The 115343-nt window shown below is 48.3% G+C and carries 79 protein-coding genes and 7 pseudogenes (2 of these 86 only partly in view); 10 read left to right on the top strand and 76 right to left on the bottom strand.

All coding sequences use genetic code 11. From position 1 onward, the window contains the following. From L0M14_RS07140 to L0M14_RS07120, 5 genes and pseudogenes are all read left to right on the top strand, one after another. Positions 1 to 917 carry the 3' portion of a ParB/RepB/Spo0J family partition protein gene (locus tag L0M14_RS07140; RefSeq protein WP_235121487.1) on the top strand. 166 nt of this gene lie to the left of the window's left edge, so 917 of the gene's 1083 nt are visible here — the last part of the coding sequence; the start codon falls outside the window, past its left edge; its stop codon occupies positions 915 to 917. Positions 918 to 1592: 675 nt separating this feature from the next. Continuing rightward, positions 1593 to 2064 (top strand): annotated as a pseudogene (greA, locus tag L0M14_RS07135) (transcription elongation factor GreA). A 177-nt stretch (positions 2065 to 2241) separates the two neighbouring features. After that, entirely contained in the window at positions 2242 to 3009 is a 768-nt protein-coding gene (locus L0M14_RS07130; RefSeq protein WP_235121486.1) for an exodeoxyribonuclease III, read from the top strand. A gap of 413 nt (positions 3010 to 3422) precedes the next feature. Next, positions 3423 to 3848 carry a DUF1641 domain-containing protein gene (locus L0M14_RS07125; protein WP_235121485.1) on the top strand — a complete coding sequence of 142 codons (426 nt, stop codon included), beginning with the start codon at positions 3423 to 3425 and terminating at the stop codon, positions 3846 to 3848. Positions 3849 to 3870: 22 nt separating this feature from the next. Then, complete coding sequence (locus L0M14_RS07120; RefSeq protein ID WP_235121484.1) at positions 3871 to 5052, top strand: NAD(P)/FAD-dependent oxidoreductase; 1182 nt, start codon at positions 3871 to 3873, stop codon at positions 5050 to 5052. Positions 5053 to 5186: 134 nt separating this feature from the next. Here L0M14_RS07120 and L0M14_RS07115 read toward each other — a convergent pair whose 3' ends face one another. The 25 genes and pseudogenes from L0M14_RS07115 to L0M14_RS06995 form a co-directional block, all read right to left on the bottom strand. Further along, entirely contained in the window at positions 5187 to 5957 is a 771-nt protein-coding gene (locus L0M14_RS07115) for a DUF3231 family protein (protein ID WP_235121483.1), read from the bottom strand. Positions 5958 to 5970: 13 nt separating this feature from the next. Next, positions 5971 to 6117: pseudogene (locus L0M14_RS07110) on the bottom strand (DUF3231 family protein); the annotation flags it as partial. Positions 6118 to 6307: 190 nt separating this feature from the next. Beyond that, positions 6308 to 7402, bottom strand: coding sequence for an SGNH/GDSL hydrolase family protein (locus L0M14_RS07105; protein ID WP_235121482.1), 1095 nt, complete (start codon positions 7400 to 7402; stop codon positions 6308 to 6310). Positions 7403 to 7499: 97 nt separating this feature from the next. Next, positions 7500 to 8837, bottom strand: a complete 1338-nt coding sequence (locus tag L0M14_RS07100; protein WP_235121481.1) for an ABC transporter substrate-binding protein — start codon at positions 8835 to 8837, stop codon at positions 7500 to 7502. A gap of 4 nt (positions 8838 to 8841) precedes the next feature. Further along, entirely contained in the window at positions 8842 to 9339 is a 498-nt protein-coding gene (locus L0M14_RS07095) for an SgrR family transcriptional regulator (protein ID WP_235121480.1), read from the bottom strand. Positions 9340 to 9779: 440 nt separating this feature from the next. Beyond that, complete coding sequence (locus L0M14_RS07090; RefSeq protein ID WP_235121479.1) at positions 9780 to 10247, bottom strand: heme-degrading domain-containing protein; 468 nt, start codon at positions 10245 to 10247, stop codon at positions 9780 to 9782. Positions 10248 to 10351: 104 nt separating this feature from the next. After that, positions 10352 to 12208 carry a diguanylate cyclase domain-containing protein gene (locus L0M14_RS07085; protein ID WP_235121478.1) on the bottom strand — a complete coding sequence of 619 codons (1857 nt, stop codon included), beginning with the start codon at positions 12206 to 12208 and terminating at the stop codon, positions 10352 to 10354. A 176-nt stretch (positions 12209 to 12384) separates the two neighbouring features. Beyond that, complete coding sequence (locus tag L0M14_RS07080) at positions 12385 to 15669, bottom strand: discoidin domain-containing protein (protein ID WP_235121477.1); 3285 nt, start codon at positions 15667 to 15669, stop codon at positions 12385 to 12387. A gap of 243 nt (positions 15670 to 15912) precedes the next feature. Next, positions 15913 to 16428, bottom strand: a complete 516-nt coding sequence (locus L0M14_RS07075) for a GyrI-like domain-containing protein (protein WP_235122842.1) — start codon at positions 16426 to 16428, stop codon at positions 15913 to 15915. Positions 16429 to 16477: 49 nt separating this feature from the next. Continuing rightward, a complete protein-coding gene (locus L0M14_RS07070; protein ID WP_235121476.1) occupies positions 16478 to 18061 on the bottom strand; it encodes a response regulator in 1584 nt (527 codons plus the stop codon). Beyond that, positions 18039 to 19520: a sensor histidine kinase gene (locus tag L0M14_RS07065; RefSeq protein ID WP_235121475.1), complete on the bottom strand. Its 1482-nt coding sequence runs from the start codon at positions 19518 to 19520 to the stop codon at positions 18039 to 18041. The genes L0M14_RS07070 and L0M14_RS07065 overlap by 23 nt, the downstream gene beginning before the upstream one ends. Continuing rightward, positions 19517 to 20518, bottom strand: coding sequence for a sugar-binding protein (locus tag L0M14_RS07060; RefSeq protein ID WP_235121474.1), 1002 nt, complete (start codon positions 20516 to 20518; stop codon positions 19517 to 19519). The genes L0M14_RS07065 and L0M14_RS07060 overlap by 4 nt, the downstream gene beginning before the upstream one ends. A 178-nt stretch (positions 20519 to 20696) precedes the next feature. Next, complete coding sequence (locus L0M14_RS07055) at positions 20697 to 21812, bottom strand: sugar ABC transporter permease (protein ID WP_235122841.1); 1116 nt, start codon at positions 21810 to 21812, stop codon at positions 20697 to 20699. Positions 21813 to 21889: 77 nt separating this feature from the next. Continuing rightward, on the bottom strand, positions 21890 to 23401 hold the full coding sequence (locus L0M14_RS07050) for a xylose ABC transporter ATP-binding protein (protein ID WP_235121473.1): 1512 nt from the start codon (positions 23399 to 23401) through the stop codon (positions 21890 to 21892). A gap of 281 nt (positions 23402 to 23682) precedes the next feature. Next, entirely contained in the window at positions 23683 to 24774 is a 1092-nt protein-coding gene (gene xylF, locus L0M14_RS07045) for a D-xylose ABC transporter substrate-binding protein (RefSeq protein WP_235121472.1), read from the bottom strand. A gap of 244 nt (positions 24775 to 25018) precedes the next feature. Beyond that, positions 25019 to 27205 carry a glycoside hydrolase family 88/105 protein gene (locus tag L0M14_RS07040; protein ID WP_235121471.1) on the bottom strand — a complete coding sequence of 729 codons (2187 nt, stop codon included), beginning with the start codon at positions 27203 to 27205 and terminating at the stop codon, positions 25019 to 25021. Positions 27206 to 27277: 72 nt separating this feature from the next. Next, complete coding sequence (locus L0M14_RS07035; protein ID WP_235121470.1) at positions 27278 to 28825, bottom strand: type 2 periplasmic-binding domain-containing protein; 1548 nt, start codon at positions 28823 to 28825, stop codon at positions 27278 to 27280. A gap of 229 nt (positions 28826 to 29054) precedes the next feature. After that, complete coding sequence (locus tag L0M14_RS07030) at positions 29055 to 31367, bottom strand: helix-turn-helix transcriptional regulator (RefSeq protein ID WP_235121469.1); 2313 nt, start codon at positions 31365 to 31367, stop codon at positions 29055 to 29057. Between the two features lie 98 nt (positions 31368 to 31465). Further along, positions 31466 to 32332, bottom strand: coding sequence for a carbohydrate ABC transporter permease (locus L0M14_RS07025; protein WP_235121468.1), 867 nt, complete (start codon positions 32330 to 32332; stop codon positions 31466 to 31468). Between the two features lie 11 nt (positions 32333 to 32343). Next, positions 32344 to 33322, bottom strand: a pseudogene (locus L0M14_RS07020) (ABC transporter permease). Between the two features lies 1 nt (position 33323). Beyond that, positions 33324 to 33530, bottom strand: a complete 207-nt coding sequence (locus L0M14_RS07015; protein WP_235121467.1) for a hypothetical protein — start codon at positions 33528 to 33530, stop codon at positions 33324 to 33326. Beyond that, entirely contained in the window at positions 33518 to 36658 is a 3141-nt protein-coding gene (locus L0M14_RS07010; RefSeq protein WP_235121466.1) for a glycosyl hydrolase, read from the bottom strand. Before L0M14_RS07010 ends, L0M14_RS07015 begins: the two co-directional genes overlap by 13 nt. 228 nt (positions 36659 to 36886) lie before the next feature. Next, a complete protein-coding gene (rpoD, locus tag L0M14_RS07005; RefSeq protein WP_235121465.1) occupies positions 36887 to 37792 on the bottom strand; it encodes an RNA polymerase sigma factor RpoD in 906 nt (301 codons plus the stop codon). Positions 37793 to 37814: 22 nt separating this feature from the next. Further along, positions 37815 to 38039 (bottom strand): hypothetical protein, encoded by a 225-nt coding sequence (locus L0M14_RS07000; RefSeq protein WP_235121464.1) that lies wholly within the window; start codon positions 38037 to 38039, stop codon positions 37815 to 37817. Between the two features lie 220 nt (positions 38040 to 38259). Next, positions 38260 to 39354, bottom strand: coding sequence for a threonine aldolase family protein (locus L0M14_RS06995; RefSeq protein ID WP_235121463.1), 1095 nt, complete (start codon positions 39352 to 39354; stop codon positions 38260 to 38262). A 180-nt stretch (positions 39355 to 39534) separates the two neighbouring features. On the opposite strand from L0M14_RS06995, the gene L0M14_RS06990 reads away from it, so the two are divergent. Next, the gene (locus tag L0M14_RS06990; protein WP_235121462.1) at positions 39535 to 39939 is read left to right on the top strand and encodes a hypothetical protein; all 405 of its coding nucleotides are present in this window, start codon (positions 39535 to 39537) and stop codon (positions 39937 to 39939) included. Positions 39940 to 40364: 425 nt separating this feature from the next. Beyond that, a complete protein-coding gene (gene shc / locus L0M14_RS06985; protein ID WP_235122840.1) occupies positions 40365 to 42236 on the top strand; it encodes a squalene--hopene cyclase in 1872 nt (623 codons plus the stop codon). Between the two features lies 1 nt (position 42237). Here shc and L0M14_RS06980 read toward each other — a convergent pair whose 3' ends face one another. The 4 genes from L0M14_RS06980 to L0M14_RS06965 form a co-directional block, all read right to left on the bottom strand. Continuing rightward, the gene (locus L0M14_RS06980) at positions 42238 to 42636 is read right to left on the bottom strand and encodes a DUF1259 domain-containing protein (RefSeq protein ID WP_235121461.1); all 399 of its coding nucleotides are present in this window, start codon (positions 42634 to 42636) and stop codon (positions 42238 to 42240) included. Between the two features lie 193 nt (positions 42637 to 42829). Next, positions 42830 to 44098, bottom strand: coding sequence for an RICIN domain-containing protein (locus tag L0M14_RS06975; RefSeq protein ID WP_235121460.1), 1269 nt, complete (start codon positions 44096 to 44098; stop codon positions 42830 to 42832). A 122-nt stretch (positions 44099 to 44220) separates the two neighbouring features. After that, the gene (locus L0M14_RS06970) at positions 44221 to 44409 is read right to left on the bottom strand and encodes a hypothetical protein (protein ID WP_235121459.1); all 189 of its coding nucleotides are present in this window, start codon (positions 44407 to 44409) and stop codon (positions 44221 to 44223) included. Between the two features lie 286 nt (positions 44410 to 44695). Beyond that, positions 44696 to 46072 carry an MFS transporter gene (locus tag L0M14_RS06965; protein WP_235121458.1) on the bottom strand — a complete coding sequence of 459 codons (1377 nt, stop codon included), beginning with the start codon at positions 46070 to 46072 and terminating at the stop codon, positions 44696 to 44698. Positions 46073 to 46194: 122 nt separating this feature from the next. Between L0M14_RS06965 and L0M14_RS06960 the strand changes: the two genes are divergently transcribed. Beyond that, positions 46195 to 47073: a LysR family transcriptional regulator gene (locus L0M14_RS06960; protein WP_235121457.1), complete on the top strand. Its 879-nt coding sequence runs from the start codon at positions 46195 to 46197 to the stop codon at positions 47071 to 47073. A gap of 76 nt (positions 47074 to 47149) precedes the next feature. Here the strand turns inward: L0M14_RS06960 and L0M14_RS06955 are convergent, their stop codons facing one another. Then, on the bottom strand, positions 47150 to 48118 hold the full coding sequence (locus tag L0M14_RS06955) for an ROK family protein (RefSeq protein ID WP_235121456.1): 969 nt from the start codon (positions 48116 to 48118) through the stop codon (positions 47150 to 47152). Positions 48119 to 48366: 248 nt separating this feature from the next. Here L0M14_RS06955 and L0M14_RS06950 point away from each other — a divergent pair, with 248 nt between their 5' ends. Then, positions 48367 to 49224: a helix-turn-helix transcriptional regulator gene (locus L0M14_RS06950; RefSeq protein WP_235121455.1), complete on the top strand. Its 858-nt coding sequence runs from the start codon at positions 48367 to 48369 to the stop codon at positions 49222 to 49224. 17 nt (positions 49225 to 49241) lie between these two features. Here the strand turns inward: L0M14_RS06950 and L0M14_RS06945 are convergent, their stop codons facing one another. The 7 genes from L0M14_RS06945 to L0M14_RS06915 all read right to left on the bottom strand — a co-directional run bounded on the left by L0M14_RS06945 (position 49242) and on the right by L0M14_RS06915 (position 58092). Then, on the bottom strand, positions 49242 to 51689 hold the full coding sequence (locus L0M14_RS06945; protein WP_235121454.1) for a family 43 glycosylhydrolase: 2448 nt from the start codon (positions 51687 to 51689) through the stop codon (positions 49242 to 49244). 128 nt (positions 51690 to 51817) lie between these two features. Then, positions 51818 to 53656: a glycoside hydrolase family 2 protein gene (locus L0M14_RS06940; protein WP_405030823.1), complete on the bottom strand. Its 1839-nt coding sequence runs from the start codon at positions 53654 to 53656 to the stop codon at positions 51818 to 51820. Further along, positions 53657 to 54832 carry an acyltransferase family protein gene (locus tag L0M14_RS06935; protein WP_235121453.1) on the bottom strand — a complete coding sequence of 392 codons (1176 nt, stop codon included), beginning with the start codon at positions 54830 to 54832 and terminating at the stop codon, positions 53657 to 53659. Between the two features lie 3 nt (positions 54833 to 54835). Beyond that, complete coding sequence (locus L0M14_RS06930; RefSeq protein WP_235121452.1) at positions 54836 to 55462, bottom strand: carbohydrate ABC transporter permease; 627 nt, start codon at positions 55460 to 55462, stop codon at positions 54836 to 54838. Further along, positions 55462 to 55641 (bottom strand): hypothetical protein, encoded by a 180-nt coding sequence (locus L0M14_RS06925; protein WP_235121451.1) that lies wholly within the window; start codon positions 55639 to 55641, stop codon positions 55462 to 55464. The genes L0M14_RS06930 and L0M14_RS06925 overlap by 1 nt, the downstream gene beginning before the upstream one ends. 1 nt (position 55642) lies before the next feature. Next, complete coding sequence (locus L0M14_RS06920; protein ID WP_311198845.1) at positions 55643 to 56584, bottom strand: carbohydrate ABC transporter permease; 942 nt, start codon at positions 56582 to 56584, stop codon at positions 55643 to 55645. A 164-nt stretch (positions 56585 to 56748) separates the two neighbouring features. Next, complete coding sequence (locus L0M14_RS06915; RefSeq protein ID WP_235122837.1) at positions 56749 to 58092, bottom strand: type 2 periplasmic-binding domain-containing protein; 1344 nt, start codon at positions 58090 to 58092, stop codon at positions 56749 to 56751. A 435-nt stretch (positions 58093 to 58527) separates the two neighbouring features. Here L0M14_RS06915 and L0M14_RS06910 point away from each other — a divergent pair, with 435 nt between their 5' ends. Beyond that, a complete protein-coding gene (locus L0M14_RS06910; protein WP_235121450.1) occupies positions 58528 to 59049 on the top strand; it encodes a CBO0543 family protein in 522 nt (173 codons plus the stop codon). Between the two features lie 80 nt (positions 59050 to 59129). Here L0M14_RS06910 and L0M14_RS31825 read toward each other — a convergent pair whose 3' ends face one another. The 39 genes and pseudogenes from L0M14_RS31825 to L0M14_RS06735 all read right to left on the bottom strand — a co-directional run. Then, positions 59130 to 59327, bottom strand: a complete 198-nt coding sequence (locus L0M14_RS31825; RefSeq protein ID WP_350340491.1) for a DUF3231 family protein — start codon at positions 59325 to 59327, stop codon at positions 59130 to 59132. Positions 59328 to 59348: 21 nt separating this feature from the next. Further along, positions 59349 to 59942 (bottom strand): O-methyltransferase, encoded by a 594-nt coding sequence (locus L0M14_RS06905; RefSeq protein WP_235121449.1) that lies wholly within the window; start codon positions 59940 to 59942, stop codon positions 59349 to 59351. A gap of 187 nt (positions 59943 to 60129) precedes the next feature. Beyond that, positions 60130 to 65604 (bottom strand): GH92 family glycosyl hydrolase, encoded by a 5475-nt coding sequence (locus L0M14_RS06900; protein WP_235121448.1) that lies wholly within the window; start codon positions 65602 to 65604, stop codon positions 60130 to 60132. Between the two features lie 13 nt (positions 65605 to 65617). Continuing rightward, a complete protein-coding gene (locus L0M14_RS06895) occupies positions 65618 to 65806 on the bottom strand; it encodes a hypothetical protein (protein WP_235121447.1) in 189 nt (62 codons plus the stop codon). 26 nt (positions 65807 to 65832) lie between these two features. After that, positions 65833 to 66654, bottom strand: a complete 822-nt coding sequence (locus L0M14_RS06890) for a carbohydrate ABC transporter permease (RefSeq protein WP_235121446.1) — start codon at positions 66652 to 66654, stop codon at positions 65833 to 65835. A gap of 1 nt (position 66655) precedes the next feature. Continuing rightward, positions 66656 to 67638, bottom strand: a pseudogene (locus L0M14_RS06885) (carbohydrate ABC transporter permease). A gap of 59 nt (positions 67639 to 67697) precedes the next feature. Then, positions 67698 to 69056: an ABC transporter substrate-binding protein gene (locus L0M14_RS06880; RefSeq protein ID WP_235121445.1), complete on the bottom strand. Its 1359-nt coding sequence runs from the start codon at positions 69054 to 69056 to the stop codon at positions 67698 to 67700. 133 nt (positions 69057 to 69189) lie between these two features. Then, positions 69190 to 70017, bottom strand: a complete 828-nt coding sequence (locus L0M14_RS06875) for a response regulator transcription factor (RefSeq protein WP_235121444.1) — start codon at positions 70015 to 70017, stop codon at positions 69190 to 69192. After that, a complete protein-coding gene (locus L0M14_RS06870) occupies positions 70014 to 71363 on the bottom strand; it encodes an ABC transporter substrate-binding protein (protein ID WP_235121443.1) in 1350 nt (449 codons plus the stop codon). Before L0M14_RS06870 ends, L0M14_RS06875 begins: the two co-directional genes overlap by 4 nt. Further along, positions 71360 to 73126, bottom strand: coding sequence for a sensor histidine kinase (locus L0M14_RS06865; RefSeq protein ID WP_235121442.1), 1767 nt, complete (start codon positions 73124 to 73126; stop codon positions 71360 to 71362). The genes L0M14_RS06870 and L0M14_RS06865 overlap by 4 nt, the downstream gene beginning before the upstream one ends. Positions 73127 to 73593: 467 nt before the next feature. Continuing rightward, positions 73594 to 74025 (bottom strand): DUF2935 domain-containing protein, encoded by a 432-nt coding sequence (locus L0M14_RS06860; RefSeq protein WP_235121441.1) that lies wholly within the window; start codon positions 74023 to 74025, stop codon positions 73594 to 73596. A 124-nt stretch (positions 74026 to 74149) separates the two neighbouring features. After that, a complete protein-coding gene (locus tag L0M14_RS06855) occupies positions 74150 to 75148 on the bottom strand; it encodes a DUF3231 family protein (protein ID WP_235121440.1) in 999 nt (332 codons plus the stop codon). Positions 75149 to 75230: 82 nt separating this feature from the next. Continuing rightward, positions 75231 to 76619, bottom strand: a complete 1389-nt coding sequence (locus tag L0M14_RS06850; protein ID WP_235121439.1) for a response regulator transcription factor — start codon at positions 76617 to 76619, stop codon at positions 75231 to 75233. Further along, on the bottom strand, positions 76594 to 78363 hold the full coding sequence (locus L0M14_RS06845) for a sensor histidine kinase (RefSeq protein WP_235121438.1): 1770 nt from the start codon (positions 78361 to 78363) through the stop codon (positions 76594 to 76596). Before L0M14_RS06845 ends, L0M14_RS06850 begins: the two co-directional genes overlap by 26 nt. Positions 78364 to 78496: 133 nt before the next feature. Then, positions 78497 to 80272, bottom strand: a complete 1776-nt coding sequence (locus L0M14_RS06840; RefSeq protein WP_235121437.1) for a type 2 periplasmic-binding domain-containing protein — start codon at positions 80270 to 80272, stop codon at positions 78497 to 78499. A 93-nt stretch (positions 80273 to 80365) separates the two neighbouring features. Further along, positions 80366 to 81262: a carbohydrate ABC transporter permease gene (locus tag L0M14_RS06835; protein WP_235121436.1), complete on the bottom strand. Its 897-nt coding sequence runs from the start codon at positions 81260 to 81262 to the stop codon at positions 80366 to 80368. A gap of 67 nt (positions 81263 to 81329) precedes the next feature. After that, positions 81330 to 82253, bottom strand: a complete 924-nt coding sequence (locus L0M14_RS06830; protein ID WP_235121435.1) for an ABC transporter permease subunit — start codon at positions 82251 to 82253, stop codon at positions 81330 to 81332. Positions 82254 to 82593: 340 nt separating this feature from the next. Continuing rightward, entirely contained in the window at positions 82594 to 84267 is a 1674-nt protein-coding gene (locus L0M14_RS06825; RefSeq protein ID WP_235121434.1) for an extracellular solute-binding protein, read from the bottom strand. Between the two features lie 148 nt (positions 84268 to 84415). After that, positions 84416 to 86074: a carbohydrate-binding protein gene (locus L0M14_RS06820; RefSeq protein ID WP_235121433.1), complete on the bottom strand. Its 1659-nt coding sequence runs from the start codon at positions 86072 to 86074 to the stop codon at positions 84416 to 84418. Continuing rightward, entirely contained in the window at positions 86008 to 86817 is an 810-nt protein-coding gene (locus tag L0M14_RS06815) for an alpha-amylase family glycosyl hydrolase (protein WP_235121432.1), read from the bottom strand. Before L0M14_RS06815 ends, L0M14_RS06820 begins: the two co-directional genes overlap by 67 nt. A gap of 412 nt (positions 86818 to 87229) precedes the next feature. Beyond that, positions 87230 to 87973, bottom strand: coding sequence for a response regulator transcription factor (locus L0M14_RS06810; protein WP_235121431.1), 744 nt, complete (start codon positions 87971 to 87973; stop codon positions 87230 to 87232). Positions 87974 to 88044: 71 nt separating this feature from the next. After that, the gene (locus L0M14_RS06805; RefSeq protein WP_235121430.1) at positions 88045 to 89886 is read right to left on the bottom strand and encodes a cache domain-containing sensor histidine kinase; all 1842 of its coding nucleotides are present in this window, start codon (positions 89884 to 89886) and stop codon (positions 88045 to 88047) included. A gap of 116 nt (positions 89887 to 90002) precedes the next feature. After that, complete coding sequence (locus L0M14_RS06800) at positions 90003 to 91049, bottom strand: TRAP transporter substrate-binding protein (protein WP_235121429.1); 1047 nt, start codon at positions 91047 to 91049, stop codon at positions 90003 to 90005. Positions 91050 to 91106: 57 nt separating this feature from the next. Next, a complete protein-coding gene (locus tag L0M14_RS06795) occupies positions 91107 to 92402 on the bottom strand; it encodes a TRAP transporter large permease (protein WP_235121428.1) in 1296 nt (431 codons plus the stop codon). A gap of 1 nt (position 92403) precedes the next feature. Then, entirely contained in the window at positions 92404 to 92904 is a 501-nt protein-coding gene (locus tag L0M14_RS06790) for a TRAP transporter small permease (RefSeq protein WP_235121427.1), read from the bottom strand. Between the two features lie 285 nt (positions 92905 to 93189). Then, positions 93190 to 93318: a hypothetical protein gene (locus L0M14_RS30930; RefSeq protein WP_260115447.1), complete on the bottom strand. Its 129-nt coding sequence runs from the start codon at positions 93316 to 93318 to the stop codon at positions 93190 to 93192. A 234-nt stretch (positions 93319 to 93552) separates the two neighbouring features. Next, positions 93553 to 96608, bottom strand: a pseudogene (locus L0M14_RS06785) (glycoside hydrolase family 2 TIM barrel-domain containing protein). A gap of 18 nt (positions 96609 to 96626) precedes the next feature. Then, positions 96627 to 97451, bottom strand: coding sequence for a carbohydrate ABC transporter permease (locus tag L0M14_RS06780; RefSeq protein ID WP_235121426.1), 825 nt, complete (start codon positions 97449 to 97451; stop codon positions 96627 to 96629). After that, on the bottom strand, positions 97451 to 98326 hold the full coding sequence (locus L0M14_RS06775; RefSeq protein WP_235121425.1) for a carbohydrate ABC transporter permease: 876 nt from the start codon (positions 98324 to 98326) through the stop codon (positions 97451 to 97453). Before L0M14_RS06775 ends, L0M14_RS06780 begins: the two co-directional genes overlap by 1 nt. A gap of 114 nt (positions 98327 to 98440) precedes the next feature. After that, positions 98441 to 99763, bottom strand: coding sequence for an ABC transporter substrate-binding protein (locus L0M14_RS06770; RefSeq protein ID WP_235121424.1), 1323 nt, complete (start codon positions 99761 to 99763; stop codon positions 98441 to 98443). A gap of 165 nt (positions 99764 to 99928) precedes the next feature. Beyond that, the gene (locus L0M14_RS31440; protein WP_311198844.1) at positions 99929 to 100198 is read right to left on the bottom strand and encodes a sensor histidine kinase; all 270 of its coding nucleotides are present in this window, start codon (positions 100196 to 100198) and stop codon (positions 99929 to 99931) included. Then, a complete protein-coding gene (locus L0M14_RS06765) occupies positions 100195 to 101718 on the bottom strand; it encodes a cache domain-containing sensor histidine kinase (RefSeq protein WP_311198843.1) in 1524 nt (507 codons plus the stop codon). Before L0M14_RS06765 ends, L0M14_RS31440 begins: the two co-directional genes overlap by 4 nt. A gap of 20 nt (positions 101719 to 101738) precedes the next feature. Then, a complete protein-coding gene (locus tag L0M14_RS06760; RefSeq protein WP_235121423.1) occupies positions 101739 to 103283 on the bottom strand; it encodes a response regulator transcription factor in 1545 nt (514 codons plus the stop codon). 164 nt (positions 103284 to 103447) lie between these two features. Then, positions 103448 to 104434, bottom strand: a pseudogene (locus tag L0M14_RS32210) (glycoside hydrolase family 64 protein); the annotation flags it as partial. Positions 104435 to 104512: 78 nt separating this feature from the next. Next, positions 104513 to 105187: pseudogene (locus L0M14_RS32205) on the bottom strand (RICIN domain-containing protein); the annotation flags it as partial. A 523-nt stretch (positions 105188 to 105710) separates the two neighbouring features. Beyond that, positions 105711 to 110741: an S-layer homology domain-containing protein gene (locus L0M14_RS06750; RefSeq protein WP_235121422.1), complete on the bottom strand. Its 5031-nt coding sequence runs from the start codon at positions 110739 to 110741 to the stop codon at positions 105711 to 105713. Positions 110742 to 111004: 263 nt separating this feature from the next. After that, the gene (locus tag L0M14_RS06745) at positions 111005 to 113095 is read right to left on the bottom strand and encodes a glycosyl hydrolase 115 family protein (RefSeq protein WP_235121421.1); all 2091 of its coding nucleotides are present in this window, start codon (positions 113093 to 113095) and stop codon (positions 111005 to 111007) included. A 71-nt stretch (positions 113096 to 113166) separates the two neighbouring features. Continuing rightward, positions 113167 to 114486 (bottom strand): ABC transporter substrate-binding protein, encoded by a 1320-nt coding sequence (locus tag L0M14_RS06740; protein ID WP_235121420.1) that lies wholly within the window; start codon positions 114484 to 114486, stop codon positions 113167 to 113169. Positions 114487 to 114609: 123 nt separating this feature from the next. Then, positions 114610 to 115343, bottom strand: the 3' portion of a protein-coding gene (locus L0M14_RS06735) for a response regulator transcription factor (protein ID WP_235121419.1). 823 nt of this gene lie beyond the right edge of the window; 734 of the gene's 1557 nt are visible here — the last part of the coding sequence; the start codon falls outside the window, past its right edge; it ends in the stop codon at positions 114610 to 114612.

Here is a 115343-nt window from a genome sequence, read left to right as displayed (position 1 = left end):
TTTATGGAAATAGGCGCTATAAAGCCAGCAAAGCTCTTGGCCGCGCTACCATTCCCTGCATCGTATCCGCCGTTACAGATGAAACGGAAATTTATCTGGAGCAAATTGCCGAAAATTTAACCAGAGAAGGCTTCTCTCCGATTGAAGAAGCAGAAGCGTTTGACAAGCTGATGAACGATCCGAGGTTCACCAAATCGATCAAATATCTTTCCGGCAAGCTGGGCAAGCCCGAATCTTATATTAAAAATAAATGCGACCTGCTGAAGTTCGGTCCCTCCATCAGAAAGCTCATTGTAAGCGGCACGGAGATCAGGAAGGATCAGCTAACGGAAGATCAACTCATTCCGATCAAGGATTTGCTGATGGAGCATCGAGATCCATTAGCACTGATTATTGCCAGAGACGAGCTGCCGGTCAGCGATGTGAAGAAGATCGCCCGCTTGTTCAAGGACTCCGACATGTCGGACAATACGAAGGGCAAGCTGCTTTACAAATCCGGACGCGAGCTGCTGGAAACCTGGTCGGTCTACAATCAGAACCGGACGGAAAGAGCCAAATCGTTGGCGCCGAAGCCGGCAGCCAAGAGCAAGAAGAATGCTCAGGCAGAAGCTGCCAAAGAGATTGCCGCAGGTGCTTCTACAGTCGCGGCAGCAGCGGCAAATTCTGCCCCGTCCGATCCGCTCCAATCTGCTGCTGCCTCCCCCGCCGCTGCTGCTGTGCCTGCTGTCAGCTCCATCGAGCGCAAGCTGAAGCTGCTCCAGACCGCAATCCAAGAGCAGGCTGCTGCAGGTACTGACAGCATTCAGGCTCCATTGACGGATAAAGCAGCTTTCCTGCTTGACGTAGACACTTTGATCAACGAGCTGGAGCTTCAGGTTAGTCATTGGAAACAAATTCGCGAGGCTTTGCGGAAATAGTGATAGGAAAAATGGATGGCAGACGAGAGTCCACCATCCATTTATTTGTTCGTTGATAAACGCCCGCGTCCTATTAAGAAGAAGAAGTAGTAGTAGGCTATCCCTCGTATCAACGATTTGCGCCTTTCACCATAAGTGACCTTGACTTGTAGAGCTGATCTGAATAGTGGGGTCAATTCTAATTTTCAAGCAAGTGAAAACCGGGGCTGTTCGATCGGGGCTTGAAGTTGAATCTAGTGGTTCGGGTTTAATGTCTCGGATCTCGAGGTCTGAGCTCGGCTTCCAGTTCGACTATCTTAAGAAATAGTACCAGTACGCCATTTCACAGGCTTCGCCCAATGTAGCCGGTGTATAACCGCTATAGCTCATCGCGGATGCTTTCGTTGTCGTTAACGGACCTGCCACCCCTTACGCCAAGAATAGCTGCCGCTAATGCTAATTTCCCTACTGATTTCATTACTTTTTTGCTTACCATGTTTGTCATTCCTCCTATAAGTTCGTCGTTCCTTGTTACGTTCTGTATCATAACATAGCAGATGCGCGCTTTCTGTTACTTCCGCCACATTTTCAAAAAATATCGAAGCCCTTTTCCTTTTTTCGCATCTTGTGTTGATTTCGTGTAAAATTGCTGTATGATTAACGAATGCATTCGCTACAATGATAGGAGTTGTCCAGATGTCTAAAGAAGAAGTTATTGTGACAAAAGAGGGATTGGCTGCCCTTGAGCAGGAGCTCGAGGAACTCAAAACCGTCAAGCGAAAAGAAATGGCGGAACGTATCAAAATTGCGATCAGCTATGGAGACTTAAAGGAAAAACAGCGAGTACCACTCGGCCAAAGACGACCAGGCTCATATGGAAACACGCATTCAATCCATTGAGCGCATGCTCAAGCACGTCCGTGTCATTGATAAAATCGACACTTCAAACGTACAGGTCGGTTCCACAGTAATATTGAATGATCTGGAATTTAAAGAGAAAATCGAATACCGCATTGTCGGCCCGTCCGAAGCTGATGTCAATGACAACAAAATCTCGTATGCAAGCCCGCTCGGACAATCCCTCATCGGCAAATCCGTCGGTGATAAAATCAGTGTCAACGCGCCAATGGGCGTGATCCAATACGAGCTTTTGGAAATCAAGGCTTAATTAATGCCTACTGAAACATGTAAGGATTAAAAAGCATATTCAGCAAAAAGACGCACTCGTCCCCGTGGCATGCGTCTTTTTTGCTGCAGGTGTTTTCATAAAATATACAAAGTTATACATGACGACGTGTGATATACTGCTCCATAGAAAATACGCCTTGTAAGGAGCTGCTTGAAAGTGAAAATGGTATCCTGGAACGTGAACGGTTTGCGTGCTTGCGTGAATAAAGGCTTCAGCGACTACTTCATGCAAGCGGACGCGGATATATTTTGCGTTCAAGAAACGAAGCTGCAAGAAGGACAAATTGACCTGAACTATGAAGGCTACTTTCCATATTGGAACTATGCCGAGAAGAAAGGCTACTCCGGTACAGCCGTGTTCACCAAGCAGCAGCCGATCTCCGTCCGGTACGGCATCGAAGAAGACAGCGAGCCCGAAGGACGAATCCTGACGCTTACATTTGAAACATTCTACTTCATCACCGTGTATACACCCAATGCGAAGCGCGACCTGTCCAGGCTGCCATACCGACTAGAATGGGAAGACCGCTTCAGAGCTTACTTGAACCAACTCGACGCAGTGAAGCCGGTCATTGTCTGCGGCGACCTCAACGTCGCGCACCAAGAAATTGATATTAAGAACGCGAAAGCTAATAAGGGCAACTCGGGCTTCACCGAGGAGGAACGCTCCAAAATGACCGAGCTGCTCCAATCAGGCTTCATCGATACATTCCGCCATTTTTACCCTGATCGAGAAGATGCCTATTCCTGGTGGTCCAATATGCCAAAGGTCAGAGAGCGCAACGTTGGTTGGCGCATTGATTATTTTCTCGCTTCATCACGCTTGGCACCGTATTTGACGGATGCGGGAATCGATGCCCATGTGCTGGGGAGCGACCATTGCCCGGTAATTTTGGAGCTTGATTTCTCTAAAACGGTTCAATAGCAGCTTGCGAATTCTCCTCTGGCAAAAGGGACATACTTTACCTGTAAACCTATGGATCCGACGTTCGAAATCATGTCCTTCTAACCGCTAAATTGGACATTCCTAGAAAGATTAGCACTGAATGCGGTTGCAATTATGAACTTTTCATGTAAAAGTCACGAATTAGCAATATTTTCTTTTTAATTTTGCTGTCAAAAGTTGTAGAATATGAAATAAGCAATAAATTCCGGTTGGGTCATGCAAGTGGTCGTAGTTTGCGCAAGAAACATGCAGAGCCATGTAGACTAAATAGAACTCGCTCGCATGCTGCAATCTATTATGTGAAATATGTTACAACCTCTCGGGAGGAACCTCTTTTACATAACGCAACTTGACAGCGCCGGATCTCACAATACAAAGGAGGACTTTCTCGCATGCCACAAACACCTACGCTTCAAGAGACAACGCTTGTCGGGGAAACAAAGACAGTAGACGTACTGGACCAACTAATGAAACCTGAGGTACAACAGTCCCTGACCGTACTCGTGGATAATTTGCCAAAACTGGCTGAAATGGTCACCGTACTAACGAAAGCTTACGATTTTGCTCAAGGCATCGCTACGGACAAAGTGCTTATCAATGATTTCGCTCAAGGCATTGGCGAATTTGTCAAGCCTGTACAAGAGAAAGCTAAAGGGATCGCACAAGCAGCCATCGAAGCAAGCGAGCGTTCTCAAGCGGATGCAGGATCGACTGTCGGCCTCTTCGCTATGCTCAAAATGCTGAAGGATCCTGAAGTACAGAAGACACTTCGTTTTGCTCAAGCGTTCTTGAACGTATTGGCTGAACGCAAAAACTAATACGAACAAGAGGAGTATGGATATGTCTAAACACATTTTGATTCTAGGCGGCGGATACGGCGGTATTCTGACTGCTCTGACTGCACGCCAACACTTGAATGCATCGGAAGCCCGCATTACGCTGGTTAACCGTTTCTCTACTCACCAAATTATTACGGAGCTACACCGTCTTGCCGGCGGCACCATTGAAGAGCAAGCTGTCGCGCTTCCTCTTTCCAAGGTCCTCAAAGATAAAAACGTAGATATCCTGGTGGATACGGTCAAGGAAATCAAGCCTAACGACAAGCAAGTTGTTCTTGAGAGCGGCGCTGTACAATCCTACGATTTGCTGGTTGTTGCACTAGGCAGCGAAACGAACTATTTCGGTATTCCTGGACTGGAAGAAAACAGCTTCGTCCTGAAGTCTGCTGCTGATGCCAACAAAATCCGTCAACACGTGGAAGCTCGTCTGGATGCTTATAAGAAATCCGGAGACAAAGCAGACGCGACAATCGTTGTCGGCGGAGGCGGGTTGACAGGCGTCGAGCTAGTCGGCGAATTCGCAGATAAGCTTCCTGAAGTTTGCCGCAGCAAAGGCATCGACTTTAACGACGTTTCCTTGTACTGCGTGGAAGCTGGTCCTTCCATTCTGCCTGTATTCCCTAAGGTACTTATCGACCGTGCGGTTGAAAGCCTTGAAAAGCGCGGTGTAACGTTCTTGACAGGCGTTGCCATCACAGAAGCTACGAAAAATTCCGTTTCTTTGAAAAACGGTCAAACGATTCAATCCAACACCATCATCTGGACGGGCGGCGTGAAAGGCAATCCGGTTGTCGGCAGCTGCGGTATCGCGGAAGATCGCGGTCGCGCAACAGTGACTTCGACCCTGCAATCCACTTCGCATCCTGATGTATACTTGGCCGGCGACTGCGCGGTTGTATTCCCTGAAGGCGGAGAGCGTCCCTATCCTCCAACTGCTCAAATCGCTTGGCAAATGGGCGAAACCGTTGGCTACAACCTATCCGTCGCGATCAAAGGCGGCGCGATGGATACATTCGTGCCTGTCTTCTCCGGTACACTGGGAAGCCTCGGCCGTAAAGACGGCATCGGCATCATCGGCGGCAACAATACACAGCTGAAAGGCCTGCCTGCTACCATGATGAAGGAAGCAAGCAACATTCGCTACCTGTCCCACATTCACGGTATGTTTGCACTGGCTTACTAATTGCAGATTAACCTCAAGATCAGTTTTTCACTTTCGAGTGATGGACTGATCTTTTTTCTATTTTTTACATTCAAAAGGCGACTTCTACGGTGAGGTGTACCGTAAAAATCGCCTTTTTTCATAGAATGGTCTACTCATGTCTTAATCAGCGCATCTCGCTCGACAGCACCGGGCATTTTTTCCAGCCACTTGTTTTGGATCATCAGCTCTGCCCCATCATCGGCATAGGTTCCGATTTCCGCAGCAAGCCGAAGATAGATGCCCGCCAAATCACGGCGTGTACTGGCTGACAATGCCGCCCCGTAATTTCCAAGCCCTACGGCCGAGAGTGATACGGTTTGATACAGCATCAGCTTATCGGAGAATGGAGGCTCTGTTGAGCTGGAAATTTCAGTTTCCCAGGTGGTAGGCGCAGGCAAGTGATCATCGCGAAGCAGAGAAGTGAACACTTCGATGTGTTTGGTCGCAATATCTCTTCCTCTAACAATATGCCTTACTACTTCAGCAGATTGGGCCACTTGAGCAAATCCCATCATCAGAGACTGACCAAGCGAGTTGGTCAACGTATTGAGGTAAGATTGCGTTATTTCTGCGATATTCAGCGGCCTTCGGTCACCAACCAAGCCGTTTAGCCAGCTTTCCTTTTGTACGTATTCCACTGAATCCGGATAAGGGATAAAAGGAGCCCGAGGCAGCAATCCCTTGGACAAGAGTAACGTAGTCGATTTCTCGATAAGTTCTGCTGCTGTTTTCAGATTGTGATTAAAGAAGGCTCGAATGTCCTCCCGGAAGCTGCAAGCAACACCTAATGAGTAGGCCACTGTGCCTGCAATCCCCATGTTTCTCAAATAAAGCAGCGCAAAGGTATCCGAAAAATAATCGCGGTGCATGGACGTTGACATCATGCTCCGTAAACCCATGCGGAATCGGAAACCTTTCATTACGAAACAGTTCTTGCTTAAAGGTGATATGCTCGGACGTTAATCCCAGCGCATATTCGATGACCGGCTTGATCTCGTCATCCTCCACTTTACTCAGAAAGTATTGGAGTACGCAGTTTGCCATACTATCTCCCAGATAACCAGTCCACAAGGGTGTCAGTTCGCTGGACGTCAATGCAATACGAAGATCTTTACTTGCAGATGCATGCTGGTTTTCTGTGCGCAATCATGAGTACCCCCCTTTTGATTTCAAATCCATATTAGGATAACTTGAAAATGAAATTTTATACACAAAAGGGGAAATATGAAAACGATTATTGAATGACACCTACCATAGCCAGTCGAAAATTCGTGCCTTGGCACTCCGCTCTATTGCCGTGGATGACTTCCAGCTCCAGATGATGAGAACCAGGCTTAAGCTCGTCTGTCAAAACACTAAGCCTATACCACCCATCGTCTTGTACCCAATCCGGACGATCGCGTTCCACAGCAACCCATTCCTCCTCATCGATCCGATACCGAAACTCGGACGATCTTTTACCGAAATCAAAACCAAGGGCAACGCCTCGCCCTTCGAAGCTGAAGGAGGCTTTGGCTCCTACCGCCGATGTCTCCAACACTTGATCAATCCACTCATAATAGGGCCAGCGGCGTATCACCCATGGGCCATCTGTCTCCAAGTCTTCCAAAGGAATTTGGAAGGTATGCTGCCAATTCTGACTATTTACAGGCTCTGGCAGGCTACCATGGCAAGGCTCTGCTCCCCCTGATTGTTCGAACCGGCGTCGTTCTTCCTCCAGGAAGTCAATCACACTGCTGCCATAGGAGAAGCTTCCTCGTTGTGTCGGGTGAAGACCGTCCGGCAGCCATTCTTCCCAACGCATAAAGCCCTTTCGCACTTCACTCAAAGCATGCAGCCCCATCCATACGGAGCCTAAGCCGTAATGTTCGGCCAGCTGCTCAAACTCACGTATGGACGGCGGCACTTGGTTTGTCATCATATCCTCATACATATCTTGACAATACGTATAGGTCAAAATAACGTCTCTTCCTTCACCCTCCAAGAGCTTACGAATCAATCCCTCGCGGGTACGCATACGCCGCTCCGTTGCCGTCTCATTATCATTCACTGCGTAATCGATAAAAACTAGGTCACAGCCCCGATCAATCAAATCACGGCCGGCTCTTAGAACCGCCAAGTCACTACCGGTCGCACCTATGGCAGCATTCTCGACGATGATTTTGGAATTCGGAAAAGCGTTCGCAAACCAGGCGATAACCGGCTCCGGCCAATTGTGGCGGGGACGCGCGTCCGTTATAGAGCCTCCGATAAAGCCGATTGTTACTCTGCCTTCTTGTGCCTTCGTCCATGTCGTAGACAACGGATTTCGATGTTGATGAATATTCATGCCTTCGCTCACCTTTTCTATGTCGTTTAGTCATCCAGCGTTCCGGTCACCATGCTTCTCCAATACGTTAGAAGAGGCAATGACTGCTGACCCAGGATCACGGCTGTACTGCCGCTTCTTGTGGGAACTCCGGCCGAAACCATATGCTCTTAAAATCAAACCATCCCAGCGTGTTGACAGAAATCCCTTTGAGGTGGGGGCTGAACACCGTTTGCTGCGTCGTATGCACGAGAAACAACACGTGGTACTCATCGGTGAGTATCCGTTCCATCGCACGGATTTGCCGCATACGTTCCTGTCCATCGGGCTGAGCAACGATGCTTCGTATCATGGCATCGAACTGGGCTCTGCTCTCGTCCGAGGCGCACACCCGAATGAGCATATTTCGTATTTTGTACATCTCCAGCAAGCAGCGCGCCTCATCGTCATCCGCTACAACGCCACCTAGAATGATATCGCCTTCCAGTAACCGCTCCGTTCTTGACATTTCGTCGTACGTGTAGGGTCTCAACTCTATTGTAATGCCTACCTCTGCGCAGCGCTCGCGAATCCAGTCAGCTTCATGGGCGTGTGAAGGGCTGAATACCATAGATAGACACTCGCCTTGATAGCCGCATGCCGCGAGGAGCTGACGCGCTTTCTCCGGCTCATGATCCCGTGGGGATTCCCCAGGAGAATCAGGCGGAAGAAACCCCCGAGCCGGTATGGCATTATGCATCTCCAGACGCGCGATCAAGCCTTCCCGATCCAGGATACGGTTCAGCGCTTTGCGAACTAACATGTGCCGCTGAGGACCGTCTTTACGTAAATTGAAAGCGAGCAGATTCGAACCCAGCGTCATCGCTTCTTTGATACGCCAGTTGGGCGGAGGCTGCTGCTGATAATGCTTGATCTTCCCTATATGAAAATTCCACTGCGACCAGTTGTCCCCTTCACTCATGACTCGCGGAATATACAGCATCTCTACGCGGTCCAAGTGCGCTCCTTCACCAAAGTAATCCTCAAAGACCTCTAGCGTAATGCCGCCTTCGTCATGCCGGGTCACGCGAAATGGCCCCGTGCCGACGGGATACAAGCGAAGGTCCTCCTGCTTGTTCCTGCTGTACACATCCTGGGGAAGGACCGCCATTGGGTAGGAGCTGACATAGTGAGGGAACATATAGTTGGACTCAGCGAGATTTACACATACAGTTAAGCGGTCCAATGCTTGCACCTCAATAATAGATTCGCAGAGCCAACAGCTCGGTGATGCTTCGCCCCAGTCTTTCAAGCGCTTCAGCGTGAATACCACATCATCAGCCGAAAGCTCACGGCCATGATGGAAGTGAACCCGCTTTCGCAAATAAAACGTCCAGACCCTCCCATCCTCACTGCTGCGCCAATCATGCGCCAGACCTGGCTCTAGCGCTCCTTTCACCGGGTTATAGCGAATCAATGTGTCAAAAACCTGCTTCACAAAAATGAAGATCGCGCGAGAATAACAGCTCCGCCGGGTCAAGCGTGAGCAGTCTGCTGCGCATAGGAAGCCGCAATACGTCGGCTGCTGCAGCATCCTGCGACCCTCGATACCCGAAATAGTCGCCAAGCCAGGCATGAAAGCGTTCCATAGTCCCAGGGTCCAACCCTTCCAACTGTAACAAGCTCATTGCACTGTTTAAATTGCCCTGCTCCACGTAGCATTTGGCCTCGGTCAGCAGTAAATCTTCCGCTGCTGCGAGAAAACGGATTGTCGATCGATTGCCACGCCCCCTGCCGGGCGTCCATTGGATCCATCCGCTATCGGACATCTTACGGATCAATATTTTCACATTACGCTCTGTACAGAACAAATGCCCCGCAATTTCCTCTATGGTAACCGGCACATCCGAGTTAAGCGGGCTCGCCTGCCGATGTTGGATCGACGCTTTCAATTGTGCATACTGCAAAGCAAGCTGCATGAAGGGTATCCTCCCTGATTTCCGATTATGAAAAAGTATAGGGGGAAGCGTTTTTTCGTCAACGATGAACATGGAGTAAACAGTTTTTGCCATCAGCATCTGCCTCAGTATCCTATTCGGGCTTCCGGCAAAACGAAGGAGGATGCCCCACAAACATATCGGGCATCCTCCTTCCGCATGAAAACAGCTTGAAAACCGGTATTGCCAACCACATGTCCCAATCGGACAAGGCGTCTCAGGCACTAGAGCAAGCTCCAGCAATAAGCAGAAAGCTAGGCTATAGGCTGTAAGCTGTAAGCTGTAAGCTATAAGCTATAGGCTGTAGGCCGTTAGCAGCGATACAGCTCCTGTTTAATTCTCCGTCCGGCTTCTCTTTCTCTGCCAGCTGCTCCTCGCAAAGGTCACATGGTACACGAATACAGGACCTGAGTTCTGACCGCTTACTTCATAAGCAGCTCCTGAAGTACCGCTGTTACCATACCATGATCCTGATCACCAGGCAGTCCCGATACGGTTATTGTTCCAACAACACCACTGCCTTTGACAATAAGAGGAAATGAACCGCCTTCCGCTTTATATTCATTCGGATCCAGTCCATCGTTCTCGACAGAAGATTCTTTCGCATTCATAGAAACATGCATGTAATAGGAGCTGTGTTTGTAATGATGTACGACATTATTCTTCCATCTCACCCATTCGTCATTATGGGAACTGGTACCATTCATTCTGCTGTAAAATAAAACTTCTCCGTCTTTTCGGATATCCACGACAATCTGCTTGCGCTCCCGAACTGCTTTCGCGATGATGCCGGTCCCTACCTGATAAGCCGTATCATTAGTAAATTCAATGAATTGTAAACGTTCTTCTTGCTCTAATAGCTCTTGCAGCAATTCGTCATATGGCTTCAAGAATCAGCACTTCCTTCACGAGTAGTAGGACACTATTAAACACGTGTTCATACTCTTAATTCGATCTGTATCTGCCGATTCCTGCATTTTTATTTCCATCGAACCTATCTTTCCTCAACCGAAGCTATGTAATACCGATTTCTCCCTAACGCCTTCGCTGTATATAACGCTTGGTCCGCAATTTGAATGACGGTGTCTATACTCACAGGGTCGTCACTGGCTTTTCTTACAGCTACTCCGCAGCTAATGGTCACTACAGCTTCTGTCTCCGAGGCGCTATGCGGAAGTTGAAGCTTCTTGATGCAGCCAACCAGCTGCTCCGCAAACTGCTTTGGTATTACCTGATCCGCAGGAGCAATCACCGCAAATTCTTCGCCTCCGTATCTGGCTGCTATACCACCAGCCTTGAAAGCTTCTGCTTGGAGCGCCTTAGCCACTTTCCTCAAGCATTCGTCACCTTTGAAATGTCCGTAGGTGTCGTTATATTTTTTGAAATGATCAATGTCCATAAGCAATAAGCATAAACCCTCTTTGCCCTGAAGCATCTCATGAGCATTGTCATTAAAGCATCTACGGTTAGCAATACCGGTCAGTCCATCCAGCAAGGATTGAACGAGCAGAGCTTGATTGGATTCTTTCAATTCTTGAGTGCGCTCCTGCACGATCTCTTCCAAAGAGCTGTTCATGACGAGCAGTTTCTGAGTTAACTCTTCGCTGGATGTCAGCGCTCTGGAAAAGCTGATCGCCAAAATAAACGATTGGCAAATAATAAACACGTATAACCCGTGTGTAGCATAGAACTCCGTCTCTATGAATCCTTGGGAAGATAAGATGTCGTTAATAACCGTCATGACAAAGCAGGTAATCCCTATTCCCGAAATGATGGCTCCCTCGCGTTTTCTTTTGATAGCCATAAAAAAAACATAAAGAGCATAGAGGACGGCAATGAGCATCATATATTGGAAATAAAGCAAATATCGGGATACCACTTCAGGACTTGCCATCAAGCACAACGCTATGTAGAAAGATGTCAGAGCAATGATGGTCCCTGCTCCCACCCAATGGATTTCCTTCGGAAACACGCTTTTGACAAATAACGCTAAGGCGATAACACTGATGCATAATAAGATGTATTCAAAACGTAAGGCAAATGCCCAGTTAAGCCCCGCATTAAAATCGTAGATGGCCCTTTCCCCGGTAAACAAACCTCTTATTCCAAGAGTTAAGCAGTACATACCGAAATACAATGGAGTACGATCTTTTCTTCTTAAGACATACAGCCCAAGATGATAGACCGACATCATAATTAAACCACCCGTTAAGAATAACTCCGTAGAGATTCGCATGTTTGAAAACCGATATACAGATTCCGACTTGCCGAAGTGAATACTGCTTGTAATTCCCCCACTGCGATAGATATGGTTCGTAACTTGAAACATCAATTGGATACGATCGCTATCACTAGCAAATGAAATTACCTTTGTCGGCCTCCCTGGCTGCTCGGTTTGGGTATCCCCTGTCACACCATTCTGTTCAACTAGGCGACCATTAACCCAGAACGTGTACGCCGAGTAAATAGTAGGAACATGAATCGCCCACATTTGGCCTGAAGAATGCTCCGGCAGAAGGATGTCCAATTGATATGTGCCTGAACCGTAAGGCTCAATACGTCCAGCGTCAGCTGGAGCCAAGTTCCAGTTACCTGGAACCTTCGTTGTCATTATAGGCTTATTTTCGAGCTGACCCGGTACTAATAGTTCGTTAGGATACCATCTCCACTCACCATCCAAGGGATAGGTCTGGTTCATATCATTCTGAGTCAAATCCAGTACGCCATTAACCGCGGTTTGCGAAGACTTTATCGGGTATCGGTTTGCCGCTGAGACAGTTCCGGCTAACAGCGTTATATTCAAAACAAGTATAAGGAGAAGCATATATCCTCTTAATGCGTATAGCTTCATGATGCCCTCTTTCAAAAAAACGTATGTATGAGTAATATCTTATTATAATTTATATCCTCAAAGGTGTTGAGTGTAAATAATGGAAATTGGTTTAAACTCTGAGCTAATACAAAACGCCTTTCTAGATACATTTCGTATCGAGAAAGGCGTAGATTCACCTGCTAGCAGAGATTCTGTTATTGCAGTATTTTTTGAGCGACATAGGTCAGATCAAACAAGTCTACTTGGTTATCCTGGTTCATATCCGCTTTCATATAATGTTCCCAGTCTTGGTCATTGGATGTTTTCCCATAGGCAGCTGCAACAATAGCCAAGTCACCGATCGAGAATGTACCGTCATTATTCGTATCTCCCGGTGTTCTTGTGATGACGGAATCCTTGAACGTTTGCAGGGCAGCGTTCAGATCAGTAATCGCTTGCGCAACCTGCTCTTTCGTTGCATCTGAATTGTCTGCAACAGCCTGCGCCGCATCGATAGCCGTTTGCAGCGCTTGCTTGGAGCCCGCAGGGTATTGACCTGCTGAAGAACCTTCCACAGCTGCATCATGCTTAGCTTGTGCGTCCGCAATAAGCGCATTCAACGCTGACATATCCACAACCGCTTTAACTTGAACCGTGAAAGACGTGCCGTCGATGTTTTGCTCTGTGCCTTGAGCATCCGCTGTCAGCAGCTTTGTCAGCGAAATTGCCGTGCTGGTTGATTCCTCTGGAGACTTCGCCTTCATATGAAGGGTGATGAGGTTACCGTTCAAGCTTTGACCGCCTACATTGGCGGTAATGAGACGCACCTTACCCGCCTCGACTTTTTTATCCACAATGAATAGATTCTCAAGCAAGGATTCCGCCGATACAAATTCAAGCAAGCCCGGATCGAATTCGATGGTTACATCCTGCGCATAAATGGGTGTAACCATACCGTTCAAGCCCAAAGTAACATCAAACGACTGATTGCTGGTAACGATTTCATTACCCTCAAGCGTTGTTCCTGCAGCCGGAGCTTCATATACGTTGAACTCCCTGACCGACCACCAGCTTGAAGAAGTACCTGTCTGCACCACTTTGATGTAGCGTGCTTGCTGCGGAGCAAAGCTTGCTGTTACAACAGCGCCTGTACCCGTTCCACTGGCAACTGCTGCACCCCAGTTGATGCCGTCATTCGATACATAGACCTCGTAGCCACGTGCATAATCTTGGTTGCTGCCAGTCGAATCCATCACGATTCCATTGAAGCTTTTTACAGCCTTCATATCGACAGTAACGAATTGCCCCGGAACCATCGTTGTTCCTGTACTCCAACGGGTGTCCATGTTTCCGTCCAGTAGATTGGAAGCAGCATCTCCGCTTGAAGGCGTTGATTCAGCTGTCCATCCGGTGCGGTCAAGCATTTTGGGAGACGTCGTTGCACTTGCCGTATTACTGGCCTCCGACAGATTACCTGCGCCGTCTTTCGCTTTAACCGTATAGCTGTAAGCTGTTGAAGCTTTTAATCCTGTATCGTTATACGATGCAGATGTTGTCGTAGCAATCAGCTTGCCGTCTCTGTATACCTCATAGCCGGTAACGCTGACATTATCAGAAGATGCGTTCCAACTCAAATTGATTTGACTGCTTGATGCTGCCACCGCTGTCAGATTTCCAGGCACGCTTGGCGCTTGTGTATCGCCTTGGTCAGAACCTGTAAATTCGGTTACTGTCTGTCTCATGGCTTCAGCAGGAGAATTACCATACACTCGGCCACCAAGGTCATTAATGACATGCGTAATTTCACTGCCTGCCGTACCGTTTAACCAAATGGTTGTCGCGTGGTGAACCTTCACGCCGTCAGTCTGCGGAACCTCAATAGCATTGTTTAGTTTCACGGCCGCATCCCTGAAGTAGGAGTATACCCCGAGACCCCAAGCTTCGTGGCTGGTTACAGAATCGGATACTTTGTAGGACGGGTAACCGTTCTCAGTTCCGTTCTTGCTCATCCAAGCTTCTTGATTCGGAACATCATAAGGAATCTCCGATTGATAGAAATAGACCCTACCTCCGTTACCATTCCAGAGCGTTTGATACTCGTTGTGATGTTCATTAAAGAGACCGTAGATGGTAACATCATCCCCATTAACGACAAGGCCGTTCTTGGAGACATTGTCAGTCCATCCCGCACCGGCACCGTGGTCTGCACGCCACATCCAGAAATGGTCGCCAATGACGTCATCACTATTAATAGTCATCTCCGAATCATTCTTACCTGCTATGAATCCGCCCGTACGGAAGAACAGATCGTGAAGCGAGGTCGGATTTGCGGCGTGATCAGCTGAGCTGCCCGAAGGTCCTACCTCTAACAAAGAAGGCGAATTGTTCGGACCTGCATCGAACACAAGACCGGCAATCTTCACACCGTCGACATCCGCTACTGTCATAGCCGTCTGTCCGTTGTCAGGCACTAACGACGGCATGCCAATTCCCAGTACGACTGTGTTTGCATTATTGATACGTATTGTATCATTCAAGTGATAAATACCCGGGGTAAAAATCAAATTCTTACCTTCACTCAGTGCAGTGTTGATGCTTGCCGCATCAGATGAATCAGGATGTGCGATGTAGAATTGATCAATGGATATTGATTGGCCCGGCGTTGCGCCGTTTTCCCAGCTAACACCCTTGGTATCCTGCTGCAAGGATGGAACAAATACTTGATACACGCCTGCATCATTGATATACAGGTATGGCTTCTCGCGCATCACCGGCGTCTTCTCTACTACCGTGTACGGTTGGTCGGGGAATTGTCCCGCAGGCGGGTTGGTATCTCCCACAAAAACCATGTTCCAAACACCATTAGACCAGCTTGCCCAATTGCTGTTTCTTGAGAACCACTGCTGCTGCGAAGCAGGAATTATGGCCTTATCTACGATCGAATCAGCTAAGTAACCTCCGCTAGCCCAGCCAGCATTCCAGTTCGCATCAAAGTCAAACAGCTGCAATTCCCCTTTGATATGAAGTCGTCTTAGCGGAGCCGCTTGCGAAACGGCAATTCTCGTAACGCCGCTTGTTGGCAGAACGGTGAGATTTTCAATCGACCGCCAGAAGTTTCGTGTTGCATTCCCGTTATCCCACTGTGCGTCCACATTGACGCCGCCACTTATTTTAACGTCTCCCGGGTTTTGCCCAAGACCGGATACCTGTGTATTGAAGCCCACTTTAAAGTCCACATTATAGGTTCCGGGTTTAAAGAGAAAGGCATCTCTCTCCGTACCAAATTCATTGGTTTCCTGCCTGCTGAAGACAGAGCTGGTCGCACTTTGAATATCGGCAGCGGACATCGACGGGTCAAACACGTACACATTCGGTCCGAAGATGGTAGAGTTGGCATCCGTTACAGGAGTAGCAGCCTGTGAAACTCCAGGGGTTACAATACTTAAAGCAAGGGTTGTCATCATTGACATAGACGAAACGATCTTCTTGATACTTCGCATGGTATACCTCCCTAAAATTGGAACCGCTCAGCTATTCAGTTGTATGCTTCGAAAGCGCTTGCATCTTGTAGCGACAATCACCGTCCCTGTTTGAATTATTGGTGCAAGTTCTAGTTGGTAAGACTATCATAGGGAAATATTGGTACCTGGAAAAGCGGTGAAATTAAGATAAAAGGTAGGGATTATTTAGGAATAATCCCTACCTAATGGCGCAAACATTCAATATCTGTATTTCATTTCCACTTATTCCACCTTGCCCCTAACTGGAAAGTACAAATCGATTTCTGAATTAGGATCATCCGGTGTCGTGCAGCGCTGATCATAGAATTCGAATTCATATTTCCCGGTGAGTGTACCGCCATCATACTCGTATGGGCTGGCAGGAAGCCACTGTCCCCAGAAGTACTGAAAGCCTTGGGAAATTTCATCAAGCGGACCACGTAACGTGACAACGGCATAACGCGCCGCCGGCACTTCTAGCCGGATCATACCGGTAGGAGGACTGGCTTCACCTGATACTTGAACCGCTGCCGTATAGGCAAATGGATCGTTTGGATTGCTGCCAGGCTTATGAAGCACGAGCCCATAAGCCCTAAAGCCCACTTGTCCTTCGATTTCACAGCACCTGCCGTTGAATTCCTTCCACAGCTGAGAGATCGTGTTCTCCGAAGGAGGAAGAGACGGGTCAAAATGTATGGTCTCCGCTTGGCCTATTACGCTAAAGGCAGCTTTCTCGACAATCTTGGTTTCTAGGATCATATTCGGCAATACTCCCTCTCCACATTGGAATTTTTATCCACCTGAACTATTATATCGAACGTACGTTCTTTTGTAAATATTTCCGATATTCCGTGGGAGTCACACCTGTTGTTTTCTTGAAAATTCGGCTAAAATAATTCGGATCATGGTAGCCCGACATGTAGCAAATTTCCTTAAAGCTCAGCTCCTCTTGCTCCAACAGCTGCTTAGCCTCCTCGATTCTTAACCCTGTCACATAATCAATGAACGTTTCACCCACATGCAGCTTGAACATTTTACTGAAATAGTAAGGGCTTAAATTGACAGCTTCCGCGGTCTGCTCCATGGAAATTTCAAGCTTATAATGATCATGGATATAAGACTTTGCTCTCTCCATGACGCCGAATTGCCTGCGCTTCCGTTCCTCCGTAAGCTCATCAAGCAAACGGTCGAGCTGTGTGAACACGGCCTCCCGCAGAGCTTTCCCGTCTTGAACACCGGCAAAACGGTTCATCAGGTCAGATGCAGAGTGGCGGGTCAGCTGTCTGGCCAAGGAAATAAACAGCGCCGTAAGCTCATCTTTGCATCCGGATATGTTCTCCCCATATTGATGAAGCAATCGGTCGAAAATTTGACTGAAAATGAGGTAAGCTTCGTCTCTGCTCAGGCGCTGAATCGTGTCCAGCAGCCGTTTCTCCTCGGCGCGAGATATGCCTGCCGTCCCTTCAAGCTGCTGCATATCCTCGAAATGACGGATTCTCGTCACGGCTGAGGAGTCTACCGCTGCGGCAGCTGCCTCTTGATACGATTGCCGAAGCCCTTCTATCCCTTCCTGTACGGAGCCGATGCCCATGCAGGCCGACAACCCGAATCTGCCCTCTGCAAAGGCTTGCAGCCGCTCTCCCCACTGCAGGGAATCCACCCGATGGGTGTACCCTGCTCCATAGGAAGGACATGGAATGAACACCGCCATGCGATTGCCTGTCATTGGGCTTACCATACAAGGCAGCTGGAGTTTGAGATATTGCTTGAGCTCCTCATACATCGTTTTCCTTGCATGCTGAAATTGCTCCCAGTCCATCTGTTCCTGATAGGGAAACGAAATGACCACAGCGTATCCCTTCTCCCACTCAAGATCTAGAAGCTCCGCCATATACATCAAGTCCAGCTCTTGCACATAGTCCATCATCAGCATCAGACTCAACTCATTCTCGGCAAGCGGAAGAAGGCGGTTCAGCTTCAGCCGAATTTCCATTTCTTCCTTGCGTTTGCCGCTCTCCTCCTCTAAGGCATCAATCTGCTTGCGAAGAATGTCCAGCAATTCATCCCGCTTGGCAGGCTTTAGAATATAGTCCTTCACTCCAAGGGAAAGCGCTTCTTTGGCATAGGCAAAAAAATCATGCGCCGTGACCATCACAATCCGAGTATCCGGATGCCTGGCAAGAATTTCGCGTACAGCCTCCAAACCGTGAATACCGGGCATTTTAATATCCATAAACACAATATGCGGGCGCTTCTCTTCCGCAAGCTGTATGGCCCTGCGGCCGTTTTCCGCGTGATAGATTTCAAATTGATCCTTCATCACATGCTTAACCATCATTTCGAGCCCTTCTCTTTCGAGCGCTTCATCATCAGCTATCAGCAACCGGTACATGCTTCTCCTCCTCCTTCGTGTCTGCCGCTTCTTCGCCCGAGGGCAGTCTGAACCTGACGATCGTCCCTGCTCCCTTACTGCTTATAATGTCAATGGACTGCCTGCCATCAAAGAAAAGCTGCAGTCTTTTGAACACATTTGCTGTTCCAAGACCTGTCGACTGTTTCTTGACATGCAGCGGCCAGCGGCTTTCTTCCAAGATGGATTGCAGCAGCATAGCCCTTATCTCCTCATCCATTCCTTTACCGTTATCCTTAATATCAACCCGGACATGCTGCTGTTCCTTGACGATGCTCAATGTTAGCTCAGCGCCTTCTTCCATGTCTTCGATCCCGTGGACAATCGCGTTCTCTAGAATAGGCTGCAGCGTCAAGCACGGTACAATTTGATCCAAGGCCGTTTCATCAATTTCCGCAACAAAATGAATGCGGTCACGGAATCGCGCCTTCTGGATCGTCATATATTCCATGGCATGCCCCACTTCGTCACGCAGAGTGACAGGATGATCCAGCTTTTGCAGGTTATAACGCAGCAGCCTCGATACGGAAACCGTCAGCTCACTGGTACGCTCCGCACCTTCTATATAGGCAAGCTTGGCAATGGCATTCAGTGTATTAAATAAAAAGTGCGGATTGATTTGGCTCTGCAGGGTTTTAAGCTCGAGCTCCTTCACAAGGCGCTCATTTTCCAGGCTTTTCATGTTCTTGGCCATCAAATCCTGGATGTTATCCAGCATATGGTTGAAGCTTTTCCCCAAAATTTCAATTTCATCTCCTGTATGCAGCTCCGGTGCTTTCGTATCCAGCTTCCCCTTGGATATCTGCTTAGCTGTTAGCACCAGACGGCGGATCGGGATACTGATGCTGCTGGACAGCCACAGAGCCCCTACAATACTGAGCAGTGCCACCGTAAATACCAGATAGACGCCTAGCTTATTCATTTCAGAGGTTGTCTGCATGATATGCTCATACAGAGGGCGGTAATGCTCCAATTCCAAATCTACCAACCCTTGTCCTTCCTCGCCGATAAAGCGGGATACTTTTTCCGCTTGCAAATAGGTCCCTGCCTTGGTGTTGGAATCCTGTGTCTGGCTCCCGTCGATCATGGTCGTAATCTGTTCCATAAAGGTGTCCAGCATGTTGATATAGTTCTTAATGGGGAGCGCATTCAGGTCGTTCCGGTCCATGCCCGCTAATTGTTCTCGGAGTCCTGTCAATTCATTCACATGTCTCTGGAGCTCGGGAAAGGTGTCAGCATCCATTTGGATATCGTACCGATACAGATACTTCATCACGTCACTGCATTCACGGGAGACCTGTTTATATAACAAAATCCGGTCCATTAACAAAAAATAACTTTCCTGCGCGCTTTTGCTGCTTTCAAACAAAAAATAAGAAACGAAGCTCATTAACAGCACAAGAAGTGGAATAAAAATAAACAACTTGCGGTGAATACTCAAGGAGTTATGCCTCCTTTCAATTCCCTTCGTCCCATCATTTTCACTTCGGTAAAGCGATTGGCCGGCAGCGATTGGCCGCGAAAATAATCATCGAGCAGATCAACGGAGGTTTTACCCATCCCGTAAGGCTCTTGCACGACGGTTGCTTCTATGTCGCCTTTACCGATCGCATCCAGCGTCTCCGGCAAATCGTCAAAGCCGATAATCCGCAGATCAACCCGTTTTAAGCTTTTGGCAGCCTGGAGAATTCCCAACGCATCAGTAGCGCTCGTACCGACCATCGTTGTAATCTCCGGATGGGATTGCAGCATCTCCGACGCCTGCTGAATCGCCTCCATCAAGGAGATATTCGAAGGCCGGACATCTACGATTTGCAAGTTTTTATAAGAGGCTATGCTGCTTTGCAGGCCGCTTAAACGCTGCATCTGGCTCTCGGCAGATTCACTGCCGATGATCACGCCCACTTTACCTGCTCCACCCGTGATTTGAAGAACGATTTGCCCAAGCAGACTGCCCGCCTCCCTATTATTGGTCCCCACATATGCGAGCCGTTTGCTGGTCGGCGCATCGGTATCAATGGTTAGTACCGGAATCCCGCGATCCATCGCTTTATTGATAACAGGTGTAAACTTCTCGTCATTTAAGCCTTGTACAATAATGCCGTCTACCTTGGAGGCGATCGCCTTTTCCAGCAGTTTCAGCTGTTCTTCCATGCTGTTGCGGACAGGTCCTATACATTCGATTTCGATATGATGCTGCAATGCCGCTTTCTTGGCCCCTTTTTCAACCAACTGCCAGTAGGGATGGCCTTGTTCCTGCTCGATCAGTACAATATGCTTGCTCCCGGATTCCCGATGCTTCTCGCCCTTTAACTGCTCAACAATATCCTGTATCTGATTCGAATCCATGGCGAACCGAACGAACAAAAAGCCAAAGGCCGTCATGATGATAATAAAGCTAATCAGCCATTTGATATCTTTCATTTTTTCATCTTCCACCCCATTACGAGCTACTCCTCTGTAAGCGCTGCCACACTAAGTATAGCTTATCTTATTATAGTCAAAAGCCCTAGCACAATGTTAAGCGTTAACAGCACTATTTTGTTCAATGCTTGAAAATAAATTGAAAAGCGAGCCTCCCTTCATACATCAGGGAAACCCGCTTTGTGCGTTTGAATTATTTGACGGATTTTTTATTTCGGTTCGAAATATCCAGCCAGACAGCAAACACAAGAATGCTGCCTTTTACCAGGTACTGCCAAAACGATTCCAAGCCCATGAGCGACATGCCGTTATCCAGCGATGTCATGACCAGCGCTCCCAGGATCGCGCCAGTTACCTTACCTGAGCCCCCCATTAGCGATGTTCCGCCGATCACGCATGCCGCAATGGCATCCATCTCGGCCATATTTCCAGCAGAAATAGTGGCGGAGGATAATCGGGAGGTCAACACGATAGAGGCGATCGAGCCCAATAGGCCACTGCAAATGAATACGACCATCGTTTTCAGCTTGATATTGATCCCCGAAAGCCTTGCCGCCTCGATATTGCCTCCAATTGCATAGATATGACGTCCGAACGTAGTCTTTGTAGCGACAAAAGAGAAGATGATAGCCAGAACCAGGACAAAGATAATAGGGAACGGAATTCCTTTGTAGCTGTTGACAACCAGTACAAATGCGATTACCAAAATGCTGAAGCCTGTCATCTTGATCAGGTCGGCTCCGAAAGGAGCGACTGTAAAGCCATATTTAAGCCGGGATTTGCGCTTTCTGAGTGTCGACCAGACAATCACCGCTATCGTAATCAGCGCAAGGAGCAGGCCAAATCCTTTGGCAAAATATGCATTTCCCATCAGCTCCAAAACAGGATCCGAGATCGGAATCGTCATCGATTTGGTAATGCCCATTAACGCCCCTCGAAACACCAGCATGCCGCCCAGTGTGACAATAAAGGCAGGAACAGCTTTATAAGCAACCAGCCAGCCCTGAAAACAACCTAAAATCAGCCCCGCTGCCAGCGTTCCCAGAATGACTACAATAGCCGGAAGCTCCAGCCAATTACTGAGAATCGCTGCAATTCCTCCTGTCAGTCCAACCAATGAGCCCACGGACAGATCAATATGTCCCGCTACGATGACTAGCACCATACCGATGGCCAATATTCCTGTAACCGACATTTGCGTAAATAAATTGGACAAGTTCCGTGGCGTCAGAAACGTATCGTTGAGCAGCCCGAACAGCAGCCAAATGAATATCAGGGCTCCTACCATCGTATAAGCGCGAACATCCATTTTGATCAGCCCGCTCCATTTGCCTGGACTTGTCGATGAATTCCGCTTTTCTTCCACTTGCGAGATTGTTTGCATCCTTATCTTCCTCCTGTTGCCGCAGACATAATATTCTCTTGCGTCGCTTCGCGGTAATCCAGTTCCCGTACGAATTTCCCTTCGCACATGACCAGAATTCTGTCGCTCATGCCTATAATCTCGGGAAGCTCGGACGATATCATAATAATGGCGACGCCTTGATCAATCAGTTGATTCATCAGGTTATAGATTTCAAATTTGGCTCCTACATCGATACCGCGGGTCGGTTCATCCACGATCAGGATTTTCGGACTTGCCATCAGCCATTTTCCAATGACGACCTTCTGCTGATTCCCACCGGACAGTGTTCCTACCGGGGTTTCTAATGAAGATGTTTTTATCTTCAGCTCGCCCACATACTTCTGGCTCCATTTGATTTCCTCGTTATCATTGATAACACTGTAATTAGATACTTTCCCCATCGTGGCCATCGTGGTGTTGCTCTTCACATCCATGTTCAGCACCAGGCCCTGCCGTTTGCGGTCTTCGGTAACGAGCGCCATCCCGGCGCGAACCGCATCGGGAATGGAACGGATTCGAACCGGCTTCCCTTCGATCAGCACCTCTCCTTCAGCTCTGCCTCCGTAGGCGCCGAACAAGCTGGACACCAGCTCCGTCCTGCCAGCTCCCATAAGACCCGCGATGCCTAGAATCTCGCCTCTGCGCAAAGAGAAATTAACATCACGTATCACCTGCTGATGCCTGTTTTCCTGATGCCATACCGAATAATGGCGAACTTCAAGCACCGTCTCCTTCGGTGTGTGCGGCACACGCGGATACCGCTCTGTCAGCTCCCGGCCGACCATGAGTGAAACGACCTCATCATCGGTTGTGCCGCTTCCTGGAAGCGTATCGATCGTTTGACCGTCACGTAAGACGGTAATATGATCGGCTAACAGGAACACCTCCGGCATTTTATGAGAAATATAAATGCAGGAGACGCCGTTGTCCCGTAATTGATGAAGAATTCCCATCAAAATCTCTACTTCGCTTTCAGTCAGCGCAGCGGTCGGTTCATCAAGGATGAGGATTTTTGTATGCTTGGATAAAGCCTTGGCGATCTCGACAAGCTGCTGCTGTCCGATTCCGAGCGAGCCAATAGGGGTGTCGGGACTTACATTCAGTCCCACCCTTGTCAGCCAAAGGGCCGCATTGTGATACAGTTCGTCCCATTGGATGATGCCGCGCTTCTTGGGCTCCCTGCCTAGAAAAATGTTCTCACCGATGGTCATATCTTTCACGAGCGCCAGCTCCTGGTGAATAATCGCGATACCTGATTTCTCGGCGTCCGAGATGGAATGGAATTCCTTCTTTTCACCATGAATGCGAATCTCTCCGCTATAGGTCCTTGCCGTATATAAGCCGCTGAGTACCTTCATCAGCGTTGATTTGCCTGCTCCATTCTCACCGCAGAGTGCGTGAATCTCACCTTGACGCACCTTGAAATTCACTCCGCTGAGCGCTTTCACACCCGGAAATTCTTTCGTGATATCGATCATTTCCAGCGCGTACATGCGTTCCAACCCCTTTCATTCAAAGACAAAGTAAAGGCGACTGCAACAAGCCGCCTTTACGGAGACAATCGATAAAGTGTAATGGAGAGCTCAGCAGTTTTCGGAGAAGCGTAGCGTTCGCCTTTGACAGTTTGTTATTACCTTAGAAAAATTTTCAATCGAATAACGAAATGTCAACAGCGATCGGAGAAAAGCTGCTGAAGCTCGTAATGAACCCTGCTTTATCGATGACAAACTGAGTAAAGGCGACTGCAACAAGCCGCCTTTACCTCTACACCCACTTATTGTTTAGGCCAGTTCTCTTTAGGAACATTTTTGAATACGTCTTCGACTTTGTGGAAACCGTCTTTGATGACCGTGTCCATCAAGTTGTTTTTATCCACGGAGATCGGATCCAATAGAATGGAAGGAACGTCGATTTTGCCGTTGTTCACTTTCTTATCCGCTCCGTCGACCTTGCCGTCCTTCGCCAAAGAAATCGCCATTTCCGCTGCTTTCGTTGCAATGGCATTGATCGGCTTGTAAACCGTCATCGTCTGCTTGCCTTCGGCAATGCGTTGTACCGCCGCAAGGTCTGCATCTTGCCCGGACACTGGAATTTTGCCTGCAAGCCCTTGTGCTGTGAGCGCCTGAATAGCTCCGCCTGCCGTGCCGTCATTCGCGGCAACGACCGCTTGAATATTATTATTGTTAGCCGTCAGCGCATTCTCCATGTTTTTGAGAGCTTCTTCCGGCTTCCAGTCTTTCGAGAATTGATCGTACACGATTTTAATATCGCCTTTGTCCTGAAGCGGCTTGAGAATATTCATCGCTCCTTGCTTGAACAAGATGGCGTTATTGTCCGTATCCGCGCCGCCAATGTAGACAAAGTTTCCTTTGGACACCTTGTCCGTAATGGCCTTCGCCTGCATTTCACCTACGCGCACGTTGTCGAACGAAACATAGTAATCTACGTCCGAATTTTTGATCAAACGGTCGTAAGAGATTACCTTAATCCCTTCTTTATGGGCCTTTTCTACGATTTGAGCTGTCGCTTCGGCGTTGTGAGGGATGACCACCAGTACATTAACGCCCTGCGAGATCAGTTGCTCAGCCTGGCTCATTTGAGTCGCATCATCACCGTTAGCGGCAAGAACTTTCACTTCTCCGCCCAGCTCCTTGACCTTTGCCGAGAAGATGTCGCGATCTTTCTGCCAGCGTTCTTCCTTCAGCGTGTCCATTGACATACCGATGACAATTTTACCATCACTTTTCTTGCCGGATGACGCTTGACCGGTTTCTTTGCTGCCTCCGTTATCCGATACGACGCCGCAGCCCGCGACAGCAGCAGCCAGCAAAACAACAGCTAGCCCCATGCCGCTTCTTTTTTCCATTTGTTCATGACCAAACTCGCCCCTTTTGCTTTGATTTGTTTTGTTCACGCTTACAAATTAAGTGTAGCAAAGGCTACCGGGAGATGATATGACGCAGACCCGCACGTATTTGCTGTTCATCAGCATTCCTTTAGCTGTAAAATGAAAGCGAATTCATTCATTTACAAAAAAGAGCACCTTTTTGTCATGGAGGACAAAAAAGTGCTGGATATAGATGCGTGCTGTAGTCTTATTTTCTTCACGTTTAACGGGCAGACAACCTGCGCTGCAGCTTCATCACTTCCACGCCGGCTAGCATAACAATGCCGATTCCGTGCGTATCGTTGAGCAGCCAAGACAGATCATCCTTATAATACCGTCCTGAAAAGGAGTACCCCGAACCTCTGCAAACTCCATATATGTTGCCAAATTTATCGATGCTGGTCTTGGTTAGCCCAGTCCAGCCTTTCAGAACCGCTTGCACATAAGCAGGTGCTTCTTTTTCAGGGAGCCAGCCGTTCTGAATTCCTTTAGCAAATGCATACAAGAACATGGACGTGCAAGAGGTTTCTTCGTAGGACTCAGGGTCGGTCAAAACCTGATGCCATAATCCGCCGCTGCCCTGAAGCCGCAAGTACCCTTCACATAATTGCCGATAGAAGATTAACAATTGTTCACGCTGCTCGTGCTTCGCCGGCAAAGCATCAAGCAGCTCCGCCAACGAAAATAGTACCCAACCGTTCCCGCGCCCCCATGGAACCAGCGTCGGCCTGTTGGATTTAAAGTCATAGACATGCGACATGATCTGCTGCTCCGGCATGTATAAATACTCCTTATAAAGCAGGATTTGCCGGACGGCATCGTTCAAGTAAGCATCATCCTGTGCGAAAGCTGAGTACCTGCATAGGAATGGGACACTCATATATAGATCGTCACACCAAAGGGTGTCCTTCATAAAATCCACACTCCCGCGGACCCGGTACAGCGCACCGCTCGGCAGTCTGTCTTGAACATGAGCCATATAGTCCGCAATGCGCGCAGCCGTCGTCGCGGCGCCGTCCACATCCCCATACCCCAGCGCAGCCAGCATGGTCGCTCCGAAGGAACCGCAATCATCCAAGCTGTCGATCAAGGCCAACTGGTTATTCACCCCGGGTGCTCCGTACTGACCAGCATCCCAAAGGGCATACTCGTCGAACGATGCGCTCTGTTCAATATGTTTCAACACATATGAAATATAATCCTCTCGCTCCAGAGCTGCACCTGTTTGGAGAAGCCCGTATAACGTCACGCCTAACGGATAATTCCATTTGGCAAACAGCGCGTTTTCCAAATAGGGTCTCACCCATGTATTCCGCTGGTCCGCTCGCCAATACGTGCCTTCCTTGCCATCGTCAAACACTTGATTCCTCTTCCTCAACTCCTCCGGTTTAGGCGCTTTGCCTTCCTCAAAGGTTCCTAAGTACAGCCAGTGATCCGTTAATCCCTCTACCTGGAATGGAGCCGCCATGGAAAGAGAAGCTTCCTCTGCCATTGGCTCCAGCATAAGCTTGAACCCCCATTTGCCGCCTCTGCAAGCAGAACGGACAACAAGCTCGTTATCCCCGAATCGAAGCGGAATTTCGATCTGGAATTCGCCATGCTCCTCCTTGCACTCGTAGACTTTGTTACCGTTAACCAAGATGCATATGGCGCCGTCATGCGTCCCCTGCCAGCGGCTCGTAAGCTCCTGCGGCGACATGCTATGCACTCTCGTCCAGGCAATCGCCTCACGACCAGGCTCAGTGCCGAACAATCTATCGAAAACTCCCCGAGCAGCGGCGTCCTCGTCCCATTTCAGATTGGGATGCCAGCTTATAAGGCTCCCATTTTCCAGCAGACCCTCCGCCATGACCTGCTCCACGGAGGCCGTAGTCGGTTCCGAATAAATCCAGCCTTCTTGTCCGTCACGTTCCTTGGTAGGACTGATAAAGTGAAGCGGGAAGTTTTTGTACGAGCCTGTTCCGAATATCCCTCCGCAGCCGTTTGCCGTTTTTTCAAACTGTAGGATTACATGGTTCCAGCCCTTCTGCACAGCGGCGCGAAACGGGTTCTTCCGCTCGGGGGCCATCTCATCGGAGATATTTGAAGTAAACACACATTCGCCATTCATATAGATGCGGACAGGACTGAAGCAGTTTATGGCAAAGTTCAGCTCCACAGACTGATCGCTCCACAGCTTTGCCCAAGCATATACGAAATCTCCGTTATGGATGCTGTCCCACCTATCCTCAACATTCATCACATAGCGGTAATCATGAGTGCGCGTAAAACTGTCCTTGCTAAACAACCGGTAGACGTACGGATGGGCGGGATTCGCCCCGATATATCTCTGCGCAATCGTCCCCAGCACCTCTTTCACATCCGACTGGCATTTATGAAACACAGCATCATTCTCTTCCACATATCCCATGTATCGTTCACTCCTCTCTCTGATGCGCAGAGACTCCCGCACCTTCAAGCGCGGGAGTCTGCTCACCGATTTTTATTTCGCAGCGATACGCTTCTTGTACGCATCCGTCATCTCTTGGCTCATCTTCACGACATTCGGATCAGCTTGCGTCTGCTTGACGAATTCATCCCATGCATCCAGCGTTTCTTTACCTAGAATGACCTTTACCTTCATATCCAGCACTTTCTTTTGAAGCTCCGGCAAGTACTGCATAGCCGTTGGGGAGTACAAGCCGATGCTGATATCCGCTTGGCTCGTTTTGGCACGTTCGTCTTGAATTTTCCTGTAGAGTTCCTGTGTATCCTTCTGGAAGAAGTTTTTCACGGTGCTGGCATATGGATCGGCTACATACACGATTTGGTTGAAGTCCGGTCCGCCGTCATCTGCGAGCTTCTTCGAATCAACGACCTTCACGCCGTCTTTTACGGTGTGGTCAACGCCTTCCATGCCGTACGATTGGATGGCGAATACATCTTCGTTCATCCAAGTATCGACCAATTTCAGGATGCGTTTCATTTTATCTTCTTTCACTGTTTTTGGAATAGCCAGGACACCTGAGAAACCAGGACCTTTAGGGTTATAGCCGTTAATATTGGTTGCCGGATAGAAGTCCGTTTCTTTCACCTTGGAATCGATCTTTTTGAGATCGTTCAGATAGTCGGACACGACTGTTCCTGTTTTGTCTACAAAACCTCCGGCCTTGCCAGTCTTCACAAGATCCTTGACCTGGCTCGTTTTCAGTGAAGCGAAGTCTTCCGGAATCAATTTCTCTTTATACAGCTTGGTCATAAATTCAAGAGCTTTATGCTCTTCAGGCTGGAACGCCTTGAACACCATTTGATCGTTCGTCCATTTCCAATCCCCATTGGAACCTGCAAAGGAGTTCTCCACCTGTCCCAATGTGTCGGATACTTTATCTCCATTAGTAGCGTTGACAGCCAATCCGATTGTGTCATTCTTACCGTTCTTATCCGGGTCATTCTCGGTGAAGGCTTTATACACTTGATAGAGCTCATCAGTGGTTGTTGGAACTTTCAGACCCAAATTATCGAGCCAATCCTTGCGGAAAATGAAGAAAGTATCTCCCTCCGTAGGACGAGGACGAGGAATCGCGTAATTCTTGCCGTCTTCCATCTTCGTCAGACCCCAGGCTGTCTTGGAAATCTTGCTTGTCAGATTCGGATAATCCTTGATGTAATCAGTCAGATCCCAAAAAGCTCCCTGCTGAACCATTCCGCGGAAAACAGATGTAAACGGATCCGGGATGTAGATGAGCTCAGGGATATCACCGGATGCCAACGTTACGTTCAGCTTGTCGGGATAGCTGTTGGCAGAGACCCACTGAATGTTGAGCTTCGAATTCGTCGCCTTCTCGATCGCTTGTTTGATAGCGTTATCATTTGCCGGCGGATTAGCACTCAGCAGAATCGTCATAATATTTACATCTAATGGTGCGTTATCTGTACCTGCTGAAGCTGATGGCGCATTCTCTGTTTTGCTGCCGCAGGCCGTCAGTGCTGTCGCCGCGATCAACATCGTTGTCAAACCTAGCATTGCTTTCTTTTTGACTCGAAACGTCATGGTTGATTCATCCCCTTAAACTTGATTTGAATTGGCTTGTGCTATGATTCAAATCGTACGGGAATCCCATCTTCCCGACAACCAAACTTTCTTGCAACCGCCTTCAAAGCGCTTTTTATCCTTTGTTGCACTCTATACATTCCTTGCAAGGATGCCAGGTATAGCAAGACAAACCGCCTCCGCACAAGGATTCATGCCATGAATCCGTTCGCGGAAGCGGTATAAGCGGCTAGCTGTCTTTTTGCGCCAGCTCTCGATACTGTCCCGGAGAGACGCCCTCGATTTTTTTGAAAATCCGATTGAAATACGTATGCTGATAGCCCACCCGATCGGCCACCTCACTGATCTTGAGCGAAGTTGTGCGCAGCAGCTCTCTAGCCTGATCCATGCGCAGGTTCGTCAAATAATCGATAAAGTTGATGCCGGTCACCTGCTTAATGGCTCGGCTAAGTGAATATGGAGAGGTGCCGAATTCATCCGCGCACGATTCCAGCGATATATTCGAATTGTAATTCTCCTGAATATAGAGCAGCACGTTCTCGACAACCTGCTTCGTTTGAAAATCCTGCTTGCCTACGAGCTCCTGTACATAAGCCCCGACGATACGCGTCTCCAGCCAGCGAAGCATTTCATCCGGCTCGTTCAGCTGGTTCAGCTCTTGATACAGGTTGGCTCCGTTAAACAGGCTGATCGGATTGATGCCCGACTGCAGCATGGCATGCTGGATGCTGCCTACAAGCTGTGTGATTCCTTGCTGAAGGACAAGTTTCTTCACTCCCGCCGAGGTCAGCTCATCCATAAACTGCCTAACAAGCTTCGCTGCTTCTTCCTGTGCTCCCACTCGAATGGCGTGAATCAATTCTTTTTCGAGCATAAAATGATAAGGGAATTCCAGCTGTGCGAAGGATTTATGGAGCTGTGCCACATCAATGACCGTATTGCTTTCCTTCAGATCCCAGAAATTCAGCAATTGCTTCGTTTCTTCGAAGAGATACGGGACGTGACTAATTTGGGACGTCGTATTGCCGGTTACAATCACCGCTTGAAGCTTCAGAATTCGCTGGATCATTTGCAGCAATTCTTCACCGAATTCCCGCATCCGCTCTTTGCAATCTGCGGTACTCGACTCCAGCGGAAATGCGATGAATACACCAAGTGTCATATCATGAAAATTCAAGATTTCACAGGGCATGTCCATGTTCTCGCTGAGTTCCTTGGCAATATTGCCTGCCGCGAAAGCAACCAATTCATCATCTCCTTGGGAAAACCGAACTCCACGTTCCCAGTTAAGGCCTCTCATCTGCACAACGGCGGCCCCTACCTGCTTCCCGGCCACATCGAGTCCGAATTGCTTGCATCTCTCATGAACATCGGACTCTGTGAGCTCGAATAAATAGCCCTGCACCAGCTGCATCAGGAAGCCTTCTCTTAAAACCGGCAGCTGAAGGTCCAGCTTGCTTCTTAACTTCTCGCTCTCTTGGGTTAGTGATTCCCACTTCATTTCAATCCATTCAAATTCATTGCGGTGACCTTCACGGCCCCAGCTTGGGTTGATTTTGCGGAATAACCGCTCTAGTGGCGAATAGATCCTGCGGGAACCCATCCATGAAAGCAGCAGCGCGAGCAGCAAACCTCCGACACTCACGAAAAGAATGACTTTGGATATAAGAAGCACCGGCGCTGTGATGCCCGATAAAGGGTCAGCCGAGAGGAACACCCAAGTCATACCAAGTCTCGTGAATTGACTGATCGATACCGAATACACGGCCTTATTGAACGTAAACAGGAAGGAATCCTCATTGGACCCTCGTGTCCGGTACTCGTTTTCCAGCGCCACATCCAGATCGGTTTGCTGTCCGTTAGACGATATCTTCCATTGTTGATCGCCATTTAGCAGCAGTGTAGAGCCTTCCCCCAACGGATTCAGCGTCTTGAGTTGCTCTTCCAGCCTGCTTTTGTTCAAGGTAGCGATCAATAAGCCGTACGGTTCTACAGGTCCTCCGGGAAGCTTGTTCACGAGGGTCAGAGTTGTTCCGTCCGATGACTCGTTAGCACCCGGCAAACCGGCAGCGTCCATCCAGTACATGGATTTCTCTCGTTTCATTAGATCGGAGTAGGCATCAGCTGTGCCCAAATCATCTTGGAACTCGTACCCTTCCTTGTTCATCACTACAGGACGCGGGGTGCTGAGGTATAAGGATGCCTTCTCGATCAGCGGGTTAGAGCCTTCTATAATCAATAAGGTTCGATACAGCTCATGGACTTCATTGTAATCGGTTACAAAACTTAAATTCTTCAGCTTGCTGCCCAAGTTCAGTTCGAACGCCCAGTGGGAGAATGTCATTTCCAGGTTGGCAAACTGCGCTTCCACGTTTTTTTCCTGTTGGATGATTTTGTTGCGATGCAGACGCTGCAGCTCTCCCTCAATTTTATTGGTTACGGTCCAATAGGTGATAAGCCCCATCACGATCCCGGGAATCGACGCAATCAACATCATCATCACCAAGCTGTTTCGATAAAAGCTGCCTCTGCGTTTCAGCAAATCGGCACCACCTTCCAAGCCGTTATTATTAGGTTATTATAACGTAATAAAAAAACGATTTCGATGGAAAATCCATCGAAATCGTGACGTTTGGGGCATCAGCCTTTGACAGAACCGACCATCGCCCCTTTCGCAAAGTGCTTCTGCAGGAACGGATATACACACAGGATCGGTATTGTCGCCACGACCACCGCCGCCATCTTCAGCGTTTCCGCCGGAGGAGCCGCTACAAAGGCATCCTGACCGAGGTCACTGTTTTGCGCATTTTGCAGCATATTCTGAAGCAGCACTTGAATCGGCCATTTATCGGCATCGTTCAAATAAAGCAGCGCCGAGAAATAGGCGTTCCAGTAGCCAACGGCATAGAATAAGCCAAAGGCCGCCAAGGACGGAAGCGAGAGCGGAAGAATAATCCGGAAGAATGTAGTGACATCATTACAGCCGTCAATGGATGCGGATTCCTCCAATTCAACAGGTATGCTCGAGAAGAAGCTCCGCATTAAGATGACGTTCCATCCGCTTGCTAATGCCGGCAGGATCAGCGACCAAGTATTATTGATCAAATGCAAATCCCGAACGAGCAAATAGTTAGGAATAATGCCCGGACTGAACAAGATCGTCAGCAATATCATCAGCGAGAACAATTTTCTACCGGGGAGACGCCTTCTGGAGATCGCGTAAGCAAGCGCCGCTGTTACCATCAGGCTTAGAATCGTTCCCACAATGGCCAAATAGGCGCTGTTGCCGATCGAGCCCAAGAACGTTTTTGTCCCGAGCAAGTACTTATAGGAATCGAGCGACCAATGCTCCGGAAAGAGGATAAATTGCTTCTGTAAAAATTCGGTCGGGTCCGTAAAGGATACGACGAATACGTAGTAGATCGGGAAAAACGTCAACAAGGCGATTAGAACCAGAATGGTGATGTTTATGGTATCAAATAAGCGGTCGCCAGCACTCTTTTTCATATGAATCCTCCTTAGTAGACGCCTTCTTCGCCCATTTTTTTGGCAAGCTTGTTAGAGAGAATAACCAAAGTCAAGCCCACGATGGATTTGAACAAGCCCGCTGCCGTGCTGTAGCTGAATTGTCCTTGCTTAATCCCCACCGTATACACATACGTGTCAAACACTTCTGCAACCTGCGATACAGCCCCATTGTACATCAGGAAAATTTGCTCGAAGCCGACATCCATCATTTGACCCAGACGAAGAATCAGCATGACGATAATGACACTCCGGATCGCAGGAAGCGTAATGTGCCAAACCCTGGCGAAGACGGCTCGCTCCGTCCATCCTTGCCGCTTCATATAAGCCCGGGTCAACGCTGGCAATGGCAGCCAGAAAAATAATCGTCCCCCAGCCGGCTTCTTTCCAGATCGACTGCACGACGATCATCAGCCAGAAGGCATTCGGATTCGTCAATACATCAATTTTGTCAGCTCCAAACGATTCGATCACTTTGTTCACAAGCCCATCGCCTTTGGAGAATAACAGGAAAGTCAAACCGGCAATAATCACCCAAGATAAAAAGTGAGGCATGTAAATAATCGTCTGAATCCATTTTTTCAAAATTTCCTTCCGCAGCTCATTCAAGAACACAGCTAAGAGAATCGGAAGCGGGAAGAAAAGCACGAGATTGAGCAAATTGATGCCCATTGTGTTGCGAAATAGCATAAGAAAATCGGGATTAGAGAAAAATCGCTGAAAATGGTCCAATCCGACCCATTGGCTGTGCAGGATGCCTTTAAACGGCGAGTAGTTCTGAAAAGCAATGATAATGCCGAACATCGGAATGTATTTGAAGATCAGGAAAAACAGCAGTCCCGGCAATGCCAGCAGGTATAGATATCTGTTTTTGACGATTTCCCTGAGCAGTCCGTGCTTCTTGCTCTTCACGGCTGGAGCGACCGAAACCCCGGTGGAGTGCGAGATGGGATGTTTTACTGTGTCAGACATATCATGTTCTCCTTTCGCAGCGGATATCTGTGATGCGGTGGTTCTCATAGTCGAAATACTGACCTTCCAGCAGGCCGATCAAGGTGCCGGTTACTCGCACTTCTATCTGGTTGGAGCCCTTCTTCAAATACGCCGTGTTCCCGCTCCATGTATAAGGGGACCAGGCACGAACGCCCAGAGACTCACCATTCACCGTTACTTCAACCAAATCATGTACGTCCCATCCCGATATCTCGAGCTCGAATTGCCCACCCTCAGGTATCTCATGCAGCTCCATCGTACGGGAAAAGAGGAAAGCGTTCCTGCAAAGTAAGGGTAACCGTTGTAATAGCTCTCCGATACAAGTGTTTGCGCCGTAGTCGGCGGCTCTATGATTCTGACGGTGCCGGATTCGTCATCGAGATGAATACCAAACGCTCCATAGAAATAGAGGGCATCCACAACACCATGCCAGTCTTCTTGAATGGTGACGTGAACGGTCAGCTCGTTCCAACCCTCGATTAGGCTTGGCCTCACATCACAGAGTTGATTGGAGTTATCGTATACGATTCGTTTATGAAAATCGTCTTGTGTATAGCGGGTCTGGTTCAGCTCCAACGTCCAATTGCCTAGAATGGCCGATTGGTCCATCATCAGCTCGCACTGGGTAGGAACATGCTCCACATAGAAGCGCGCTGTGTAGCGGCATTCCAGCGGATAAGCTAGCTTCAGCGTTTTCGGCGTACCGAAAATTTGATGGAAAGAAACCGGAAGCCCACTGTCCTCGGCCAAATCCGTACACTGATCGATAAACGTCTTCACTTGCACCGGGTGGCTTTCCTGCCTATCTCCAACCTGCAGCTTAAAGCTGTCTAGGCGGAGTGCATTCGGAGTCAGCGCTTGCTGCTGCCAAGGCCCTTGGGCGTCCACACGGATTCGCTTCGCCTCGCTTGTCACAGCTGCTGCAGGTAGCGCGGAAGGCGCAGCGCTTGGCTGATCCTTTAAGCGAAGCTGAACCAATCTTGAGCTGTATGGGCCGAAGCTCAGCGTGATTGTAACACCTTCAGCTGTCACCTCAGCTTCAAGCGGACTGATTGCTCCTGTTTCCAAATCAAGCAGCTCCGCTTCCACTGCAGCCCCTTGGTCTGCATGGGGCCAAATCACTTGTGTATGCGCCGTGATACGGGCATCCCAAGTCTCACCCTCCTGATTGCTTGCAAACAGGACGTACTCGCGGTCCGTTACGTACCGGCTTTGCAAAAGAAATGACTGACTTTCTTTTCCGCAATCCATTGTTACCGCTCTAGGTAGCTCTTGCTCCAGCAGTGTATCAAGCATCTCTAAAGCTGCAGCAGGGGATTCGCTCCCGATCCGCGGTATAAAGTGCGCAGACAGAGCGCCTTTGCTTATAGCATCCGTTGCAGCATCTTGCCGGTCACGGGGCTGACGACTGTCTTGCGACGCATCACCGAGAGCCTTGAGTTTCGCTTCCTGCCAATAGCAGCCCTCGGTTGCTGCGAATGGGAGGCCGAACGCTTCCGCCATTTCCTCAGGCACTGTACTGTCTTTCTCAATACGCTGGCTGGGCAGCAATCCGAAGGAAATGACAGTTCCGCCTGCGTCTAGAAAGCGCTTCACCGTTACCCAAGCGTTCCTCTCCAGATTTGTGATTGGAGGTAACAGAAGTACGGAATATTGTGCATGCCCGATAACCAGCTTGCCATTCTCTATAGCGGCTTCCGCCAAGAGCTCCGGATCCAGATGGTCATAATCCCTGCGCGAGCGCAGCAGATGAACACTCAGCGACCGCCAATCGTCTTTTAGCCGCTCCAGCTTCGCTTTCTCAGCCTCATCCTTACCGCCATAATCAAAGTGATGAAGGGGATTACCCAAGTGCGCCCAAAATGTCGTGGTCGGATCCAGCATGGCGATGCGAATATCCGCGGAACCCTGCGTCATGATATAACTGATTCGCGCCGTATAGTCGCCCAGCATGCGAAAATGCGGCCAGTACGGATTCTGATAAAATTGGGACGGAGGGGCATCATGCTGGGTCAGTCCGTCCAATGTATAGAAAAACGCATGAAACGCGAAAAAATTCGTGCCCATAGCCGCCATCCGGTCGATCATCCACTTGGCATCCTGCAGATTCATCGACCAGCCTACACTATGGAAGCATTCGTCCACATTCCGCTGCCTCTGCAGCTGCCTGGCAATAGAACTTGTCATCTTCGGATTATCACGGAAGCTGCATGCATACCTGTGAAGTATCCATTCCAGTGAGCGTCCCAGCTTCTCATGGGCGCTGTCTCCTCCGGGAACATGGCTGAAGCGCTGCGTGGTCATTCGGATGGACGGTACCTCGGCCACATATTGCAGCCCATGACGCTCGCACCAGTCATAGACCTGCTTGTGATAGGACTGCGTCAGAAGCTCGTGCAATGCTTGGTAATAATCATAGCGGATGCGCGGAGCGTCCTTATAATCAGCATGTGATAGTGCCGCTATATGCTCAGTGATGGAGTATCCATGACGTTCTTGAAAATAAGCCTCTAGTCTAGGTGTCCATGGAATAGGTCCCAATAGGCCGATCTCATCGGTAAACATGCCTTTGACTGTTTCTCCGAAATCGCTTCCCAAATGAGCGGCGTAGCGTTCATGCGTCAAATTGATGAAGGTCTGCATCGCTTCCTGATGGCAAGGATCGACGAAAGTGCCGTAATATTTAAAGTCTTCGATCTCTTTTTCCTGGTAAACGAGAATGTCCCACTCTGCTGCATTGTCCGGTGCCTGCCAATCAAGACGGTACACCGTACGGTACGTGAAAAATCGTTTCTGGTTATACGTTGTCAGACCCGTCTTCTGAAAAACCGGATCCGCCTGCCAATTGCCGATGGCATCTCGCAAATCCAGCGCCTGCTCCCAATCCCTTTCGCCGCTTTCCTTCAAAGGCACAGCCTTGGCATAAATGATCTTGGCCCACGGATACTCGTGCTGAACTTTGGATCCGCCTGCGGCTCTTAAAGTTGAAGCCTCCAGCGTCTGATGCTTCGCATCGGGATGCAGCAGCGTCACCTCTCCGCCGGCTATGCCGCTTGGGTACGGATACTCATCGTACAGCCAGACGTGCATGCCTCTCTTCTTGGCAGTCTCAACCGCAAACCGCACTTTCTCAAACCATGCTTCCGACAAGTAAGGGATTTGCAAACCCTGACGAGGACATATAAAAAAGCCTCCGACACCTTGAGCGTACATCTCTTCAATCTGCCGCTCGATCTCCTCATGATTCATATCTCCGTTCCAAAACCAGAACGGCTGGATTCTATATTCCGGACCCGGATTCCTAAACGTATCCATCAACAATGAATGTCCCTCCCTGCGCTTCCATCTTCTGATTCAAATGTAGAACCGCCGCCATTTCCCGGCAAGAATCATTTCTTGCATATGGTAGATCAGGGGGATTACACATTCTTGCGAGCTTGGATTTCTTTGCGAAAAGCCCGAAAAATAAAGACATACCGCCATTACAAGGAGAATCTCCCTGCGAAAGCAGTATGTCTTCTAAGCTCTATATACAATATGAAATCAATCCATAAAATCCTTTAATCTCTTGCTTCGAGTCGGATGGCGCAGCTTGCGGAGCGCCTTGGCTTCGATCTGACGAATCCGTTCGCGCGTCACTCCAAAATGTTTGCCCACTTCTTCTAGCGTCCTTGGCTGTCCATCATCGACGCCAAACCGAAGTCGAAGCACACTTTCTTCGCGTTCTGTCAATGTATCGAGTACCTGATCCAGTTCCTGCTTCAGCATCTCGAAGTTAGCAGCATCCGGTGGTGAAATCACTTCCTGGTCTTCGATGAAATCACCTAGCATGGAATCATGCTCATCACCGATCGGGGTATGCAGCGAGACCGGTTCCTGTGAAATTTTCATAATCTCCCGAACTTTATCCACGGTTATCTCCATGCTCTGGGCAATTTCCTCGGGCAATGGCTCTCTTCCCAGATCCTGCAGCAGCTGCCGGGAGATGCGCAGCAGTTTGTTCACTGTTTCGACCATGTGAACGGGTACTCGTATGGTTCTTGCTTGGTCAGCAATCGCTCTGGTTATCGCCTGTCGAATCCACCACGTAGCATACGTACTAAATTTGTATCCCTTACTGTAATCAAACTTCTCAACGGCTTTCATCAGTCCCATATTGCCTTCCTGAATCAGGTCCAGGAACAGCATTCCCCGTCCGGCATAACGCCTCGCAATGCTTACAACAAGGCGAAGGTTCGCCTCCGTCAGCCTCTTCCTCGCTTCTTCGTCTCCTTGCTCGATCCGCTGCGCCAATAAGATTTCTTCTTCTCCCGACAATAGCGGCACCCTGCCGATTTCTTTTAAGTAAAGTCGAACAGGATCATCTACCTTAATACCAGCCGGTAAGGTTATATCTGATATCCATTCTTGTTCTTGCTCTTGAGCTTGCTCCGAAGAGTACGTATCCATTCCTACACCTCATCTCTCTGGCTTACTTGGAAATATCGCGCCACTCCACGATAAATTCACGTTCGATATGATTCTCTTCGAATCTGCTCATTTCCTCGATAGCATTTCCGCATTCGCAAGCAACGTGATCCGCCCCATAATTGTCCGTACCAAACGTAATAGGTTCATTTCGAAATTCTCGGACACCAGGAACAATAAGTTGTTTACATCCGCAGCGGATACATGTAATTTCAAAACCAGCCTCCATGGAAGCGACCCCCTTTATCTTTCAGTTGACATTCGCCGTAAATTGTGGTATTATTTTATTATTACTATACATATGAATCATTTGCATATTTTAACATACAAAGTGCTTATCACGCAATACTATTTTTAAAAAAGCTGCAATCGCAGCTTTTTTTCTGTTATACAAAGAGATCCCTCGACTGTCTAGCGACAGCAAGGGATCTCTTTTATTTGTGTCCTTCCTATTGACAAGCTGCGATCTCCTTACGGAGTTGCTGAAAAGCATGAGCAATTTGGTCAGATGGAATGCACCCGTACTGATCGCCAATGCTCACTTCGAAATAACAGGATTCCTCGTCAACCACCCGCAGATGCGAGGTGAATCCGATATCCGTAGCTTCGTAAATACCAACCAGGATGGCCTCCATCTTATCTCTGGGCAGCCGGACATGAACATGAAACATATTGGATACAGGCACCGGAGGTCTGGTTGTGACCGCCTCACACTGATTGTACAGCTGCGCAAGCTCCTTCGCGTCCTCATAATACTGCTTCATTCTCGGCAATCTCAAATCCATATAATAGTCAGCGCTCACGATGTAAGGATATAGGCTGATTAAATCTCCTCCATGACGCCGCTTCCAGACCTTGGACTCCTCCGTAAAGCTCGTCTCGCCGGCAAGGATTGCTCCCGCTATCGCGCCGATACCTTTGTAGAAGGAGATGTACACACTGTCAAAAAGCCGGCAAATTTCCGCAGGGGACTTCTCATAGTAAGGACACACCTCCAACAATCGAGCTCCGTCCAGGTGCAGCTTGATCCCTTTGCCGCGGCAATAAGCCGAGATTGCTTCAAGATCCTCATAGGCGGGCAGCTGCCCGCCTATCTCTCTTTGCGGAAGCTCCAGCAGCAGGCAGGAGATGTCCTCTTTTAGATTCAGCACATCATCGAGAACAACAGGTCTGTCCTTATCCGCGATGAGAATCGGCTGGATATGATGAAGCTCCTTCAATCCGTCTTTCTCATGGATTTCCAAATGACTGAGCGGATGGTAAGCAACCTTATGCAGTACCTTTCTGTCCGACCAAATACGTAATGCAATTTGCTGCGCCATCGTGCCGCTTGGAAAAAATACGGCTGATTCTTTTCCCAATATCTCAGCCAAGCGATTTTGAAAATCCTCTATGATATTCCCATTTCCATATATATCACTGTCCAAGCTTCCCTCTAGAAGCTCAAATGCCTCTTTCAGAACCTGCACATTTCTCTTGCCATGTCCGGTAAGCTGATACCTTGTGCGGTTAAATGCCTCAAGTATACGATAATTGGCTGCCATTCTCTATGCTGCTCCTTCCATTGTTAGCGCAAATACCTTGCCATTCGACCATTATATCACACATTCTCCAGTACTCAGGTACATGCACATACAATCTAGCAAACATTTACATATTCTAGTAAAGTCACTAGAAGATCACATCTGCTAGCTTTGACAAATCTTTTGAAAGGAAGTGTTCCTATGTCATTGCAAATTATCGATGCTTCTCAAAGTATCCCATCTGCGTCGTCCGGTTCAATCAACAGGCCGGTTCCCGCAGCGCCAGGGAGCATTATTTTGGCGGAGTTCGGGCTGACAACCGTTGCCAACTCCAAAGTCCAGCTAAATGCCGTAATCGGCTATGCCGCAACGCTTGGACTTCCCGATGTGGTCTTCCAGATCATTCGGGATACCCAACCGATTTTTACGATCACCTCATCTACACTGGCTGTGCTGGAACAATCGAATATCTCTTTTAACACCGTGGATTTGACTCCTCCTATAGGCAGTCACGCTTACCGGATCACCGCAGAAGTGGCAAACGGGCTTCTTACCGGCGCAACTATCGTCGGCCCGGTCGCATTTAGCGGGACCGTGCTTGCATGATCCAAAGTAATCCCCACAAAGTGAAGCCTTAGCCTCTAAGCGGGTTCCGGGACTTTTCGGGGAGCCCCCAATTAATAAATTCTAAAAAAGGCAGTACGAATGGAATTATTCGTCTGCCTTCATACCTTTTCAGAGTTCTCAGATATATAACGTAAACCGTCGAAACGCCTGAATAACCAAGCTGTCTGATTAATCAGCACTTCCGTCCAGAAAGAATACCTCATTATCCATTTCCTGCATAGCTATGTATACTTCTCTGACGAGCCGTACCAAGTGGGCGAATCACAGCCTAACGGTCTACATATGATGTAGAAATGAAACCAAACGAAACCAACCTATGCAGGGGATCGGCAGGTGGAAGGCAGTTGTCAACTTGGAACCAAGTAAACGAGGAAATACAGCGTCTATCCGAGGACTTGCAGCGGATGCAGCAAAAGGACGGCACTTGGCGCTTCTGCTTTGAAAGCGGCATTCTGATTGATGCCTATATGATCATCGTTCTCCGTGTGTTGGAGCTGCCCTATGAAGCCTTGATTAAAAAGCTGCATGACCGTATTGCAGAAAGACAGGAGCTTAGCGGCGCTTGGAAGGTCTATCCGGATGAGGAGGATGGCAATCTCGATACGACGGTGGATGCTTATTATGCCATGCTGTATTCGGGATACAGCAAACGGACGGACGCGTCCATGCAGAAAGCAGCAGCGTTCATCCGTTCCAAAGGCGGTATCCGGCAGGTCCGTACGGTTTTGACCAAGGTATTTCTGGCAGCGACAGGGCAGTACCCGTGGCCAGCTTCACTTATGATTCCTTTGGAATTTCTGCTTTTGCCCTCAAGCGCTCCGCTTAGTTTCTATGATTTCTCGGGATTCGCACGTGTTCACTTTGCACCGATTCTGATCATGGCGGATCGTAAATTCGTATCAAACGCGAGCACAGCCCCTGATCTCTCAGAGTTAGACGTACAAAGCTACTCCGATGCTGACGCAAACGCACAAATCCCTATGATGAGCTCCGACGAAAAGCGTGGGTTCCAAACCATCATGGACGAGATTCATAGTGGGATCAAGAAACTCGCGGCGATCCCTTCACTACTTCACGAAAGAGCTTTGAAATACGCCGAGCAGTATATGCTTGACCGCATTGAATCAGACGGTACACTGTACAGCTACGCAAGCAGTACGCTTCTCATGATTTTGTCGCTGCTGTCGCTAGGCTACGACAAGCGTCATCCTGTCATCGCCGCTGCTGTAGATGGCCTCATTACCATGCTTTGGCCGATGAAAAGTGGACTGCATTTGCAAAATTCTCCGTCCACGATTTGGGACACGGCGTTAATTTCCACTGCTTTGCAGCAAGCGGGCGCCGGGCAGAACCAGGAGTCGGTCGCCAGATCTATTCAGTATCTGCTCTCCATGCAGCATGACAAACAGGCCGACTGGAGTACCCATGTCCCGCATACGCCGGCAGGAGGCTGGGGATTCTCCGAGTCCAACACGCTCAACCCGGACGTTGACGATACTACGGCAGCACTTCGTACGATCCGGTTATCGGCAAAAGAGAACCCGAACCTCCTGGATCCTTGGAACCGCGGCCTCAATTGGATTTTACGAATGCAAAACAAAGATGGAGGCTGGCCTGCTTTCGAGAAGGGAGTTACGAATACGTGGCTCACGCTCTTCCCCATCGACGGCGCCAAATCTGCAGCTATCGATCCCTCCTCCGCCGATCTCACCGGCAGGACGCTAGAATTCCTCGGAACCTCAGCCGGTCTCGACATGAGGCACGCAACGGTTCGCAGAGGTGTTCAATGGCTGCTGGACAATCAACAGCCTGACGGGTCATGGTACGGTCGCTGGGGCATTTGTTATCTATACGGTACTTGGGCTGCTTTAACAGGTCTCATGGCGGTTAAATTCGATCCCGAGCATCCTTCGGTAAGGAAGGCTGTACGGTGGCTGCTCCAGATCCAGAATGAAGACGGAGGCTGGGGAGAATCCTGCACCAGTGACCGTGACAGACACTACGTGCCGCTCCATGCAAGCACACCTTCCCAGACAGCCTGGGCCCTTGATGCGCTGATTGCCGTTTACTCCTTACCATCGGCCCCAATCGACAGGGGCATGCGGCGGATCCTGCTGCATATGCATCAGGATGACTGGACAACTATTTATCCGACTGGCGCCGCTCTTCCCGGCAGCTTTTATACCCATTATCACAGCTACAGGTACATCTGGCCGCTGATGGCACTCAATCACTATAGAAGGAAATATCAGCAATGTTCGATTTCGGATACATGATTCACTGTTTAAGCGCCTTGCAGGCTTCTGCAAGCTTTGCCGCAAAGGACAGCGGATGGTCGAGCGAGCTGAAGTGCAGATACATCAGCATGGGAGACGACATGATCCAATGATTATGCAGGGCGCTAATCCATATCCCTTGATGCTGAAGTGCATAAATGAACGGATTCACCTCTTCTTGAAGGAGCGCAATCTCCCCGAGAATCAAGGCGACACCTTGATGGTCCAGCTGCTCAAAGGAACAGTTTAGCGCTATCGTATGATGGGATCTGCTGGGCCGTCCCAGTATACTAACGTGTAAGTCCCTTGTTTTCGTGACAGCGCACACTCCGTCTTGGTACTGCGCCTTGCCTCCAATCAAATCACCGAATGAACTGCACAGACTTTGAAGTGTTTCCACAGCAGCCCCTCCTGTTCTGTTTCCTGCATGCCAAATTACAAAACTAACACTAAATGTATGTAGAGATAAACGAAAGCATGATTCATCGACATATCTACATGGATTGTTCAGACTTGGCACGAAGCGAAACAAAAACATGGTTACGCTGCCCCAATCAGGGACGAAGCGTAACCACGATTCTGATGCTATCGAATTACTGAACAGCGGTCAGCTGCCATTTTTGTGCCGATGTGCCGTTATCTGTCCAAATTTGTACGCTCGTGCCGTCAGCCGTTCCTGAGCTAGTTACATCAAGCGCCTTACCGCTTCCTGCATTGATCAGCTTGTAAGTCCCGTCGGCATTTGCAGTAATCGTCCACTTCTGGGCGGCTGTCCCGTTATCGGTCCAGATCTGAACCTTCGTTCCGTCAGCCGTGCCCGCGCTTGCAACATCGAGAGCTTTACCGCTTCCCGTATTAATGAGCTTATAGGTGCCATCTGAATTGCTCACTGCTCTCCACTGTTGTGCAGCTGTTCCATTAGGAGTCCAGATTTGAACCTTCGTTCCGTCTGCTGTCCCCGCACTTGCTACATCCAGAGCCTTGCCGCTTCCTGAATTCGTCAGTTTATAGACGGTTCCGGAGGCAACGCCTGAATTGGCTTGTTGATACACCCGAACATAGTCCACGTTCATCGTCTGCGGGAAGACAGTGCTTCCATCAGGATTACCCGGCCAATTGCCGCCAACCGCAACATTCAGCAGAAGGAAGAATGGGTGATCATATACCCAGGTCTGCCCTGCGCCAAGCTGACTTTTGTTTAATGTATGGAACTGCTGACCGTCCACATACCACCTGACTTGATTCGGCTCCCATTCGATGGAGAAGACGTGATAAGCATCCTTAAACTGCTGTCCTCCTGGCAGCGTATAGCTGTTGCCGATTCCGCAGCAGCCCGAGTAGCCCGGACCATGTGCTGTACCGTGTACCATGGATGGCTCATAGCCGACATTTTCCATAATATCCAGCTCCCCGCTCTGCGGCCAACCCACACTTCCAATATTATCGCCTAGCATCCAGAAAGCGGGCCACAGGCCCTGACCGTAAGGAATCTTGATCCGCGCTTCCATTTTGCCGTAGGTCTGTGCGAACTTACCTTGTGTCGTTAATCTGGCAGACGTGTAGTCTCTGCCGCCATAGCTTTCTTTCTTCGCTTTAATGACAAGGTTCCCGTTCCCGTCTTGATACGAGTTATCCCGGCGATCCGTGTAGTACTCCAGTTCATTGTTACCCCAACCATTACCGCCTGTTTCCTGCACCCATTTGGAGCCATCCGGCGCTGAGCCTGCAGCTCCATTAAATTCATCACTCCAGACCAAATTCCACACAGGAGCAGCCTCCGCCTTAGGGACCGCATTCAACAACAAGCTGCCGCACAGCAAAGCGCTGGCCACGGTTGCAACGAACCATTTTTTCTTGCTCATACATCAATTCCTCCATTTCTAAGTAAATTTGTTGTTTTTATTTGAAATCGCTTTCATTCACCTCCTGACATTATTTTACCATTCGTTAATTACTAAAATAAGGAAACAAATTTTAGGTTTGGTTACAATTTTTCAGGTACATCCTCCCTCCTGTTTTCTAATAAATCATACATTTGTTCCCGCAGCCCTCTTCGCTCTACTTCATCAAGCAAAATCCGCAGAAAATCATACTCGTAGCCGTCGACGTCCCGCATTACTTTCACTACTGCTTCCAGGAGCTTCTCATCGTTAATGTGCATAAAGGAACTCATCACCTATCACCTCAAACCCATCGCAGTATTCAAAATCCAGTTGACTTCATCATGATGCAGTCCCGTGACGCCCGTATTTGTATGCTTCATCACTTCGTCTGCATGGGTCTGTCCATGTATTTGAGGATATCCTAGAAGTATTTAATAATTGTTAGCTAACAATTAAGGAACCATTAAGATAACCCCTCCTCCCAAAAAAGTTCGAATAAAACCGCGTTTTCGCTGAATTGCAAAAAGCAGCAGCATTGAAGAGCATGATTCACTCTTCATTGCTGCTGCCTATGCTTTATATAGAGCTGCTTTCCCGAAATTTTTCGGTGTTCTTTTGCCATATCATGATAACTAATGAGCTTGCAATAACCGCTAGAATTACACCTAATACTCGGAGACCGCTTGAATGAATGGTGTGCCCAAAAATAAAGTCCAGCAGCAAGGAAGCAAATATCGTCCCCATGTACCTCGATGTTAAAAACAATCCGGATGCAACACCAGCATGTTCCTTTGGCGCCGACCTAAACAACGCAGCCTGCATACCAACATTGTTGAGTCCATTGCTGATTCCGAATACTGCTAAAATCAAGCCTATACGGATCAATGACGAATTATTGTTCAGCGTTACGATCCACACAGCTCCTAGCACCATAAGTGCTGCTGACAAGATGAGCGCGGGTCTCGGACCGGATTTGTCAATCCATCGTCCTGCAAGTGGAGAAGTGAGGAGCGTGCATAGACCTAGGCTTAACATAAGCAATCCCGTGTTCATTGCACTGAGTTGACGCTCCATCTGCAGGTAGGAAGGAAATCCGAAGAAGAGTGAATAGTACAGCACGTTGACCAGCATGAATTCGAGATTAATCCAACTTATTGCGGGATATTGGGCAAAGGTTCTTACTGGGATGAAGGGGCTACCTGCTTTGAGTTCATGCTTAATGAACAATCCCATGATCAGGAGACCTAACAATCCTATAAGGTCGTACCGCCATGAATGTATCGATAACAAACCCAACAACAGGCCGACCACCCCCAGGCTGAACAGGAGGATACCTAACCCATCCAAGTCAGCCAACCACATCTTGGGAGACTTTTTATAGACAGCGACTCCCTTCCGCTCATCTGCGGGAATAGCTCGCCATGCAAAGAAAAAGCTTAGAATTGCAACTGGGATATTGACGAGAAAGATTGCCGGCCAATCCCACCAATGAATAAAAAATCCTCCAACTGATGGACCGATGGCCGCAGCCCCTGATATGAAAATCGATAAGACGGCAAGTCCCTTGGCTTGATTTTCCGTCACATAATTTCTCATGATAGCCATCCCTACAGCGCCTATCATACTTGTTCCAATGGACTGTATGACGCGAAATGCGATGAGCCACCCGAATCCCGGGGATAATGGCGCTAATAGGGATGAAACGGAAACGACAATCAAACCTGACAGAAAAATTCGTCTGCGTCCGAATAAGTCGCCAGCCTTGCCCATAACGGGTTGAGCAATGGAGCTCGAGATGTAGAATGCAAAGATCATCCAAGAAGTCACCGCGAAATCAAGCCGGTACACCTCCTGCAACCTTGCTATCGCAACTGAAATCATAGAAGAATTTAAGGGATTGAGCAGCATACCCAGTCCAATTGATGCCATTAGCCATCTGCGCCGAATTTCCATGTATGAATCCTCCCTAAACCTTATTGACCTCATCGTACTCCAAATTGTACATTCACTCCAACGCATTCTATGCTATGATTACATGGACTCAAAGGAATGAATTAGGAGAGGTTGGGAGAACCATGGAGCTGCTTCAATTGCAGTACTTTCGGGAGGTCGCACGGCTGGAGCATATGACCGACGCTGCACGCAGCCTGCATGTTACACAATCGTCACTAAGCAAGACGATCCAGCGCCTGGAGGAGGATTTAGGGGTTCCCTTATTCGATCGGACTGGGCGAAGCTTGAGATTAAATGAGTTTGGCCGCAAGTTTTTAGCTCGAACAGAAAGAGCATTATTTGAATTGGAGCAGGGGAAGCAGGAGCTTCACGACTTAATTAGCCCCGAAAGCGGGACAATCGAGTTGGCCGTAACCACCGCAAGTACGCTCCCGCAAATTCTTCAAGTATTTCGTAAAAAACGACCTAACGTCCATTTCCATGTGCAAATGGTTGCCCTTCGAGAGATGCTGCCTCTTTTAGAACGAGGAGAGGCCGATTTTTGCTTGTCCTCCCCGCCTATAGTCGGAGAGGATATCGAGTGCCGCATCCTGCTGCGCGATCCGATCCTGCTCGCGGTCCCCACGGGACACCGGCTTGCCGATCAGGAATCCGTGGCATTGGCTGAGCTTGAGAATGAATGGTTTGTCGGACTCAAGAAAGGCTATGGCGCTCGAGATCTAGCTGATCAAGTGTGCCAATCCGCTGGGTTAGCACCTACCTATGTATACGAGGGAGACGAACCCGCCAGGCTGGTTGCCTTGGTCGAGGCGGGAATCGGCATTGCTTTCATTCCAAGCACGTCAAGGGATTCAAGGGAACAGGTTCATTTGCTGCGGCTGAAAGACCATGAGATGGTTCGGGAAATCGCACTTTCGTGGCATAAAAGCCGGTATCTGACACGCGCTGCTCAAGAGTTTCGCGAGGTCGTGGAGCAATACTTCGAACAATTAGCAGAGTAGTTCATGCTGGTTCGGCTTGTCGAAGGAACCCGTTATGCTGCTCCCCAGCTAGGCTCCTTCGAGTGCTGCTTGAGTGCTACTCCTTCATTCTTTTCCTCGCATAAGCCGCCGCTCCGACCATGCCTGCCTTTGCTCCTAATTGAGCAGTCACTACTCGGCAGGCTTGTGAGGATAACTTTAGGCTATGCTGTTCTATCGTGGTACGTACAGAATAAAGCAGACGGTCACCGGCGGCAGACATACCTCCTCCAATCACAATCAGTTCTGGATTGAGTAAATTGATGGTGTTCGAAAGCCCAAATCCAAGCAATCGGCCTGTTTCATGCATGACCTCAACAGCCAATGGGTCCCCTAGGTCGTAGGCTTCTGAAATCATTTTTGCTGTGATACTTGTAAAGTCCTGACGCACCCATTCTTGGATGACACTTTCCCTGCCCAGCTCAAGCCGCTCAACAAAGGTTCTAACCATACCTACGGCGGAGACATACCTGCCCAGACACCCCGAGCTTCCACAACGGCAAGGTCTTCCTTCCCGGTACATATTCATGTGGCCGATTTCACCAGCGCTCGATGTTTGTCCATATAAGACAGAGCCATTCACCACAATGCCCGATCCGAGTCCCGTTCCGAGCGTAAGTAAAACCATATTGGAACACCCTGCCCCAGCGCCAAATAACCATTCCCCATACAAATTGACCCTTACATCGTTATCAATAAAGACTGGAAAGCGGAATGCTCGCTTCATTTCATCAACAACATGAATCTGTTCCCACCCAGGAAAATTGGGGGAAAATATCGAGATTCCTTCCTTAGGATCGAGCAGGCCCGGGATTCCCATACCCATACACGCTATCGAAGACTGATCGATATTCAGCTGTGATAACATGTCTTGAATAATGATCACCATCTTGGCGATCACATGAGATGGGCCCTTCGAGGCCTCCGTTGGATCACTTCTCTCTAACATCATTTGAAATTGTTCATCGAAGATGGCAGTTTTGATATTCGTGCCGCCTAAATCCAGGCCAATGGTATACAGTTGCATCTTTAACAGCTCCTTATGGAACCCTTTCCCTCCTTCCCGTTGATGGGAATTAGATCGAAAGAGTGTATTCCTGCAAGAATATACCATGCTTCCCATGACGACTCCGATACCTTATCACAACTCAAAATTATCCAATCACAACATCCTGCAGATCAAAAAAACCTGCTATAAGAGTAAATGCAAGTTTATTTTTGCCTATTCACAAGTAAGTAAAATATGGTAACCTTCTCTACGAGAGGAGTTGCCGAATGCTTCAATTCATCTGCCCCCCAATGCCCCATTATATCGTCTGCGGCGAAGATACGTATCCTGTCGGCGGTAAGCATCCGAACCGTTCGAACATCGGTGTCTTTGATTTGCTCTTAGTCACAAGGGGCTGCTTGTACCTGGAGGAGAACGGCGTCACCTACACGGTACCGGCGAATCACTATTTGATATTGCTACCCGATCAAACCCATAACACGCTGCAAGCCTGCCGGGATCAGTCCCACTTTTATTGGCTGCACTTTCAAACGCTCGGACTTTGGTATGAAACCGACAACCCGCAGCCAGTTGCACTGGAAGCCGAGAAGCTGCAGTATGAAAGAATCGCTTACTTTTCTTCCTATTTGACCCGTACAGGGCATCTTAAAGACCCAGAGATTGTGTACGCCCAGTTGAAACAGCTTCTTCTATTACAAGGTGAGCCGTCATCGTTATCGCAATGGAAGCAGCAGCAGCTGTTTCATGATTTGCTGCTTCATCTCCGTGAAGATGATGGACTACCCATGAACCAGCCTCATCTGCGGGTAGCCGAGCAATCCGCCGCTTTCCTGCGGACTCATTATAAAGAAGCGATTTCCTATAAAGAGCTTTCGGAGGAGCTTCATTTTCACAGCAATTACATCGCACTATGCATGAAAGAGGCTTTTGGCTGCACGCCGCTTGAATATGTAACGAAATACCGATTGGAACAGGCCAAGCTGCTGCTCATTCATACAGATGACCCGATCAGCAAAATAGCGGATGAAACAGGGTTCGGTTCCTTCCCCTATTTCATCCGCTGCTTTAACAAGCATGTAGGCTGTACGCCAAAAGCATTTCGCATGCAGTACAGGTCTAAGTAATGCCGAGTAGATTGCTGTTATTTCGCTTCCACCGCTCGAACTTGCCGGAAGATAATGTCGGAGTGATTCGATAAGAGTCCTATTTTTCCATGGGTATATGCCCTAGGGTCCACATCATCGATAACCGGTTCGGGTTGACCGTCCCAATATATCTTGAATGCATTGCCCTTAGCTTCAACCGTCAAATTGTACGTCCTGCCCACCTGAATCTGGAGCGGAACGGACTTTAGTATTTCTTCTACACCGTAGTTCACCTTGACTAAAGTCAAACCGTCTTGATTGACACGGGCATAATAGCCGGTAAAGGCATCCGGGACCTGATGAGGATAATAGGACTCATGAACGGTTCTAAACAATATTCCCGCATCGTTCTCAGGATCGGTTGGAAATTCAAGCTCCGACTCCACACGGTAATCCGTCCAATCTTCACTGCCCGTAAAGGTCTTGATGTACTCATGAGCCCGAGTCTGGTATCCGCCGCCCTCGGGAACCCACATGCCCACCATCGACTTCGGTACATTCTCAATCGGAGCAAACACTTCATCGGAAGCATAGAAATTCATGCTCCGGTATGTCAGCGAACCGTCGAGCAGTGTAACTTTCAAATGTGCAAAACCTTCATTCATGTGCATGCTGCCAAGCCTCAGATGTTCCCACTTACCGTTATCTGCAGTAGACTTCGTTATGGTGAACTGCTCTTTGCTTTCGCCTGCTTGAATCTCGATCCGTGTATCGATACCAGACCGCTGCACATCAAAATCGATGCCATAAGCGCCGTCCCGTTTCACTTGTACATCATACTGAAGCCAGTCCCCCGCTTTCGCAATGGATACAGCATAACTGCCGTCATCGGTTGTTATGCCTCTTCGTTCGGGTACGAGTCCGTCCTGATGACCAACACCGGATAGAGAATACCCCCGCTGATCATCCTTCAAATAATGAACTGCCTCCATAACCCCGGGGATCGGCTTGGCGGTCTCCGTGTCACTGCTCCCTCCTGCATCGTTGCTGTATGCCGTAAACTGCATGTGCAGGGAGTCTTCATCCGATGGACTGGATATATAGCCAATCCGACCTCCGGCGGCATTTCTTTTCACTTCGACCTTGTGCATATTGTCCCAAAAGACGTGCAAGGAGTCGCTTCTGTTTTCAATGCGGACGGTGTGCAATTTCGTGAAGTCCGTGTCAGCAGGCAGCTTAGCACTGCCCATTTCTGACCGTTGTCCATCTTCCACCCTAACGACCGACAACCTCTGATCCGTCGGATTTATGAGAGCTGCCCAATATTGCTTGCTGCCTTCATAGGAAAAGACAGTTCCAAAAAAGATTGAAGCCTCACTCTGCTTGGCAGTGTACACATTGTATTCTGCTGTGAAAACAGGCTCCGTTTCCTGCTCGGTGAGGATAAATTGACGGTCTCCACTCCTCTCTTTCTTCCATCCTTCCGTCTCCCCTGGATGAACCTCTCTTACAGAATAATCCGGCATTTTCGCTGCCGGCCGCTGCATCCCGAACGTAGGCCCTTGAAGCGACATTCGGTCTCCGTTAAACTGCAAACGATCGATATTCATCTTGCGCAGCGGCGGTCCGGATGTAGAAGCACCAAGCAAATTGTGATAAACCAAATAGTAAGAATCGAGATCTGGACCTATAACCGTAGAGCTGTGTCCTAATCCGTTAAACTCATCCTCTGTGCTGATGACGAACGGATTGTTCTCAGGAGTCCGGTACGGTCCATGCGGACCTTGATCCGACACCGAATACTGAATACGATACCCCGTACTAAACACATGATTGCCGGTATACGTGATCACGTATTTGCCGTTACGCTTCATTATCATCGAGCCTTCCGTCCAATGCTGCAGAAACACACCGGGTAAAAGAATGTTGTTCCCGAACGTATAAGGATCGCTCATTTCATTCGCGACAATCCCCTGGTCCGAGGCATGTGTGAAGTACCATTTCCCGTCATCGTCAATGAATACCGATCCATCTATGGACATGCCCAGATTACCGGTCTGCACTGTGAATGGACCCGTTGGACTTTCACTTCGAAGGACATAGTGCCCGCCCCCTCCCGGCGATGTGTACATATAGAAGTAGCCGTTCCAATACACGACTTCCGGCGCATATGCGGCTTGTGTGACAGGGTCCTCTGTAACAAGGCCTTCCGGCTTCCAATGGACCAGGTCCGGAGAGCTCCATGCCTTCACCCCGACTTGACGATCCTGCGTACTGCAATACAAGTAGTACATACCGTTGTAGCGCATAACGAAAGGATCGCCGATGCCGTAATCCTCCCACTCCTCCGATAGCTCCATCGGATTGCTGTAAAGCGTCCCGTTCTTAAGCTGCTCGATCTCCACACGTTTAGATTCCTTTTGACAGGATGAAAGCAGCAGGACCAGCAAGCTTAAACCTATAACCGCTAGTGTCCATCTTACTGAAATCGACCACATGTCCATGCTCCACTCCCCTCTTTGGTCGCAGAAAGAGGCTGAATCCTGGATTCAGCCTCGATTTTGTTGATAAAGTAGAGTCCATTACGAGCTTCCGCAAATTTTCTCCGTGCGCTGTGTCTCTCAGATAGCTCCTACTGTACTTCTCTTGCTGCCGCCAGCTGTTTTAGTTGCTCATTTTGCTGTACTCCACTAGCTTGTTCTTCCTTTAACACAGGCACCTTGCCTTCGTTAATCGCTTTAATAACCTCAAACGGGAGCTTAGGCTTACGGTCATATGTCAATAGCCCGTTAATTTCCTGTTCAACGTCCGTAAGCTGCGTATAGCAGAATCCCTGTACAACAGGCGATTGCAGCATAGGATGAATGACCGCCACCAATCGATTCAAGAAATCTTGTTCGTTGTCTGCCCCGGAATAACCCCAGCCTTCCCAATCGCTCTTCTTGAACGAGATGCCGCCAAATTCAGAGACGTGGATCGGCTGATTTTCATACGGATATCCCTCTAACGTAAGCCATCTGTTGGCAGGCATGGAACCTACCGCTTTCTCTACGGTACTGTACCGATCCTCCAGGATCTCGCGTCTCCATTCGTAATCATGAATCGTCAGGATGTCGGATTTGGTGTGTTCCCAGCCGTCATTGGAAATAACCGGACGCGACTGATCCAGTGATTTGGTCATATGATACAACGCGAGAGAGTGCTGACGCTGCTTCTCTTCTATGAGTATGTTTGGCACGCCCCAACTCTCATTAAGCGGGACCCAAGCCACGACAGAGGGATGATTATAATCGCGAGAGACGACTTCCATCCATTCCTTCGTGATTTTCCCGACATATTCAAATGAGTATTGGTAGGCATTTGCCATTTCTCCCCACACCAGCAAGCCTAAGCGGTCAGCCCAATACAAGTATCTGGGATCTTCGACCTTCTGGTGCTTGCGCGCTCCGTTAAAGCCCATGGCTTTGGTCATTTGAATATCCTGCACAAACGCTTCATCCGAAGGGGCCGTCAGCACACCATCTGGAAAATAACCTTGATCCAGCACCAGCTTCATGAAATACGGACGGTTATTAAGGCATAACTTCCCTCCGACGATGCTGATCTTCCGCATGCCGAAGTAGCTTTGAACCTGGTCCACTGCCTTCCCACTCTGAAGCAGGGTAAATTCAACATCATACAGGTTCGGATGCTCTGGAGACCACCATCTCCCCATACTGTGATCGTTGAAGTCGTGTACGGAAATCGTGCGCACCTCCTGAGGACCTTGAACCGAGAAACGATCCTCCGCAACCGGTTCTCCTTTAAAGGTGATTTTCACCTGAAGCTCAAGCTCCTTGTCCGGTCCCGTACCGGTCATATAATGCTCGATGCGTACAGAATTAGAGTCAATGTCCGGTGTCATACGGACTTTGGCAAGATGCGCTTCCGCCACGGCTTCTACCCATACCGTCTGCCAGATTCCTGTTGTCCGTGTATAGAAAATTTGTGCGGATTTTTCTTGCCAGTACTGCTTCCCGCGAGGAAGTGTGACATCTCTGGAGAAATCCTCCGCTCTCACGACAATTTCATTGTTTTCTTCTTTGAGCACATCGGTAATATCCGCTTGAAACGGTGTATGTCCGCCCTCATGGTCGACAACATGGCGGCCGTTCACCCACACGGAAGCGGCATAATCAACAGCTCCAAAATGGATAAATATTCGTTTGCCTGAAAACTCCGCAGGCGGTGTAAACATTTTGCGGTACCAGACCGTATCGTGAAAGCCGATATCACCGATAGCGCTAAGTTCGCTTTGGAAGCAGAACGGCACTTGGATCGTACGCGGAAGTGGATGCTGATCATACCAGCGCTCCTCAATGCCTACACGATTGTCATCGAAGGCGAACTCCCATTCACCGTTTAAATTGACCCAGTGATCTCTTCTAAATTGCGGTCTTGGGTACTCTGTTCTGTATGGTTTACTCATCATCTACCTGCTCCTCTTAGTGTTGTATGAATGGCTTATGTTGCTTGTGTTGCTTGTGTTGCTTGTGTTGCTTATGTTGCTTGTGTTGCTTGCATTGCTTGCATTGCTTGTGCTGCTTGTGTTGCTTGTGCTGCTTGCATGGTTTGAATGTCCGTCATCGCTTGTATGGTTGGCGACAGCTCTTGTTGCAGCCGGAAGCGGCATTGTGATCCGAATGAGAAAGCTGATGATAAGAAGAATACCAATGACGAGCCACAGGCACTTGCCGGTGCTGAGAATCAGATCATCTTGATTATGCTTAAGTGTGAAAATCATAATATTGCTGAGCAGTAGATATATGAGCACATTTTGCCCCAGCAGCTGTAGGAACTTGAAGTAAGGAAGCTGCCCTGCCAGAGCTTTGGCTAGCAAGAAGTACACATACACCAGCAAAGCCGAACTCAAAATCCAGAACAGTGAGGGCGGAAAGCGTTCGGGCAGTTCGTGCTTCATGCATACATAACCGATAAAAATCCCCGAAGATACGATGGCGCCCAGCAAAAATCTCCCGTTCCACCCGACCTTATACTTCGCCATATACATGCCTATCAAATAATATGGAAAATATTGCAGTGCCGGAAAAGAGGCGAATTTCTTCGACCCGATCAAGAGTCCCAGCTGATTCATGCTGACTGCTTCATACGGCAAATACGTTGTACCCAGAAGCGCAAGAATGACAATCCAGAATAACACTTTTCTCTCCAGCAGCAGGCGCAGTGGGTGGAAGAATGCCAGCCCCGCCAGCATGATCATAGAAAAAGAAACGAGAAATTCCGACCATCCCGGAATATCCTGAAGAACCAGGATCAGTTTTATCGTTGACCAGTCCAGCGGCTTTCGATCAAGAAACAAGCGATAATACGTGCCGGAAATATAAAAAGCAATCAACGTTTTAACCGCGGTAGACAGCATTCTTCCATACACGGCTTTCAGCGGTTTGTTGTAGTAGGCGATCTGTCCCACATATCCGAAGCTGAATACAAAGCCCGAGAAGGTCACGATATCCACAACATCAATGATGCGCTGTGCTTCCGGAAATAGTTGCGTATCGCTGTAGAACTGCAGGACATGGCAGTACACCATCCCGATCACAAGCAGTCCCTTAAAGATATCCATACTGTAATCTCTCTGTTTGCTCATTTCTTACCCCTTGATTCCCGAGAAGCTGAGACCCTTTACGATCTGACGTTCGAAGAGTAAGAAGGCCAGCATAACAGGGATAGAGGATACAGCATTAATGGCCATCGGTCTGACATAATCCTCCGAGTACTGCGACATCAGTGTCGGAATCCCCATCGGCAAGGTAAACAATTCCTCTGAAGTAATCGAGATAAACGGCCAGAGGAAGTTATTCCACTGCGCGATAAACGTAAGAATGACAATGGAAGCGAGCGCTGGCTTTGCAAGCGGCATGACGATGCTGTAATACACCTTCCACTTGCCGCCGCCATCCATTTCGGCGCTTTCCAGAAGCTCGTTCGGAACACCGTCAAAGAAGCTCTTGAGCACGATAACGGCAAAAGGCGACGCAGCAGCGGGTAGAATCAAGCCTTGATAGGAATCCAGCAAATGCAGCTCTTTCACGACTTGATATAAAGGAATCAGCATCGCTTCAGCTGGAATCAGCAGCCCTGCCAAGATGAACACATACATGAATCTTTGGTAACGGAATTTGATTTTGGATAATGCGAATGAACTCATAGAAGCGAGGATAACAGTCAAAGCCGTCACCACGACTGCCACAACCAAGCTGTTGAACATCCATCTCATCAGCGACGTTTCATTGAAAATATAGCCGTAGGTTTCAAAAGTGTACGGGGCTTATACCAATCCAGCACACCGGTAATTTTCATCCCTTCATCTTTGATGGATACAACGAGCATCCAGGAAATTGGCACTAGGAACAGCAGTGCAAGAATGACAGAGGCTGTTAAACGAACAATTCGCATGTTACGCAGCCCCCTTATTCGAATTCAATTTCATTTGAATCAGGGAAACGACCAAAAGAATAGCGAAAAGCGCATAGGACATCGTGGCCGCATAACCCATGTGATTGTTCTTGATACCTTCTTCATAAATGTATTGGATAATAGGCCGCGTATCCGTCCCTGGTCCTCCGCGGGTAATGATGTAGATTTGTAAAAACACTTTGTAGGAGGCAATAATTTGCAGCATCAGGATCGTTTTCGTGATGGGCCCAAGGAGCGGCAGCGTGATGCGGAAAAACATTTGATAGTCCGTCGCCCCGTCTAAGCGGCCCGCTTCATAGATGTCATCCGGGATTTCTTGCATGGCGGATAGATACAAAATCATATTGAGTCCAACGGTCCACCATAGCGTGATACCGGTAATCGCGATCCATGCCAGCGGCGCCTCGGTTAACCAAAATATTTCTTGGTCGGCTGATAGAATTCCGAGCAGTTTAAGCAAATTGTTCAAAAATCCCGTATACGGCTGAACGATAAACAGACCCACGTAGGAGACAACGGAAACGGATAGAACACTCGGTAAAAAGAACACGCTGCGGAACAATTTACGCAGTCTCGTTTTTTGATTCGCTATAACTGCCAGTAGCAAGGCGAACACCAGCATGGTTGGTGTAGACAGAATCACGAATAACGTGGAATTCCACAACCCGCGCCAAAAGCCGGCATCGTGAAGCATCGTCACATAGTTGCCGAGCCCGACGAAATCCATTTTCTTGATTAGCGTCCAGTCGTACAGGCTCATCTGAAGCCCTTTGATCATAGGGAATATCGTGAACAGGATATAAAGGATTAAGAACGGAAGCAGAAAAAGGAACGCTTTGATATCAAGTCCCCATTGCTTCAATTTGGTCCGGGAGCTTACTCTGACAACACGTTTCTCCAGTTCGATTTCATTAGTGGTCAAGCTGCATCACACCTCGCTTTCTTGGTGGAGAGCTCAGTAGTTTTCGGAGAAGCGTAGCGGGTGCCTATGACAGCACTCGGAGAAAAGCTACTGAAGCTCGTAATGAGGCTAGTTTTATCAATAAACTGAAGCTTGAAGCCGAGGACTTCAAGCTTGTTTCCTTACTATTTCGCTAACAATGTTTTCAACTCGCTGTCGATTTTCTTGAAGACCACATCGGTAGCCGTCTTATTAAGCCAAATTTCGTCCAGATATTTTTTGAGGATATCATTCTTAGGCCATGTTTTGTCCGACACTTTAGGGAATACAACATCGCTGGCTACGGCTTTATAATCACTGCGGTATTTGAGCGCTTTATATCCATCGGATTCGAAAACTTTGCTATCTGCTGGAATATGACCGGCTTTAGCCCAAATTTGGCCGCCCTGTTCAGTTGCATACATCGCAAATTTTAACGCTGCTTCGCGCTTTTTCGGATCCTCTTTTGCCGTTACAGGCAGAATAATCGTATGGGAATCGCCCCATGTCTTGGTGTTACCGAAAATATTCGGAATGGCCATCGCGCCGAAATCCAGGTCTTTCGTTGTTTCCCACGTACCTGTCGCCCATACGCCCGTCATCATGATTGCACCTTTGCCGCTTTGGAACGTTTTATAGAAATCCGGGTCCTGAGGTTTAATGACTTTGCTCGTATAGTACAGATCTTTTATGTAATTAGCAGCTTTCATGGCTTTATCCATATCGATAGCCGGGGATTTGCCGTCATCGGAAATGACGTCATTGCCGCCTTGCTGAGAGTAAAGCGCCCACCATAGACGATAAGGGTCGTCCGCGTTGTTGGAGAAGGCAAAAGGCGTCACGTCTTTAGGCAGTTTCTCCTTCAAGGTAGTGAGGAACTTCACGAATCCGTCAGCTCCCGGCTCCAGAATCGGCTTGCCGTTGCCATCTAGAAGTCCGGCGGTTTGAAGGTGCTTTTTGTTGTAATACATAATGAATGGATGCGTATCGATCGGCACTGCGTAATGCTTGCCATCAACCGTTGCGGAGCTCAAAATATTGCTGTTGTAGTCCTCCCACTTCAAACCAGCTGCTTTAGCCGTATCATCCAGTGGAGTAACAACACCTGCTTTGATCAATTCAGGAAGCTTGGAGGTATGAGAAATTCCGATGTCCGGGCCTTTGCCTCCAGATACGCCTGTCACTAATTTCGTGTAGTACTCGGCCCACTCCAATTTCACGTTTTTAATCAAGATCTCATCTTGCGATTTATTGAAATTACTAATGATTTGATCCATGTACTCTCCGTCGCCGCCAGCGAACAGGGTCCAATATGTCAGCTCAATCTTTTTACCGTCCGACTTACCTGAACCGGAATCAGCTGTAGCTGCCGCTTGCTCCTTGGCGGGTTCCGTTGAAGCGCCTCCCGAAGTACTTCCACCGCTTGAACACCCCGCTAACAGAGAAAGTACCATCGAAGCGCCCATCATGGTCGTAAACACTTTTTTCATTCTCAATTCAATCGCTCCCTTTTTCATCATATAAAAATAAAAATAAGAACAAGATACAAAAACATAATTTGTGTTTATCTACAATTATTATGTATCTTATGGCTTTATAATAGCGCTTACAAACACTTATGTCAATGTTTATTTTATAATATTTGTACTTAAAAGCTGAATTAAGCACATTATTACATAAAAATTGTTTGTAAATAAGGATTCAAACATTTCCCCTGTATCTTTGAAGAGAATCGTAGATAGTAGCATCCAAGCGATCAAGTGCTGATATATAGAATACGCTTTCATAGTAACAATTAGATATTTGAATTGGTATACAGCAAATCGGAGATTTTTTGTACGATCGAGTGAAATGTGCTTGGAATAATTTCACAAAGATTGGCGCACCCTATACAATCACGATGTCAAATTGGAGTGTGTAAGGTCATGTTACATATTTCCATTTATATATGGTCGTTGTTTGCGATGTGGAAATGGTCGAATTGGAGAAGATGGCGGCAGTATCACTCGACCCTATTGTTCATGCCGCTAGCGAATTTAGTTTATTCCTTGTTAGTAAATGACCCAGATTTTTATTTATGGAAATATACATACAGTCCCTTTCTAAGTCCGGAGCTCGCTTCGTTTTTTTATTCAGTCTTGGTTTTCCCGGCTACCGTTCTTCTGTTCCTGTCCAACTATCCTGCTCATGCCGGCGTGAAAGATGAACTTATCCACATTTTGAAATATATCGGTATCTACATCGTTTTTGAGTGGATCGGATTGGAAGTCGGGGCCATTGAGCATGCCCATGGTTGGAATTTACTGTGGTCAACGTGGTTCAACCTCCTGACCTTTAGCATACTAAGGATTCACCACACCAACCCTTCGGCAGCTTACTTTCTTTCCTCGCTCATTACCGGCTACCTGTTGTTTCACTTTCATGTACCGTTGTGGGATTCACAATAAGCAAACAAAAAGATGACCTGAAGGTCATCTTTTTGTTGATCAAGTAGGCTCCATTACGAGCTTCAGCAGCTATTCTCCTCCTACCGGACCGGGACACCGGCTAATTCATATCTATCTGGTGACTTGGGAGGCTGCTCTAACCACCGTTTCTCAACCATCTCTTTGATGATGTCATCTGCGAACTTTAATGTTTCAGCTGTTAATCGAACGTAATCGGCGGTAATATCGCGCCTGAAATTAGGAATAATTGTATTATTCGCTAGCTTCAGGTATACCATTCAGCATGATCAAGCAAAATATCAACTAACTTGAACAGCTCGAGTAATTAGCAATATTCCCTGTTCCATAGGAATCCTTATGACTTTTACATCATTTGAGCTTTGAACCAGTTCTAGAAACGGTTGAATTTCCTCTGCATGGGAACAGGCATTGTCCACTGCAATCAGTCCCCCTTGCCGGAGAACTCGCAGTATCATCGGCCACCAGGAAACATACTCGGTGCGGTCGGAGTCCATAAAAATAAGATCGAATTCCTCTTCGTGCTGTTGTAGATATAAGCCCGCATCCGTTACGATCAGCTCTATGACGGAATCAAGGCCAGACTTCTGAAAATTCATGTGAGCCAAATTCGCCTTGGCGGCATCAAACTCCAGCGTGGTTACACTACCTCCTGTTTCCTGCGCGGCCGCAGCCAGCCATAAGGTAGAATACCCATTGGAGGTACCGATTTCAAGCACCCGCTTCGCTTGTACCTGATGCACCATAAAAGTAAGGAATTCACCGGTTGCCGGCGTGATGTTCCTCATTCTCATGTTCTTTTCTTGATGCACCGCGTCATGGTCGATTCCGAATTGATAAAGCTCTTCCAGCAGAGCTGCCAAGTCTTCTTTCATCCCGATCCTCTCCCTCTTACAAAATGCTAGTTTCCATTCCAGTCTAAAATAGATAGGAATATTTTTCCACATTAAGAACAACAAAATGTCAACAGTGATCGGAGAACATCTACTGAAGCTCGTAATGGAACTCACTTTATCAACAAACTGAAGCCCTGTTCCGAAGAACAGGACTTCAGCCACTCCATTATTCTACATCCAAAATTTTACTTGCTACTGCAGCAAGATCCAAGAGATTGATAACTCCATCTCCATTGATGTCCATAGCTTTCATTTGCTGCCAGTTGCTGTCTGTAGAGTCTTTGCCGTAGTTGGCCGCTACAAGGGCAAGGTCGCCTACGCTGTACCTGTCATCTCCGTTCACATCGCCAGGCGTTTTGGTGTTCACGGAGGATACGAACGTTTGCAGTGCCGTATTCAAGGCCGTAACGGCTTGATCTACATCTTCTTGCGAAGCTGCTTCATCCGCCGCTACTGCAGCTGCCTGATCAATAGCCGCTTGCAAGAGCGCTTTGGATCCGATAGGATACTGACCGTTTCTTGTTCCTTCCACGGCTGCGTCATGCTTGCTCTGCACCTGCAAAATCAGTGCGGCAAGCGCTGTTTTGTCAGCAGATTTGATCAGTATCGTATGCGCTCCGCCTGCAATCTCCGATTCCGCACCACTACTGTCAGCAGCAATGATCTTGGATAAGGACACGGTAGCGGATCCAGATTCCGTAAGGCCTTTCACCTTAAAAGTAAGCTTCATTAGAGCTTCGTCCGCTGTAGCGCCGCCCGGATTTGCGGTGATGATTCGAACCTGACCCGGTGTCTGAATTTGATCCAGAACGAAGAATTGCTCATTCAAGGAAGACGCATTGACATACTCCAGCTTGTCGGCATCGTAGTTTACCGTGATATCCTGCGCGAAGTAGGTCGCATTGGTCACACTACTGAGTGCATAGGTCAAATCAAAGGTTTGACCCGGTGTTGTTTGTGATATGCCATCCAGAGCGGCAGTTGGAGCTTGCGATGCGCTTTGTTCGTGACGGATTTGAATATCATCCACGTAACCGCGGAAGTAACCTGTTTGACCAGTTGCATTGAATGAGAACAAGATTTTATCCACAATCTTGCCGGCTGCAACAGCTCCGATATTCGCTGACACCTCGTTCCATGCATCCAACTGAAGCTTTCCACCTTGGCCTTGACCTAAAGGAGTTAACGGGATACCGTTCTGATCGATTGCATTCAAATCATGCAGGTAGGAGCCATCTGTAAACAGCAGGTCAACGGCTGCATAGGCGCTGGTCTTCCTGATCGTCGATGTGCTTGAAGGAGCATTCGGTCCCTCAGGAAGGATCTGGTAGGACAACACCGTTGACGGCTTAATATCAAAAGCAGCATCAAATATTTGACTGTACGTATAATTCTCGGAGGCATAGAGCGCATTGCCCGAGTAGAGCAGCGCGTTCTCTTTATCCGTATCCGTAACGCCGACTTTGGATTCCATACCGCCGATGCCGCAGCAGAATTCACCTACATTTTTGCTTGCGATTCGTGCGTTGTTCCAGGTCATTGGCGTGTCAGTAGGCTCAAAGCCATTGACAAAATCCGTTCCCGCTTCATAAGGCGCTTCCACACTTGTCTTTGCTTTGACGATGACGGTGAAGGCTTTGTTCTGCGTTACTGCGCCTTTTTGCACGGTTGCCGTCAGGGTTACCACCTTGTCAGGCTGGCCGATCTCCGGACGCGACACGACTTTTCCGCTTTGATTCAGAATGGCTGTATCCGAACTCTCCCATGTAATAGATGTTCCTTCCATTCCAACCGTAGGTAAGGACAGCGCTACAGTAACATGCTGAGTGTCTCCCAGATCCAATGCATCTATGGCTTTCGCCACGGAATCCTGATCACTCAAGTCGGAGCCAAGCAGCTCCACTTCGGCAAGAGAGGTCGATGCGCCTCCACCGTTCGCAGTGATTTCCAGCCTGTAGCTGCTGTATTCTCCTGCCGTATGAATGGCAAATGCCCTCGTTTGCCCGCGCCAGCTGAAAGCTTCATTCGTTCTCTCATCCAGTACCGTCCAGTTCTGTCCGTCATTGGAGCCTTTCAGCGCCCAGCTTGCTGGATCCGTGTTGGCGTTCCCGGATGAAGAGGTCAGCGTATACATGTTGGCTTTTTCTTTGCTTTTTGTAAAATCATACTGGAGCCAAGGAGTCGCACTTGCCATAGCTCCGGATGTACCCGAATTGTTGTCGAACATATTGCCCAGAACCGCAGCAGTCGTTCCCGCGCTATCCGTTACTTTTCCGGCGTTTTGGGCGATCAGCTTATCGGTTTTGTCCCGATACGGTCTTGCTACATCCGATCCTTTCGTGATCGAAACCGGAGCGTCATCGCTACCGCTTCCCCATGAGGACGGATTAGGTCCCATATCAAAATCCAGCACAGCTCCATTCGCAAGATCGGCATGGTTGATGTAGGTTTTGGAATAGTCAGAGCCATTGATTTTCAGACTTTGCACGTATTTATTATCCATGCTGTTATTCGGAGCGTTAATGACAATCTTCTTGCCGTTCTCCAGGTTAATGGTCGCTTTCTTAAATAACGGCGATCCGACTGCATACTCCGGACTGCCCATTTGCAGCGGATAAAATCCTAATGCACTGAAAATATACCATGCGGACATTTCGCCGTTATCTTCGTCACCGGCATAGCCCTGACCGATTTCACTGCCGACATACAGTCTGCTCAGCGCTTCTCGCACCAAGGCCTGTGCTTTGGAAGGCTGGCCTGCATAATCGTACATGTAAATAATATGGTGAGAAGGCTGATTGCTGTGACCGTAATTGCCCATTCTCACGTCTCTGGCTTCTCTCATTTCATGAATCAGTCCGCCGTAAGTTCCCGGGTGCTGCGCTGTTTCCGGTGAGCTGAAGAATTCATCCAGCTTATTTGCCAGCTGCTCTTTGCCGCCGTATAAATTCGCTAGGCCCTGACCGTCATGCGGCACATGGAAGGCCATGTTCCAGGCATTGGTTTCTGTGTAATCGCCGGAGCCGCCGCCCCAGTTAAGAGGGTTAAAGGTATCTGGCGTGTTATGCCATCCGCCGTCTGCATCACGTCCATTGAAGAAGCCGATATTCGGGTTGAACATATGGACATAGTTTTGCGCGCGGTTGATGTAATACTCGTAATCGGCTGCGTAATTGTTGGTATAAGGGTCGGTGCTATCCTGTTTATCAGCCAACGCTTTGGCCAGATTGGCAATTCCAAAGTCGTTGATATAGCCATCCATCGCCCAGGACATCGCTTCGCCGGTATCGCTGTAGCTGGTGTATCCTTTGAATACAGAAGTATTCATCCCTTTACGGCCTACGTTGCCATTAGGCGGGTTCACTGAAGCATCCTTAAGGGCGGCTTGATAGAAGCTTTTCACATCAAAATTGGTAACACCTTTCAAGTAGGCATCCGCAAAAGCTACATCCGCGCTGGTGCCTACCATGATGTTGGCATAGCCCGGCGACGACCATCTGGAAATCCAGCCCCCATCCTTGTACTGCTGAACGAAGCCGTCAATCAGCTCTCCCGTCATCGTAGGCGTCAGCAAAGTGTATGCCGGCCAGGTCGTCCGGTACGTATCCCAGAACCCGTTGTTCACGTAAGACTTTCCGTCTACAACTTTCGCACAGGTTTGAGTAGCCGTACTGGTAGAGCAAGTTGTAAGCGGAGTCTGATCCGCATGCTTATACACAGGCGCCTCAAGCGTACCCGTATTCTCGGATGCGGAGTTCGGATACAAGAACAACCGGTACATATTGGAGTACAACGTTACCAGCTGATCCTCTGTCGCTCCTTCTACTTGAATGGTTCCCAACAGTTGATCCCACTTCATCTGCGCCCGTTCCTTCACGGTATCAAACGTATCAGCTGCGGAAATTTCCTGCTCGAGATTTTTCTTCGCCTGATCGACGCCGATCAGCGACGTAGCGATCTTCATGTTCACGACTTTATCCTGAGTCGTATCAAATTTGTAGTAACGGGACACGTTCGAGCCGCCGCCGTTCTTGGACGGATTGCCGCTGGCTGTTACCGGCTTGTCGAAGGTCGCATAAAAGAACATTCGCGTGGCGCCGTTGGAGTTTCCGCTCTTTTGATCCGAATAGCCTTGTATGGTGCCGTCGGCGTTCAGCGTAATGCCCCCGCTGTTGCTCTGATTGTCGAAGATCAGGTTGGATTCATTGCCTGTAAACGTAAAACGGAACATCGCCGCATGATCGGTAGGTGTAAATTCTGTTTTCATTCCATTCTCAAACGTAACGCCGTAATAATGGGCCTTGGCGATCTCGTTCGAATGACGGAATTCCAGCTGGCGGTCCGTACGATTGGCACTTGGAACTCCAACTGCATTGGAAGGCATCACCTGGAAGGTCTGCCGATCGCCCATCCATGGGCTGGGCTCGTGGTTCAAGGCAAAGGCTTGAATCACAGGCAGGTTGTTCGCCGTATTCCTCTCGTTGTAGGTATAGATCCAAGACCCGGAGCCCGCATCCGTCATCGGCGCCCAGAAATTGAAGCCATGCGGCACGGCCACGGCCGGTACGTTATTTCCTCTGGAGAAGGCGCCGTTAGACTGTGTCCCCCGCAAGATGTTCACGTAATCTGAAAGTCTGTCATGCATCCCAGAAGCAGGGCTTCCATCGATTCGAATATCATCTACAGTTGCTTTGAACGCCGCTCCTGCTTCCGCAAACGGATTATCGTAGGCGAGCAGGATGCGTTTGATCGTTTTACCCGCTGCTACTTCACCGATTCGGGATTTGATATAATTCCATTGATTGTTGTACAAAGACTTGGACTCGCCTTGGGAAGCAGGGTCCAGCTTGAAGCCATGCTGATCCTTAGCTCCCAGATCGTGGAGGTACGTACCATCCGAGAATGCCAAGTCGACCGCGGAATACGTGCTCGTATAATCGGTTTCCGTTGTACTTGTGAACTGCGGGGCTATGTAATAAGACAGCTCCGTATCGGGAGTAACGTTAACATCGACATCATAGATTTTGTTATAAGAATAGGTTCTGCCGCTGGTCAAATTCCTCCCTGCAAGAGTCATTGCCTTAAGACCGCTCCAGCCAACCCCGTTTTTGGCAGCATATAAGCCAGTAGGGCCACTTGATACATCCGACTTCATATCCGCAGGCGGAGGAGGAGGCAGCTCAATGCCGTCGGACAACTGAACTTCAGCCAGCTGAATGATATTCTCTCCGTTGTTTAAAGTAATATCGAGCTTGTAATACAAATAAGCTGTCGTGTTCGCAAAATCATACACATTCGTGGCAAACCTGCCGCTGAAGGATTGGTTCGTTCTCGTATCCAGCACGGTCCAATCCGTACCGTTATTCGAGCCCTGCAGGGTCCAGTTCTTAGGATCACGGCCTGCCGCATCATTCGCCGAGGTTAGCGCATACTTGACAATGGTTCTAGGCTGATCGAACTTAAACTGCGCCCAGCTCGTTTTATTAAAATCCAGCCACTTGGAGTTCGTATTCGCATCTGTCAAGTTGATGGCAATCTCATTGGGCGTATTTTCCCCGCGTGCCGTTACTTGAACAACCTTATCGGACACATTGCCTGGAATTCCCTGAAAGGGGATATTCCCGTCGACTCCGGACGTCATCTTTGCGCCTGAGCTATCTGTTTCCGTTGTGTTGACCCATGTTGGCGGCGTATCCCCAGCCTCGAAAGAGGTAAAAAAAGCTTGTCGCCGCCGGAGCCGTATCGGCATAAGCGATTTGAGTCAGTGGCGCAGACAGCACGCCGGCGAGTAAAGCGGAGCAGGATACCATGGACATTGATTTTACAGCCCATCTGTGTTTCACTCGTGCATTCCTCCTAGTTTCCTCATTTAACCTTTGATTGAACCCGCCAACAGACCTCGGATGAAAAAACGGCTGAGCGAGATATAAATAAGCAGTGTCGGAAATGCAGCCATCAGCGCGCCGGCCATCTGCACGTTCCACTGTACGATTTGGCTGCCGGACAAATTTTGCAAGGCCACCATAATCGGCTGCTGCTTCTGGGTCGTAAGCGTCACAGCAAACAAAAATTCGTTCCACACGCTGGTGAACTGCCAAATCGCAACCACGACAAACCCGGTTACGGATAAAGGCAGAATGACATGGCGGTAAATGCCGAAGAAGCCGTTCCCGTCAATCTTAGCCGCCTCGAGCACTTCCGCAGGCACGCCGACATAGAAGTTGCGGAACATCAGCGTGCAAATCGGGAGTCCGTAGGCTACGTGCACCAGAATCAGTCCCGGAATGGAATTATACAGATGAATGGATTGCAAAAATTGAATCAGCGGAATCAGGATGCTTTGGTACGGGATAAACATCCCGAACAGCATGCAGGTGAACAAGACATGGGAGCCTCGGAACTGCCATTTGGACAAAATGTATCCGTTCATCGAGCCGAGCAGCGCTGATAACAGCGTAGCGGGCACAGCCAGCAAAAAGCTGTTCGTTAAGTTCGGAATCAGCTTATGGAACGCTTCCTTGTACCCATAAAAGCTGAGATGGCTGGGAAGCTCCCACATTCGATCGATCGTTACTTCGCTTAAGTCTTTCACGCTGGTCACGATCAGCACGTAGACCGGGATCAGATAGACGATGGCCAGTACGACCAGGAGCACGTAGAGCAGAGAGCGGTTGAAGCGCTGTAAGGTCATGTCACATCTTCTCCTTTCGCATGCTGGAGACCAGATAAGGCACGATGAATAAGGATACCATGATCAACATGATGATGGAGATGCTCGCTCCCTGCGCATAGTTATTGCCTCGGAAGGTCGTTTCGAACATGTACACACCGGGGACGTCGGTTACGAACATCGCACCCGGTCCGGTCATGGCATAGATCAGATCGAAGATTTTCAGCGAGATGTGCGCCAAAATAATGATCAAACTCATGGAAATCGGCCGCAGCTGCGGGATGATGACCTTGCGGATCAGCTGCCACTCCGTCGCGCCGTCGACTCTTGCAGCTTCCCGCAGGTCGTCCGAGATGCTGCGAAGTCCGGCCAAATACATCGCCATCGCGAAGCCTGACATTTGCCACACGGCTGCAATGGCAACGGCGATGATGGCCAGCGGTAATCAAACTGCGTTTGTCCCCATGGGATGCTGGGCACAATGTCCGTGCTCACATACCACTGTGGCGTGTTCTCGATCCCCATCGATTTCATAATCAGGTTGACTCCGGTAGTCGGGTTAAGAATCCACTGCCACACAACCCCCGTTACGATGAACGATAAAGCCATCGGGAAAATAAACACATTGCGGAATAGCGTCTCGCCCTTCACTTTACGGTCTACCATCAGCGCTAGGAACATGCCGATCAGCATCGTGATGAGGATAAACAGAATCGTAAACATCAAGGTGTTGCGGATATCCGATTGAAATCGAAAATCCTGAAACAGCAGCACATAATTGCTAAGTCCTACGAAGCTGAGGTTCTTGACCATCGTCTTCCAGGCGGTAAGCGAGACAAATCCGGTCCAGGCAATGAAACCGTAAACAAAAATGCCGATTAATAAGACGGACGGCAGCAGCATCAGGATGGGAATCCATCGTTCCGCTTTCCAAGCGCTGCGTTTGACGGGAACTGCCGCTTGGACCTGATGCTGCAGCTCGCCGGAGGTACGGGACGCATTCATACTCTCACACTCCTGACAAACAGGGCCAGATGACGAGCCCGCCAGCTGACCCCTCTCTCTTATTTTTTAATGCCGTTCGCATCTGCAGCTTGTTTCAGCGATTTCAAAGCCTGATCCACATTGCCCTGTGTAACAAAAATGTTGATAATTTGGTTCGTTTGCGTTGCAAAGCCCTCAATTGCTGCGGAGCCGTGCGCCAAGCTTGGCGTCAGCTTGCTCTTTTTAAAGTCTTCAATCGTTGCCTTGCCATATACGTCATATTTGGACGGATCTGCATCAATGCGCGCAGGAATCGAGCCCTTAAGCGGGTTGAACACGTCCTGGCCTTCCACTGAGCCCAGCACCTTGAGCCATTCTTTTGCACTTGCTTGATCCTTGGAATCCTTAGGCAGGGCGAAAGTATCGGTGATAACCATGAAGTCTCCGTTCGTATTCGGCGTCGTCACCCAGCCGAAATCTTCATTCGGCTTGAGCTTCAGATCGGTCGTGAAGTAGCCTTTCGCCCAATCTCCCATTACGTTCATCGCCGCTTCCCCTTTGGCAACCAGCTGTGCGGCATCCTGCCAGTTACGGGCAGCGTGATCTTTATTGACGTAGGTCAGCATTTTCTTGAAAATCTCCAGCGATTCCTTCACTTTCGCATCGTCAAACGGAAGCTCACCCGTCCACAGCTTGTTATAATCATCTGGTCCAAGCTTGCCTAGCAGCACATCTTCAAACAACATCGTCGCCGCCCACGGCTCCTTATCACCGAGCGCCAGAGGCGTAACGCCTTTCGCCTTGAGGGCATCGGCCGCCGCGAAGAATTCATCAAAAGTCGTCGGGGCTTTCACATTGTTGCTGTCAAACAGCTTCTTGTTGTAGAAAATCACGTTCCCCCGGTGAATATTGACCGGAACGGAATATATATTGCCGTCCTTGCTGACCATATCGATCAGGTCCTTCGGAAACTTATCCTTCCAGCCTTCTTGATCATACAAGTCGTTAAGCGGGCTGACTTTGCCTGCCGCTACCCAGCCTGTATTCAGCTCCGCGCCACCATGCACCTGGAATGCGGAAGGCGGGTCGCCGCCCTGCATGCGGCTGGCCAGTACGGCTTTGGCGTTCGTTCCTGCTCCCCCTGCCACAGCTGCGTTAATGACTTCGATGTCCGGATGCTTCTCCTTGAACAGCTTGATCAAGCCCTGCAAGCCAGCCTCTTCGCCGGCTCCCGTCCACCAGCTGAAGATTTCTACCTTGCCGCTGCCCGCAGCGGGCTTCGCTGTCTCAGCTGGAGCTTGTGTGCTCTGCGCAGGCGCAGGTGTGCCGGGCGCTTGTGTTTCACTGGCGGGCGGAGCTGACGTGGAGCTTCCGCATGCGGATAAAACCAAACTCGTGAGGGTGACAATTGAGACCAATACTGTAAGTTGACGTTTCACATTACTACCCCTTTCGCTCTATCGAACTTGTAACCGCTTTACAATTCGATTGTAGCTGAAAGGACCGGGGCAATTTAACGAGGTAAACCTATCTTTTCTTCCGTTTTTCTATCCTTCTTTCGTGCGGATTGTCTTACAAGACATGCTGCTTACGGTAATCCCCCGGAGACATGCCTGTCTGTTTCTGGAACCATTCGCTGAAATAACGCGCATTCGGATAGCCAACCGCGTCGCCGATCTGGTAAATTTTGAGTGTGCTCGTACGGAGCAGCTCCGTTGCTTTTTCCATCCGCAGATCGGATAGCAAATCGCTGAAGGATTTGCCGGTTTCCTGCCGGAACAGACGGCTTAGATAATTGGGCGTTACACACAGCTCATCGGCAATTTCGGAGAGATGGATATCCTCCGTGAATGTGGCCGCCATCATGCCAAGCGCTTTTTTGATCAGATATGAAGCTGGTTCTTCTATGAGATCGGCGATCTCTAAGCTGCTCGTACCGTTGGTGTTGGTGCTGCTCATACTGGTACTGGTGCGATTATTGGTTATGTCGTTGGTGTTCCCCACCAAAGCCGCCGCCTTGGCCAGCGCTTCCTCGATTTCTTCGACATCCGTAGGCTTCAGCAGATAATCGACAGCCCCCAAGCGCAGCGCCTCCTGCGCATATTTGAAATCGCCGAATCCGCTTAGAAAAATGACCTTCATATCGGACAAATGCTTGCGCTGCTTGGCCTCCTCACGCACGGTTGCGACCAGCTCCAAGCCAGTCATATTCGGCATGCGGATGTCGGACAGCACAATATGCACCGGATTCTCTAAGAGAAACGACAAGGCGTCCTGCCCATCTTCAAAAATTTGGACCAACTCGATGCCAAGCCGCTCCCAGCCAATATGCTTACTAAGACCATCCCGAATCCAAGCCTCGTCATCAATAATAATAGCCCTATAGGTTCGTGCACTCATGGACTCTCCTCCGATCTTTTCACACTTTGTATCGATATATGCGCTGACAGATTGCGAAGCTGCACAGCCGCTTCCTGAAAGGCATCCGCCGGACTCGCAAACAAGGTCATAATTTTGGCCAGCGCATCCTCCTCCACGCTCACCATCGCAGGATAGTAGATGAGCGAAGGCTCGCTCTTGGCCATCTTCATGCTCTCCAGAATTAGCGCAAAGTCTTCCCGATCTCGGAAAGCAGGACTGCTTAATATCGATCGTCTCGCCGGAATGCCGCCATTACGGGCATAAATCATCCCGCCCTCCTTGCCTGTGGCAAACTCCAAAAACCTCCAAGCGCCCGCAGGATTCGTCGAGCTTGCATTAATCGCAAGCGTCCACCCGTGTTGAAACGGCATTCTGTGAACCGTGCCGCTTTGATCCCGAATGCCGGGAATCAGGGCAATGGCGATGTTATTTTTGATAGATGAATGGCTCATCTTGATAGCCGGATACGCCGAATTCCAATAAGGCGCCGCCATTGCAATATCTCCGTTTAATAGTCCATCACGGGTCCTAGAAAAATCCCAAGACATCAGATCGCTTGGAACAAGCTGATCGCGAACCAAGGACTCCAGGTACTCTCCGCTTCGTATGGACTCCTTGGAATCGAACTGGACCTGCCCGTCATCCCCCATAATGTCCCCGCCGAACGACCAGAGAATAGAATCAAAAATTTTCTCGCGTTCCTCCGGGACAACCGCGGGCATCGCCAGCCCCCAGCGTGTAGGCGAATCCTTTTGCACGTGGGAAGAATAATGGGATGCCATCTCATACAGCTCATCCCAGGTCTCCGGGGGAGTTGGGATTAAATCTTTACGGTAATATAGAAAATGGGTGCTGATATCGGTGGGCAGCGCGTAAATGCTTCCGTTATATCGGTAGACGGAGAAAAAATCGTCGATATCCAAACCGCCTTTGGTGGTGTCGCCGCTTGCTTCCAAATAAGAGTCCAGCGGTATTATGGCTTTGGCAGAAGCAAATTGGGCAATCGACGTACTCGGCATCAAAACGACGTCAAACGTGTTCGAGCCTGCAAAGAGCTGTGTGCCGACTGCAGTAAAATAGCTGTCTCTGGCAACTTCAATGAATTCCACCTTCACACCTGTCTCCTTCTCAAAAGGCAGAGCAATCTGACGCAGCGCAGCAGACTCCGTCCCCGTCCGGACAAGAACCTTAACCGTATCCGCAGGCTTAGGAGAGCTAGAAGCATCCATCATATCTTGGTTCAATAGCACGTAACCCGTAAGAGCCCATAGGAACAGCAGTGAAAACGATACCATCATCAACATGTTCAGTTTCAAGGATTTCATCGGCTTCCCTCCGTGCGATAAGGAATATCGACTAGCACTAACGCTCCGTCTTCCTGCGAAGGAGCAAACCGGATTCCATACTGAGGGCCGAATGCCATCTTGATCCGCTGATCGACATTTCTCATCCCGACATGCTCACCAGAGTCCGTGCTTTGCAGCAGTTTTCTGGCTCTTTCGGTATCAATGCCGCTTCCGCTATTAAACACGGACAAAATAACCTTGTCGCCTTCTCTCCAAACCGTAATGGATACTCTGCCTCCTTTTGACATTTTCGCAATACCGTGCTCGAGCGCATTCTCTACCAGCGGCTGCAAAATCAACGGCATGACAAACACATGCTTCAGCGAGGGGTCCATCTGAATATCGTATTCAAGCTTGTCCTTATATCGGAACGATTGGATCTGCAAATAATTCTCCACATGATCCAGCTCCATCTTCATGCTTGTCCATTCTTGGCCGGAATGCAGCGTAAACCTGAAGAACCTGCCAAGCGCCGTTACCAGCTTACTGATCGATGCCGCTTCATATTCCTTCGACATCCAATAAATCGTGTCTAACGTGTTGTACAAAAAGTGCGGCTGAATCTGCATCTGCATCGCTTGCATAAGCGCGTCCCGCTTCTCCTTCTGCTGGAGCTCGTTATCGAGCAGCAATTGTTGAATGCGGTCTCTTAACCGATTGAAATTTCGCTGCAAAATGCTAATCTCCCGGATCGAACCGACCGGCTCCCTCATATGCAAATTATCGATGGAAGTCGTAGACATCAATCTGGCCAAATGAATGACCGGCTTGGAGATAGCTGTAGCCAGTAATACGGATACGATGATAAAAATCAGCGTTCCGAGTCCGGCGATAATCAGCAAATATTGCAGGATCCGCTGATTCGGCACAAGCAGCTCCTCGAGAGGAACAGCGGCCGTCATCTGCCATCCGCTCGTCGGAGAAGTATGATAGGTGAGAAGCCATCTGGCATCGACAACCTGAATGCCTTGCCCCTGCTTCGGCAGCTTGCGGATTGCTTGCGACAGGGCCGGGTTTTGAAAAAGTTGGGAGTCCTGCTCATAAATGACTTCCCCAGACGCGTCGGAAAGCATGAAAGAGCCTGTAGAGCCAATTCGTACTCCGCCGACGTTATCGCTAATGAACCGGTCGTTCAGCTGTACAAACAAATAGCCTCTCAGCTCGGAGGTATTGCTGTCGTTCAGCCGTCGCACTGCCATAACCGAAGGATGAAGAGGAGTCTGAAATCCTTCCTGCGAGCGGTAAATCGCCCATTTGTCGCTAAACCAGCTCATTTTCAACGGGCTGTCCTCTACCTGATCCACAATGTATCGATAATGATCTTGCTCAACTTGCTGAAACGAGTATAGCGCCGTATTCGTCGAAAGCATTTGGTGATCCGCTGTAATCAAATATATATCACGAATATGATCGAGCCTGCCTCGAAACAAATAGAAATAGACCATCTCCCTGAACTTCTGGTTGGCCTGAAACAATTGGTAAGGTGTTGTAAGCGGATAATCAAGAAAATCGAGCGATTGCTGGTACAAAAGCGGCCATGTCAAGCGATCGATCTCCGCCAGATTAGCATCCAGTGCTCTTTGTGTCTGTTCGACGGTCTGAAGCATGTACTGGCTGACCTGCTTCTGGGCAACTTCGTTCTCCTTCTTGTAAGTAATGACGGCAACGATTAAGGGGAAAATCATGAGCAGCAAAAACACGGACAACAGCAATGAACGAATAGAGATCGTTTTCTTCAACATGGGACGGCAGACCGCATCCTCTCCGCTTCCTGTATGCGCTTACAGAAAGGAATAAATGATGATACATTTAGTATCACTATATCATGACTTTCCCCTCCGGGGAAGTTCTTGTTTATACTTGATTGGATTGGAACTAGAACACCAGCTCCGTCCGGTTGGTAAGCTCCAGCTTATCAGCATCCGGGAAACATATTATTTGACGTGCCTTCCGTTAATATTTCAGCCTCTCCGATCTGTTTATTGTTCTTTCCTTGCATACCCAAAAGGCCGACTTCCATTTCCCGCGGGGTCAACCGATCACTCAGTTAATTTTTTTGATCCTGCTTTCATGAAAAGACAGCGGCTGGTCTATCAACCAGAAATCTTAGACGGGATTGTTGATTCAACAATATTAACATAACAAAGAGCTGCCGAGGCAGCTCTTTGAGTTAATCTTGAAGAAGCTGATTGACTTCTGAGCTTCAGTTTCATGCGGTATGAGAACTACTGAGCAGCGCTTGCGCGATACCGATAAAGTATTCCGATTCTCTCCGTATATGGTTCAGCACGGTAATCGCCGTAGGGTTACTTTTTAACGCGTCACTGCTGGTGCCGAGCTGGTTCAGCAGCTGAACGAATTGTTCACTTTGTTGAAGGGAAAACACCACCAAATCCATGATCTGCTTATAAATCTCGGGACTGACCTGGTCCATTCTGCCGACAACCTCGATATATCGAACAAACATAGCATGAGTCCGTGCCAATGCCTGCTCCCATTCCTTGAGCGCATCAACAAACGGCTGCTCCAGATTAGGAACTAATGCGCGGATGACATCCGTATGCTCTGCCTCCTGCATTTTCCAGAATTCACCTTCATCCAAAATACGTAAAGGCATTTTATCCCCATAGTAAAACTGCACTTGAATCCCTCCTCATTTCCCCCTTGGATACCAGTCATAGTCTATTTGCTCCTGATTGAATATATACCTGTGTGGACCCTGTATCCGACAAAAATAAGCCCTTCCGTCATGGAAGGACTTACATTCACTTCATCAAGGCCGCCCGGTTTGCAGCCTGTGGCGGCTTTTCCATCCAAGCATGTTTGATTTCAATATTGGCTCCATCCTCGGCAAACAAGGCGGTTTCCGCAAAAAGTCGAGAGTAGGTGCTAGCGATATCCCTTCTTGGGCTGGCTGAGATAGCAAATCCATAGTTACCGATCCCCGAAGCGGACATCAGCGAGATCATGAACATCATGATTTTGTCGCTAAAAGGGGCTTTGCTTTCCGGCAGAACACTTGCATCCCAGGTCATAGGAATAGGCAGATCAGACTCAGCTAAAAATTTCCCAAGAACCTCAAGGTGCTTGGATGCAAGCTCTTTACCGCGTCTCATGTAGGATCGGACATCCTCATGCTGGGCCACCTGACCAAAAGCTGTTACGAGGGTACGACCTAAGTGATTGGTCTGAATATTGGTGTAAAGATTTGTAATTTCCATGGCCGTTAAGGGCCTTTGGTCACCGAACCAACCGGCGAGAAAATGCTGCTTTTCCACCATATCTACCTGCTCAATATAGGGAATATAAGGAGATTTCACTTCTAATCCCTTAGACATCAACAGATCCGTCGCTTCATTAAAAAGCTCCATTGTGGACGACAGACAGGACATAAAGTGCTCCCGTATATCCTTACGGAACGTCAGCGCCAAAATCCCGCCGTACGTGACTAGAGCGCCTTTGGCCATTTGCTTCGTAAAAAACAAGAAAAATTCATCCGAGAATAGTCTCGGAGCCGATACATGGACATCTCCCTCTGTAAAACCCAGCGGTATGGCATGCCCTTCTTCATGAAAGATTTTGGTAATCACCTGAATATGCTGTTCCGCCAAATCCAGCGCATGCTCCAATATCTGTTGGATTTCCCTGTCCTCAACATGCTGGAGAAAATATTGAAAAATGCAAATAAACATACTGTCCGTCACATAATTCGTCCATAAGCCTCCAATTTCGGAAGCGGTTAAGCGGATATGATGCTGTTCCATGACATACCTCTCATTACAGTTTTGATGGTAGTATTGCCAATGCCTCCAATTTTACTCATCAATTGCAATGGACTTACCAAAATCAGGCATGACTTGCCCGAAATTCCGACGGGGAACGTCCGACAAATTCACGAAACAGCCTGCTAAAATATTTCTCGTCCTCAAAGCCTGCCCTGGAGGCCACCTCATAAATCGGCCAGTCGCTTTCCAGCAGGAGGGCTTTGGCGCGTTCAATCCGCATGCCCCGCAGCACGTCTCCGAAGTTCGCTCCTGCAAGCTTGGCAAAGCATTGGCTAAAGTAGCTGCGGCTCATATTAATCTGCACAGCGACGTCCTTTTGATTGATTTTCTCACCGGCATGCAGTCTCATATAGATGAACGCCCGAATCAAGCAATACATGACTTCTTTGGATAAACCCAAGTCGAGCATTCTTCCCTTGGCTCCATCGGCGAAACGGTTCAACCAGACCTTCCAATGCGTCCAGGTTGTATTCATGTTAATCGCAGATTGTAACGATTCTGCAATCCCTTGACTTACAAGCACGCCTCTCCACAGCTCACACAGCTCCCTAGTCAGCTTCTCGATCAAAGCAGGACTGGGATTTAATTCCTCCACCTTCCGTACAAGCAGCTCCCATTCCGCTGTGTATAGTAACCACTTGAGATCCCGGAACATCACCTCCAGGTCCTTGCTGGACTCTATCGACTTCCATTGCTCTATTTCATGAAAGTCAATTTGGATCCATCCGCTATCGTTTTGACCATAAAAGATGAGATGAGAAGCACGCTCTTGCACGATGTGCGCGGTTTCTTCAAGGAAGCGGTCTTGGACATCCGTCAAAACAATAGCCAGCCAACCCGCTTCCCCCAGCCCCTGCAGCCCCAACTTCCAATCCTCTTCCCGGTTCGCATGGAGGAGCGGCATCACCCAGACGCCATTGATTTCAATGAGGGCATGCTTTTGCACCAGCGGCAGACGCTGTAGGTCATTGGCAGAGGAATGCTCCGTAAGCGGCAAGAATACGAGCGATTTGTCGGTAGGGAACCGCTTCTCCAACTTCATCGCATGATAAGCTTTTTTATTCCCCTCTTCCCACTCGATCCGCTCGACAATACGCGTCATTACCTTATCGATACACTCGACTTCCAGCAGCGTTTTGACAATATAATCGATAGCTCCCAGCCGAATCGCCTCTTGAATAAAATCAAATTCATGATGACAGGTCAAAACAACCGAATGAATGTGGGGAAATGATTGCCGGACCTGCTTAATCAGCTCAAATCCAGAAAGACCGGGCATCGTAATGTCTGCAAAAAGCAGGTCTACTTCTGTCTCCCTAAGCAAAGAGAGCGCCGATTTCCCGTCTGCCGCCTCGCCTACGATCACGATGCCGTAGGAAGACCAATCCACAAGCGAAATAAAACCCTTCCGCACCAGGCGTTCATCATCCACGACGATGGCTTTGATCATCCATATCCCCCTTGATCTTCTTTGGAATGATAATCGTAATGGTGGTACCTCTATCGATCTCACTATCTATATGAAATGTCATGTGCTCACGGTAATAATGATCCAGCATACGTTTTACGTAAGAGAGACCGATGCCAAGTCCCCTCATCTTCGCTCCGTCGTCCGACAGCATCCGCTGAAGAGCCTCGGCGTCCATACCTGACCCGTTATCTTCCACTTTCAGCAGCACGGCACCCTCGCCGTTCAATTCGATACTGACATCAACTCTGCCGTTGCTTTCATTCATGCCGTGATAGATCGCGTTCTCAACCAGAGGCTGTAGCAAAAAGCGTGGAACGGCTACGGATAGAATATCTTCATCCACCGAGATATGAAAATCGAATTCGTAGTCATAGCGTATTTTTTGAAGCTCCATATAATTCTTTAAGGCGTCAATCTCGTCCTTGATGGTGACAATCAAGCTCTGTTTTCCCAAATTGTAGTGCAGCACTTTCACCAATAGAGTGACTAACTGGTCAATCTCCTTCTGACCGTTCATTCTTGCCAGCCATTGAACTGAATTTAATGTGTTGTGCAGAAAATGCGGATTGATCTGATTCAGCAGTTTCTCAATTTCCAGCTCGCTCTTCCGCTTCTCATTCAAAGAGACGGTATCGATCAGTTCGTTGACCGTAGTCTTCATCTTCTGAAAATTTCTGAGCACAGTATCGAATTCAAGCACGTTGGTGAGTGAGACGGGAGCAGACCGGTTCTTGGCCATTCGCACAATCTCCTGATTGACATGACGAAGAGGATGGTACACTCTTTTCCAAATGAAATAAGCGAGCAGCATGGCAAATCCAAGTGTCGTAACGGTTAAAATAATCATGTTGCGCAGCCAGGTATAAATCTCACTGTCGAATGTCGCCTTCGAAACGACGGTCAAGAGCTGCCACCCCTGCGGGCTCGTATAGCGAAACAGCTTGTAGCCGTCATATTCAAAATAAGCGGTGTCTACCTGTCGGCGCTCTTCCTGTATCACCTGGGCCGGAACATCCGCATCCTCTATGAATGTGATTTCCCCGTCCTGATTAACAAGAAGATGAGAGACCTTCATCCCGTACAAATTCGAGTTTAAGATTTTTCTAAATAGGTTATAGTTCGTTTCCAGATAAACGATCAGCTTTTTGTTATCGCTCGTACGGATTTCTCGCTGCTCGGAAAAGACGATATTTTCGCTGTAGTTGTACAAGGTACGATGAGGTCCGTAGTAATTGGCTCCGTTATAGTGAATGAATTCGGGGAGACCGGATAAATTCAGGTTCCCTTTCAAATTGAGGTTGGTGAATAGAATCGGATCGGAAGCTTCAGGTGAAATGTACGCGGTCAGCCCCAGGTTTGGGTTCGTAAAATTAACCAAATTAATCTTGGCGTTAATGGAGCTCATCAGCTGAGTCTTCTTGTACACATCGCGTTCCTGCATATAGTCGGTAACCTCTGCCACGATCTGACCGTCGAGCGCAAATTGCTTGGATGCAAAGTCCAGGTTATTGATAGCGTTTTCCAAACTGGCCGCTTCGATACTTAAATTGGCGCGGACTCCGCTCTCAATCTTACCTGTCAGAATGGAATAGGTGGAATAGTAAGTGAGAACTCCAACCAGAGCAAGCGGAAGCAAACACGCAATCATCAGGTATACGACCAACGTTCGCCTCAGTGACCGAACTCGATCAGGGACTCGATCAGGTAGATGGATCTGCAGCATGGTTCTAGCTCCCTCGCAACGTATGGTTTTCTACAAATTATACCATCTTGAACCAACGTGACAAAGAAGAAAGTCCCGCAGCCGTGACAACACGAATACGGGACTTCCGAACATACCTTACGTCAGCAGATGCTTACTTCGAGCCCATCGCCTTCCACACGGTATTCGTTGTTTGATCCAACTCCCATTTTACAACTTCATCGTAACCGAGCCCCTTGGCTTTCTTCAGCAGCTCCTGTTTCAGGCTGTTGTATTCACTCTCATTTTTAGCGAATACCATCTTCCAGGAGTACGTCTTGATCGCTTTGCCCACTTCGCTGCGTTTTTGCTTGATGTCAGAAGGCTCCGTAGCCGGCGCTTTGCCTGTAAAAGGCGGCGTGTTGACAGCTATTTTATTCGTCTTCACAAAGTATTCCTTTGGCGTCAAAACGCCCATGGCTTCACGCCAGCTTTTGGTGACCGGATCGGCATTGTAATTCAGCGTCGAATTCCAGATTTGATAGTCGTAGGGCTCTCCGGTTTCCGGATTGATCGATGAGATTTTCAGCGTAGAATTGTTGATTTGATTCATGCCGTCTTTGAAATTTCCGCCGCCGTACTGATCCGCAACGGACTCGGCATTCGCGGGCAGCGCTTTCCAGCCAAAGTCCGTTACGTAAGGCTTGCCGTCCTTGATGTCCCACGTAAGCCCCTTGGGTCCGAAGTTAGCCTCCTCTACGCCCTCCGGCGAATACAACCAGTCGAGAATCTGCATCACGCGCGCCGGGTCCTTGGCTTTCGAGCCGATTGCCCAAACCCTGACTCCGCCATAAGGGCTGAGCCCGTAGGAGAATATTTTCTCATTTTCAAAAGGCACCAGCTTGAACCCTTTGTTTTTCGACGTATGGTCCGGAGTGTTATACACATTGTCAACCCAAGGAAACAGCGAGAACAACACTTGACCGTCTTTCATCTTGTTCTGAACGTCCGAGAATTTCTGCGTCAAGGAATCCGGATCCAGAAGCCCCATCTGGTTGGCGTCAAAATAAAATTTCAAGCCCTGCATATAGTAACTGTTCTCGTCCAGCATGCCCTGGTAATCATTCGCCTTGTCGGCGGACACGAGAATCAAATCGCCCGGATTAAAGCCGTCGCCTTCCTGGTAGCCGTAGAGCTGTGCCGTTACCTTTGCCAGCGTCAAGAAGTCGTTATCCCAATCTGACCATAGGGAGAATCCGTATACCGGCTTGCCGCTGTCGCTCTTTGGCTCCATCTCCTGCATCTTCTTGAGCAGCGGCAAGTAATCCTCGAACTTTTCGATTTTCGGACTTCCCAGCTTTTGATACAAATCCCATCGCAGGTCGGGTCCGAATGTCATATCCGCTCCCTCGGAAGGGCCCGTCCCAACACCTACGTCATGACCGACTCCATACACGTGCTCCCCGCCGCCGAATTGCTGTTTATTGGCATCAACGGCTTGCCCTGCGTACTTCATAATGTTTTGCCCATACTTCTGAAGCAAGCCGTCCTTGTTCCAATCCAGCAGCAAGCCGGCCTTGATCGCATCCTGATAGTCTTGTCCGTTGGAGCCGAAGACGACCAAATCGCCTAGATCACCACTGGCCATCATCGTAGCGATCTTTTGCTGATTACCCGCTAGATTGGAGGCGATGATGTTCAGCTTGGCATTGAATTTATCCTTCATCAGCTTCGCAAACCAGCCCGGCTGATCACCAGCGTAATTCGCCAGCATCGAGAACACCTTGATCGTCACTTCCGGCTGGGCTCCCGGCGAGGCTGACGAGGCTTCACTGCCGGTATTCGACGGCGCAGCTGTGGACTGCTCTCCCCCACTCGAGCTGCAAGCGGTTAAAACCAGGAACAGTGCAATGGTTCCTGCGGCTATCGATCTTTGTTTTCCTTTTCCCATCGTGGATTCACCCCATTATTATATTTAAAATCCGGTTATATTCTCTCTCAGATCACATGCCCCTCATGAAGCAGGGACTATTCCCTTCAACACTCACCCCTTGACACTGCCGATTAGAATGCCTTTCACAAAATACCGTTGAAAAAATGGATATACCAATACGATTGGCGCCACAACGAACATGGATACCGTGGTCCGTATGGTCGTCGGGTTCACCATATTGGCGATATTCATACCGCTGGAGCCCTGCATGCTCTTCATCAGCGCAGCCAGCGACGTAGCCTCGTTCATATACCTGTACAAAATAAATTGCAGCGTAAACAGCTTACTGTCCGTGATAAGGAACAGTGTGTCCGTAAACATATTCCACTGTGTAACGGCTGAGAATATCGTGATTGTGGCGAGAATCGGCTTAACCAGCGGCACGACAATCCGGTAGAAAATAACCAGATAGCCTGCACCATCCATCTCGGCGGACTCCTGAAGTGCAGCCGGAGTGGATTCGACAAAGGTCTTTACTAGAATGATAAAGAACGGCGATACGGCCTGCGGCAAAATGTAAGCAAGAAAATTGTTCGTCATGCCCAGATGCAGCATAACGAGATACCAAGGAATAAGACCAGCGTTAAAATACATCGTGACGACAAGAAAGCGATACCAGAACTTTCGTCCCCACATAGCGTTTTTGGTGAACAGATAGCCGAGGAAGGCTGAAGCAGCGACCGTGACCAGGGTACCCAGCACCGTACGAGAGACGGACACCGCAATCGAGGTTAACAGCCCCGGAATCTTCAGTACCTGCTCGTAGTTCGTAAAGTGGATGCCCTGCGGAACAAACATAATGAGCCCCTTGTCGCTCAAATCGTTATTGCTGATCGTGTTAATAAATAGATAGTAAAAAGGAAAGATACAGGCAAGTGTAAAGATGGCAAATACCGTCGTGTTCATAACGGAAAACCAACTGAAACTGATCTTAAAACCGGTCCGCATGAGTCTTTCTCCTTTCAGGCCATACAGTTAGATAATGCTTTCCCCGCGAACGATTTTCGATAGCTGGTTAGCGACAAAGAGCAGGACGACACTTATTAAGGATTTCAACATACTGATGGCGGTTGCAAACGAAAAAATTAGAATTTTGAACGCCGATATTGTAGACATACAAGTCCAGAACCTCGATATGGTTACTATTGATCGCATTCTGAAACACATAATACTGTTCAAAGCCGTTGTTGATGAAGTTGGCGATCGTCAGTAGCAAAAGTACAAAGTACGTCGGCATTAGCCCTGGCACTGTGACGTGCCACATTTGCTTGAAGCGCCCAGCGCCGTCCACTTTGGCTGCCTCGTACAGTTCTTGATCGATCCCCGATATGGCCGCTATGTACATGATCGCGCTCCAGCCGAGCGTTTTCCAAATGTTCCAAAGCGTCATCGCCAGCCAGGTGTGATCATCCGTTGCCAGCAAATGTAGGGAGCGATCAATGAAGCCCAGCGACATCAGCAAGTGATTCACGAATCCGTTGTCCACCGAAAACAGCATGAAGGCGAATGAATACACAAGGACCCAGCTGATAAAATTGGGCAGTGTGGTAAAGATTTGCACGGTTTTCTTGAACCAGCCCTTCCCGATCTCCGATAGGAAAATGGCAAATATGACCGGCAGGACGGAGGTCGCGATACTGAGTCCGCTCATGGCAGCCGTATTGCGCAAGACGCGCAGCACCTCCTGACGCTGTACCTCACTGGCTATCATCCCCTTGAACCAGTACAGCCCCATGAAATTCGATTGTGCCAGCGGGATGCCGGGACGGTAATCGTAAAAGGCATAGATCCATCCGTACAGAGGGAAATAAGAAAATAACAGCACCAGCACAAGAAAGGGAAGCGCCATCAGGAACAATGTGAATCTCCCCTTGACTGCAAGCCTTTTTCGCTTTCCAAGCGATATGTTTCCGCTTTCAATTCCAACTGTTGATTGCATGGCTTCTCCTCCAATATGACTTGGGTTAGCGTGGGCTATATGCTTATCTTATCCCTTAATAAGCGGGAACAAGTAGGGAATTCGAGCCGCAAGCGTGAGACTTCTGTCGCCTATGATCAAACCATTTTCACACGCTGCCGAACCATTTTCCCCCATATAAGGATAAAGGACTTCTCGGTCCTCAAAAGACTAGCGCGTTTGTTCACAGTTGATGCGAAGCAAAAGTATTCTTATTAACAGAAAAACACCAGCTCCGGTAAGCCAGAGCTGGCGTTAGACTGGTGATTCAATAGGATATGGAACCCTAAAGGGAAGGATCCGGTTATCTAGCTATATGAAGTCAGTGATGGGATACAGCTTCCCTGACTTCCTCTGTAATTTGCTCGCCCCCAAGCTCTTTCCACTTTACGACGAAATCATCGAAGGAGCTGACGGGCTGATCACCGATAATAATCTTGAGAAACGCTTCGTTCTCCAGCTTCTGCAGCTCCTGCCATTTCGTCTCCATCGTCGGTGTTGAACCGTAAAAGACGCTGTACACCTTCTGAATGCGGGCTGTGGCAAGAACGCTCGCCCCGTACTGATTGGCAGCGGCAGCCTTCCAGTTCTCCATGTTCTTCTTAGGATTGTCCATCTCTTCCACCGTTTGTTTGTAGATATTCCGGGCATCCGGGTCCAGCTTGGAAGAATCGATGTCCCCTTTCAACGCACTTGCGACATTGAAATATCTTTTTTCAACGGCATTGGAATAATCGAGCAGCAGATCGAAGGGATAAAAATTTCTTAGCTGACTGCCTGATTTGGCTACATATTCACTGAGCTTGTTCACATCAGGAGTGTCGGGAGTCCGGTTTCGTTCAAGACTAGTGAACTCGTTCACGAGCTTCATCACCGCTTCCGGATGGTCATACCCTTTCCGCACCACCAAGTATCTGTCTGTCGTAGGAGCTATGTGTGTCACGTATACCCCTTCACTGTTCAGCGGCACGGGATAGGCTCTCCATTCCGCCTTCGTATCGTTCTCAACCGCAAAATTGAGCGGATAATACGGCATCCACCAAGGACCGAAAAACAGTCCGGTCTTATTCTCAATAATCGGCTGTTCGCTTTCATTATATAAAGCGAAATTGGGGTCAATCCATCCACGCTTGTACCAGTCCGCCAGCTTGGACAACGCTTGCTTGTTCTCGGGGGTAATGGACCCGTAGACGATCCTGCCGCTGCTATCCCGAATCCAATTCTTCGGATAGGCGTTATAAGCGTTAAAAATCACATCGAACCCGTTGAAGAGCGGCTTTTGCCCATAGACGATTCCTTTAAAGCCGGTAAGTCCTACTGTAGCGTTGTTACCCCTGCCTCCCGGATCCTGGGAAATAAAAGCTTGAGCGATCCGCTCAACATCCTCCATCGTTCTAGGAGCAGGGAGCTTTAGCTTCTCGAGCCAGTCCTGCCTCACCCACAGCAGAGTAGAGGAATCCGCATCCAGCGCAACATTGGGGAGACCGTACAGCTTGCCGTCAAAGCTGGCATCCTGCAGAGCAGAGCCCTTCGTTGAATCGTAGATCGAACGCACCAATTCCGATGCATAGGCGGCGTACGTCTGCGTCAAATCCAGGATCATGCCGCTGCTCACCAGCTTCTTAAGCTGATTGCGGTCAACGACCACAGCATCGGGCAAATCGTTGCTTGCAATTGCGAGGTCCACTTTCTGCTTGAATGCGTCTTCTCCCTTCGCCTCCCAAGTGTTGACCACATGAATATTCGTCCTGCCCTCCAAATAGCGCGAAACCGGATTATTGTCATTGGAATCGCCGGGTGGGAGCTTGGAATCCGGTATTTGAAACCCGATATGCAGGGTGACGGTATCCTTATAGGCAGCTGAGGCTTCATGATCGGGGGAGCCCTCCCCCTTTGAAGATGAGCCTATACCGGAAGCGCTCTCATTATAGCAGCTAGCACAGAGCAAACATAAGAGGACCGACGCCAGTTTCAAGAATCGACGTCCATTTCGCATACCACCGTTTCCTTTCTTTAGCAAACTCATCCAATTTCCAGTTCTTTTCTCACTATATCACACTCCCTTGCGGATCAGCATCTGGATTTGTGGAATAAGCAAACAACCGCCTCCCCTATTGTGGAAACGGTTGACTGCTTAACTTAACCTATTGAGAAACTGAGTAGTTGTAGTTTTTAGAATTGTTGCTGTCCCATGTACCAGCCTGATTCTTGAATGCCATGTTTAGTATATTGGCGCCGGAAGGAAGCGTAATGACCGCCGACCAAGCTCCACTTGCCTGTTTGGTCATCACAACATCAGCTGTCGATGCCCATCCATTCGTCCCCCAATGGAGAGTCATGGATGATGCGTTTGCTGCGAAACTTCCATTATAAATAACCGTCGTTTGTTGTCCTGCTGTGGGAGCCGGACTTGCTTGAGCGGGATTGGCTGTTGGCCACACGGTCAAATTCCAATCCTTGCTGCCGTTATTATCCCAGCTCGAACCGTCAGTAAATACAAGATTCAATATGGATGCAGTAGAAGGAATCGTGACCGTCGCCTCCCAGAAGCCATCCGTTCTCTTGGTCATTCCTGCATCTGCTGTTCCGGTCCATCCGTTCGAACCCCAATGCAGAGTGACTTGGTTGGAGCCCGCAAGTGCACCTTTGTAATAGATGGTGAAGCTCTTACCTTGCACTAACGCACTGCTGTCATAATCCACTTTGTAGCCTGCATGTGGAGCATAGGCTGTGGTACCGGTTGTTCCTCCGCCGGTCGTACTGCCTGTATCGGTTCCTGTTCCTGTTCCTGTTCCTGTTCCTGTTCCTGTTCCTGTACCTGTACCTGAGCCGGAAGCTGTAACCGGGACACTCCAATTTGCTGAATTGTTGTTATCCCATGAAGAACCATTGGTGAATACCATGTTTAAAGCGCTCGAAGCAGCACTCGGAACTGTTACCGTCACTTGCCAAATGTTGTTGCCCTGCGAGGTCATCGCAGTATCGGCCAAGCCTTTCCAGCTGTCATACCCCCAATGCATGGTCATAGTGGACGAGCCTTGCAAGGCGCGGCCGCCGGCATTGTAGGTAATCGTCACGGTCTGACCTGCCACTGCCGTTACCGGACTGCTTGTGAAGACAGCCGAAGTACTGCCCGTGCCTGTACCTGATCCTGTGTCTGATCCATTACCGTAAAGTACAATGACAGAGTTCGCAGGAATATTGCCTTTGATGGTGCCGTTTGAAACAGTTAGTGTAGCTGAAGCGCTGCCATGATTGGTATAAGTGCCGCTGGCCAAATTGGTCGATGTGCTCAAGTACGTGCTGTTTCCGTAATTCACGATGACCGTCCCTATGGTTCCACGGTCGATCAGCATCGTTGAATTGTTGTTGGTCCAGCGTAAATATTCATTCTGTCCGGCCATCGCATTGTGGAACGCATTGATCGCAACGATATCCGTATCATGCCACTGACCATCCCCCGCAGAACCGATACTGCCCGTTGGTCGATTAAAGAACAATGGAGTCGAACCCGCTCTGGAAGCCACGATGGCCCAGCCTGCTTTTCTCTGCCAATCGGACAAATTCTTGCTGCTTCCGTCTTCATACGTGTCATGGGTCTCCACAAAATCGACCGCTTTAGCCGGATCCACTCCTCCCATACCGCTGGTCCCGCTCAAATTGCCGGAAGACAGGGCATTTCTCACAGATCCCCCGAAATTGCTGGCTGTGACATTCATAAACGATGCATAGGAACTTATATTGTCGACCGTGCCATCCTGCAGAATCTCGCCGTAGACGAACAAGTTGGACCGGTTATGCACATTCCCCAGTACATTGGTCCAGTAACTCCCCGCCCAGGATTGATTGGCATCTGCACCAATATTCGTTTCAATGTGCTTGGCAGCATCGAAGCGGAAGCCCCCGCTCCTGCATCTGCCAGCTGGTTCAGAAATGTAAGCGCTTTATTTTGTACCGCAGCGTTCTGTGTATTCAGATCCGGCATGCCGATTCCCTTTTGTGTAATTTCATAACGGTTATTCCAATTCGAAGCTTGACCCTGATTGTGATAGAAGCTAGAGTCTTTAAAGCTTGCGTCAACTGCTGCATCCAATTGGTCCGGATTGCCGTTGTTCGCCATATGGTTCATGACAACATCCACAATAATCTTAATTCCGTACGAGTCGGCTTCTGTACATAAGGCTGTAAAGTCAGATAAGCTTCCAAGCTGCGCATTGCCCACCGACTGATTCGTTGGCTGGTACAAAAGCCACCACTGGGATGGATCTGTGCTCGAGTTCTTGGTTCCTTGAACCGGAGATACCTGCACAGCTTTATATCCAGCTGCTGCAATTTGAGATAAATTAGACCGTATTTGATTAAACGACCAATCGAAAGCATGAAGAATGACGCCGTCTTTCGTATTCGCAGGTAAGGTCGTCGCAGCTTCCGCCTTCTGGGCGGATAGGACCTTCGGCAAAGCATCTGCCGGTGAAATCGCTGGTGCCATAAGCATCGAACCTAATAAACTGACGGACACGAACCCTTTGAAAACCTTTGAACTCATAATCTGCCTCCCTCGATTTTGGGTACAAGCATTGTAAGCGCTTAACTTCATTATGAAAGATGGTGCAAACGATTGCAATAGATGTTTTAGAAAAAACTACTAATTTCGACATGTGATTTAGCATTTTTCCTTATATAAATCACTTCCATTCGTCCACCCCTCCTAAAATACAGTGGATATGGATGATTTATTCATAAAAATCATAATTTTAATGAAATCAAACGTTTGCACTAATTTCAAGACAAACGATTTCCTCGTCTTAATTAGACGATCGCGTTCGGCAATGTTGATGCGAAGTAAACGTATACGACTTATACATTTAACTAAAAAAAGGCCGTCCACCTGCTATAAGTAGCAAATGACAGCCTTTTCTATCTCGATTCTATTTCCATACGCGCAAGCTTGCAAGAAGCTAATCTGTCAGACAAGCTTTACGGAATTCCGAAGGTGATACACCCTTTAGTCTTTTGAAGGTGCTGCTGAAATAAGCAACATCCGTATAACCCAGACGTTCGGCAATCTCCGAGATACGCAGGGAGGTATGGGTCAGCAGCCTTTCTGCTTCGTTCATACGCAATTGCAGCACATATTCAACGAATGTCTGATTCATTCTTTGTTTGAAAAGCTGACTCAAATAGCTTGGATTTAGATGCACAGCTGCAGCCGCTTCGGTTAATGTAATATCTCCTGGAAGCTGGGATTTAATCAGCTCGATTACCTTTTCCACAGCAGACATTTCAGCCGGGTCCTTATGGAAGACCTCTGAATCGCTTTTTTGCCGGCTTATCTGATATTTGACCCATTTTTCCAAGCATGCTTTCATTTCGTCGATTTCCACGGGCTTTAATAAATAGTCAAATACGCCGGCTCGCAGGCATTGCTGGACATAAGAGAAATCATCATGCCCGCTAATGATAATGATCGACTGATCCCTGTTATCCAACCGCAGCTGCTGGATGAAGGTCAATCCATCCATAACCGGCATCCGTATATCTGCCAGAATCAGATCGACCGGGTTGTTCTTTAACCAATCAAGTGCTGCTAACCCATTCTCCAGCTCCCCGGTTATCGTGAAGGGCAGCCCGGTCCGCTCGACGGTGCGCTTAATAGCAGTACGCACCCATCTCTCATCCTCAATCAGCAGCATTGTATACATAGTCAACCTCCTAGATCGTAGACACCTATACTGCTAAACGCAGCACCATTAGATGATGAAAATTCAAGCAGTTATTTCAGGATAGACGAATCACTTAGCGGCAATCTGATATCCACAGTTACTCCATGTTCATATCGACTCTCAATTGAAATTCCGTAAGCCTCTCCAAACAGCAAGGCGGTTCTTCGATGCACGTTGACAATCCCGATACTGACACCGCTGGATATGGCATCATTTTGGATCAAATTTTTACGTATTTTTTGAAGCGTTTGTTCCGTCATTCCCATACCTGTATCCTTAATTCGGATGATGAAGGTGTCCGCTTCCCGGATCGCGCTGATCGTTATTCGAATTACTCCTTGAGCTGGCTCGATGCCGTGAATAATACTATTCTCTACAATGGGCTGAAGGGAAAATTTAGGGATTAGCTGTCGCTTCGCCCAATCCGGTATGTCCAATTCATATTCCAATTTGTTTTCGAATCTGAATTTCTGAATTCTCATATAAATTTCAGCATAATGCAGCTCTTCCTCCAGCTTCACCTTGGACGTCTCACTTCGTAAATTGTAGCGCAGCAATCGTGCCATAGATGAGGAAATCGAGGAAATATCGTCCATATCGTGCTCAAGCGCCATCCCGCGGATCGTCTCCAGCGTATTAAACAAAAAATGCGGATTCATCTGGGACTGGAGCGCCTTCATTTCAATTTCCCGCTGACTTAGGGCGAGCTCAGTTTCCCTCAGCTTTGAAAAATAGATTTCATTCATTAGTTCTTGTAGTCGGAGAACCATCTTGTTAAAGCCGTGCATCAGCATGCCGATTTCATCGGTTGCCTGGACTTGAATATGTGTGGAGAAATCACCTGATTCCACTTTTCTCATATAAGAATATAACCGTTTGACCGGTTTCACGATACTGCCTGCAAATCCGAACCCAAATATGGATGCTGCGGCCATCGTAATCAGAACCGTCCATAAAATCGTACGCTTAATATACTCAGTCCCTTGAATTAATTCTGCATAGGGAACCGAGGTGATGACAGTCCAATCTAGAAAAGAGGAATGACTGTATGTAAGCAGCACCTTTTGCCCGGAAGAAGCCTCCTTCGTAATATACGATCCGCTTTCCCCTGAGAGAATATCCGTCATTTTGTCGAAAGTCGCTGTCTTCCCCAGCTCCAACAGGTTCGGATGATACACATAATGGCCATCCGAGTCTATGATATACATATAGCCGGTTCGTCCGATCGTAACCTTTTCTGCAATCTCTTGAAAACGTCTAAAATTAACATCCATCACAATCATTCCGATCGGCTCCAAGGTCAGCGGGCTTACCAGCCGTCTGGCTATGGATATAACCTGCTCTTTGTGGTTATCCCATTGAAGCGTTCGGGTAAAAATCTTCGGCTCGCTAGCATCCGTAATAGAAGAATACCAATATTCATCGGTTACTTGATTAAGAGGATGCTTAAAGTTCGTATCAATCGCATCAATACTCTCTATATGATCCAAAACAACGGTAATATTCGAAATATCGGACCTGGAATATGCCGCATTATTCAGCTCTTGCTTGACCGCTTCGCGGATATGGCTATTCTCAATTTCTTCCTTCGTCTTCATTTTCAAGTAGCTGTTCATACTCGGGTTGTTTAGTATCTTCAAGATGCTGATCTCAAAATCATTGACGTAATATTCTACATGCGTGTTAACCTGCTCAATTATTTGCCAGCTGAGCTGCCTGTTCTCATTCTCTAGAACTTCGGCGGAACGCTGGTACGAGATAAGTCCTATAACGGACATGGGCACAATTACCAGGACTGCACACAGGATAATCAGCTTCGTAAACAGCATCCGATCCCGTAATAAAATCAAGCTTATAGTCCTCTTGAACGCCTGCTGCAAACGACTTCTCATGCTTCATCCACACCTACTCTGCTGCTATGACTTCCTTATTCCATTATACATGAGAAGGGACTTAGCAAAAAATAAGGCTATGTGCCGACAACGCCACATAGCCTATTCTTCCTGACTTATTTTCTAGCTGCGTCAATAGCAGTAAAGATATCCTTGTATTCTTCACGATATTTATCAATGACCGGTTTTACTTTATCCTGCCAAGGCTTAGAATCCTTCACCTCTACGACAGTAGCGCCGCCTTCTTTGACTTTTGCTTCAGATTCTTTCTCAAATTTCGTCCATTCCTCACGCTCAGTCTTCACAGATTCCTGTGCAGCATCTTTGATAATTTTCTTATCGTCATCGCTGAGTTTATCCCACTGATTTTTACTGATCATGAGCACTTCCGGAACACGTTGGTGCGCATCCAGGATAATATTTTTGGCCACCTGATAGTGGTTGGAGGTGTAGTAGCTTGGGAAGTTATTTTCAGCGGCATCGATAACCCCTGTTTGCAATGCACTAAATACTTCGCCATATGCCATCGGGCTTGCATTAGCACCAAGCGCTTCCATCAGCTCAATATTGATTTTGTTCTGAATAACACGTACCTTTAAACCTTTCAAGTCGTCAACGCTATTGAGAGGCTTCTTAGCATAGAAGCTGCGGGCTCCTGAATCATAGTAAGCAAGACCTTTTAACTTGGAGGCTTCGAGGCTGTCGAGCAGTTCCTTACCCTTATCTCCCTCTAAGAATTTCCATTCATGCTCTTCATTATCAAAAATGTACGGCAGACTGAACACACCATAAGATTTATTAAATTCGGCAAGAGGTCCTGTACTTACGCGGGTAAATTCGATGGCACCGAGCTGAACCTGTTCGATAACCGCCTTTTCTTCACCCAGCTGGGAGTTCGGGAATACATCAATCTTGATACGGCCATTTGATTTCTGATTGACGATCTCGGCAAATTTCTTATCACCAAGTACAGTCGGATAGTTGTCCGGATGAGTATCAGCCAAACGGAATGTATATTTCTTGCCCGCAGCAGCTGGGGCTGCCTTATCGCCTGAAGCAGTACCTCCATCATTTTTTGCGCCGCAGCCAGACAACAGCATGCTCATGGAAACCGTCATACCCAATACAACTGTCGCAGTTCTCTTCGTTAATAGTTTTTTCATGTTCAAATTCCCCCTAAATTGAAGTTTATTGTACTTTTTTTCAAACACAAAGGAAAGTTAGTGCTTCATTAAATTTGGCAGCCACATGGATAGTGACGGCACATAAGTTAACAGCAGAAGCACTGCTAGCAGGACAACCGCAAACGGTGCCATAGCGCGGGCTCCTTGCCCGATCGATATTTTTCCGATCGCGCAGCCAATGAATAATACGGTTCCGACGGGCGGCGTAAGCAATCCAATTCCCAGGTTAAGCATCATCACGATGCCGAAGTGAACCGGATCCATCCCAAGCGATGTAACGACAGGAAGCAGGATCGGCGTCATGATCAGAATGAGCGGCGCCATGTCCATCGGTGCTCCAAGAAGAAGCAGCAATACCGTAATAATCAACATAATGATGGTTGGATTGTGTGAAATCTGCAGCAAAGCATCCGTTACGAGTGCAGGGATCTTCAAGAAAGCGAGTACCCAGCCAAAAGCGTTTGAAGCCGCTATCAAAAACAGTACCATGGAAACCGTGCGCAGGGTCCGTTTGAAAATGACCCACATTCTGCTTAAAGGAATTTCCTTATAATAAAAGAAAGTGATGATGAAAGCGTATAAGCATGCGATCGCACCTGATTCCGAAGCTGTGAACCAGCCGGAGAATATGCCGCCGAGAATAATAAAAGCAGGCATAATGGAAAGAATACCATCGAACAGAATTTTAGGAATATCTTTGCGATCTACTTTTTGAGTCTGTGTGAAGCCTTTTTTAATCGCCATAAAGTAGCTTGCTACCATCAAGGCAACGCAGAGAATAATGCCGGGAATCACGCCTGCAAGGAACAAAGCGCTAATTGATGTTCCGCCTGCTGCGAGCGAGTAAAGAATCAAGTTATGACTTGGCGGTACGACAACGCCTTGAATCGCAGCGGAGGTCGTAAGGCCTACGGAGAATTCCTTGCTGTACCCTTTCTTCTCCATCATAGGGATCATGATCGAGCCGATCGAGGATACGTCAGCTGCTGCTGATCCGGAGATATTACCGAAGAACAAGCAGGCTACACAGTTCACCATGGCCAGTCCGCCCCTGATTCTGCCGACAATGAGAAGAGCAAAATTGACCAATCGTAAAGCTAGTCCGCCCTCACCCATAATTTGACCGGCAAGGATAAAGAAGGGAATGGTTAACAGCGCGTAGGAATTGACGCCTTGGATCATTCTTTGACCGATAACCTCTAGCGGCACTTCCAAATAGATCAGAGTTAAGATCGTTGATCCCGCCAAAGAAAGCGCTACCGGAAACCGCAAAACAAGCATAATAAGAAAGCTTACAGCCAAAATAATAATTGCAATCATTGTTGAGTCCATGCTAGTGACCTCCTTCCTCCATTCCTTTATGACGATTCGTGTGAATACCCAGCAGTTGTAGGAACGAATAGATGCAGACCATAATTCCAGTTAGAGGCATGACTGCATAAAATACACTGTTGGGAAGCTTGGTTGCCGGTAACGTGGAATCTTTCATTAGGATGGTAAAATCCCAGCCGTATTTGACCAAATAGATGCCAAACGCGATGCATCCGACACTCACTACCTTATCAATCACCTTGTTAACAGATGGAGGCAGCTTGACCGTAAAGGAATCAATGGCCAGATGAAGCTTCTCCCGAAATCCAACTGCAATTCCCATGAAGGAGAACCAGATTAGCAGTACCATGGTCACTTCTTCCGACCAGAAGAACACATGATTGAATAGTTTTCGAGTGATTACCTGGACCGTTACGATCAGAATCATAACCAATAGTGATACCTGGGCAAAATTCTCAAAAAAGCTGTCGATAAATAAAGCAATCCTTTTTAAAGCTTTCATCGTTTCCTTCCCCCTTTCTTAACCATTCTCTGTTGGGCACTTTTTTGGAAGTGCTTACATTCTTGATATGTTTTTATTGTAATGAATAATCAGCAGGTTGATAATGGGCCGCATTTTAGGATTATTTGTGATTTTTTTAGGTATTCTGCAAAATAAAAAGCGTCAAGGAACGTTTCCCTGACGCAGACGAATGATTATGCATATGAAGAGGACAATGGTTTTCGGAGAAGTGCAGCAGTGCTCGGAGGAACAAGTACATGACTTGTAATGATCAAGGATCAAGCTTCACCTTTCTAGCACTCTGTAATCGCTTACAGTTAAATTCCGGCTTTTCCATTCGTCAAATTCATGAAGTGAAATACCTAATTGCAAAATGACCATTTCTAAACTGATAATCCGTTTCTGTGTGTTCATTTTACAGTCTCCTTACATGAAGTAACAAGAACCTCATTAACATTCAAGTTAACTTAGCAATATAGATATTAACACGCTATGGAAGCGCATACTAACACTATTTTTACCGTTTATAAAACATATTTGACCTTTGAAATATCCACATATGTATAAGTTTTCATAGTAGAGGAAAAGGCTACGATGAGTGATTCATCATAGCCTCTGATGCCGTTCAACTAAAATCGAGAGTTCCAATCATAGACCAGAACCGACTCCCGCAATCGTGAACTCAAACTCCATATCTTGATTGGAAGGAATCTGATATTCCTCGTGGACAGGCGCTCCCCAGCTGTCATCCCCGCCAACGCCCATTTGCTTACCTGCTACCGTTACTACGGTGTAGTGAACTTCCGGCAATTGATAATGATGCTCCGCATGTTCAAGCTCGAACGCCGTGTAAGGGGACACATTACATTCAACAGGAGCTTGCGGGTCTGCTGTAATTAGCATGCCAATCCCACTCTTATCCGTGATACTTACTCTTCTTACACCTGTTCGATTGCCCGATTCCTGCGGGACCAGGTAACGGGACGGTAATTCATGAACGCTTCTCTGGAAGATGCCTAGCCGTGCCCCATGGCAGCGGTCGATATAGTTCTCCTCCGGCCCCATCGCATACCATTCTGTCTGCTCATAATCTGCTGACATTTTAAGCGATACCGCAACGATCGGCAGGTTGGGCAGTCCTTCAGCCCCTTTGTACCTCGTATGGACACGAATGCTTCCATCTGTAAAGACGGTATAGGCGATACGTACGCTGATCTCAGAGCTGATGCTGAACCTATACGCATAAGAAACGGTTGCCGAATCCTGGTCTTGATGCAGCTCAACGCTGACGCACTTGCGTGCCAAGCTTGCCGCATACCAGACTCCCGCCGTATAACCAAGCGAAGTTCCTTTGTCATTATCGGTCGTTGCTCTCCAAAACAAAGGCGCAGGCGGAGCGGCAATCATTTCCTTGCCCTTATAGGTAAGGGACACTAGGGAACCGACCTGTTTGGAGAACAGGGCTGCGAAGCCCTCTCCGCTCACACCGATATTCACATCTCCCTCTACGACTTGGAGCTGACCATTCAGTTGTGGTTTGCTTGCGCCGGAATCAACAAGAAAGACCGACTCTCCAAACGCGATCTCATATCCCGCTTCGGCCCAGGTCTCATCTTTTTTAATCTGAGGAACGCTTGAATACAGTACTCACCCGGCGCGCTGGAGCAATCGATATCAGGCAGTTGAATAGGAATGTTCATGGCACCTTGTGCATCAACGGACGCTTCCGTCTTCCATGAACCGATTTCGCGTCCTTCATGATAAAGACTGTAGCAAAGTTCAAACTGGTCCGTGTTGATGAAGAGATTCTCATTGACCACTCTGATATGGCTTCTTGTCGGCTCCAATTTCACATTCTGATACAAGAATTTCACTTCCTGCATCTTAGGAGTCACCTGACGATCTGCGTAGACGATGCCGTTGCCGCAGAAGCTGTAGTCAGTCGGACGGTCCTCGAAATCACCCCCGTATGCCAGAAACTCACGTCCATACCTGTCCGTTGTCAAAATCGCTTGATCGATATAATCCCAGATAAAGCCGCCTTGATACATTGGATACTTCCGCTCAAGCTCCGTATATTTGTGCAGTCCTCCTACGGAATTTCCCATCGCGTGCATATATTCGCAGCTGATATAAGGCTTCTTCGGATCGCTGTTCAAATATGCCTCGATATCGGCAGGCTTGGCATACATCCGGCTCTCCATATCGCTGGTTGCATCATACTCGCGGTTATGGAAGACGCCCTCATAATGCACCAGTCTGCCCGGATCTGTTTCTCTAAAATAATGGGCGACATCCAATATGACTTGACCGGCATAAGACTCATTGCCGCAAGACCAGATCAGAATGGACGGATGATTCTTATCCCGCTCCAGCATGGATTGTGCGCGGTCAAGCACGATATCGTGCCAATCCGGGTCATTGCCGGGGATGTTCCAGGATGGCTCAACAGCCCCCATTTTCTGCCACGAGCCGTGTGTCTCGAGATTCATTTCATCAATGACATACACGCCGTATTCATCACAAAGCTCGTACCACCGGGTTTGGTTCGGATAATGAGAGGTCCGTACCGCATTGATATTATTTCGTTTCAGCGTCTGGATATCCCAGAGCATGTCAGCTTCCGTAATCGCCCGCCCCCTGACATGGTTAAATTCATGCCGGTTGACTCCTTTGAAGACGATCCGCTTGCCATTGAGGCACATGAGCTTATCCTTTAATTCAAATTTGCGAAATCCTGCCTTCTGCACGATGGCTTCAATCAGCTCGCCGCTCTGACCGATCATGGAGATGCAGATGTTATATAGGTACGGACGCTCTGCGCTCCAAGCCTGGACACTTCCTGCATGTAGGTCAAATGACAATTCACGCCCTTGGAGCTGGCCTTCCTGTGAATGCAGCGTTCTTCCGTCTGCATCCTTCAGCTCCAGCTTCGCCTTGGCAGGATATTTCGGTACCTCCCACAGCTTCAGATCCACCTTTAACAAGCCCTGTTCATACTTCTCATCAAGGTCGGCAACGACCCGCATATCCCATACATGAACTTCGGGAATCGTGTAGAGGTACACCTCGCGGAAAATGCCGGACAACCGCCAGAAATCCTGGTCCTCCAGCCAACTGCCCGTACTGCGCTGATAGACCTCGACAGCAAGCTTATTGTCGCCTTCCCGCACATAAGGAGTAAGGTCAAATTCAGACGCCGTAAAGCTGTCCTCGCTATACCCGACAAATTCGCCGTTGAGCCATACATAGAAGGCGCATTCTACACCTTGGAACGAAATAAAGACCGGTTTATTCTTCATACTCGCAGGCAACTCAAAATGCTTCACATAGCTGCCGACCGCATTATGTTCCTGCGGCAGCTGCGGGGGACGAATGGCATCCAGACCGTCCCACGGGTACATCGTATTGACATATTGCGGCTTCCCCCAGCCTTGAAGCTGAATATGCCCGGGCACCTGAATGGAGTCCCAAGCGGAACAGCTGTAATCCAACTGATAGAAGTTTTCAATCCTGCTTGCCGGATTCACTGCATAACTGAACTGCCAGCTCCCGTTTAGGCTATGCCGCATATCCATAGGCCCGCCTGCTTCGGCTTCCTCCATGGAAGAATAATAGCGGTGATCCGAGTGGGCATCCATCCTGTTTACCCTAAACGTATGCACATCGTGAAGCCACTCAAGGCTAGACTCTCTATGATTCATGTTCGTATGCCTCCTGTATTATTTAACCGAGCCGACCATGCCCGCAACAAATTGCTTTTGCATAAGGAAGAATACAAGCGCGGTTGGAAGGGTAGAAATGACAATCGCAGTCATAATAACTCCAAAATCCGGAGAATAACTGGAGCCCAGGTTAGAAATCAAGAGCGGAATGGTCCGCTTCTCCGGCGATTGCAGGACGATTAAAGGCCATAAGTAGTTATTCCAGCTGGACATAAAGGTAATGATGGCAGCAGCGGAATACGTTGTTTTCATGGTTGGCATATAAAGCCGGAAGAATAACCCCAACTCCGTTAATCCGTCCATTCGACCGGCTTCCAGCAGCTCCTTTGGAAACATCTTCGTGCTTTGACGAAAGAAGAAAATGAGAAACGCGGTAGTGAAGGTAGGGAGAACAACCGCTACGGTCGTATTTATTCCCATGAACGGCATGGTACGGGAAAATCTTGAGAACATTTGATAAAGCGGAACCATCAATGCCGCGAACGGAATCATCATTGATAACAGCAGCAGATTGAAGACTACCTCTTTCGCTTTGCTCCTGTATATTTCGAAGGCGTAGCCGGCAAGCGACGCAATGACCAATGCCAAGATTGTAACAGACAGCGAAATTTTTAACGAATTCCACAATGCAGGCACGAGATTGATGGAAGCGGTCAGCTTTCGGAAGTTTTCCATAAAATGGGCCCCGGGCAGCATGCGCCCTGCCGTGACTTCTACGGAAAGATTGGTAGAACTAATAATCATCCAGAAAAATGGAAAGACACATACGATCGCGGCAGCGGCAAGAAACACATACATGATGATCCGTTTCAGCTTCTCCATTACTTATCACCTGCCAATTTGATTTGAAGAACGGACAGCACCACAATCATGGCTACTACGGAGTAGGAGACCGTTGCCGCGTATCCGAAATCAGGTGTGTACTTGAAAGAAAGATTATAAATATATTGCGAAATCGAAAGGGTTGCGTTGCCTGGCCCCCCCTTCGTGATATTCATCACCTCATCAAACAATTGAAGGGTACCGATCGTAGATGTAATAGAAGTGAATAGCACGATAGGCTTTAGCATAGGTACCGTAATCGAGATAAATTGCTTCACCGCTGAAGCACCGTCAATCCTGGCGGCTTCATAAATAGAATAATCGATATTCTGCAGAGAAGACAGGAAAAAGATCATATTATAACCGGTCCAGCGCCATGTTATGGCGATAATAATCGTAATTTTTGCCCAGAACGGATCTGAGATCCATTGAATGGGCTGAGCGATCAAATGTAGTTTTGTCAGCAGCATGTTTACTAATCCATCGTTGCCGAACAAATACTTGAATACCACCGAATACGCAACCAGCGATGTCACGCACGGCAAAAAAATAGCAGTTCGAAAAAAGCTTTTAAACCTCAGTTTGCTGTCATTCAGCAGTACGGAAATAATCATCGCCAGAATAATCATAATGGGAACCTGAACAATGAGATATAGAAATGTATTTTGCACCGCTGTGAGTAACGTTTTATCGCTAAAAAGGCGTTTGTAATTGCTGATTCCATTAAAATGTAGATTAGCACCGGCACCAGTCTTGAAGGAGAGCAGCAGCGCTTGAATCATCGGATAAAAGTAAAACACGCAAATCAAAATAACAGCTAAACTGACAAACAGCCAACCTGTAAGTTTGGCACGGCTATGCATCGTGAAGTTCATTTCGTCCAAATCCTTCCTCTATCAGGAGTACAAATGGAAACGCTGCCCTCCGCTTTGCAAAGCTCGGCAATACGGAGGTCAGCGTTAAGGAGGCTCTATAGGCTGCTTGATAAATTACTTAACTTGAGCTTCAGCTTGAGATTGTGCGTCGTTAAGCACCTTATCAAGCTCTGTACCTTTGAGGTAATTCTGCATTTCAACCTTCAGAATATCTTCAATTGCATACGTATGCATGCCGTAGTTGACTTTAGGGATTTGTGTCGTCCAGTTAGCGAAATCGGAAATCACTTTTTGGCCGCCGAAATAATCATCCGCTTTCGAATAAGCATCGCCTGATGCCGCTGCTTTCAATGTGCCAATGACACCGATATCGGTAACAAGCTTCTGATATAAATTAACGTCAGAGCCTAACGTCTTAGCCAGGAAATCTGCTGCGGCTTCCTTTCCAGGGTTATTCAGTACATACCAGGAGCTTCCTCCAAGGTTAGATGCATTGACGGAGCTCGAAGTGTTTTTCAATTTAGGGAATGGAACAACGGCCCATTTGCCTGCTTGATCAGCTTTTGCCTTCACGGAAGGAGTAATCCAGTTACCGGTCGGAACCGTAGCAACATCACCGCTGTTAAATCCAGCTACGAAGGCATTCCAATCGGACGTAATCTTCACGATATTGGCATTCATCAATTCTTTATAGGTTTGGAAAGCATCTTTCAATGCAGCGTTGTCCTTGAGATCCGGTGTCGCGCCATCGCTTTTCAGATACCAGGATCCGGCAGATTGAATCATCATACGGATTAATCCCAAGTCGTTAGGATCCTGTGTCAGCATATCTTTGCCGGTTTTTGCTTTGACGGCTTTACCGATCTCGATAAACTTCTGCCAATCTATATTTTTCATATCATCGACTTTATAGCCAGCCTGCTCCAAATAATCGGTGCGCACATATAATCCCGCAACACCGGAATCGAACGGAACTCCGTACTGCTTGCCGTTCAGGCTCGTTGGTCCGATCTTATAATCAGCAAAGTCAGATGCCTTGATGCTGGAAGACAGATCCTGGAAAGAATCCGGGTACGCTTTCAGGAAACTTTGTGCTCGGTAATCTTCGATCAGCACCACATTCGGCAGACCGGTAGTCGTGCCGGAGTTAAGGCCTGTGTTCAGCTTCTGAATAATATCGTCTTGTGCGTACTCCACAATGTTAATCTTTACATCAGGATGGTCCTTGGCATACGCCTCCTGCGCAAGCTTCATCGCAGCGATGTTAAAGTTTTTGTCCCATGCCCATACAGTCACTTCTTTCGTCTCCGCTTTGGTCTCCGTTTTGTCTCCTCCGGTAGCGGTTGTAGGACTAGCCGTTGTGTCAGGCGCCTTGCTGGAACAGCCCGTTGCTAGAATTAAGCTCGCAAGTAATACTGCTGAAATTTTTTTCTTCATGTTGCTCCCCCTGTACAAATTATTGTAAGTGCTTACTTCTAAAGCATATCATTTGGGGATTTCCATTCGTTAGGAATCAATTTATTGAATTTGGTACTATTCTTATCTCTTGTATCCGCTATCATCTAAGAAAGTTTGGTAATCCTTTTAGATTTGGCAATTTATTTAGCTAGCGCTTTCATCTTGTGATTGCGTTGCCCATGGCAAAGTCAGAGTCACTTTGGTTCCTTGACCGATTGAACTGGAGATATTGACCCCATACCCCTCACCGTACAGCAGCACGAGGCGGTCATGAACATTTCGGATACCGATGCCCGTAAACATCTGCCTTTTGCTTGTCACATTCGGGATCTTCTCGCTTTCCCCATCCAGATCCATGCCGTCGCCATTATCGATGATTTCACAGCGAAGCACATCCATTTCTTTGGTAATCATGACATAGATATAGCCGCTATTCTTTTGGTTGAAAGCATGAAAAAAGCATTCTCCATAAACGGCTGCAGAATCAGCTTAGGTACTTGAGCAGCCATGCAGTCCGGCGGCACAAAATAATCTACCTTAATGCCATCGCCATAACGGATCTGGTTAATGAACACATAGTGCTTCAAATTTACGAGTTCTTCTTTTACTGAAATGGTTTCTTTCACATTGCTAATGGTGTTCTGCAGCAGCGAAATCAGTGCATGGATCGTTTCCGTCGCCTTCTCCTTACTTCCCCGCTGAACCAATATATTAACAGATGCCAACGTATTGTAGAGAAAATGCGGATTAATCTGCTGCTGCAGTGCGGCTAGCTCCGCCCTCCGCTGTTCGTTCTGGGTTTCAACCAATCGTTTCAAATAGTCGTTCAATTCATCGAGCATATAGTTGAAAGCATTACTCAGCTCCCTAGTTTCATAGGACCCGCCGACTGCCATATAATTATGAAAATTTTTCTTCGTCACATTGGACATTTTCTTTACAAGTGTACGCATGGATTTTGTAACTCTTCGAGTAAAGATATACACCAACAGCAAAGCGGTTGCAGCAATGGCTGCCACAATAAGAAATATAGCCTTTCTATTCAGCATGTGGCCCAGCGTGGATTCCTTATCGATGACATTGACAATATAAAAATCGAACATGGGAAGATAATCGGCGAGGGCGATTACATCCTTACCGAACATCTTCAACTCTTGGTTAGCCAAGCCTTGCTGTGTGATATGTTCGGCGCTCTCCAGCAGCGGGACAGACTTCGTACCAATCAGCTCACTTCGGTTGCTGGACACAATGGTACCGGTTGTATCCACAATCATCACATCGTTACCGGCACTGGTAAAGCTGGCGTATACATTCCTGAAGTCACTTTCTTTGATCATCATGTACAAGGTCCCGTAGATCTCTTTTTCTCCTGGTGCGTTGAGCGCTTTCGCTGCAAGAATCCGCGGCTCCGTGGTATCCCCCATGTCCTCACCGATCAAACTGTATCCAATTTTGCCCGGCTGCTTCCAAGCATTTTGCGTAAACGAGCTGTGCAGAAGCTCCTCCATGGGACTGTACCAATAAGTACGATCACTGATGTAGCTCCTATTATTAGCGCCAAGCACAGCTATGCCGATATTCTTGGTTCCGTTGCCGGATTGAATTCGTTTCATCTGATCGACCATGCTGTAATAAGATTTGTAATTAGACAGCGAGTCCGCATCCGGCTCGGTAAGAAAGCTTTTGATCGCGCCGCTTTGCGCAACATTGATCGCGATATTGACATTGGCGTAATGGAAGGATTCCAGTCCGTTTTTGATTTGCTCTATAATTTTGGAGTTGGTGATGCTGAACGTCTGCACGAATAGCTTTTGCGACATCTGTACAGTGACCCAGGTGGTGAGTACGGTGACGGATAGAATGCTCAGCACAGTGACCATAAACATCTTGTTAAACAGACTTTGCTCAGTAAACCTTCTTGTCCATGCTCCCATTGGCAGGCAATCCCTTCCTCTTATATTTTGCGGTAGTGACTCGGCGAAATGCCCATTTGCTTGCGGAATACTTTTGTAAAGTAGCTATGGTCCGAATACCCGACGAGACTGCTGATTTCAGAGATACTGAGCTCCATGCTGCCTTTCAAAAGCTTGCACGCCTTCTCTATGCGTACTCGGTTCACATATTCATTAAAGCCTTCTCTGTTATGAACCGCAAAATAATTGGACAAATAGGACGGATTAAAATGAAACTGCTTCGCCACTTCTGTCAAAGTTAACGGCTCCGAAATGTGCTCATCGATATAGTGCAAAATTTTCTGAATGCCTGAAGTGCCTGTCTTGCTTCGATCGACACAACTCATGACCTCGTTCATAAACGATTCCAAAAGCGGCATGACTTCTCCGATATGCTTCGCTTCGTGAATCGAGCGTAAATACTCGTACTTGCTTTGATCAAGCGCATTCGCCTCATAATGAAAGTGAAGCAGCGCCACAATCATATTGAACATGCTATGGCCCAGGAAGGACTTGAACTCGAACATGTCCTTGTCTAGTCTGCCCGGCATAGATCGCACATAGCTATCCAAACGATGGAGCGCGGGGTGAAAATCCTGACGGTTCAGCTCATTGCTATATGCCTCCAGATCAAAGGTGGCACTAGCCGTCTGCGGCTCGCTTACATGATCGGCCAGTAATAAGCGACGGTCCGGCAAAAAGAAACGGTGATTCAGCATGTTCAATATGTCACCGGAATACGCTTCGTGAAGCTGCCCGATTCTATCAAATCTTCTGCTTATGGCAGCACATAAAGACTGGCTTGTATTCACTGCTGATTCAAGCAATTCCTTAGCGAGCAGTACCACTTCATCGCAGTTTGATGCATCCATATTCAGCAAGAATCGGATATGTCCGTCTAGAGTCGCGAGTCTGCGGATGGCGATGGGCTTGTTCGAGCGTTGAACCTCTGCCTTCAGCAAGGCCTCCATCCAGTCTTCATTTCTTTTGGCTGCTGCGGATGCGTCATCCGATTCGACCACTAGCAGCATATAAGCCGAATAAGGCAGCTCTGACTGGAATGGGGCAGCTTCATAATCGATCGAATATCCGGAGATCAGCCTGTCCAGTATATAGTCCAAGGAATGCTGCCGATCGTCAGGCCATTCACGATGATGCTCTATAGGTAAACGCTCTCTCGTCTTCTTCAGCACAGCTAAGAGAGAAGCCGCATCCAATTTGGGTTTGAGCATATAATCGGCGACTCCGCTTTGAAAGGTGGACCGGACATAGTCGAATTCCCCAAAGCTGCTAAGGACAATAATTTCGATCTCCGGATGCAAGCCCTTGACAATCCGTACCAGCTCTTCCCCATCCATAATCGGCATAACAATATCAGTCAAAATGATATTCGGTTGATGCTGCTCCACCAGCTCCAAGGCTTCCTTACCATTGGAAGCTTCTCCAACGATGCGGAAACCTTCTTTCTCCCAATCCAGGAGAAACCTGATCCCTTGGCGAACCAGCATTTCATCTTCGACAATGAGTACTTTGCAATAAGCTTCCATCAGAGGCGTCCTTTCCTAGCTACGTACAGATATAGTCCTCAAATTGTACATGGAGGTTTGTCCTAAAAGCAATCCTGAGCATAAAACATAAATAAACCAAGCCCCGGCACAATCGTCCAGAGCTTGGTTGTAGCATATCGTGCATACCGGTTCCTGCTAGCTTATCACCAGCCGACCCGAATAATAAGACCTTTCGGATCACCGACTTCCAGATAGGCGGCCTGACCGTTGACATCATCATAGGCGAAGCCGTAAGCCAGCCCATTGATGCTGTGCGTATGCCAGAACTTAGCATAGTAGTTCGCCGGTGCCGCTTGGTAGTAGCTTCCGACATTATTCCAATTGCTGTCCGTATACACGTGACGGTTAATCGCTGCACATGCCGAAGCGTCCGTCAGGGCTCCGTCACAGCGGAGGATGTCCTGCGTAGAATAAGAGGAATAGCCGGCAAAATAATTGGCATTCGCGCCCCCGGCTGCAAAGGATCCGCGGATCGGAGCGATGATCCGGTACGGAGCTTGCACAGTCGCCAAGGATTTGAATGGGGACGGCACTTCATTGTTATACTTGGTAAACAAACCGTCTCTTGTCTCCGATTCAAGCTCCCCGACTGTCTTGTCATAGCTGCCGGAAGCATTCATTAGTCGGTGCTGCAAGGGGAAGCCAAAGCCGTCAACCCTTGTCGTATTGCCGTGATAACCGGAAGCATTCACCGTAAACTCGATAAAATCAAAATATACATTGATATTCGGATCCGATGAGTTGTTGATATCCGGTCCTGCAAATCCTGTGTCATAGGTTTTGATATAACAAGGCGAGCCTACGCAAACGAACATTCTGCCAGAATCGATACGAGGCAGACTTGCCCATGAAGCATCGCTGACTTTATGATAAATATTCGCATAATTGACACCGTTTTTGGTCAAATGACCGGAAGCATCATTCAAGGCATTGGAGATCGGCAGCAAGTTGCCGCTGAGGTCCAGATAGCTCCATTTGCCGTTCGCCGGATTAACGCCCAATATTCCCCAGTACACTTGGTTATCAGGGTACGCACCGTTGGTACCGTTCATCACCTTCACACTCATAACACCGCTGCCTGTAGGAGCTGGAATGGACGATGCCGGAATAGAGCCTATCGAGCCTGTACTGCCTCCTCCACCGCCAGATGAGCCCGCCGCCACAAATTTCCATTTCTGAGCACCTGCCCCGTTATCCGTCCAGATCTGCACGTTCGTGCCGTCGGCTGTGCCGGAACCGCTCACATCCAAAGCCTTGCCGCTGCCTGAGTTGATCAGCTTGTAGGAGCCGTCACCATTACTAACGATCTGCCACTTCTGAGCACTGGTGCCATTGTCCGTATAGATTTGAACATTCGAGCCATTTGCTGTACCTGCTGCGTATACATCGAGCGCTTTACCGCTATTTGGATTCATCAGCTTGTAGGTGCCGTCACCGTTGCTGACCGGCTTCCAGGTTTGTGCGCCTGACCCGTTATCTGTCCAAATTTGCACATTGGTACCGTCGGCTGTGCTGGAGCTGCTAACATCCAGAGCTTTGCCGCTGTTGACATTAATAAGCTTGTAAGTTGTTCCCGAGACAATGCCACCTGCACCTCCCCCGCTTCCTACCGTGTAGGACGTTGAAGGCGTGTCATACGCTGGGGTCCCGTTATTATAAGTAAACCAGTAGGTGATGACATTACCGTTAGCAACGGAAGTGACCTTCTGTTCATATCTGCCCAAACTGTTATTGTAGGTCATCGCCACATTCTGTTGGGAACCTGAATTGACCGTATAATGCACATCAACCCAGGTCGTATTGACGCTTGAATGAAACCAAATCGTTGCCGTCGTGCCCGAAGTCTCGACACCGCTGTTGTAGTCCGCCGCCGCACTGGACATGCTTGTGAATATGGAACCGCAGCAAAGTGCTACAAGCATACAGATCATGAACCATCTTCTCATCATCATATCTTCCCTCCTATGAGCTAAGACTGTCATTCAGAAAATCATGGTTAACTGCTGAACAACTGAACAGAGATATGCGAAGACCATCACCTCCCTTCGTAATCTGCATACTTTCGTACAAGGTAACGACTTTGAATAACTACCCTATGTTGCCGCTTACAATTCCCAAAATGTTTCGAAACATTCCCTCATCAATGGAAATTATTTTCGATTCCTCACTAATTTATCTAGTAAATCAGCTCGATATGCTATTCAATTAAAAAATATCCGAAAATTGTAAATTCCCAACGTCATCACAACGAAAATTTTTCGATGGTTCTCCATGAACTCTTGATGGACAAAAAGAAGAGCACAGAGATGGAAATCTCCGTGCTCAATTGCGTTATAAGTACAATTGCTAGCTGCAGTAACGAATTCAACGTGCCCGCTGAATCTTGTAGGCAGATAGAATCGAGATTCAGTTTGAACTCAGCGCTCGAATAAATCTGGCGAAAACTGCAGCCACCTCTGCGCGAGTGGCATTCGTTTGCGGGTCAAAGTAGCCGCCTGGCTTGCCTGTCAGAATACCCGCAGCCGCAATAGCATGTACTGCTTCTCTAGCCCATGGACTCACGCTGTCCTTGTCAGCGAACTCCGTTCCAGAGATGATACTCAGCTTGTATCCCTTGCTTGACGCGTAATTGTAGAGCATGATCGCCATCTGCTCTCGCGTAACGCTGTCCTCAGGGCTGAATGTATTTGTACGCGTTCCGTTGATAATACCTTTCTTGGACGCCCAATCTACTGCACCTGTGTACCATTGTCCATCCGGCACATCGGAGAATTCCGGCGTCCTGGACTCGCTGCGGTCAATTCCCTCCAGATTAGCCAGCACCTGAGTGAACATCGCACGCGTCATGGATGCTTCTGGATTAAATTGCTTGTCACCTGTACCTTCAAACAGTCTGCGCGCCGTCACAAAGCCAATATCCTTGGCTGCCCAATCGGAGGAGATCACATCCTGAAAAGCAAGACTATTATCAACAACATCGTAGGTTCCCGTCGCCGTGACATCGAAAGTCACTCTCTCTCCATCACCAACTGCCAGAGGTAAAATGACATTTCGTCCGTTCTCCTTCTTGATCACGACATAATTTGAAGCTTCACGTCCTTCTGTCACCTTGACAGGCAGTGTAATCGTCAGAGGATAGCCGGGATCATCGTACTCCGCTGGCTTGCCATTGTCGAGCAATTCAACCATGTAGCTCCCTTTCCGAATGCGAAGAACAAGCGAGTCACCGTACTTTTTGGCCATATTCTGCAAGGTGGCATTCGGAACAGTGACAGAGCCGATATCGGATGTAACGGTCAAGGACGCAGTACCCATCGCCGACACAGGAAGTCCTACGCTCAAATTGCTAACGTCTTTCGCATGGATGACCAACTCGTTGCTGTCGCCAAGTGCCTGCTTGATTTGCTCTCCTGTGCTAGCCAGGCTATAGCTGCCATCCTCATTCAGAGTAAGCGCACCGCTATTGCCATTCAGGGAAATGGAGTGTGTCTCTTCGTCCTGCACCGGGCCAGCTGTTATTGAACTCGACCCTGACGATGAGCTGCTTGAGGCTTTTGGCGCAGCCTGCGCTTCCGTTTCCGGTCCGCTGCCGGCACTATTGACTGCCCGCACTGAGAATGTATAGGTTGTTCCATTCGCCAAGCCGGTGAAAATGTGACCTGTGAAGGAGTCTGCTTCCAGCCATGTCTGTCCGTTATCTTTGGAAACCTCATACTTCGTAATCACTGCGCCGCCATTGCTGGATGGCGCATCCCAGCTCAGCGTCACCTGACGGTTACCCCGCATTGCAGTAAAGTTCTGTGGCGCGCCCGGAACGGTTGGAGCTTCTACAACTGTCAATGTGAATGGCATCTTTGTGTCAGGGCTAATGCCATTAGATGCACGAACGGTAAACATGTATGTCCCCACGCCAGTAGTGTCAGCAACTGTAATCAATCCCGTGCTGCTGTTCATGGTCACACCATCAGGTTCGCCTTCCAGTGTGTAGGAGATCGGGGCCGTGCCTGTTGCTGTGACCTGGAAAGTACCGCCATAACTGCTTACTACAGTGCTGGCAGCCGAAGTAATACTTGGAGCCGCACTCCCAAACAACGCAATATCCTGCGTATTATACATGAAGATAAGTCTTTCATTTGTCGTGATGTCCGGTGTATCTTTGATTTGAGATAATGTTTTCGTTCCCAGGCGAAGCGTTAACATGCTGCTGCTGCCTGAACCGGCTGCATCTTGATAGACAATCCGATTTTCATACATTGGTGAAACCAAGAAGAATGGACCCACTCCGCTAGCACGTAGAATGAATTTCTCATGATCACCGATTTCCGTCGCATCGGCTTTGATCACATTGTAATCCCCTACCTGCTCATCCTTCACCGATAAAAAAGTGTTTGTTTTGAGCAGCAGGATCGAGTAACTCCCGTCGTCGTTAGCAACCATCTGATAGAAAGGTGCCGTGTTCTTCATGACACTCGTCGTAAGCTCGCCGTTTTCATTTACATCGTAATAGGAGTTAAGCGTCTCTGCGACTTTTTGACCGTCAACGGTACTCCAATTTCTTTGATATAAGGGCTCCCAGCGGGTTCTCATTTGGAAATAGGGCCCCCTCACTTCACGATCCGGTTCACCATTGTAATAAGTCATCGTGCCAAAGTTCAAATTATCAAAATGCACCATGCCCTGAGGGCGCATAGCTGCAGCAGCTCTAGCGGTCCATGTCAAATCGACACCGTCCACCTTACTGTACAGGGCAAGCCCCTGCTCAAAAATCGGTCTGAATTCGCCTCTATTCAGCCCATTACTGTCACTGTTAAATCCAGCCCCATAGTAGCCTCTGCTCGTATCCCCGAAAACGTTCGGCATTGCCACGAATGGCAAATCTTCACCGTACAGCTCCTTAGCATACAAGTTATATTTCGCCACATATTCAAAGGCCTTCGCAAGCCTGTTCGTATACAAGGAATACAAATCCACATTCTGATTTTTAGCGATCATACAGAGCTCTGACATATAGCCAAGCGCAAGCATAGCATGTGCCTGATCACGCCCCGTTTCCATCGTTTGGCCGGAATCGTTCACATAAGCGAAGATGGAACCGTTTGTATGAATGTCTTGATAGAAGGTCATTGCACGGTCGAAGATTTCGCTATTGTCACACAGAACACCAATCGCCATCATACTGACTAAAGCCGCAACATCCCAGTTACCGTTGGCAAGCATCGGAACACCAGCATCCTGAATAACGGGATAAACCACGTTGATCATCATATCTTTCAAGGCTTTGAAGTCAGTGTCGCTGTACCCGCTGTAGCCGCCGTGGTAATGCTTTATGATCTCGGCTGCACTGGCATATTTGTACGCATTGATGCCGGCGCCCAATATTCTATCCCTGCCGTCGATGACCTTCAGCGTATTCGCCCATTGCATGAGGAGGTCCGCAGCTTTGGCGGCATATAAGTTATCCCCGGTAATTACCCATTGCAAGGCGTTGAAATACGCAGCATTACCGCCCTTCTCAAAATAGCCGATATTACCGGAATCCGACGGCGCTCCACCGCGTCCAACATTCGAAAAGACCATGGTCTGATACTCATAGCTGGCTACATCGTAGGAAACGCCGTTGACCATTCTTTGATAGTCGGAGTACCATGGCTCCTCCTTCGCCTGAATATGAGCTTTCATTTTTTCCAGATCTTCCATGGTAAGCAGAATACCCGGATGGCTGAAAATGCGGACCTTCACATCCGCCTCCGTTTGATAGCCGCTGCCGTTATAAGCAACCGCATATGGATGGACGCCGACATTCAAGCCGGAAATCGTTAGATGCATAAGGCCTTCGGTATAAACCGCCCCTGATACCGTCCCGTTGACGCTATAATTTGCCGGATTCGTATCACCGTTCACGGGCTTCCAGAACAATGCAGCATCGTCTCCGCTCACTTCCTGGCTGACTTCCAGCTGATCTTTACCAGTTACCTTTTCAAAATAAAATCGGTATTCGGTATCCTCGGAAGCCGTTCCGCTGCTCAGCATGGCATTGTCGGTCATTTTCACGTTAAACCGGTTAAAATTGGTATCGTCTCTCATCGTAGACAGATGCGACCAGATGCGGTAATAACCTGAATTCGCATACTGATCCACGTAAAACCGCTCGTTCCAACCCGGAGTGCTTGCCGACGCTTTGATTTCGAACGTCCTGTCCGTACTGCTGCCGCTTGGAGCACCACTTACAATATGAAAATACTGATGGGTATTGCTCAGAAATTCTTCCGCTGAAAAATAATTCTGGATGGTCAGATACTTATTATTGACCAAGGATTTGATGGAGTAAGCTGTTCTGGTGGCCCCAACCTCAGGTTCCACATGGTCTACAGTTGCAAAATAATCAAGCACGTACAGGGCGAATGGAGAAGCCTCTGCAGCATTTGATGTAAGCGAAAGCTTTTCCGTGACTGGGTCTACCTTCACATATTGACCTTCCCCATTTTTCATGGTGAGGATCATTGCCGCTGTCTTACTGTTGTTAAAATAATTCCCCATATCCGGGCCTGTAAGCTTGGACGGGAGTTCCGCATCTACAAGGTTATTCATCGCAGATTGGAGCGTCAAGATAGCTTGGTTGACCTCTGATTGCGTCGTATTATTCACAAGTAAGTCTTTGGCCGTTGTAAGGGCTGTCGAATAGATCGCCCAGCTCTCGGTAGTGTATGCGGTTTCATCGAATTGATCAGCCTGACTAATTAACGCGCTCAGAGCAGTTCTGTCAACTCCATCGTTGACAATGGGATTACCCAGCGTTACATTCAAGGACGGACCCGGGTACGTAGTATTTCTGGAGGAATACAATTCGCTGGCACCTACTGTGCTGTCATTCACTTTCGTTGTCGTGAGATGAATGCTGACTACTTTTCTCCCCTGGCTCAATGCATGTTGAAAAATGGTGGACAGATCTACGGTAAGATTCTCTTCACCGTTCGATGTCACTTCTTGAGTCACTACCGGAGATCCGACTATATCGTAGGGACGGTTATTATAGGTAACATTCGTCACCGTCCAATCTGTGCTCGTATCGCGCAGAGTCGATTCACTTTCCGTGAATACCAGCTCATTGGGCGAATGGGATTTTCGAAAGCTTAGCATCATGTTCATTTCTCCAACATCATATCTCTCGGTATCAATGGAGGATAAATCAAATTTGAAATATGTATGCCGCATCTTGCCATAAATCAATTTAGTTGCGCTTAAACTTGTTCCCAAGCTGCTACCTTGTCCGTTGAAATTGGATACAAATGCGTCCTGCGTCGGAGTGAAGGGCATGATTGTTTCAGCCGCTGATGCGACCTGCATAGATGATCCCCAGAAAAGGGAAGGAATCGACATACAAATACACAGCAGTACCGATAAGAACTGCTTTACATGCTGATTAATAGGATGTTTCATGCTCGCTCTCCTTTCATGTCCATAGCATGTAACCGTACTCAAATTGTAACGTCCCCCTTTAGAAAAATTGAGGTAAAGAATACCGTGTGCCTCGATTTAAGCTTATCAACGCTCCACTTCGATATAAATGAAGTTTTTTAAGCTTCATGTGTATGTTATTTAAGATGTTTTGGAATATACAAGTAAAATAGACCGTTCCCCATTTGATTATCATCAATGAAGAGCGGTCCGGCAGATGTCCTGATCCTTTGATACTTTACCGTTTATTGTTCCATCGTTCTAAAATAATCCCGCAATCTCCATGCCAATTCATCGTCCGATAACGGATTGCGGTGCGTATTCTCCAAGTAAATATATTTCTCGGTCTCCGGCATCAAATACTCCTTGTACCAGAGGAAAAAGTCCGGACTATCCCCGTGCATGCGCAAAAAGCGGCGCAACGTGTCGACATTATTCACTGTGCTTGCGATATTGGTCAGCCAGTCCGCACTGTAGAAGCGTTCCCACTTCCCATGCTCGGAATCTCGCATGGCTTCGAGTCCGCGCTGGTAGCACCACATCGATTGCGAAGCATACACGAAAGCTTGAGGATACTGCCCGCTGCTGTAAGCTTCATAAGAACGGCACAGCCACATGAAGCCTTCGGCTCCCGACTGATGCAGTACGCCATGGAACTTCAACTGATCCACAATCCGCTGCTGATACTCCGCCGCAGCCTGATTCATGACATCCTCGCACCGCTCGAGCCACGAGCTCCAAGCCTCCTGCCCCTGCCCGCAGCGCTGCCCAAACCAGCGGATCTGCTCGGCAAACGGTACATCGCCGGCGGCCCAAATCAGGCCGGTATCCGGCTCGCCACACTTCCCTTGCAGCCAATGACCGATGATTCTTCTGGCAGGGTGATGATAGAACTCTTCACCTGCCAAATCATCGGAGTGAGAACCATAAGAAATGGACGCTTCTGCATAAGTGCGATACAGTTCAGCAATCTCCTCCTGCCCGCTGCCATAGTAGCTGCTTACGAATTGCTGCAGGTGAAGTTCCGGGTTGATCCATCCTTGATTCCACAGCTCCCGGACTAAATCCAGCTGGTATACATGGGGGCGTATATTACCGCTGTTTACAAGTAAATACTCGGTTGCCCCTGACTCAAAGGCCTGCCCAAGTTCATCACAGATGAATGCGGCTGACCCCTGAAACATTGTCAAATGGTTAGAAGCCTGTAAATCATGAAACGTCACGTGATAGTAGACGCCGTGCTTGCCTTGATCGTCTGCACCCGGCAGTGCCGGCATCCGCAAATTGAGATTGCCGTGTCTGCGCGAGACCATTTTCCCATAGCCGTTATCCGCCCATACTTTGATAACATCATCAGGAAGATCGATGTAACCACCCTTATACAGCTCAGAAATTTCACCGTAAAGAGCTGCACAATAGACCGGGTTCTCCACTTTCTCCGCGATCATATCGTACTGTCTGCGAATCACCTTACTGATCATCGCACCGCGCTTCTCCGGCGTGTCGAAGGTAGGGTCGTTTTCCCAAAACGGCTTGTCGCCTTGTCCCCGGAAGGAAAGCACCCATAGAACACGCTGATGCTTTTGCTTCTCGATCGCCTTCTCCCACAGCCTTTCGAACAGTTCAGGCTCGTCCTTGTAGCTGGCTGCTCTGCCTGTATAAGCACGCAGGAACATCTCAGCCCCTAGCGGCTCGGCGTGATGATGCGTAATCCACAGCCCCATTTCAGAAGCTAACTCAAAATGAATGCCGTTCTTGGGCAGGTCGGTTCCCGGAATGACCATGTTGCCCCCGCAGCGAAGCAGCGCTTCGAATACCGGCAGCCACACCTCTCTGGATGGCGGATACGGTTGCTTCCAGCCGATCAGGCATACTTCGTCATTGACAAACCATCCACGGAATCTGACCTTACGCGCCGGTGAATCGTAATTTTCACACGGAATAGCGATGATCTCCTTCTGCCCAATCGCCTGATCCGCCCAGAACCAGAATGGCTGAATACCCAAATAGGTCTCACTCACATATAGAATTCCGTAGACTAGCCCTAACTCGTCACGGGCTGCGACGATAAGCCGGTCTCGTCCGTTCTCTTTATCAAACCTGATAACAAAGGACTCTTCCTGCTCGGCGCAGCTGTCTTCCGCCAAAGCATATCGTATGATAATATCAGCATTTGCAGCTTCTTCGCATACTTGAGACTCATGGCCGAGTACCGCTTGTAAATCCCTCGTCAACATCCGCACAGCATGACGGACCGGTGAAGTCGGAGATTCAGAGATATGAACGTACACACTGCCGTCAAGCTGCATCATCTTTGAAGTGTTTGCTTCCATCATGATTCATCCTTTCCCTGGTTAAAATAGAAATATGGCGCTGCCGCCGGGGCGACAACGCCATGCTCCACCATTTATTTTTTTACCGCAGAATCGTATTCCTTGGCTTTTTTCATCAGTTCGTCGTAAGCCTGCTCTGGAGTTGCTTTTTCGAACATCAATTTCTCTACAATTGTTTTATAGTCTTTCTTGAAGTTGCCCCAGCCTTGAGGTTCAGCAACAAATTTTTGCGCATTAGGAGCTACTTTATTGATGAATTCCATCGATGCTTTGTCCGCTGGGCTAAAGTTAGGCGACAGCATATCTACGATCTTGGAGTTACCAGGGATACCGCGAGTTAGTCCGAGTGTCTTACCGGCTTCCTGATCATTAATGAACCATTCTACAAACTTCTTCGCCTCTTCCTGCTGTTTGGAAGCAGCATTTACGCTCCAGAACATGCCGGGCTTCAACCAACCGCCTGCTTGCGAGCCTTTAGGAAGTGTTGTATATCCGAAAGCATCCGGCTTCAAGCTGTTAATCGAACCGACCTGATTCGAGAACAGGTGACGGGCAATTGCGTTGCCGTTGACGACGTTGTCCATTTTCGGATCAAGTTCCTTATCCGTTACAGTCATATCTGCAGGTGTGATGATGCCGGCTTTTCTCATTTCGTCCTGCTTCTTCATGTATCCGATCCAAGTATCTTTATCAATGGACAGCTTGTTATCTGTAAATACTTGGCCTTTGCCTTGACTCAATTGATAGGCCGTGTAGTCGTACAAGTCGGAGCTCTGGTCTACGAAGACGTACTTATCTTTGCCCAGCTTCGCTTTCGCTTCTTGCCCGAATTTGTAGTAGTCGTCCCATGTCCAATCCCACGCTGGAGCGCTTAAACCGAGCTTTTCAACAACCGTCTTATCATATACCATACCGAATGCAGCACTGCCGAGCGGCATCGCGAACAGCTTACCATTGATTTTGCCGGACTCCAACAAGGCCTTGTCCATATCTGCTACGTTAATGCTGCTTAGATCCGCAACCAGATTGCGGCCCACATATTCGTTGAGATAGGCTGCATCCATCTGAATAATGTCTGGCGCATTCTTCGCTGCGAACTGAACGCCAAGCTTATCAAAATATCCGTCCCATCCGGAGAATTCACTTTCAAAGGTTACATTCGGATGAGCCTGCGTATATTGAGCAAGAGCTTTCTGTGTCGCATCATGACGCTCCTGAGATCCCCACCAAGCAATACGAAGCTTTACCGGTGCATTGGAATCGGCAGCCTTTTGTGTTTCCGCAGGTTTCTGCGAATTCGTGGATGGTGCGTTGTTAGCGGCATTACCGCCGCATGCGGTTAAGGAAGCGGTCACAACAAGTGAAAGCGCAGCCGTAAGTAATTTTTTCTTCATTGTATTTATTTCCCCTCTCGATGATATCGAATTTACACATTTATCGTACTGCTGATAGACGTATTGGTATAGGAGAGAATCGAACACAAATCTTTCAGTATTTGATCATACTTTCGAATATATTCACTTTTTCAACACATCGCTGGGGTTCATGCCTGTATATTTTTTGAAAAGTGTGCTGAAATAAGGAACATTTTGGTAGCCCACGCTTTCTGCAACCTCATAAATCAGCAGATTTCCTTCCAGCAGCAGCGCTTTCGCTTTCTCCAGCCGAACCCGAATCACATAGTTCATGAACGTTTCCCCTGTCACCTTTTTAAACAATTGATTCAAGTAGTTCTTGGATATAAATAATTGCCCGGCTAAGTCATCCAAAGTAATATCTTCCGCATAGTGCTCGTGGATATAGCTAATCATGAATTCTACCGCCGCCTTATGCTTTTGACCGATTGCGGGTTCCTTCTTCAGAACAATGAGCTTCAGCTTCGCTTGAACGAATGCTTCCAAATCCGAACGATTAATAATCGTGTCGGCTTGCACGATCGCGGAATCGTCAGACGCTCCTGCAAGTGTCTTGCCTGCCTGCTGGGCTGCATACTGAATCAATGTCCACAGCTCAGCTGCCAGCACTTTATAAAAAATCTTCATGTCGGCTGAATGTCCGGATGCCTCCTGCTGCGTGATGAACGCTTGAATGTGTCCCCGGATTTCCTCTTCCTCACCTGAGGTGAGCAGCTGTGCAAGCTGCCTGACAAATTCAACGCCAAGGGATCTTCCTTCGGATTCATCCAAAGCTTCAAAGGCTTCATCAGCTGATTGCTTGAGCTCTGTCCAGCTGCTTTTGCGCTGGCCCCTGC

Origin of the sequence: Paenibacillus hexagrammi (assembly GCF_021513275.1) — a bacterium.
Taxonomy (GTDB): Bacteria; Bacillota; Bacilli; order Paenibacillales; family NBRC-103111; genus Paenibacillus_E; species Paenibacillus_E hexagrammi.
Note: the sequence above shows the minus strand (reverse complement) of the source record. Positions and strands in the feature narration are given on the sequence as shown.

Excerpts from the sequence above, each read along its gene's own strand:
- L0M14_RS07050 (WP_235121473.1), bottom strand. The coding sequence starts at position 23,401 with ATGTACGCGCTGGAAATGATCGATATCACGAAAGAATTTCCGGGTGTG.
- L0M14_RS06850 (WP_235121439.1), bottom strand. The coding sequence starts at position 76,619 with ATGATCAAAGCCATCGTCGTGGATGATGAACGCCTGGTGCGGAAGGGT.
- L0M14_RS06965 (WP_235121458.1), bottom strand. The coding sequence starts at position 46,072 with ATGGAAATTCGGCGCAGATGGCTAATGGCATCAATTGGACTGGGTATG.
- L0M14_RS06955 (WP_235121456.1), bottom strand. The coding sequence starts at position 48,118 with ATGCAACTGTATACCATTGGCCTGGATTTAGGCGGCACGAATATCAAA.
- L0M14_RS06890 (WP_235121446.1), bottom strand. The coding sequence starts at position 66,654 with ATGACCTTACAGCGCTTCAACCGCTCTCTGCTCTACGTGCTCCTGGTC.
- L0M14_RS06910 (WP_235121450.1), top strand. The coding sequence starts at position 58,528 with ATGTTACATATTTCCATTTATATATGGTCGTTGTTTGCGATGTGGAAA.
- L0M14_RS31825 (WP_350340491.1), bottom strand. The coding sequence starts at position 59,327 with ATGGTATACCTGAAGCTAGCGAATAATACAATTATTCCTAATTTCAGG.
- L0M14_RS07040 (WP_235121471.1), bottom strand. The coding sequence starts at position 27,205 with ATGGGATATGTGGAAGAGAATGATGCTGTGTTTCATAAATGCCAGTCG.
- L0M14_RS07075 (WP_235122842.1), bottom strand. The coding sequence starts at position 16,428 with ATGATCCTAGAAACCAAGATTGTCGAGAAAGCTGCCTTTAGCGTAATA.
- L0M14_RS06830 (WP_235121435.1), bottom strand. The coding sequence starts at position 82,253 with ATGCAATCAACAGTTGGAATTGAAAGCGGAAACATATCGCTTGGAAAG.
- L0M14_RS07010 (WP_235121466.1), bottom strand. The coding sequence starts at position 36,658 with ATGGATACGTTTAGGAATCCGGGTCCGGAATATAGAATCCAGCCGTTC.
- L0M14_RS06925 (WP_235121451.1), bottom strand. The coding sequence starts at position 55,641 with ATGCGAATTGTTCGTTTAACAGCCTCTGTCATTCTTGCACTGCTGTTC.
- L0M14_RS06950 (WP_235121455.1), top strand. The coding sequence starts at position 48,367 with ATGCTTCAATTCATCTGCCCCCCAATGCCCCATTATATCGTCTGCGGC.
- L0M14_RS07085 (WP_235121478.1), bottom strand. The coding sequence starts at position 12,208 with ATGAAGCTATACGCATTAAGAGGATATATGCTTCTCCTTATACTTGTT.
- L0M14_RS07125 (WP_235121485.1), top strand. The coding sequence starts at position 3,423 with ATGCCACAAACACCTACGCTTCAAGAGACAACGCTTGTCGGGGAAACA.
- L0M14_RS06855 (WP_235121440.1), bottom strand. The coding sequence starts at position 75,148 with ATGGAACAGCATCATATCCGCTTAACCGCTTCCGAAATTGGAGGCTTA.
- L0M14_RS06900 (WP_235121448.1), bottom strand. The coding sequence starts at position 65,604 with ATGACGTCCGGAGTCGACGGGAATATCCCCTTTCAGGGAATTCCAGGC.
- L0M14_RS06990 (WP_235121462.1), top strand. The coding sequence starts at position 39,535 with ATGTCATTGCAAATTATCGATGCTTCTCAAAGTATCCCATCTGCGTCG.
- rpoD (WP_235121465.1), bottom strand. The coding sequence starts at position 37,792 with ATGGATACGTACTCTTCGGAGCAAGCTCAAGAGCAAGAACAAGAATGG.
- L0M14_RS06815 (WP_235121432.1), bottom strand. The coding sequence starts at position 86,817 with ATGAGTTCAAAGGTTTTCAAAGGGTTCGTGTCCGTCAGTTTATTAGGT.
- L0M14_RS06835 (WP_235121436.1), bottom strand. The coding sequence starts at position 81,262 with ATGCGGACCGGTTTTAAGATCAGTTTCAGTTGGTTTTCCGTTATGAAC.
- L0M14_RS06975 (WP_235121460.1), bottom strand. The coding sequence starts at position 44,098 with ATGAGCAAGAAAAAATGGTTCGTTGCAACCGTGGCCAGCGCTTTGCTG.
- L0M14_RS06800 (WP_235121429.1), bottom strand. The coding sequence starts at position 91,049 with ATGAAAAAACTATTAACGAAGAGAACTGCGACAGTTGTATTGGGTATG.
- L0M14_RS07070 (WP_235121476.1), bottom strand. The coding sequence starts at position 18,061 with ATGTACCGGTTGCTGATAGCTGATGATGAAGCGCTCGAAAGAGAAGGG.
- L0M14_RS06840 (WP_235121437.1), bottom strand. The coding sequence starts at position 80,272 with ATGGGAAAAGGAAAACAAAGATCGATAGCCGCAGGAACCATTGCACTG.
- L0M14_RS06940 (WP_405030823.1), bottom strand. The coding sequence starts at position 53,656 with ATGATGAGTAAACCATACAGAACAGAGTACCCAAGACCGCAATTTAGA.
- L0M14_RS06790 (WP_235121427.1), bottom strand. The coding sequence starts at position 92,904 with ATGAAAGCTTTAAAAAGGATTGCTTTATTTATCGACAGCTTTTTTGAG.
- L0M14_RS06740 (WP_235121420.1), bottom strand. The coding sequence starts at position 114,486 with ATGAAGAAAAAATTACTTACGGCTGCGCTTTCACTTGTTGTGACCGCT.
- L0M14_RS06865 (WP_235121442.1), bottom strand. The coding sequence starts at position 73,126 with ATGTTGAAGAAAACGATCTCTATTCGTTCATTGCTGTTGTCCGTGTTT.
- L0M14_RS06765 (WP_311198843.1), bottom strand. The coding sequence starts at position 101,718 with ATGGGAGCATGGACAAGAAGGTTTACTGAGCAAAGTCTGTTTAACAAG.
- L0M14_RS06845 (WP_235121438.1), bottom strand. The coding sequence starts at position 78,363 with ATGCTGCAGATCCATCTACCTGATCGAGTCCCTGATCGAGTTCGGTCA.
- L0M14_RS07120 (WP_235121484.1), top strand. The coding sequence starts at position 3,871 with ATGTCTAAACACATTTTGATTCTAGGCGGCGGATACGGCGGTATTCTG.
- L0M14_RS07115 (WP_235121483.1), bottom strand. The coding sequence starts at position 5,957 with ATGATGTCAACGTCCATGCACCGCGATTATTTTTCGGATACCTTTGCG.
- L0M14_RS06780 (WP_235121426.1), bottom strand. The coding sequence starts at position 97,451 with ATGGAGAAGCTGAAACGGATCATCATGTATGTGTTTCTTGCCGCTGCC.
- L0M14_RS06905 (WP_235121449.1), bottom strand. The coding sequence starts at position 59,942 with ATGAAAGAAGACTTGGCAGCTCTGCTGGAAGAGCTTTATCAATTCGGA.
- L0M14_RS07000 (WP_235121464.1), bottom strand. The coding sequence starts at position 38,039 with ATGGAGGCTGGTTTTGAAATTACATGTATCCGCTGCGGATGTAAACAA.
- L0M14_RS06915 (WP_235122837.1), bottom strand. The coding sequence starts at position 58,092 with ATGAAAAAAGTGTTTACGACCATGATGGGCGCTTCGATGGTACTTTCT.
- L0M14_RS06775 (WP_235121425.1), bottom strand. The coding sequence starts at position 98,326 with ATGAACTTCACGATGCATAGCCGTGCCAAACTTACAGGTTGGCTGTTT.
- L0M14_RS06750 (WP_235121422.1), bottom strand. The coding sequence starts at position 110,741 with ATGAAACATCCTATTAATCAGCATGTAAAGCAGTTCTTATCGGTACTG.
- L0M14_RS06970 (WP_235121459.1), bottom strand. The coding sequence starts at position 44,409 with ATGAGTTCCTTTATGCACATTAACGATGAGAAGCTCCTGGAAGCAGTA.
- xylF (WP_235121472.1), bottom strand. The coding sequence starts at position 24,774 with ATGGAAAAAAGAAGCGGCATGGGGCTAGCTGTTGTTTTGCTGGCTGCT.
- L0M14_RS06945 (WP_235121454.1), bottom strand. The coding sequence starts at position 51,689 with ATGGACATGTGGTCGATTTCAGTAAGATGGACACTAGCGGTTATAGGT.
- L0M14_RS07080 (WP_235121477.1), bottom strand. The coding sequence starts at position 15,669 with ATGCGAAGTATCAAGAAGATCGTTTCGTCTATGTCAATGATGACAACC.
- L0M14_RS30930 (WP_260115447.1), bottom strand. The coding sequence starts at position 93,318 with ATGAACACACAGAAACGGATTATCAGTTTAGAAATGGTCATTTTGCAA.
- L0M14_RS06795 (WP_235121428.1), bottom strand. The coding sequence starts at position 92,402 with ATGGACTCAACAATGATTGCAATTATTATTTTGGCTGTAAGCTTTCTT.
- L0M14_RS06760 (WP_235121423.1), bottom strand. The coding sequence starts at position 103,283 with ATGGAAGCTTATTGCAAAGTACTCATTGTCGAAGATGAAATGCTGGTT.
- L0M14_RS07055 (WP_235122841.1), bottom strand. The coding sequence starts at position 21,812 with ATGGATGTTCGCGCTTATACGATGGTAGGAGCCCTGATATTCATTTGG.
- L0M14_RS06825 (WP_235121434.1), bottom strand. The coding sequence starts at position 84,267 with ATGCGAAATGGACGTCGATTCTTGAAACTGGCGTCGGTCCTCTTATGT.
- L0M14_RS06875 (WP_235121444.1), bottom strand. The coding sequence starts at position 70,017 with ATGAGTGCACGAACCTATAGGGCTATTATTATTGATGACGAGGCTTGG.
- L0M14_RS07035 (WP_235121470.1), bottom strand. The coding sequence starts at position 28,825 with ATGACGTTTCGAGTCAAAAAGAAAGCAATGCTAGGTTTGACAACGATG.
- L0M14_RS06770 (WP_235121424.1), bottom strand. The coding sequence starts at position 99,763 with ATGAAGAAAAAAATTTCAGCAGTATTACTTGCGAGCTTAATTCTAGCA.
- L0M14_RS06935 (WP_235121453.1), bottom strand. The coding sequence starts at position 54,832 with ATGAGCAAACAGAGAGATTACAGTATGGATATCTTTAAGGGACTGCTT.
- L0M14_RS06930 (WP_235121452.1), bottom strand. The coding sequence starts at position 55,462 with ATGAGATGGATGTTCAACAGCTTGGTTGTGGCAGTCGTGGTGACGGCT.
- shc (WP_235122840.1), top strand. The coding sequence starts at position 40,365 with ATGCAGCAAAAGGACGGCACTTGGCGCTTCTGCTTTGAAAGCGGCATT.
- L0M14_RS06805 (WP_235121430.1), bottom strand. The coding sequence starts at position 89,886 with ATGAGAAGTCGTTTGCAGCAGGCGTTCAAGAGGACTATAAGCTTGATT.
- L0M14_RS06745 (WP_235121421.1), bottom strand. The coding sequence starts at position 113,095 with ATGATGGAAGCAAACACTTCAAAGATGATGCAGCTTGACGGCAGTGTG.
- L0M14_RS31440 (WP_311198844.1), bottom strand. The coding sequence starts at position 100,198 with ATGATTACCAAAGAAATGGATGTGCTTCGCTGTGAAATCATCGATAAT.
- L0M14_RS06960 (WP_235121457.1), top strand. The coding sequence starts at position 46,195 with ATGGAGCTGCTTCAATTGCAGTACTTTCGGGAGGTCGCACGGCTGGAG.
- L0M14_RS06995 (WP_235121463.1), bottom strand. The coding sequence starts at position 39,354 with ATGGCAGCCAATTATCGTATACTTGAGGCATTTAACCGCACAAGGTAT.
- L0M14_RS07105 (WP_235121482.1), bottom strand. The coding sequence starts at position 7,402 with ATGAATATTCATCAACATCGAAATCCGTTGTCTACGACATGGACGAAG.
- L0M14_RS07095 (WP_235121480.1), bottom strand. The coding sequence starts at position 9,339 with ATGCAGCTTGCTTTGCAGTATGCACAATTGAAAGCGTCGATCCAACAT.
- L0M14_RS06870 (WP_235121443.1), bottom strand. The coding sequence starts at position 71,363 with ATGAAATCCTTGAAACTGAACATGTTGATGATGGTATCGTTTTCACTG.
- L0M14_RS06810 (WP_235121431.1), bottom strand. The coding sequence starts at position 87,973 with ATGTATACAATGCTGCTGATTGAGGATGAGAGATGGGTGCGTACTGCT.
- L0M14_RS07025 (WP_235121468.1), bottom strand. The coding sequence starts at position 32,332 with ATGAAAAAGAGTGCTGGCGACCGCTTATTTGATACCATAAACATCACC.